This window comes from Pseudomonas fluorescens group sp. (assembly GCF_020093335.1).
In the GTDB taxonomy this organism is placed as follows: domain Bacteria; phylum Pseudomonadota; class Gammaproteobacteria; order Pseudomonadales; family Pseudomonadaceae; genus Aquipseudomonas; species Aquipseudomonas petroselini.
Genome location: NZ_JAIOKW010000002.1, coordinates 56587 through 171929, shown reverse-complemented (window position 1 = coordinate 171929; position 115343 = coordinate 56587). Strand labels below are relative to the sequence as shown.

Genomic DNA, 115343 nt, shown 5'->3' with positions numbered 1-115343 from the left:
TTACGGTCGACTACGCGCGCATCAAGATCAAGTACAAGGGCGATGCCTCTGATTATGCGGGCAACCCCATTTCCAATACGCCATTGGATGCTAATGGTTTTCCTGATGTGGCGGCGACCACGGTCAATAACAACGATGGTGGACAAGGCGGGTTTACGGCCTGGTTGCCTACCGGTTTCATGGTCATGCCCCTGGGAGATCGCTTCGCGTTCGGCTTGAGCCAAGTTGTGCCCCAGGGCATGCGCTCCACTTGGAATCAGGACTCGAAACTGCGCGACTTTGCAGTGGACACCAAAATCGAGACCGTGGGGTTGACCGGGTCACTGTCTTTCAAAGTGAATGATCAATTCTCCATCGGTGGTGGCGTGATCGTGCAGCACAGCAAGGGATTCGTCAGCCAGAACATCGACTTGTTGTCTGCCGCCGCAGTGTCCGATTCGGTGCTGGGCGGCATCAATTTTCCATCGGATGTCGGCAGTGCGCTGATGCGTGTCAAAGTTGACAATGTTTCGGCTGGCTGGTTTACCGGCGTCGTCTGGAAGCCCACAGAACGAGATACGCTTGGCTTGAATTACCACGCCAAGATCAAGAACAAGATGACCGGCAAATACAATATCTACGCCGATCAGTTTTCCTACAACCTGATGACCCAACCGAGCCCGTTTGGCGGTAGCGGTACATTGGTGAATACCGCTTACCCAGGGTTGGAGCTGGCGCCGGACGGCGCTCATGCCAAAGTCCAGTTGGACATTCCTGCCACGGCGGGTCTGGACTGGGTACACCAGTTCAACGATCGTTTCACCCTGGGAGCCAGCGTAACCTGGACTGAGTGGTCCTCGTTCAAGGACCTGACGCTTGAGTCCGGCGGCACCACAATTGTGTCCATTCCCTACAACTACAAGAACACCTGGATGTACTCCCTCGGGGGTGACTATCGTGTTACCGATGAGCTGACCCTGCGTGCAGGTGTCGCCCTTGATCAGACACCTACACGCAATTCGACTCGCGACCCGCGAATCCCGGATGGCGACCGTACATTCCTGTCGTTGGGGGCCGGCTACGACGTGAAAGCAATCAAGGGGCTGAGTGTTGACTTGGCCTATTCCCACCAGTTCGTGCAAGAGGTCAAGCTCAAGACCCAAAACGTTGATCGCCTGGGGGGGGCAAGCCTGAATGGCAAGGCCGAATCTTCAGGTGATGTTGTCTCTGTATCGGCTACCTACGCGTTCTAAGTCAGTGCCCCTACATTGAGGATAAAAGCGCCAAGCACATTGTGGCGCTTTTGTCCTCAATGCTTCGTTTTAACGGGATGCTTACGTAGCCCGTTCATATCTCCTACTTGGCCCGTCTGCGAAATTAATTGCTGTTGGGCAACTCTCCTGCGTATTTAAGAACATATCAGCTGCGCACTTAGTTACGCGGTTTGGTACTACTCATCGCTCAGATTATTCCTATTTCAGCTTATGTTCAGTTGCAACAAAGTTTCTCTACCCGAACAGCATTAGTTTTCAGGGAAGAGCGCTATGGGTCGAACACTGATTTGATGATTTGGCTGTATCAAGAGGGCTGTTGTTTGCGCAGAGCTTTTTGAATATGGCCATTACCCCTGGCGAATAACTCGCCTTTCTATGTAAGGAATAGCAATGATGAACTTGAAATCTCTTGTGTCGTTGTCTGCCCTGGTTGTTTGCATGGGTGCCGCTTCCATGGCCAATGCTTACAGCATCACGCCCATCAACACCAACTTCACCGCGCCAGGCACGATCTCGGTGAAATCGCCGTCCTCCTACCAGGCCCCCGTCAACTGTGGGGCTACCTTCACCGGTAACGTCGACGCCTCCGGTGTCGCGAAAATCACCGGCGTTGCCATCACCGGCGGTGGTCTTTGCGACCTGCCCAAGATCACTGGCCTGCCTTGGACATTGACGGCTAATGGTGCCGCAGTCGGCTCAGTGTCGAATGTCGGGTACACCATCGCCGGTTCGATTCTCTACCCCGTCTCCAATTGTGGCGCTTCCACCATCACCGCCAACTACAGCGGTGGCGTGTTGACGGCTTCCAATCAGTCCCTGGCAGGCAACTGCACGGTGGTGAGCCTGAGCGTCAAGCCTACTCCGGCATTCACCGTTGTTCCCTGATTGTTCCCTGATTGTTCCTGGATAGCGACTGAAACCAAGGGCTGATCGCCCGCTGAAAGACGGGCGCCTCAACGAGGCGCTCGTCGACGATAGGGCTCGGGCGGTTGAGTGAGAGAGCAGTAAGGAGTGGGGTATGAATGATAAGAAACGACAGCTACAGGTTTTCCTGGGACTGGCGTTGATGGGCGGGCTGACGACCGCAGTGCCTGTGCAGGCTGGCGGTTTTTCCACGCCGACGTATGGGGCTCCCGGTTGGGGGCGAGCGTTCGCTGGCGGCTCGCTGTTCAAGAACGATCCAAGTTCGGCGTTCAACAACCCCGCGGCCATGGCCTTTGTGGACCGCAGCATTGCGCAATTCACGGTCGACTACGCACGCGTCAAGATCCAGTACAAAGGCGCCGCCTTTGATTATGCAGGCAATCCGATTTCCAGCACGCCGTTGGGCGGCGACGGCTTTCCCGACGGCTCGGCGACCACAGCCAACAACAATGAGGGTGGACAAGGTGGATTCACGGCCTGGTTGCCCACGGGGTTTATGGTAATGCCGCTGGGGGATCGATTCGCCTTCGGTTTGAGCCAGGTCGTCCCCCAAGGCATGCGTTCCACCTGGGATGAAGACTCCAAACTGCGCGGCTTTGCCGTGGATACCAAAATTGAAACCGTGGGGTTGACGGGGTCCTTGTCGTTCAAGCTCAACGATCAGTTCGCCCTCGGTGGCGGCGTGATCATTCAGCACAGTAAAGGTTTTGTCAGCCAGAACGTCGACCTGTTGTCAGCGGCAGCGGTGTCCGATTCCGAACTGGGTGGTACACCGTTCCCGTCGGACGTCGGTGGCGCCCTGATGCGCATCAAGGTCGACAATATCTCAGCCGGCTGGTTTACCGGCGTTGTCTGGAAACCCACGGAAAAAGACACGCTGGGCCTGAATTACCACGCCAGGATCAAGAACAAGATGACCGGCAAGTACTCCATCCGTGCTGACCAGTTTTCCTACAACCTCCTGACACAACCCAGCCCGTTTGGCGGTAGCGGCACGCTGGTGGGTACGGCGTATCCGGGGCTTGAGCTGTTTCCGGACGGTGCCCACGCCAGTACTCAATTGGATATTCCTGCCTCGGCGGGCGTTGACTGGGCGCACCGGTTCAATGATCGATTCACCCTGGGCGCGAGTGTGGTCTGGACGCAGTGGTCGTCGTTCGAAGACCTGACGCTCAAATCCGGCGACATGACGATTGTCTCGATTCCCTACCATTACAAAAACACCTGGATGTACTCCGTCGGTGGAGACTGGCGTGCGACCGATGAGCTGACCTTGCGTGCCGGTGTGGCGATTGACCAGACACCGACCCGCAACTCGACCCGTGACCCTCGGATCCCCGATGGTGATCGCACATTCTTGTCGCTCGGAGCGGGGTATGAGGTCAAAGCCATCAACGGGTTGACGCTGGATGCTGCCTATTCCCACCAGTTCGTCCAAGAGGTCAAGTTGAAGACCAAGAACGTCGATCGGCTGGGGGCTGCGAGCCTGGATGGCAAGGCTGCCTCGTCCGGCGATGTCGTCAGCCTTTCGGCCACCTACGCGTTCTGAGGTTTCAGGGGGGACTTCTTTTCGGCGTGATTGACCTAGCGACCGGTCCGGTCGTTTTTTTTGGCTGCGCATTAAATAATAATTTCAAAACAAAATTTGAATATAGTTTTCGAATTTTGTAGTGTGGCGTTACGCCGCAGTTCATCCGACCTGTTGCACGTAGGCCATACCCTGAATCGAATAGAGGTATCCCCATGGTTATCTGGTTATTGGTGGGCGTCGCAATCGCGATTGCCCTGGCGTATCGACAAGCTGTCGCCACCCTCTGGTTGGGCGCTGGCCTTCTCTGGCTGGCGGCGGGTTACCTGTTCAACGTGGTGGCGGGTGTCGGCACCGCCGTTGCGGCGATCCTGGTGGTGTTGCCCGCGTTGCTGATGACAATCAAACCCCTGCGCCGCAGCGTGCTGACCAGCAGGGCCCTGGGCCTGTTTCGTACTATCATGCCGGCCATGTCTGACACCGAGCGCGCGGCCATTGAGTCCGGCACCGTGTGGTGGGACGCCGAGCTGTTCAGTGGCAAGCCCAATTGGCAGCGCCTGCTGCAGGCGGCTCCCGCCAGCCTGAGCGCGGAGGAGCAAGCCTTCCTCGACAACGAAGTGGAAACCCTGTGCGACATCGCCAACGACTGGGAAACCACCCAGGTCTGGCAGGACATGTCTCCCGAAGGCTGGCAGTACACCAAGGATGCCGGGTTCCTCGGCATGATCATTCCCAAGCAGTACGGCGGCAAAGGTTTCTCTCACTATGCGCACTCGCAAGTGATCATGAAGCTGTCGACGCGCTGCTCGGCGGCAGCGATTTCGGTGATGGTGCCCAATTCCCTGGGGCCGGCTGAATTGCTCTTGCATTACGGCACCGATGCCCAGCGCAATTACTACTTGCCGCGCCTGGCGCGGGGTGAGGACATCCCGTGCTTTGCGCTGACCAGCCCGTATGCCGGCTCGGATGCCGGCGCGATCCCCGACCTGGGTATCGTCTGCAAAGGCCTGCATGAAGGCCAGGAAGTGCTGGGTTTCCGTGTGACCTGGGACAAGCGCTACATCACCCTGGGCCCGATTGCCACGGTGCTCGGCCTGGCGTTCCGCGCCGAAGACCCGGACGGTTTGCTCGGCCAGCCCGGCTCGCTGGGGATCACCTGTGCGTTGATCCCGACGTCCCACCCTGGCGTCAACAGCGGCCGTCGGCATTGGCCGTTGAATGCGGTGTTCCAGAACGGTCCTACCACCGGCAAGGATGTCTTCATTCCGCTGGAGTGGGTGATCGGCGGCCGTGAGCAAATCGGCAACGGCTGGCGCATGTTGATGGAATGCCTGGCGGCCGGCCGGGCGATTTCCCTGCCATCCTCCAACGTCGGCCTGGGCAAGGTCGCGGTGCGTGGTACGACGGCCTATGCGGCGATGCGCAAACAGTTCGGCTTGCCCATCGGTAAGTTCGAAGGCGTGCAGGCGCCCCTGGCGCGCATGGCCGGGCACCTGTATGCGTGTGATGCGGTACGCAAAGTCTCGGTGGCGTCCCTGGATGCCGGTGAGAAACCCTCGGTGATCTCGGCCATCGCCAAGTACCACGTCACCGAGCGCGCGCGGATGATCGTCAATGACGGCATGGACATCGTCGCCGGCAAGGGCATCTGCATGGGCCCGAACAACTTCCTCGCGCGCGCTTACCAGCAAAGCCCCATCGCCATCACGGTGGAAGGCGCGAACATCATGACGCGCTGCCTGATCATCTTTGGCCAGGGGCTGATCCGCTGCCATCCCTATGTGTTCAGTGAGATGGAAGCGGCGCGTAACCCGGACCGGCGCAAGGCCCTGGAAGACTTCGACCGGGCCATGTTCGGCCATGTGAGTTTCGTGCTGGCTAACACCGTGCGCGCGGCGGTGCATGCGCTGACCGGCGGGCGGCTGCTTTCCGCGCCGGCCAAGACTGACCCGGCACTGGCGTCCTACTACCGCCAAGTCAATCGTCTGTCGGTCGTGCTCGCGCTGATTTCGGACATTTCCATGGGCGTGCTCGGTGGTGCCCTCAAGCGTAAGGAAAGTATCACCGGGCGCCTGGGGGATATTCTGTCGCAGCTGTACATCGTGTCCTGCGTGCTCAAGCGCTTTGAGGATGACGACCGGCCTCAGGCGGATCTGCCGCTGGTGCACTGGTCGGCCCAGGACGCGTTGTTGCGCGCCCATGAAGCGCTGGCCGAAGTGCTCGATAACTACCCCTCGAAAGCCGCCGCCGTGGTCATCAGAGCGTTGACGTTCCCGTTCGGCATACCGCTGCGCAAACCCTCGGACCGCCTGCTGGCCCAAGTGGCCGACGTGGTGCAGACACCGGGCGACACCCGCGACCGTTTGCTGGCCAATTCCTACGTCCCACGCCCGGAAATCGACAAGCTGGCCTACGGCGAACTGGGTTTCCGCTTGTTGCCGCAAGTCGAATTGATCGAGGCCCGTCTCAAGTCCGCCGTCAAACAAGGCCTGATCGAGCCGATGCCGATTTCCGCCACGGCCTTCACGGTCTGGCGCGTCAAGGCGCGGGCGCTGGACCTGATCAGCGACGAAGAAGACACCCTGCTGGGGCGCTATGTGGAATACGCCGATCACGGTATCCAGGTGGACGACTTCCCGCAGGACTTCGGGTTGCTGGAGGCCTTGCAGCAACGCAAGCACGCGTTGGAACCGGCCCCCAAACGCCGCAACAGCCAAAGCGAAAACGCCTCGGTCAACTAGGAAAAACCCAATCGATGTGGGAGGGGGCTGAACCACCGCTATCGGGGGCAAGCCCCTCCCACACAGACCGGGTTTACACGGCCAGCATGTGTTGTGAGTGGATCTATCTATGAGTGACAGTTACCTTTCTTTCGTCAATTCCCCCTGGGGCCGTCGCCTGGCCCAGGCCATCGGCTTGCCGCAACCGTTGCCGCTGCAACGCCATCGCAGCGGCCAGCACGGCCTGGCCAACCCGGTGATCGTCGCCGGGGCAGGGCGCCTGGTCGCCGAAGTGCAGCGGGTGTTCGCGGCCACCGACACGGTCACCGCCACCCCGGCCACGCTCAAGGCGCCGTCCACGGTCAAGGTGCAGGGCGCGGTGTTTGACGCCAGCGCCGTGGCGGATCTGCAGCAGCTGGACGCGTTGTACGGGTTCTTCCACGCCAACGCCAAGCGCATTGGCCAGCATGGCCGCGTGGTGGTGCTCGGCACCGCGCCGGAACAGTGCCAGGACCTGCCCCAGGCTATCGCCCAGCGCGCCCTTGAAGGCTTGGTGCGTTCGCTGGCCAAGGAGCTGCGTCGGGCGATCACCGTACAGTTGATCTACGTCGCACCCGGCGCGGAAGACGCGCTGGACAGCAGCCTGCGGTTCTTCCTGTCGCGTCGCTCGGCGTATATCTCAGGGCAGGTGATACGCCTGGAACAACCGGTGGACGGCCACGTCAGCGTCAATTGGGACAAACCCTTCGCCGGCCGTCGCGCGCTGGTCACCGGCGCCTCCCGTGGCATCGGCCTGGCGATTGCCCAGGTGTTGGCGCGGGACGGCGCCCATGTGGTGTGCGTGGACGTGCCCCAGGCCCAGGCGTCGCTGCAACAGGCGGCGGACAGTGTCGGCGGTTCGGCACTGCCGCTGGACATTACCGCCACCGACGCGGCCTCGCTGTTGCAGGCCCACGTCAGCCAATACGGCGCCTTCGATGTGGTGGTGCACAACGCCGGGATCACCCGTGACAAAACCATCGCGAAGATGACCGAGGATGCCTGGCGCAGTGTGTTGGCCGTGAACTTAGAGGCGCCGTTGCAGCTCAGTCATGCGTTGCTGGACAGCCAGGGCTTGAACCCCGGCGGGCGCATCGTGTGTGTCTCGTCGATTTCCGGCATCGCCGGTAACCTTGGGCAAAGTAATTACGCCACCTCCAAAGCCGGTGTGATCGGCCTGGTGCAGGGCCTGGCACCGCAAGCGGCGACGCAGCACGTCACGGTGAATGCGGTGGCGCCCGGGTTTATCGAGACCCAGATGACCGCGAAAATCCCGCTGATGATCCGCGAAGCGGGGCGGCGCATGAACTCGATGTCCCAGGGCGGGCAGCCCGTCGACGTCGCCGAGACCATCGCCTGGCTGGCGCACCCCGCGTCGGGCGGGGTCAACGGCCAGGTCGTACGCGTGTGCGGCCAAAGCTTGCTGGGAGCCTGAGCCATGGACTACATAACGCAGATCATCGACCCGCCGCCATCCCGCACGCGCTTGCTGCTGGATGGCGTGCGTGCCCTGCGCAAACCCACGCTCGACGGTGCGCCGGTGCTACCCAAGGAACGTCTCGTGCGCTCGGCAGCGCAGTTGTCCGCCGCTGGCATTGAGGCGTATGGCCGCGCCTGTGGTTTTCGTCGCGAGCAGGGCGTGCCGCTGTCCTACCCGCACGTGCTGGCGTTCCCGTTGCACCTGATGTTGCTGACGCGACCGAGCTTCCCGTACCCGGCCAGCGGCATGGTGCACCTGGCCAATCGCATTCGTCAGCATCAGCGCCTGCATGCAGGCCAGGCCTTGCGCCTTGAGGTGTACTGCGAGCGCTGGGTCGCCCATCCCAAAGGCCAGGCGCTGAGCATCGCCACCCGTGCCTACGGCGCCGACACACTGGTATGGGAAAGCGACAGCCTGTACCTGCGCCGGGACGTCAAGGACCCGGTTGGCGAGCCGTGGGGGGACGGGCTGCCGTTGCAGGAAGAGGGGCTGTTGCGCACCCAGCGCTGGGTGCTACCCGCCGACCTGGGCCGGCGTTTTGCCAAGGTGTCGGGGGATTTCAACCCGATTCACACGTCGGTGATCGGCGCAAAAATATTCGGCTTTCGCCGCGCCATCGCCCATGGCATGTGGACCCTGGGGCGTGCGCTCGCCGCGCAACAACCGCCCGGTGGGTTGGACCAGGCCGAGGCCCATTGTGATTTCAAGCTGCCGATCTTCCTGCCGGGCCAGGTTGCGCTGTGGAGTCATCCTGTGACCGGCCCGCGCCGCGAATTCGAAGTGCGCAATTTCGCCGGCGACAAACCCCATATGCGTGGACTGTTCATCTGGAAAGAGAGCGTGGAATGACTGACTACAGCTTCAACCCGGCCCCCGTTCGCCGCGTGGCGATCATCGGCGGTAACCGTATCCCGTTCGCCCGTTCCAACACGGTGTACGCCCACGACAGCAACCAGGACCTGCTGGTCGCCGCCCTGCAGGGCCTGGTCGACCGCTACAACCTGCACGGCCAACGCCTGGGTGAGTTTGCCGCCGGGGCGGTGATCAAGCACTCGCGGGATTTCAACCTGGCGCGTGAGTCGCTGCTCTCCACCACGTTGTCCCCGGACACGCCGGCCTACGACGTGCAACAAGCCTGTGGCACCGGCCTGGAGGCGGCCTTGTTGGTGGCGAACAAGATCGCCCTCGGCCAGATCGAGGTCGGCATCGCCGGCGGTGCCGACACCACCTCCGACGCGCCCATCGGTATCAACGAATCCCTGCGCCACACCTTGCTCGCGGCCAACCGCGCCAAGGGCATGGGCGACAAGCTGAAGGCGCTGTTCAAGGTCCGACCGTCGATGCTGTTCAAGCCGTTGCTGCCGCGCAATGGCGAGCCACGTACCGGCTTGTCCATGGGCGAACACTGCGAAGAAATGGCCAAGCGCTGGCAGATCAAGCGCCTGGCCCAGGATGAATTGACCCTCACCAGCCACCAGCGCCTGGATGCAGCCTATAAACGCGGTTTCTTCGATGACCTGATCAGCCCCCATCGCGGCCTGGCGAAGGACAACAACCTGCGCGCCGACGCCAGCCTGGAGAAGCTCGCCGGCTTGTCCCCGGCCTACGACCGGCAAAACGGCACGCTCACCGCGGGCAATTCCACGCCGCTGACCGATGGCGCCTCGGTGGTGTTGCTGGCCAGCGAGGAATGGGCGGCCGAGCACGGTTGGCCGGTGTTGGCCTACCTGCGTACCGGCGAAACCGCCGCGGTGAATTTCGTCGACGGCACCGAAGGCCTGCTGATGGCCCCGGCGTACGCGGTGCCGCGCATGCTCAAGCGCGAAGGCCTGAGCTTCAACGACTTTGATTTCTTCGAGATCCACGAAGCCTTCGCCGCCCAAGTGCTGTGCACGCTCAAGGCCTGGGAAGACGCCGACTATTGCCGCGAGCGTCTAGGCTTGGACGCGCCGCTGGGTGCCATTGACCGCGCCAAAATGAACGTCAACGGCGGCTCCCTCGGCTGTGGTCACCCGTTCGCCGCCACCGGTGGCCGGCAATTGGCGGCGCTGGCCAAGCTCATCCATGAGAACGGCGGCGGGCGCGGCCTGATTTCCATCTGCGCGGCGGGCGGGCTGGGCATTACCGCCATCGTCGAAAAGTAGCTCTATCAAAAACAACAACAAGGAGACTGCCATGAACGCTGTAAGCCTGGAACACACCGAACGGATCTGGTTGAACGCTTACCTGCCCGGCGTCCCGGCGGATATCGAGGCCGGTATCGAAGACTACCCGTCGCTGCGCGAGGTGTTCCTGGAACACCTGGAGAAGTTTCGCGAGCGAGTGGCCTACGTCAGCATCGGCACCGAAATGACCTACGCCGACTGGCAGGTGCAAGGCATTGCCTTTGCCGCCTGGCTACAAGGGCAGGGCGTCAAGAAAGGCGACCGCGTCGCGCTGATGATGCCCAATTGCTTGCAGTACCCGATCTGCCTGCTGGGCACGATCCTGGCCGGCGCGGTGGTGGTCAACGTCAACCCGCTGTACACCGGCCATGAGCTCAAGCATTTGCTCAAGGACAGCGGCGCCGAAACCGTGGTGATCTTCGAAAACTTCGCGCATACCCTGGAAAAAGTCATTACCGGCAGCAGCGTGAAACGCGTGGTGATCGCCGCCATCGGTGATTTGCTCGGCACCTTCAAGGGCGCGGCGATGAACTTCATCCTGCGCAGCGTGCAAAAGCAGGTGCCGGCGTTCAACCTGCGTGGCTCGGTGCGCTTCAACCAGGTGTTGAAACAGGGGCGGGCGCTCAACCACTTCCCGGTGGAGATGCACCTCGACGACCTGGCCTTCCTGCAATACACCGGCGGCACCACCGGCGATGCCAAGGGCGTGATGCTCAGCCACCGCAATATCATCGCCAACCTGTTGCAAGCCAAGGCCTGGGTGGGGGATCAACTGGACCAGGACAAACAGGAAACCAACGTCACCTTGCTGCCGCTGTACCACATCTTTTCCCTGACGGTGAATTGCCTGATGTTCATGTGCCTGGGCGGGCGCAATATCCTCATCGCCAACCCGAGGGACGTGAAGCGGGTGCAGATGATCCTGCGCAAGGAGCGCTTCAACGGCATTGCCGGGGTCAACACCTTGTTCAACGGTTTGCTGGAGAACAAGGCGTTTTGCGCGCGGGACTTTTCCGACCTGCGCATGGTGATTGCGGGCGGCATGGCCACCCACACGGCGGTGGCCAAACGCTGGAAGGAAGTCACCGGACTGCCGATCATCGAGGGCTACGGCCTGACCGAGTGTTCGCCGGTGGTGAGCATCAGCCCGATCAACATTGCACGCATGCGCGAGATGGAGTTCACCGGCAGCATCGGTGTGCCATTACCCTCGACCTGGGTACGCTTTCTGCGCGAAGACGGCGCGCTGGCTGAGATCGGCGAGCCGGGCGAACTGCAAGTGCGCGGGCCGCAGGTGATGCAGGGCTACTGGAAACGCCCGGAGGCCACCGCCGAAGTGCTGGATGCCGAGGGGTGGCTGTCGACCGGTGATATCGGCGTGATGGACGCGCGCGGTTACATTCGCCTGGTAGACCGTAAGAAGGACATGATCCTGGTCTCCGGCTTCAACGTGTACCCCAATGAAATCGAAGATGTAGTCGCGTTGCACCCTGGGGTGGGAGAAGTGGCGGCGATTGGGGTGGAAGATGGCGTGACCGGGGAGAAGGTCAAGATCATCGTGGTGCGCAAGGACCCGAACCTGACCCAGGAGCAGCTCCTGGCGCATTGCCGGGAGTACCTGACGGGTTACAAGATGCCGAAGTATGTGGAGTTCCGCACCACCGAGTTGCCCAAGACCACCGTGGGCAAAGTGCTGCGTCGGGCCTTGCGCTAGCGCGAACATGTCGATGATCTAAATGTGGGAGGGGGCTTGCCCCCGATGGCTGTGCATCAGCTAGAAATACACAGGCTGACACTCCGCCATCGGGAGCAAGCCCCCTCCCACAGTGATCTTTACTGTGTTCTAGACCGCGTTCACGGTGACCCAGCGCTCTTCACGGGCCGCCACGCGAATCGCCGTCGCCAGCCGCTCCACCTCCAGGGTCTTCAGTTCGTTGTACCCCAACTGATACCCGGCCGCCGGGCTGAATGCCGCGACCTTGAATTGTCGATGATCCAAATGTGGGAGGGGGCTTGCCCCCGATGGCTGTGCATCAGCTAGAAATACACTGGCTGACACTCCGCCATCGGGAGCAAGCCCCCTCCCACAGGGGATCTTTACTGTGTTTCAGACCGCGTTCACGGTGACCCAGCGCTCTTCACGGGCCGCCACGCGAATCGCCGTCGCCAGCCGTTCCACCTCCCACGCCGCTTCAAAGTCCGTACCCTCCGCACCCTGACCGGCCACGGCCATGATCAGCTCCTGCACCTCCAGCGTCTTCAGTTCGTTGTACCCCAACTGATGCCCGGCCGCCGGGCTGAAGGCCGCATAACCCGCAAGGGCAGGGCCGGCGAGTAATCGCTGGAAGCCGTCCTGACCCTCGCGACACACCCGCAACTCGTTCAAACGCTCTTGATCGAACGCCAGAGTGCCTTTGGTCCCGCTGATTTCAAAGCTCAGGTGATTCTTGTAGCCCTGCTTGAGCCAGCTACTGCTCACGGTGCCACGTGCACCGTTGGCGAAACGCAGCAGGGCGTGCACCTGATCATCCACTGCAATCGACTTCAGCTCGGCGCTGCCTTTGACGGCCGGGCGCCGGGCGTGAACGGTCTGCGTATCGGCACACACACTCACCACATCACCGACCAGATAACGCGCCATAGACAACAAATGACTGCCCAGGTCCGCCAAGGCGCCACCGGCATGTTCCACTTCGCAACGCCACGACCATGGCGAGGCCGGGTCGGCCATGAAGTCCTCGCTGAATTCACCCTGGAAGCTGATGATGTCGCCAAGGTCTCCATCGACAATCATCTGCCGTGCCAGCGAGATCATCGGGTTGTGCTGGTAGTTGTAGCCCACCCGCGTCACCACCCCGGCCGCACTGGCGGCACGGCGCATGGCGTCGGCTTGTTCCAGGCTCACGGCCAGGGGTTTTTCGCAGTACACCGCCTTGCCCGCGGCAATCGCCGCCATCGCCATGGGGTAGTGCAGGTGGTTGGGGGTGGTGATGGCCACCACGTCGACGCTGGGATCATTGATCAATGCTTGCCAATCGCCATGAGCCTGGGCGAATCCCCAGGCCGTGGCGCAGCGCTGCGCGCGTTCGGTGTCGGCATCGGCCAGTGCGGCCAGCTTGAGGTGTACCGGCAACTCGAACACTGCGCGGGCGTTATTGAAGGCCAGCGCATGGGCGCGGCCCATGAAGCCTGTGCCGATCAAGCCGATTCCGAGTTCACGCATCGTCGTGGTCCTTTGCATTATTGTTTTCAGAAGGCGTATTAATGGAATAAAAATTCCCAAATTTCAATAGATAGAATAAAAATTCATTGATACGTCGACGATCACCTCGGCGAATAGAGCTACATTCACCATGCGGCCAAATGCCTTCAGTTAACAAAAGATAACGTAGCGCCGATTGTCAGACGATTCGAAAGCCCGATAGGATGGCCCCTGCTTCCTCCAGGCGCTCTAGATTGCAGGTTTCAAGGCCCCGGAAGGCAGGCGATAACAATAATAATGGGAGAAAGGTCTATGAGTGAGCCTGTCATGGGTTGGGTTGTTTGCCGCCCACGTGCCGCACGCAGGGTTGCGTTGCTGGCCACAGCGCTCTCGTTGCTGGTCGGTGGCGTGTCAGTCACGCCGGCACTGGCAGCCAGCGATACCGTCGCAACGCCTGCGTTTGCGATTGAATCCCCCAAGGCCGCCAAAGGCCTGATGATCGACGTCGTCCACGCGGGCAAGCGGCTGGTGGCGGTCGGTGACCGCGGGCACATCCTCTATTCCGATGACCAGGGCAGCACCTGGACCCAAGCCAAAGTCCCCACCCGGCAACTGCTCACGGCGGTGTTTTTTATCGATGACAAACAGGGCTGGGCGGTCGGCCACGATGCGCAAATCCTTGCCAGCTCCGACGGCGGCGCCACCTGGACCCAGCAATACCAGGACCTCAAGCGCGAAGCCCCTTTACTCGATGTATGGTTCAACGACGCCAACCACGGCCTGGCCGTGGGCGCCTACGGTGCGCTGATCGAAACCACCGACGGCGGCAAGACCTGGCAAGACGTCAGCGACCGCCTCGACAACGAAGACCAGTTCCACCTCAACGCCATCGCCCACATCAAGGACGCCGGCCTGTTCATCGTCGGCGAGCAAGGGAGCATGTTCCGCTCCAGCGACGACGGCCAGACCTGGGAAAAACTCGAAGGCCCCTACGAGGGCTCGCTGTTTGGTGTGATCAGCACGGCGCAGCCGCAAACCCTGCTGGCTTATGGCTTGCGCGGCAACCTGTACCGCTCCACAGATTTCGGCAGCACCTGGGAGCCCGTCGAATTGAACGCGGCGCGGGGAGCGCTCGAGTTTGGTTTGTCGGGCGCGACCTTGCTGGAGGATGGCTCCCTTGTCGTCGTTGGTAACGGCGGCAGCGTGGTGGTCAGTCATGACGATGGGGTGACCTTCAGCGTGTTCAACCGCCCGGACCGTATCTCGCTGTCGTCCGTGACGGCGGCGGGCAACGGTAACTTGATTCTGGCCGGGCAGGGCGGTGTGCGTGTTGCCACGCCGACCGGCGCTGAACCGACAAAACAATAAGAAGGGCGGGGATAGAATGAGCAGTCATCACAACGATAAAGCGACCTTTCTTGAGCGCCTGATTTTCAACAACCGCCCGGCAGTGATCGTCATCTGCCTGCTGGTGAGTATCTTCCTGTTCTGGCAGGCGACGTTGATTCGCCCGTCCACCAGCTTCGAAAAAATGATCCCCCTCAAGCACCCCTTCATCGAAAAGATGATGGAGCACCGCAACGACCTGGCGAACCTGGGCAACACCGTGCGGATCTCGGTGGAAGCCAAGGACGGTGACATTTTCACGAAGGAGTACATGGAGACCCTGCGCCAGATCAACGATGAGGTGTTCTACATCTCCGGCGTCGACCGCTCGGGCCTCAAGTCGCTGTGGAGCCCCAGCGTGCGCTGGACCGAAGTCACCGAAGAGGGCTTTGCCGGCGGTGAAGTGATCCCGCAGAGCTACAACGGCTCGCCACAAAGCCTCGACCAGCTGCGCAACAACGTGCTCAAGTCCGGCCAGGTCGGGCGCCTGGTGGCCAACGACTTCAAGTCGAGCATCGTCGACATCCCGCTGCTGGAGTCCTACCCGGACCCGCAGGACCAGGGCAAGCTGCTGGCCTTGGACTACCGCAAGTTTTCCCATGAACTGGAAGACAAGATCCGCGACAAGTTCGAAGCCCAGAACCCCAACGTCAAGATCCACATTGTCGGTTTCGCCAAGAAAGTCGGTGATTTGATTGATGGGCTGGTGATGGTGGTGCTGTTCTTCGGCGTTGCATTCGTCATTACCTTGATCCTGTTGCTTTGGTTCACCAACTGCCTGCGCAGCACGGTCGCGGTGTTGAGCACCACGCTGGTGGCGGTGGTCTGGCAACTCGGCTTGATGCACTTTTTCGGTTTCGGCCTGGATCCGTATTCGATGCTGGTGCCGTTCCTGATCTTCGCCATCGGTATTTCCCACGGTGTGCAAAAGATCAACGGTATCGCCCTGCAATCCAGCGACGCGGACAACGCGCTGACGGCTGCGCGGCGCACCTTCCGGCAACTGTTCCTGCCGGGGATGATTGCGATCCTGGCCGACGCGGTGGGCTTCATCACACTGCTGATCATCGACATCGGCGTGATCCGTGAACTGGCCATCGGCGCGTCCATCGGTGTCGCGGTGATCGTGTTTACCAACCTGATCCTGCTGCCGGTAGCGATTTCCTATGCCGGCATCAGCCAGCGCGCCATCGCCCGGAGCAAGAAGGACGCACACCGCGACCATCCGTTCTGGCGCCTGCTGTCGAAATTCGCCAGTGCCAAAGTGGCGCCGGTCTCGATTCTGCTCGCGCTGGTCGCCTTCGGCGGCGGCCTCTGGTACAGCCAGAACCTGAAGATCGGCGACCTCGACCAGGGCGCGCCGGAACTGCGTCCGGACTCGCGCTACAACAAAGACAACAACTTCATCATCAGCAACTATTCCACCAGTTCCGACGTGCTGGTGGTGATGGTCAAGACCAAGGCCGAAGGCTGCTCGCGCTATGAAGCCATGGCGCCCATCGATCAGTTGATGTGGAAGATGCAGAACACCGAAGGCGTGCAATCGGCGATCTCGCTGGTGACCGTGTCCAAGCAGATGATCAAGGGCATGAACGAGGGCAACCTGAAATGGGAAACCCTGTCGCGCAACCCGGATGTGCTGAACAACTCCATCGCCCGTGCCGATGGCTTGTACAACAACAATTGCTCGCTGGCGCCGGTGCTGGTGTTCCTCAACGACCACAAGGCCGAAACCCTCGACCGCGCCGTGCATGCGGTGCAGGACTTCGCCAAGGAAAACAACAAGGACGGCCTGGAATTCATCCTCGCCGCCGGTAACGCCGGGATCGAAGCCGCCACCAACGAGGTGATCAAGGAGTCGGAGCTGACTATCCTGATCCTGGTGTACCTGTGCGTGGCGACCATGTGCATGATCACCTTCCGCTCCTGGGCGGCGACCCTGTGCATCGTGTTGCCGCTGGTGCTGACCTCGGTGCTGGGTAACGCGCTGATGGCGTTCATGGGCATCGGTGTCAAGGTCGCGACCTTGCCGGTGGTGGCCCTGGGCGTGGGGATTGGCGTCGACTACGGCATCTACATCTACAGCCGCCTGGAAAGCTTCCTGCGCGCTGGCTTGCCGCTGCAAGAGGCGTATTACCAGACGCTCAAATCCACCGGTAAAGCCGTGCTGTTTACCGGCCTGTGCCTGGCAATCGGCGTGTGCACCTGGATCTTCTCGGCCATCAAGTTCCAGGCCGACATGGGCCTGATGCTGACGTTCATGCTGCTGTGGAACATGTTCGGCGCGCTGTGGCTGCTGCCGGCGCTGGCGCGGTTCCTGATCAAGCCCGAGAAGCTGGCGGGGCAGAAGGGCAACTCGTTGTTTGCCCACTGAGCCCTGTGGTGAGGGTGTTCACGCCCTCACCACAGAGAGGCCGTATCACTGGCTTGCGCGCTGTCCTGGCGCGATCGCCAGGAAAATGCTGTCGACGGGTGGGGTGATCAAGACGTAGATGATACGGCTGAGCGGCACGCCGCCGGGTTCTTGCTGGTGGCGCAAGGCGTCTTGGACGTGTTGTTTAAGCAGGTCCTTTTGCGTGTATTTGCGCTGCTCCGGCAGTTTCAGGTGCGCACGGGTGTAGCGATTGGGGGCTGCGTCGGCGGTTGCGTAATGGAAGTGGGCGTACCACAACACCTGCGCGGGTTTTTTGGCTGTGTCGTACACGGCGTATTCGGTGAAGAAGTCGCCACTGAGGGTCGGACGTTCCGGGTCCGCCCGGCTCGTCAGGTTGATATCGATCTGTTGATGTTCCCACAAGTAATTGAGGCTCTCCTGCGTCGGCCATTGCCGCTTGTAGGCCTCACTGCACACGCGCTCCGCCAGCCGAGTGATGTCCCGGGCTTGCGCCAGGTATTCATCGATCAGGCGCTGGACCGCGGGTTTGCCGGCAAGGTGATCCCGTTTCAGTTCATCGGCCAGGGCCGTGAATTTATTCGCGTGCCGGGTCAACAGTTCATCCCAGTCTGCTGGGTTGACCTGTTGTCGGGTGAGCTGGGCGTCGAGTTTCAGCTGGTCTGTGCTGATCACCTGCTCAATGCCTTTGCGCTGCGCTGTCAGGTCCTGCGCCAGACCTTTGAGCGTGGCCAGCGTGCGGGCCTGCGGTTGGGGTTTCGTTGGAGAAGAGGGGGCATCGGTCTTCGCTGCCCAGCCGTCTGCATGTGGGCTGAATGAAGCAATGGTTTCGCCGGTCAGCGTATCGGTGAGGGTGAACTGCTCCTCGGCACCCGGTGTATCGGCCGGCTTGAAGTCACCGATGAGGTACGCCTTTTTCCTGGTTTTGAACACTCGCTTGGCCGGACTTTTGGGCCGTAGGGTTTTTGACAACGGCAGCTCGACGTCCAGCGCTTCCTGCTTGCGCACCACTGACTCCAGCTCGCGTTGCGCCAGCGCCTGGGCGTATTCAAGCCCCTCCAGCAGGCGGTCGGCCTCCGGGCGCAGACGCCGTGGGTTGAGGGCCTTGAGGGCACGAATGGCATCCTCATAGCGGCGGTACTGCTCGAGGACGGTCTCATACACATTACGCTGCTCGGCCAGCGTGAATTCGACGCCGCTGCGTACTTCGACGTGAGACTGCAGGGCTTGGATCAGGTCGGTCTGCTCAAGGCGATTGAGGTAAAAGTCTTCTTGGGGTGGCAGCAGCCGATCGGCGGTCGCCACACTGGCGGCGGCGAGATAGTTCAGCGCATTGAGTTTCAGGTTGTCGGAGAAAAAATTCTGCGGGTACTGGATCTGCGCCAGGCATTCCTGGCGCAGTGCGCGGCCTGCCGACGAGTCTTGCTCCAGTTGTTCAAGGGTGGTTTCCATCGCCGCGGACACCTCGGCCATGTGTTGGCGGATGTTCGCCGACTCCACGGTGTTGCTGATGTATTCGTCGTAGATCGTGGAGTCGCCCAGCAAATGGTCGATAAACATTCTGCCCCCCATCTCTGCCATCGGTTCACCGGCGATGGAAAAACGCATGGAGTTCAACCGGCCCAAGAGCAGGGTACTGATGAGCAATTGCTGGTCCCAGATGGTTTTGAGGATTTTCGCCCGGTCATGCACATGCACGCTGGCGCCGCCGACTCTTTCCAGTTCCTGGCCAAGCTTGACCATTTCCAGGCGTGGGGTCAGCGATTGGGCAAATTGCACTTCCAGGTTGTGCAGCAGAACCTGAAACTCGGTACGCAGTTCCCGGTGCTTAAGTGCCTCCTTCATGTGGCGCGCTTCAAGGGCCGGCTGTTGTGCTTCAGTGGCTTTTTGCAGCAGATTCCACACCAGTTGCGCGGTTTTACGTTGCTTTTTCAGGGCCTCAAGCGCCGGTGATATTCGGCTGATTGACGACTGGAACGGCGCCATCACTTCCGTCATTTCGGCGTTGAGTGCGTACATGTGTGCGACCAGTTGGTCCTTTCTACGCAGGTTTTCCTCGCGCAACGCCGCCATTCGCTTCGGGCCGCCGCCTATCAGCTTGATCCCACGGTCCAGGGACCAGTGGCCTTTGCCATCGGATTTAAGCTTGATGCCCGGATGGTCTATTTTCTCTGGATGAATGATGAAGACTTCGTTGAAGCCCGGAACAATACTGACCCTGAATAACAGGGCCGCGACCGAGGCATGCCATCGGCCGTTGATAGTGTACAAACCCTGATGTGGGCCGATTTGGATCGGCTCCGGCGCCGGCACAGGCCAGGGGACGTTGACCGCCCGCAGCTTTTTCAGCAGTTTTGCCGAAGCGCCGTCGCCGGCCAGGGAGTGGTCAAAGTCCAGCAGCGTGCGGCCGCCGCCCGGCGGTTCGGCGGGCAGGCCGACGGCGCCCCGTTCAACCACCGGCGCCCGGCTCGCTCCCTGGCCGGGCACGGGCTGGCGAATGAGGGGCTGCTCATCGAGCGCGGCGCTTTCGTGGGGCGTGCCGGGGAACCCATGATGCAGCATCAGCATGCCGATGTTGAGCAGCAGATCGACCCACGCCAGCTCCCGAGCGGTGGGGTCGTCACTCTCGAGTGCCGGCAGGTCGTGCTGCAGGCCTTGCGCCAGTTGCATCAGCCAACCGACGGCCGCGAGCGGTCCGCGCACGGCGATCAACAGCGTGTTGAACCCTAACTGCATACCTTCGAGAATCAATGCCCAGCGGCTTTCGTTGTTGGACGTTGACTCACGTGCGGCCTGGTCCAACAGCTGCCGGGTTTCACTGCCAAACAGGTACTCCATGAGTGTGCCATTGCCGAGGGCCTGACGGATTTCGTCGCCCGTCTCGTCATCCGCCTGGGCCAGCTGTGCGGGCGCCGGCACCCTGGGCAGGCTGTCGAAATCCGAACCGATGCCGACACGTACGTAGTGGGGCTGGGTAAAGCCGCCGTTGCTGTAGATCGCCCTGGCGAGGTCCGGCAGCCACGTCAGGATACTGTCCTGCAGTGGGCCAGGTTGCACGATGGCGGCGAGCAGTTGCTCGCGGCTGGCAAACTCCTGCAGCGAATCGCGATAGGCTGGGCGATAAAGCAGGTGCGGCCCCTGCCGGGTATCAAGCGGCTCGATGATGAACATGTTTTGCACCACGTCCGCCGTAGCGCCGGGTTTGCGCACAAACGCCAGCGGGCGGATGACGATGTCGTCGCCGTCGACCTGGCGCTCAGCGGGGTCCAGGTTGACCACGGCATTCACACAACGAACCCCGCGCAGCGTCAGGCCCGCTTCGGCCTTGATCTTGTGTTCCAGTGCCTGGGTTTTCAGGTGCACAGGCCGCTGCTGCTGAAACAACTGCCGGCGTTTTTGCGCCGCCTCGGTGTCGCTCATCAATGCTTGGCGCAGGTATTCAGGGTAGTTTTTGCCGATGTCGACACGCTGTATCAACCTCAGGATATAGTCGGCGGTCAACCACGCTTCCAGCGCTCTGCCGGTGCGATGGCTGAGTGTCAGGCGGCCTTTGGGTTTCCCTGAGAGGTTTTTCAGCGCCAGCTCTACCAGGCTCATGGAAACCGGCTCGACATAACCGCCTTCAAGGCTGCCCACTGCAACGTGAAAGGTCAGCACCAGGTCGTCGGCACGGTACCCGCTGGCCAGTGCGCCGGCATCGCAGGTGCGCTGGCCGCGCAGGGCGCCGGCGCGGTCCAGGCACAGTTGGTGGTCCAAATGCTGGGCTGCATAGCTGCGCAGTGTATCCAGGCCATCGAAGTCTGAGTCGCCGAGTGTCAGGCGCCGGATACCGGCTTGTTCAAGCACGCATTGGCGGTAGGCAATGCGGTCACCGGCGCTGGCGTTTTTCAGCCAGTCGGGAAGAGCTGCCTGGAGGCGCGGCAGGCCGGACAAGGGCAGGGCGGATGCGTGGGTGAATAGCCGTGCCGGATCAGTGACTCGCGCAAACAACTGCTCCAGCGCCTCTACGCTGGAGCGCGCCGGAAGCTGGATGGCCGCGAGATCTTCCAACTGCTGGTTCAATATCAGCCCGGCTTGGACTTCGAAAATATCGCCATCGGGTTCGTACTGCTGCCAGGTGATTTTGTCGGCGCTGAAGCGCTGTTGCAGGGCGTCGCCCCATGCTTTGCCGAAGGCATCCAGGTCGGGGAATGGCGTGACGTCTCCTGACAGGCGACACAGCAAGACGTGCTCGCGGCAGACCAGCAAAAGGTCGCAGGCTTGCCGGGCGAGTTGAGTGCCCGCCTGAGTCACCTGCGTTTCCAGGGTATAGGCGTGGACCGCGTTATCGGGCCAGGGTTGGCGGGCGCGTGTGCTGCGGTCAGGGTAGCGGTTCAATGCGCTGATGACGTTCAGGTACTTGGCGTTGGCGCCCACCTGGCGAATGGCTGAGTCGAGCAGCGCGCCTTGCAGCACCACGGCCAGCCACTTCCAGCGGCTGCCACCGGCGTCGCTGTCCTGGCTCCAATAGTTGGCCAAGGCGTCTTGGAAGCTGACGAACAGAATCAGTGGCAGCTCTCTGATGACCGCTTCGATGACCTCCAGATCATAGTCGCGAGGTCCATTGGCGTCGTAGCGGAGCCGAGTGCCGGTGGCGTCGCTCAAGTAGCTGTCCAGGCCACCGCGTGGCGACACGTCGGGAAAGCTGCCGTCCGCCATATGGGTGAGCGCCACGTCCAGCAGCGGGAGCAGCGCCCGGCCGCCACCCTCCCGGGGCACAGCCAGCCGCAGGTCATCAAGGGGAGCCGTCAGGGGAGGGTATTTTTCCGCCAGGTGGAGGGCCAGCAACTGCGTGGTGACGGAGCGCACTGTCGGTCGCGTGAGAAATTGAGCCTCAACCACTTGTCGGGTTGGGTGTGCAGGCGGGAACGAGTTCGGGTCTGTCATGGGTATTCCTTTACAGGGGATAAAGACGCGCCAGCCCAAAGTAAAGGGTTGCGTTGCCGCGAGGCGGTAGCCCGTTATGGTCTTAGGCCTTGGCGGCAAACTGGCCTATGATTAGCCCTTTGAACCTGATGAAAGACTGTGATGACTGAGAATTTGCCTGCCGTCCTGGAAACGTCCGACATGCTTGAAATCGACGGGCTGCACGCCTTCGACTTCGAACTCGATAACGAAAAACTGCTGATCACCGCCATGGACGGCCGTGCGGAGAAACGTTGGCGCTTCAGCCTGGAGCAGGTACAGGCCGCCACCTTCGATGACACCTTGCAAAGCTGGACCCTTACCGGTGAGTCGGGCGAGCACCGCCTGATCTGCATGAGCGCGTTCACCGGCAACAATAACGACGAGGATCAAGCGGATGATGATGCGTAAATTCTGGCCCCTGCTGATGGCCGGCAGTGTCGGTGCCATGTCGGTGCAGGCCGCGCCGGTCGACACTTATGAACTCTTGGTGGGCAGCTACACCGCCGGCAGCAGCGAAGGGATCTACCGCCTGCAATTCGACAGCCGTACGGGTAAGTTCAACGGTCAGCCGGTGCTGGCCGCGAAGGCCGCCAACCCATCGTGGCTGACGGTCTCCAAGGACCAGAAGCATCTGTTCGTGGTCAACGAGAATGGCCCAGGCCAAAAAGACGCGGTAGGGCGCGTCAGCAGCTACCGCATCGACCCGAATAGTCACCAACTGACCCTGATCAATCAGGTGCAAAGCCTGGGCAATGAGCCGACCCATTCCAGCGTTGCTGCTGATGGGCGCTACCTGTTTGTCGCCAACTATTCGGTACTGGAAGATCCGGGCGGCAGCCTGGCGATCCTGCCGGTGGATGCCGAGGGCAAGCTGTCGGCGCCCGTCCAGTTGAGCGGGCACCCGGCCAGCCGGGTGAATCCTGAACGCCAGGCGTCCAACCATGTGCACTCGGTGGTGTCGTCGCCGGACGGCAAATACGTGTTTGTCCAGGACCTGGGGGCGGATAAAGTGTTTGCCTATCGCTACGACCCCAAGGCCAACCACGAGCTGCCACTGACCCCGGCCAACCCGGCCTCGGTGCAACTGCCACCGGGCAGCGGCCCGCGTCACCTGTTGTTCAGCGGCGATGGCAAACACGCCTGGCTGACCACCGAGATGAGCGCCCAGGTCGCGGTGTTTGACTACAAAGATGGCCAGCTGACCCAGACGCAATTGGTGGATTTCGCCGCCGGGCAACCGGTGTCCGACAAGGCCGGCGCCGCGCTACATGCGTCCAGTGATGGCAAATTCCTCTACGTGAGCAACCGTGGCACGGCCAATCAGTTGCTGGTGTTCAGCATCGACCCGGCTACCGCGCACCTCAAGGAACTGCAACGCCGTTCCGTGGAAGGCGACCACCCGCGCGAGTTCAGCCTGGACCCGAGCGGCAAGTTTTTGCTGATCGCCAACCAGAAAAGTAACGAAATCGTGGTGGTTGAACGCGACCCCAACACCGGTCTGCTGGGTAAAACCGTGCAGAAATTGCCGATCGAGGCCCCCAGCGACCTCAAGTTCCTGGTGCGTCAATAAGCCACAGGCCCCGCACTGCGGGGCCTGATCCTGTGTATTAATTCTATTAATAGCGGCTACTGTTTCAAAGCATTTCTAAGGCTCGGCCCTCGGGCGTAAGTTGGGTTCCAAGGCCTTCCCCGGCCACTCAACCAAACGAATACAAGGGCTACCGACATGAACTTGAACCTCTTCTCCATCATCGCTGCTTCCGCTGTTTCCGCCACTGTGGCATTGCCTGCCGCCGCCAGTGTGGAAGTCACCGGCAAAAAATCCAGCACCAGCGCCTACACCCAGAAATACCTGCAACAAAGCGCCAACTTCTACGCCGCACTGGATCACAAGACTCAGCAATAACCTGCACAAAAGCAGACGCCAAACCACTGGAACTGAGCCTGGCTCGTTCAAGTGGTTTGGCGTTTGTGCATCTGCTGAATAAAATGATTGATATCAGATTGCCATGTGTTTAAATTTGGCGCTCAAATATTGACGCGTTTATTCCTGGAATCGACAGCATGGCACTTCGACTCGCCGCACTCATCCTGGTCCTCTATTCCGCCCCGATCCTGTCCTCCGTGCAGTTGGTGGACGGCGAGCCTGAGATCGCCCGCGAGCGGCTGCTTAACCTGGTTGAAGGCTAAGCAGAGGGAGGCAATCAGGTTTTTGCCATCACGCCAACAAACAACGGCGATTGCAGAAACCGCTCCAACCACTGCTGCAACCGGGGATACGGCGCAGCCGCGAACCAGTCCCGATCCACATGCGCAAATTGGCGCACAAACGGCGCCAGGGCCATGTCTGCCAGACTCGGGTGATCGGCCAGCAAATAGGCGCGGCCTGTCAGTAACCCCTCCAGCTTCTGCAAGAACACTTCACCCTCGGCCCGATAATGTTCCATTGGCTGTTCCGGGTAGCGCTCGGCGTACTTGTATCGATCCAAGTGATACTTGAAGCCTTGGTCGTTTTCGGCCACCAGCGCCAGTACCGCCGGGTCGCCCCCCAGCAGCCAATTATCCGGGTCGTGCTGCGCCAGCGCCCATTGCATGATCGCCAGGCTTTCATCGATCACCTCGCCGTCCACACTCAACACTGGCACGGTGCCCTTGGGTGAGAGGGCCAGCATCTCGGCCGGCTTGGCTTTGAGGCTCACCTCGACGATCCGTACAGGCACGCCGGAGTAGCGCAAGGCCAAGCGCGCACGCATCGCATACGGGCAGCGCCGGAACGAATACAGCAGCACTTCGCTCACTTGACCTCCAGGGTGCTCAGCCCATTGCCCTGGCGCTTGACCTGAATCTGCACCGGGATGCGTTCGTGCATTTCCTGCACGTGGGAAATCACTGCGACTTTGCGGCCTTGGGCCTGCAAGCCGTCCAGCGCGTCCATGGCCAATTGCAGCGATTCCGGATCCAGGCTGCCGAAGCCTTCATCGATAAACAGCGACTCGATCTTCAAGGTACTCGAAGCCATTGAGGCCAGGCCCAAGGCGAGTGCCAGCGACACCAGGAACGTCTCGCCACCGGACAGCGAATGCACCGAGCGCAGTTCGTCGCCCATCTCGGTGTCCATGACCAACAGGCCCAACATGCTGCCACCGCGCTTGAGGCGGTAGCGACGTACCAGTTGGCGCAATTGCACGTTGGCGTGATGCACCAGCAGGTCGAGGTTGTAGGCCTGGGCGATCTTGCGGAAGGTGTCGCCGGTGGCCGAGCCGATCAGTGCATTCAGGCGTGCCCAGCGTTGCCACTCGTCATAGGCCTTGGCGATCTGCTCGGCGAAGGCCTGGTTGGCATCCTGGCGACGCTGGTCTTCGGATTGGCGCGCGCGCAGCTCCGCGCACTGCTTCTCACCCTCGGCCAATTGCTGGTTGAGGGAGGCCAGGGCGCTGTCGAGTGCTTCGGTATCGAGGTTGCCGTTGTGCAGGGCTTGGTGCTCGGCGAGGCGTTGTTCGCGCTCCTGCAGCAAAACCTTGGCTTGTTCGACGGCTTTTTCGCTGTGCTGCAGCTGTTGGCGCAGTTGGCTGACCTGGGCGTCGTCGTAGGCCAACAAACGGTTGAGACCTTCGTCGTCGAGTTCCGGGTGCAGGGCGCGCCATTCGCTGATGCGCGTATCCAGGCTGTGTTGCTCGGCCTGCAATGCCTGCTGGCGTTCGTGCAGGGCCTTGAGGTCGGCAGTCAGTTGGAGCCGTGCGTTGTGGATCGCTTGCAGTTGTTGGTTGGCGTCGGTTTCGTTCTGGCGTGACAGGGTCACCGCCTGATCCACGTGCTGTTGCCACTGTTCGGCGCTGCTGTGTTCGCCGAGCAACGCGCTGAGCGTTTGCTGAGCCGCCTGTTGTTGGGTGGCCAGCTCGGTGACCTGTTGGACCAGCGCTTCAAGTTGCTGCTGGCGATGCTGCTGATGGGTCTGTTCTTTCTCAATCGCCTGTTGACGCTCTTGTTGCTCGGCCAACTCATCGCGTTGATGGCCCAGCTGTTCAAGACGCTGGCTGACCTGTTGGTCCAACTGCATGAAGGTGGCGGCGGGCTCGGCGCGTAAACCTTCCAGGGTGTCGGCGGGCAACAGGCTGGTAAAGGCATTCAGTTCCTGCTCAAGACGTTCACGGTCGCTGGCCAATTCGCGTTGCTGGTCCACCAGCAACTGACGGGCCTGCTGGCTCGCTTCCTGGGCGGCTTGCACTTGCTGCTGCAAACGCCCGGCGTTTTGTTGCAGGTTGAGCAGGGCAGCCTGGCGTTGTTCGTCCTGGGTGATGCTCTGGGTCAGTTGGCTCAGCTGTTGGTCTAGCCAGGCACTGCGCTTGGCGGCGTCCTGGTTGAACAATGTGGCGGCCAGCGGGTGCGCCTCCAGGCTGGGCTTGAGTGCTTGCTGGTGCGTCGCCAGTTGCTCCTGCTGTTGCAGGTATTCCTTCTGCTGGGCGATCAAACCGCCCACTTCGCCACGTAGCTCGGTGAGTTTTTCCTTGAGGGTATCGACAGCTTTCTGCGCCGTGGCTTCTTCGTTTTCGTCATGGCGACCGAGGCTTTGCAGCAGTGCCTCGGGCTGGTGATACGGGTGCTCATGACTGCCGCACACCGGGCAGGGTTGGTCGTCCTGCAACTGCGCGCGCAACTCCTCGACGCTGGCGCTACGGGCCAGCCGCTGGCGTTCCAGCAGCTGCTTGGTCACGGTCAGCGTCTGTTCGGCAATCGCCAGTTCAGCCTTGGTGTGCAGGCCGGTCTGGTTCAGTTGCTCGCGCTGCTGTTGGGCATCGGTGAGCTTTTGCGTCAATGCGCTGGCTTGCTGATCCAGCTGTTGCTGGCTGTCCCACAGGCGCGTCAGGTCTTCGAAGGCACGTTGTTGCTTGCGATTGTCCTGCAGCAGGCTGGCGAGCAACTGGATCTGCTCGGCCACGGCGTGCGGCTCGGCACCGGCTTCCTGGTACAGCAGGTCCAGGGCCTCGCGTTGCTGAGTGAACTGTTCGACGGCGGCGGTGGCGCGCTGTTCCAATTGCGGCAGTTCTGCCTGGCCTTTGTTCAAGCGATTGCCGATCAACATCAGCTGTTGCAGGCGATCGCGGTAGGCGGACCAGGCATCGCTCAGCGGGGCGAGGGCAGCGCTGCGATCAAGCTCGGTCGCCAGGCGTTGCAGGCGTTCGGCGACTTGGCGTTGTTTTTCCAGCAAGCCGTTGAGCTGGGACTGGCCTTCGGCGCAGGCCGTTTCGTGCTGTTGTTTGTCCTCGGTGCGCTTGGCCAGCGCTTTGGTCAAGTGGGCGAGGGTGCTCTGTTCTTCGAACGCCTGACGCAGCAGTGGCGCCGCGTCGCCTTGATGTTTCAAGGCCGCAGCCAATGCGGTTTGCGCGCTGGCCTGTTGCTGCTGTGCCTGTTCCTGGCGGGTATGCAGTTCGGCCTGTTGTTGGCTATGCGATTGAATCTGCTCGGCCAACGGGGCCAGCACGGTATTGAGTTCCGCCTGGCGCGCGAACTGATGACGTTGCGGTGCCAACTGCTCCAGGCGGCTGAGGTCCTGGCGTTGCGGGGCCTGGGTGTCCCACTCCGCCTGCGCGCGCTGCAGCTGTTCGGTCGCGGCGAGTTGGCGTTCCTGCCATTCGCGCAGCTCCTTGAGCCACGTGTGCTGCAGCTCCAACTGCTTGAGCTGGGCCTGCTGGGCCTTGAGCTGTTGTTGCGCCGCGTCGAATTGCTGATCCAGTTCGGCGCGGGCTTCGGCGGCCAAGGGCACCACGCCGGTGGCCTGGTCCTGCAACTGCTTGTGCGCGTCCCTGGCGTCTTTGGCCTTGTCAAAGGCGCGCCGCCCGAGCTGGGTGTAAAGCGCGGTATCGGTGAGCTTTTCCAGCAGCTCGCTGCGCTCGTTGTCATTGGCCTTGAGGAACGCGCTGAACTCGCTTTGCGCCAGCAACACGGCGCGGGTGAATTGTTCGAAGTTCAGGCCCAGGGACAGTTCCAGCTGGGTCTTGTATTCGGTTTTCTGGCTGGCCAGCAGTTGATCGCTGTCCAGGTCGATCAGGCTCTGGCGGCTGTTCTGCAACTTGCCGCTGGCCTTGTCGCGGGCGCGGTTGGCTTCCCAGCGTGCCCGGTAGCGACGGCCGCTGACGCCGACAAAATCCACTTCAGCATAACCGCCGCCCGTGCCGCGTCGCAGCAGGGTGCGCGGGTCGCCGATGGAAATATCGCTGTCGGCATCCGGCATCTTCGCCTGGCCGGTATCGCCCAGGCGGGGCACCGCGCCAAACAGCGCCAGGCACAAGGCATCGAGCAAGGTGCTTTTACCGGCGCCGGTCGGCCCGGTGATGGCAAACAAACCGGCACTGGCCAGGGGCTCGGCGGTGAAGTCGATCTCGAACGGTCCGGCCAGGGAGGCGAGGTTTTTCAGGCGGATGGCGAGGATCTTCATGGCTGTTCGCCCTCCTGTTGCACTTCCTGGAGCAGCACGGCGAAGTCCTTCAAGGTTTGTTCATCCACTTCACTGCCGTAGCTGTCCTGCCAGGCGCGGCTGAACAATTCCTGGGGCGTGAGCTGGTCGAGTTCGATCAGGCGCTCCTCACAGGTGTCGTCGCTGCCGCGCTTGCCGGCGTATTCGGCGGCGATGCGCACCAGGCGCACGGCCTTGCCTTGCAGCGCAGTTTCAATCTGCTGGCGCAGGTCGGGCTGCGGCTCGTCGAGACGCACACGGACTTCGAGCCAGGGGTGGCGCTGGGTCTCGGCGAGCAGGTCGACGTCCGGCAACTCGGCCAACGCCTTGAGGATGTCGGCCAGGGGCGCGGCTTCCAGGCGTTGCAGGTCGACCGAGCGGGGGATCAGCAGCGGTTCGACACTCACCAGGCATTGGCCCTGGAACGTCACGTCAAGGATCTGATGCTTGTAGCCGATTTCGGAAAACGACAGCGGAATCGGCGAACCGCTGTAGCGAATGCGTTCTTCGCCATTGACCTTTTGCGGCTTGTGCAAGTGGCCGAGGGCGACGTACGCGACGCTTCTATCGAACAGACTGGCCGGCAGCGCCTCGGCATTGCCGATGATCAGGCTGCGTTCGGAGTCTTCCGACACCGAACCACCGGCCATGTGCGCATGGCTGATGGCAATCAGCGCCTGGCCTTTTTTGCGTTTGGCGTTGGCGGCGGCGATCAGCCATTCATGGACCTGGCCGATACCGCGCAGGTAATCGTCACCCAGGTGCGCGCCGGTGACTTCCGCCGGCCGCAGGAACGGCAGCGCCAGGCACCACGCGGCGACCTTGCCTTTGGCATCCGGCAGCGGGATAAGCAGGCGCTCGGCGTCGAGTTCGCCATCATCCAGCCACAACACCCGGCCGAGGGCGTGGGTGCGCAGACGGCGCATCAGCGGCGCGGGCAGTTCGATACGCGAGCCGGAGTCGTGGTTGCCGGCGATCATCACGATGGTCAGCTTCGGGTTTTGTTCATGGGCGCTGATGATGAAGTCATACAGCCGCTCCTGCGCCTTGAGCGGTGGGTTGACCGTGTCGAAAATATCGCCGGCGATGAGCAGTACATCCGGGCTATGGGCGTTGAGTTGGCCCAGCAGCCACTCGAGGAAACAGGCGTGTTCGAAGTCGCGTTCCTGGCCATGGAGGTTTTGGCCCAGGTGCCAGTCGGAGGTGTGAAACAGACGCAAGGCGAACTCCGTAGAAAAGATGAAAAGGAGGGGAGTTTACCTGTAATGCGACCATGCTGCCCCCAGGCGACACAGATTCAATGTGGGAGGGGGCCTTTTAACCATCCAAGACGCAACGTAGAGATTGATTGCGCAGCGCTGTTGTGGGGAGCGGGCTTACTGTGGTGAGAGGGCTTGTTGTGGTGAGCGGGCTTACTGTGGTGAGCGGGCTTGCCCCGCGCTGGGGTGCGCAGCAGCCCCAAAACCTGCCAATGAGGTCTGGCTGAATGATTGAGTCGTCTGGATGGGGGCCGCTTCGCAGCCCAGCGCGGGGCAAGCCCGCTCACCACAGTAAGCCAGCTCACCCCAACAAGCCCGCTCACCACAACAGGCCGGCTCACCACACAAGACGTTTTAGAGTGGACTATTTGGGATACAGCGGCGGCAAACTGGTGGTATCGGTCGCCGGGTCCAGTTCACGCTCAGCCACCGGAATGGCCTTGACCGCGCGCCACAGGTCTTCGCCCAGCCAGAAATGCCCGCTCTCGCTGTACAGCGCGCCATTCAACCCATCAAGCGCATCCGACAGCGGCACGAACCGCGCCGCCATGTCCGCCAGGGTTTCCGGCTGTTGCCGCGCCCAGGCATCGAGGGCCTGGCGGGTGGCCTGGGGGTCGTTGGCTTGGGTGGCGCGCTTGAGGTCGTCGAGCAAGGTGCGCGGGCTCGGGCCGGTTTGCGCGGCGCGTTGCACGGCCGGTTGCCGACGTGCGCGCCACCACAGGCCAAAACCCAGCAGGGTCGTGCAGGCGAGGATCAATGTGCTCAGTTGCCACAGCCACAGGCGTTCATCGTCCGGGGCGGTGATCACGGTCGGCGTGGCGGGGGTATCCACGGCCAGGCTCGGGTTGATGGCGACCTGCAACGTGCGGGCCGGCAAGCTGGTGCGCTCAAGGTGGTCTTCATGGGTGTTCCACCACACCAGGTCCACGGCAGGCAATTCCAGTGCGCCGGCGCGGGTCGGCACCAGCGCTTCGCGGTCTTCGCGGCTGCCGATCAGGCCGCGGTCACTGGTCTGGTTGCCGAGCACCGGTTGGTCCGGGTAGCGGCGCAGGCCGTTGATGTCGGTGCTGGGCAGGGCGGGCAATTGCGCGCTGGACAGGCCTTCGGCCTTGACCGTGAGGCTACGGGTCAGGGAGTCGCCGACCTGCACATGCTCAGGCTCCGGGTTCCAGTTTTCGCTCAGGGTCAGGCTGCGTGCCGGCAACCAAGGCGTATCGGCGGGATACAGCGCGGGCTTGGGCTTGACCGTCAGCGGCGACGGCGCAGAGCTGACATGGATGAGCTTGCCGGGCTTGGTGCCTTGCAGGGTGTTTTCCTGCGGCGGGCGCGATTCCACCAGGGTTGCGCTGAACGTCTGCGCGGGGACCTCCAGGGTGCCGCTGTGCTGCGGGTAGATCGCGTAGCGGGTTTCGATCACGCCATGGCGGATGCTGTTGATGACCTTCTCGTAGGTGCGCGACTCGCCCAACTGCTCCACGCGTGCATCGGCAATCTGCAAGGGCGTGAGGCTGCTGTCGTCATACAGCGACACCGAGTGGTACACGCGCACGGTCAGCAGCGCCTGGGCCTGGACGTAGACGCTGGACTGGTCGAGGTTGGCCTCGACGAACACCGGCGCCAGTTCGGCGGCGGTGTTCTGGCTGGCGGTTTCCACCACTTGCAGGCTGATCGGCTGGGTCTTGTACTCGCCCACTTGCAGGGGCGGGATGACCACCGTGCCGTTTTCCTTGGGCAGCAGGGTGATGATCCAGCGCGTGGTGGCGTGGTTATCGCCGTCCAACGTGGTGAGTTGGTTGATCTGGCGGGTGCCGCTGACTTCGAACTGCGCATCCAGCGGCGACAGGTCGGGCTTGCCGAACTGCGTGACATCGCTGGACTCCACCGTCAATTCCACTGTTTCTCCGGAATTGACGCGGCTGCGGTCGACGCTGGCCACCAGGTTCGCCGCCTGGGCATGGCCTGTCGACAGGGCGAGCAGGAACAGTAGGGTGGTGCGGCGGCTCATCGCGTCTTGTCCTGATGTTGTTGCTGTTCGTACCAGAATTTGCGGCGCAGCAGTTCGCCGGGGTTATCCGGGATCTGCTGCAGCCATTGCTCCAGGGCCTGGCGATGTTCACCGTCGAGGCTGGCGTCAGTGGGGCGCAACGGCGGGGTGGTGGTGTGTTCGTCGCCCAGTTCGCTGCCCGGTACTTCATTGCCTGCGGTTTGCGGCGTATTGCCGGTTTGGGTGTCACCGGTGCCGGCTTCACCCTGGCCTTGGGACGACTGCTCGCCGCCCGTGGTGCTTTGCCCGCTGGCGCCCGGCTGCGCAGTTTGGCCGGGTTGGGTGGTTTCGTCATCCTCGTTTTCGGCAGGTTTGCTTGGCTCCGGCTGTGCCTGTTCCTGCATCAGGGTTTCCACCAGCGCTTTGTTTTTCAACGCGGGTTGAAGGTCGGGCTGGGCTTCCAGGGCCTGCTCGTAGGCGTCGATCGCCGCTTCCAGTTCACCGGACTTGGCCAGGGCATTACCCCGATTGTAGTGGGAGTAGGCGTCATTGCCCTCGGCGAAACGCTTGATGGCTTCGGCATAGTTGCCGGCTTCGTACAGCGCTACGCCTTGCCACTGCGGGTCTTCGAAATGCTCGGCGGCTTCGGCGGGGCGTTTTTTCTTCAGCAGGTACTGGCCTTGCTGGTCGGGACGCAGCCACAAATCCTGCAGGCCGAAGGCATAGCTGGGTTGCGGTGCGCTCAACAGCAGCAGCGGCAGGCAGAACAACCAGCCACGCCGCCCGGCGCAGGCGGCGAGCAGCAATAATGGCAGAAGCAGCCAGTAACCCTGGTCAGCCCAGGTGTCCAGGTGCAGCAGTTGACCGTCGTTGCGCAAGGCTTGCGGCGGGTCCAGCACGCCGAGTTGGCGCAGGTCCTTGTCGTCCAGGCGCGCAGCACGGTAGCGGCCGCTCATTTCACTGGCGAAGGCCTTCAAGGTGGGGCTGTCGAGGCGTGGCACCAGGATTGCGCCTTGCTCGTCCTTGAGAAACTCACCGTTTTCCTGGGTCACCGGCGTGCCTTCACGGCTGCCGATGCCGAGGATCGACAGGGCCGGCGCCTGGCCGCTTTGCAGCAGCAGGCGGATGCCCTGGCGTTCCTGTTTGGACAGCGAGGAACCAATCAGCAGCAGGCGACCCTGGCCGAGGCCACCTTGCTTGAGCAGGCCCAGGGCTTTCTCGACAGCCAGGTCGGCACGGTGGCCGGGCTCGGGCATGATCGACGGGCGCAAGGCTTCCAGCAAGTTGCGGCTGGTGCCGAGGTCATCCGATAACGGCACCAGGGTGTGGGCGCTGCCGGCGTACACGACGATGGCGGTTTGCGCATCGGTGCGCGCCTGCAACAGGTCGTACAGCTTGCGCCGCGCCTGCTCCAAGCGGTTCGGCGGGCTGTCGGTGGCGAGCATTTCCGGGGTCAGTTCCAGCAGCACCACCAACGGGTCGGACGGCTTCTGGCTGGACTGCTCGACTCTTTGCCAGCTGGGGCCGAGCAACGCCAGCACCGCCAATAGCCAGGCAATGCCGAGCACCACCCAGGGCGATTTGCTCTCACGGCCGTTGCCACCACTGAGTAACACAGCGTGGAAGGCCGGGGGCAGGATCACCTGCCAGCGCCCGGCGCGCTTTTGCCGGTGCCACAGTTGCCACAGCAACCAGCCGAGCAACGGCAGGAGCAACAGCCACCAGGGGCGGAACCAGTGCGGCCAGAGGTCGATCATCGACGCCTCCGCAAGCGCAGGCGTTTAAGGCGTTGGCGCCATTCCGGGTGTTGTTGCAGGAAAATCCCCTTGCTCGACCATTTGTTGAACAACCGTTGCAAGGCGTTGTTCGGCCAGCGTTCTTGAATCACCAGCAGCATGCTCAGTACCAACGCCAGGGCCAGCGGCGCGCTGTACAGCGCCAGCGCCGGGCGTGCCTGGGTGGGCTGTTGCTCGACGGGTTCGAGGGTGTCGAGGGTTGCCTTGATGGCCTGCAATTCTTCGCCATCACGGGCACGGAAATACTGGCCACCGGTGGCCTCGGCGATGGCTTTGAGCGCCGGTTCGTCGAGGTCCAGGCTCGGGTTGACGCCGAGGATACCCAGGGAACCGGTTTGTTCCGGGTCGGCGCCGATGCCGATCGGGTAGATTTTTACGCCTTCTTCGGCGGCCAGGCGCGCGGCGGTCAGCGGGTCGATCTGCCCGGCATTGTTGGCGCCGTCGGTGACCAGGATCAGCACGCGGCTCTGCGCCGGACGCTGGCGCAGGCGTTTCAGGGCCAGGCCAATGGCATCGCCGATCGCGGTGTTTTTACCGGCAATGCCGATCCGCGCTTCATCCAGCCAGGTACGCACGGTGCGGCGGTCGAAGGTCAGCGGCGCTTGCAGGTAGGCCTGGCTGCCGAACAGAATCAGGCCGACGCGATCCCCTTCGCGACCTTCAAGGAAATCGCCGAGCAGGTGTTTGACCAGGCTCAAGCGACTTACGTCTTCGCCCTGCCAATTCATGTCGGGGAAATCCATGGAGCCGGACACGTCCACCGCCACCAGCAGGTCGCGGCCACTGGCGGCGATCGGCAACGGCTCGCCCAGCCATTCCGGGCGCGCGGCGGCGGTCAGCAGCAGCAACCACAACACCACGAACGGCGCTTGCTGGCGCCAGCCGGGCAGGTTGACACGGGCGCGGCGACGGGCCAGGCCTTCGAGGTCGCTGAGGTAGCTGACTTTCAAGGCGGGCTCGCCGCTGTCGGCTGTCGGCAGCACCAGGCGCATCAACCAGGGCAATGGCAACAGGACGAAGACCCACGGCCAGGCGAACTCAAACATGTTTGCGGATCCAGGTGTCGACCGCTTGGGTCAGGCCGGCGATGGCCTTGTCGTCGAGTTTGCATTCGGGTTTGTAGGCGCCTTCTACCAGCACCATCCAGCGCGTCAGGCCCGCGGCCGGGCAGCGGTTATCCAGGAACGCCAGCCATTTGCGACCATTTAACGTATGGCTTTGGCTGTAGGGGTAGTCATTGCGGCACAGGCGCTTGAGCAGCCCGTTGAGTTGCTGCAGCCAGGCCCCGGCGGGGGCGCCATCGTAGGGTTTGGGCATCAGCGCCAGTTCCGCCAGGGCGGCGATGCGCAGCGGGTCCAGCGGTTGTTCGGCGCGGGCGATGGGGCGCCGTGCGGGCAGGAAGCGGCGCAGTGACCACAGCCCCCAGCCGAGCAATGGAATCACCAGCAGCAACAGCCACCAACCCGGCGCAGGCGGCCAGAAACCGATGGCCGGCGGCGCGATCAGCGGTTGCAGCTGGTCGAGGCTGCTCATTGCTTTTTAACCGGGCGTTGCGGGTTGAGGTATTCGCGCAGTTGCTCGACCATTTCGCTTTGGGTACTTAACGGCATCAGCAGGATTCGCAGTTTCTGTGCAAGCAGTTCCCAGCGGGCGATGCGCCCTTCGGCCTGGGCTTTGTAGGCCTGCCGCAAATCGTAGTTCAGTGTGTCCAGTTCCAGCTGGGCGCCGCGTTCGGCAAAGCGCAGCAGCCCGGCAGCGGGCAGGGCGTGGTCCAGCGGATCGGAGATCGGCAACAGCAGCAGGTCGCAATGCCGTGACAACAGGCTCAATTGCTGCTCGGCACCTTCGGTGAGTGCGCGTTCATCGCAGATCACGATCACCAGGCTGCCGGGGCGCAACACTTCGCGGCCACGGCGCAGGGCCATGCCCAAGGCGTCGGCTTCGGGGCGGCTTTCGGTGTTCAGGCTCTGGTTCACTCGCACCAGGCGATTGAGCAATTGCAGCAGGCTCTGCTTGCTGCGCCGGGGCTTGATTTCGTAGTGCTCGCTGTCGCCAAACACCAGGCCACCGACCCGGTCGTTGTGCTCCAGCGCCGCCCAACCAATCAGGCTGGCCGCTTGGGCCGCCAGCACCGACTTGAACATCTGCCCCGAGCCGAAAAACAGCCGGCAGCTTTGCTCGACCATGATAAAAATCGGCCGCTCGCGCTCTTCATGGAACAGCTTGGTGTGCGGCTCCTGGGTCCGCGCCGTCACGCGCCAGTCGATGGTGCGCACATCGTCGCCGGCCTGGTACACGCGCACCTGGTCGAAGTCCACCCCGCGTCCGCGCAGCTTGGAGTGGTGCAGGCCGATCAGCGGGCTGCGTTGGCTCGGCGTGGAAAACAGCTGTACTTCGCGCACGCGGTGGCGCATCTCGATCAATTCGCTGAGCGTGACGCGGATCCCGTCGCTGGCATTCATGGGGTTCAAGCGACGGCAACGACGTCGAGAATACGTTGCACCACACGGTCCTGGTCAATGCCCGCGGCTTCGGCTTCGAACGACAGAATGATGCGATGGCGCAGCACGTCGAACAGCACCGCCTGGATATCTTCCGGGCTGACGAAGTCGCGACCGGCCAGCCAGGCATGGGCGCGGGCACAGCGGTCGAGGGCGATGGAGCCGCGTGGGCTGGCGCCGTAGGCGATCCACTCGGCCATTTCCGGGTCGAACTTGGCCGGGGTACGGGTGGCCATGACCAGTTGCACCAGGTACTCCTCCACCGCATCAGCCATGTACAGGCCGAGGATTTCCTTGCGCGCGGCGAAGATCGCTTGCTGGCTGACGCGGCGCTCAGGCTTGGTTTCGCCGTTGAGCGCTTCGCCACGGGCCTGTTGCAGGATGCGCCGCTCGACGGCGGCGTCCGGGAAACCGATTTTTACGTGCATCAGGAAGCGGTCGAGCTGGGCTTCGGGCAGCGGGTAGGTGCCTTCCTGCTCGATGGGGTTTTGCGTGGCCATCACCAGGAACAGCGGCGACAAGTCGTAGGTGCTGCGCCCGACGCTGACCTGGCGCTCGGCCATGGCTTCCAGCAGTGCCGACTGCACCTTGGCCGGCGCGCGGTTGATTTCGTCCGCCAGCACAAGGTTGTGGAAGATCGGCCCCTGTTGGAACACGAAGCTGCCGGTTTCCGGGCGATAGATCTCGGTGCCGGTGATGTCGGCTGGCAACAGGTCGGGGGTGAACTGGATACGATGGAACTGCGCTTCGATGCCTTCAGCCAACTCTTTGATGGCCTTGGTCTTGGCCAGGCCCGGTGCGCCTTCCACCAGCATATGGCCGTCGGCGAGCAGCGCGATCAGCAGGCGATCGATGAGTTTTTCCTGGCCGAGAATCTGCGTAGAAAGAAAGGTTCGCAGCGCAAGCAGCGCTTCACGATGTTCCATCGATGACGGTTCCTGGAAAGATGAGCCCGGTGATCGAGAGCAAACGCCGGGCTAGGGAGGCTTACTTTAATGCATGGAGGGGTGTGGCGACTAACGGCGTGACGGGTATTTTTGGCAAAACTTGTAGGAAATTTGTGTGTCCGCTAGGAATGAGGGCTGGACTGGGTGTGTAGTGAGCGGGCTTGCCCCGCGCTGGGTGGCGAAGCCACCCCAGTGGGACCGCCACGGTGTGTCAGGTGAATGTGAAGCGCCTGGATTTGGGGCGGCTTCGCCACCCAGCGCGGGGCAAGCCCGCTCACTACAAAGTGATTTAAATCCGGGTTAGGGTGCCGGTGCCGTTGAGGATGTTTTGCAGGGTTTGCTCCACCTCGGTCAGGTCGGAGGCGGCCGTGGCGTGGGTGATCTGCAATTGGTCCTTGCCACCCAGGGCATCGGCATCCCCGGCAGCCAATTCGATCAGCAGGGTGGTATCACTCAGCGTGACCTTCAGCCCATCCAGGGTCGACGGCTCGTAATCCCAGGTCAGCTCCACTTCGTCTTCATCCGGGTAGCGGGTCAGCATGAACATCTCGCCGCCTTTACCGTGACAGCAGAGCATGGCCATGTTGTCTTCTTCTTCGTCGCACGGTGTAACCATAAGGGCGTCGGTTTTCAGCTGCAGCATGGGGAATCCTGTCTGGGGTAGGGCGTGATGCGGGCAATTGTGCCATTGCAGCGAATTTTGTGCTGCATCCTGTGTCAGACCTCGTGCATGACCTGACAGTCAATACCAGTCATTTTCGGTACTCGGGGCCAGGAAAATAGCTGGTTTTAGTGCCCTGAAATCCGGGTTGCCCAAGTCGCAACCCCAACCCTGCTTACCGATGACCGAATATGTCGCAGCACCGCAAGCAGCGGGCTTCCTACACTCGTTAAGCTGCGCAACGGATGTGCCCTGTGCCGGGAGTCTGACCTGCCCGTCGTACCGTCGCCTGGCAAGGTGTACCTCCAGTGGAAGTTGTATGTGACCTGACTGTCTTGTCCAGCTTCACCCACCTGTCACCCTGATTCGTTTATGGTGTTTATCATCGTTACCAGCGAACAGAGCTGACGGTCTCCCCGCAAGGGGATAACACGCGACGCTTCCATCAATAACAAGCCCAAGCGGAGTACCACAGATGGCGTTCTTCACCGCAGCCAGCAAGGCCGACTTCCAGCATCAACTGCAAGCGGCACTGGCGCAGCACATCAGTGAACAGGCACTGCCACAAGTGGCGCTGTTCGCTGAGCAATTCTTCGGCATTATTTCCCTGGACGAACTGACCCAGCGTCGCCTTTCCGACCTGGCCGGTTGCACCCTGTCTGCCTGGCGCCTGCTTGAGCGCTTTGACCACACCCAACCGCAAGTGCGGGTCTACAACCCCGATTACGAACGTCATGGCTGGCAGTCGACCCACACCGCGGTCGAAGTGCTGCACCATGACCTGCCATTCCTGGTGGACTCGGTACGTACCGAGCTGAACCGCCGTGGCTACAGCATCCACACCCTGCAGACCACCGTGCTCAGCGTACGCCGTGGCGCCAAGGGCGAGTTGCTGGAAATCCTGCCCAAAGGCACCCAGGGCGACGGTGTCCAGCAAGAATCGCTGATGTACCTGGAAATCGACCGTTGCGCCAATGCCGCCGAACTGAACGTGCTGAGCAAAGAGCTTGAGCAGGTACTGGGCGAAGTGCGCGTGGCCGTGGCCGACTTCGAACCGATGAAAGCCAAGGTCCAGGACCTGCTGGCCGGTATTGACGCCAGCCCGTTCAGCATCGACGGCGAAGAAAAAGCCGAGATCAAGAACTTCCTGGAATGGCTGGTGGGCAACCACTTCACCTTCCTCGGCTATGAAGAATTCGTGGTACGTGACGAGGCGGATGGCGGTCATATCGAATATGACGCCGATTCCTTCCTCGGTCTGACCAAGCTGCTGCGCGCCGGTCTCACCGCCGACGACCTGCGCATCGAAGACTACGCCGTGGCCTACCTGCGTGAGCCGACCGTGCTGTCGTTCGCCAAGGCCGCGCACCCAAGCCGTGTACACCGTCCGGCGTATCCGGACTACGTGTCGATCCGTGAGATCAGCGCCGACGGCAAGGTCATCAAGGAACACCGTTTCATGGGCCTGTACACCTCGTCGGTGTATGGCGAAAGCGTGCGGGTCATTCCGTATATCCGTCGCAAGGTCGCGGAAATCGAACGCCGTTCCGGCTTCCAACCCAAGGCTCACCTGGGTAAGGAACTGGCTCAGGTCGTGGAAGTGCTGCCGCGTGACGACCTGTTCCAGACCCCGGTCGACGAGCTGTTCAGCACCGTGATGTCGATCGTGCAGATCCAGGAGCGCAACAAGATCCGCGTGTTCCTGCGCAAAGACCCGTACGGTCGTTTCTGCTACTGCCTGGCCTACGTGCCGCGCGACATCTATTCCACCGAAGTGCGCCAGAAGATCCAGCAAGTGCTGATGGATCGCCTGAAGGCCTCGGACTGCGAATTCTGGACCTTCTTCTCCGAATCCGTGCTGGCCCGTGTGCAGCTGATTCTGCGGGTAGACCCGAAGAACCGCCTGGACATCGACCCGCTGCAACTGGAAAAAGAAGTGGTGCAGGCCTGCCGCAGCTGGCAGGACGACTACTCCAACCTGGTCGTGGAAAGCTTTGGCGAAGCGCACGGCACCAACGTGCTGGCCGACTTCCCGAAAGGCTTCCCGGCGGGCTACCGCGAGCGTTTTGCCGCGCATTCGGCTGTGGTCGACATGCAGCATTTGCTCAGCCTGACCGAAGCCAACCCGCTGGTCATGAGCTTCTACCAGCCGCTGGGCCAGGTTTCCGGCCAGCGCGAGCTGCATTGCAAGCTCTACCATGCGGACACCCCGCTGGCGCTGTCCGACGTGTTGCCGATCCTGGAAAACCTCGGCCTGCGCGTGCTGGGCGAATTCCCGTACCGCCTGCGTCACGCCAATGGTCGTGAGTTCTGGATCCATGATTTTGCGTTCATTGCCGCCGAAGGCGTGAACCTGGATATCCAGCAGCTTAACGACACCCTGCAAGACGCGTTCGTGCACATCGTGCATGGCGACGCCGAGAACGATGCGTTCAACCGCCTGGTACTCACCGCCGGCCTGCCATGGCGCGACGTCGCGCTGCTGCGTGCCTACGCCCGTTACCTGAAGCAGATCCGCCTGGGCTTCGACCTGGGTTACATCGCCAGCACCCTGAACAACCACACCGACATCGCCCGCGAGTTGACCCGGTTGTTCAAGACCCGCTTCTATCTGGCGCGCAAGCTCACCGCCGAAGACCTGGAAGACAAGCAGCAACGCCTGGAGCAAGCGATCCTCACCGCCCTGGACGATGTTCAGGTGCTCAACGAAGACCGCATCCTGCGTCGCTACCTGGACCTGATCAAGGCCACCCTGCGCACCAACTTCTACCAAACCGACGCCAACGGCCAGAACAAGTCGTACTTCAGCTTCAAGTTCAACCCGCACGCGATTCCTGAGCTGCCTAAGCCAGTGCCGAAGTTTGAAATCTTCGTGTACTCGCCACGCGTCGAAGGCGTGCACCTGCGCTTTGGCAACGTCGCGCGCGGCGGCCTGCGTTGGTCCGACCGTGAAGAAGACTTCCGCACCGAAGTGCTTGGCCTGGTAAAAGCCCAGCAAGTGAAGAACTCGGTGATCGTGCCTGTGGGCGCGAAGGGCGGCTTCCTGCCGCGTCGCCTGCCATTGGGCGGCAGCCGGGACGAGATCGCGGCCGAGGGCATCGCCTGCTACCGCATCTTCATTTCCGGGCTGTTGGACATCACCGACAACCTGAAGGACGGCGCCCTGGTGCCGCCGGCCAACGTCGTGCGTCATGACGGCGATGACCCGTACCTGGTCGTGGCAGCGGACAAAGGCACGGCAACCTTTTCCGACATCGCCAACGGTATCGCCATCGACTACGGCTTCTGGCTGGGTGATGCGTTCGCTTCCGGTGGTTCCGCCGGTTACGACCACAAGAAAATGGGCATCACCGCCAAAGGCGCGTGGGTCGGTGTGCAGCGTCACTTCCGTGAGCGCGGCATCAATGTGCAGGAAGACAGCATCACGGTCGTGGGCGTCGGCGACATGGCCGGCGACGTGTTCGGTAACGGCCTGTTGATGTCCGACAAGCTGCAACTGGTCGCGGCCTTCAACCACTTGCATATATTCATCGATCCAAACCCGAACCCGGCGACCAGCTTCGTCGAGCGTCAGCGCATGTTCGAGCTGCCGCGTTCGGCCTGGACCGACTACGACACCAGCATCATGTCCGAAGGCGGCGGTATCTTCTCGCGCAGCGCGAAGAGCATTGCCATCTCGCCACAGATGAAAGAACGCTTCGACATCTCGGCCGACAAGCTGACCCCGACCGAACTGCTGAACGCCTTGCTCAAGGCGCCGGTGGACCTGTTGTGGAACGGCGGTATCGGTACCTACGTCAAGGCCAGCACCGAAAGCCACGCCGATGTCGGCGACAAGGCCAACGATGCGCTGCGCGTGAACGGTAACGAGCTGCGCTGCAAGGTGGTGGGCGAGGGCGGTAACCTGGGCATGACCCAGCTGGGTCGTGTGGAGTTCGGCCTCAATGGCGGCGGTTCCAACACCGACTTCATCGACAACGCCGGTGGCGTGGACTGCTCCGACCACGAAGTGAACATCAAGATCCTGCTCAACGAAGTGGTGCAGGCCGGTGACATGACCGACAAGCAGCGCAACCAGTTGCTGGCGAGCATGACCGACGAAGTCGGCCACCTGGTGTTGGGCAACAACTACAAGCAGACCCAGGCCCTGTCCCTGGCAGCGCGCCGTGCCTACGAGCGTGCCGCCGAGTACAAGCGCCTGATGAGCGACCTGGAAGGCCGTGGCAAGCTGGACCGCGCCATCGAGTACCTGCCGACCGAGGAGCAGCTTGTGGAGCGCGCCGCGAACGGCAAGGGCCTGACCCGTCCGGAGCTGTCGGTGCTGATCTCGTACAGCAAGATCGACCTCAAGGAAGCGCTGCTCAAGTCGCTGGTGCCGGATGACGAGTACCTGACCCGTGACATGGAGACCGCGTTCCCACCGAGCCTGGTGGCCAAGTTCTCCGAGGCCATGCGTCGTCACCGCCTCAAGCGCGAGATCGTCAGCACCCAGATCGCCAACGACCTGGTCAACCACATGGGCATCACCTTCGTTCAACGACTCAAAGAGTCGACCGGCATGAGCCCGGCGAACGTGGCGGGCGCTTATGTGATCGTGCGTGACATCTTCCATCTCCCGCACTGGTTCCGTCAGATCGAAGCGCTGGACCACCAGGTCTCCGCTGACGTGCAATTGCAGTTGATGGACGAACTGATGCGCCTGGGCCGCCGCGCTACGCGCTGGTTCCTGCGCAGCCGTCGCAACGAGCAGGACGCTGGCCGTGACACCGCGCACTTCGGTCCGCACCTGGCCGCGTTGGGCCTCAAGCTCGACGAACTGCTGGAAGGCCCGACCCGCGAAGGTTGGCAGAACCGCTACCAGGCCTACACCGAAGCGGGCGTGCCTGAGCTGTTGGCGCGCATGGTTGCAGGCACTACCCACCTGTACACCTTGCTGCCGATCATCGAAGCCGCCGACGTCACCGGGCACGACGCCGCCGAAGTGGCCAAGGCCTACTTCGCCGTCGGCAGCGCCCTGGACCTGCCGTGGTACCTGCAGCAGATCAGCGATCTGCCGGTGGCCAACAACTGGCAGGCCCAGGCCCGCGAAGCGTTCCGCGATGATGTGGACTGGCAGCAACGCGCGATTACCATCTCCGTCCTGCAAATGGCCGACGCGCCAGAAGACATGGAAGCCCGCGTGGCCCTGTGGCTTGAGCAGCACAAGGACATGGCCGATCGTTGGGTCGCGATGATGGTGGAGATCCGTGCTGCGGTCGGCACGGACTACGCCATGTATGCGGTGGCCAACCGTGAGCTGCTGGACCTGGCGTTGAGCGGTCAGTCGGTGCTGTAACAATGTGACTGAACGTTAGCGCTTGAAAACATCCCCGAATCGAAAGGTTCGGGGATTTTTATTGGGCGCAAGATCAATCGGTCAATACGCCAGGGGATCGCTATTTCGCGGTGCCCGGAATGATCAACTCCTCCAGGCGAACGAACAGCTGTGGCGTGTTGCTTTCAACGGCGGCCAACGCCAGTTTTGCCTGTTCGTGATCTTCCAGGTTCATGCGCATTTCGATCTTATGGATGTCCGCTGGAAGCCTTGGTGGGATAGGGGCCGGCATGCTTTTTTGGACGTGCTTCAACAGGGCGTAGGCGAGGGGGAGGTTTTTTTCCAACCCGTATGGGTTTGTAAAAGGCGGTTCGCTACCGTCCTCGTCCGGTGCGGGACGCTCGCGCAATGGCATGTTAGCGAGTGCATGCCCATATTCCATCATCGCCTCCACGTGGCCCAAGTCGGCCAGCCGGGCAAGGCGAGTGCGCTTTTCCGCCATGCTGGCGGTGGAGTCCCCAAAGAAGACCCGTGCGTACAGCGCCAATGGCAGGCCTGCGTCGGCAGATTCTTGATACAGCTCTTCGATTCGCGCCAGGCGCAGTGCGTCGTTAGCAATCAATTTCGGGTGGCGTTGATACTGTTCGGCGAGTTTGAACTGGGCCAGGCTAAAGCCGGCGGCGGCGGATTTTTCCAGCCAGCTGACGTCATCGGTGATGAGGTACTGGTAGTACATACCTTCTGGCTCTTTATACGCCGGGAACGTGCTCACCAGTGTCTTGGCTGTTTCCAGCGACTCGGTATCCCCCAACTGTATAAGTGCCGGAATGTAGTTCTGCGCTGCGGCGAGTTTCAGCCATTTCTTGGTTTCTTCACTGGCGTAAGAAGACAGTTTTCCGTGCTCGCTGTGCCAGATGCCGTCTCGGTAAACGTTACACGTGGCCATGCTGAACTGACACTCAGGAAACTGGGCGGCCGAGGCTATGGTCAGAAAATGCTCGGCCTCTTCGGTGTTATTGAGCCAGAACATTTTCATTCCGGCCCGCGCCGCACTTTGGTTCAGCTCATCCAGGGCTGTTGTCATCGGGAGTGACAAGGTCTCTTTTTGAGCATTCAGTTGGGACAGCACATTGAACAGTGCGGACCTGACAGTTGATTCGGCGGACATGATCTATACCTGTAATAAGCACTGAAATTGTGCGAATTCAGGTTATGGAAACGCAGTTCCTCACTGTCGCTACATATCTATCATCCGTCATGGCCGACCGGATCAATGCCGCAAGTGATGTGCCAAGTGATGCTCCAGGTGCTTCAAATGCCGGGCCATCAGCGCCTGCGCGTGAGCAATGTCATTGCACGCCAGAGCGTCGACAATGGCCAGGTGTTCTTGCCATGCACACCCGTTGCGCGACTGCGTCTCACAGTGCGCAATCATCAATGAGGTTAACGGCACCAGGCTGTTGAGGAACTGCTCCAAGGGCTTGTTGCCTGCGATGACCGCCAACCGCAGATGAAACTCGCCGGACAGGCGAATAGCTGCCGCGTGTTGGTCGCGTGCAAGGCTTTCCTGTTCCCGCAGGATGAGTTCGCGCAACTGGCGCAGGTGTTCCGGGGTGGCGTTGGCGCAGGCCAGTTGCACCACGGTCATTTCTGTCAACCGCCGGGCTTCCAGGATCTGCTGCGCTTGTTGTCTGTCCGGTACCGCGACCTCGGCCCGTTGGTTGGGACGCAGGATGATCACGCGCTGCAGGGAGAGCTTGGCCAACACGCGGCGAATCACGCTGCGGCTCACACCGAAGGTCTCGCCCAGGCCTTCTTCGGTAAAGCGGCTGGACGGGACGATGCGTTGCTCGAGGATGGCGTCGAACAGCCGTGGGTAGATGTCGTCCACCGACGGTTTTTTACCGGCGACCAGGCGCAGGGCAGGGAGGATAGGGTCGTATTGCAGGGCGTGGGCGGTCATGGCCTGTCTCCAAAAAATCAACTGCCCAGATGGTCATCCGGGATGTTCAGGCGAATACCCATGCGCAGGCCTTCCTGGAGGATATGCCGACGCATCTCGGCACTGGCCAAGGCGCTGTTCTTATTGCGGATGGCACGCACCACCGCTTCATTCTCCTGCAGGCGCTCAGCCAGGTGCTCGGGGGAGTTGCGCAGCACCTGGGCGCTTTGCTTGAGGGCATTGCTGGTTTGTTGCACCACGTTCTGGAAAATCGGATTGGAGGTGAGGGCGAACAGCTCTTCGTGGAAGCCGATGTAGGCGTTCATCCCGGCTTCGGCATCGCCGGCGTCGAGGGCTTCGCGCATGTCCATCAGGGTCAGGCGCAGTTGGCCGACCTCCTTGCTGCTGATGGACTGGGCCACCAGGCCGACAATGAACGGTTCGAGGGTGTAGCGCAGTTGCAGGATGTCTTCCAGGCTGGCGTCGGCCACCGCATCGCTGGATTGCGGTTCGCTGACACTGGTTTCCAACACCACCACGCCTTTGCCCGGCATGGAGCGCACCAGGCCGAGGGTCTCCAGCACGATCACCGCTTCGCGCAGGCTGGGGCGGCTGATACCCATTTGTTCGGCCAGTTCACGCTGGCCGGGCAGCATTTCCCCACGGCGCCACTGGCCACGCGCCAAGGCGGCACGGAGTTTTTCTACCACTGAATTGACGACGGTTGAGGTGCTGATCACGTCGATGGCTCCTTGATGTTGCACATACGGTGGTGAATCCAACGAAGATCTACTGTGGGAGCTGGCTTGCCAGCGATGGCGGTGTGTCAGTCGCCGGGTGTGCAGGCTGATCCACCGCTATCGGGAGCAAGCCCCCTCCCACCTTTAGCCGGCGGTGCTCATTAGAATTCCTGATGCGCCGGCAACACCGGCTTCTTGGCCTGGAAGGCATAACCTTGCTGGCCGTCCAGCACCTTGTTGGCACGCTGGATATCGATGTCTTTCTCCCAGCGCGCAATGGCCACGGTCGCCACGCAGTTGCCGATCAGGTTGGTCAATGCGCGACCGATGCCCATGAACCAATCCACCGCCAGTACCAGCACCAGGCCCACCACCGGAATTGCCGGGATGGCGGTGAGGGTCGCTGCCAGAATCACCAGCGCTGAACCGGGGATTCCGTGGGCGCCCTTGGACGTGATCAGCGACACCAGCAGGATCGTCATCAGATCGGTCATCGACAGCGGCGTGCCGGTAGCGTTGGCGATGAAGACGATGGCCAGGGTCAGGTAGATCGAGAAACCGTCGAGGTTGAACGAATAGCCCGTCGGAATCACCAGGCCCACGGTGGAGCTGCCGATACCCAGGTGCTCAAGCTTGCGCATGATCTGTGGCAGCACGGCGTCGGAGGAGGCGGTGCCCATCACGATCAGCAGTTCTTCACGCAGGTATTTGAGCAGCGGCAACATGCGCAGGCCGGACAGGCGCATCACCAGGCCAAGGATCAGCCCGACGAAGGCAAAGCACGTCAGGTAGAACAGGCCCACCAGGCTGCCCAGGTGTTGCAGGGAGTCCAGCCCGTAGGTGCTGGTGGTGAAGGCGATCGCACCAAACACACCGATGGGCGCCAGGCGCACGATCATGCCCATGATGCGGAAGATCACATGGCTCAGCTCATTGATCAGCCGCGAGATGCCTGAGGCCGCTTCGCCCACAAGGTTCAACGCACTGCCGAACAGCACTGAAAACAGCAGCACTTGCAGCACGTTGTTGTCGGCAAAGGCGCCGATCACTGAGTTGGGGATCAGGTCCATCAGGAATTGGCTGGTGCCGCGGATATGCTGGCCCTTGTCGGCCAGTTCATTGAGGCCAGCGGACGACAGCTGCTCCAAATGGATATTGGCGCCGGTGCCGATACCGGTGCTGAAGGCCATGACCAGGCCGATCACCAGCGCGACGGTGGTCAATACTTCAAAGTAGATCACCGACTTGAGGCCGATTCGGCCGACTTTCTTCAAGTCGCCGGCACCGGAAATGCCGCTGACCACCACGCAGAATACGATCAGGCCGATGAGCATTTTGATCAGCTTGATAAAGCCGTCACCCAAGGGTTTGAGTTGCGAGGAAAATTCGGGAAGGGCCAAGCCGCAGACTACGCCTAGCATCAGGCCAATCACGACTTGCAGGAAAATCGAACGCGAGCACCATCTGAGCATGGGAGGGATCTCTATTCGGTGCCCTGGTGGTTCCAGGGCTTAATTGTTGTGGTCATACCGGTAAGTCCAGTGCGTCGCCAGTCTAGGCCAGGTATTTTTGAAATAACAAGTCATTATTCATCGGTTGACGGTTCGCGGTCTGACCAGTTGGTCGCCGAAGGCGATGCTTGAGCGGTTGGCGACGTGGAATTTTTTTCGCTTATCATCCGTCGCTCGGCACAGGAGGTGATGGATGGACACACTAGGACTGACCCTTGATGAAACCGGGCAGGCCCACTGCACCTGGCGCACGGCCGCGCCGGAATACCCGCGTTATCACGACGCGGAGTGGGGCGTGCCGGTGGCGGATGATATCCAGTTGTACGAGAAGATCTGCCTGGAAGGCTTCCAGGCCGGCATGGCCTGGATCACCATTTTGCGCAAGCGCGAGCAGTTCCGCGTGGCGTTCGAAGGGTTTGATTTTCGCCGGGTGGCGCAGTATGGCGACGCGGATATCGAGCGGCTGATGCAGGACCCAGGCATCGTGCGCAATCGGGCCAAGATCCTCTCCACGATCAACAATGCGCGCCGGGCGTGTGAGTTGGTGGATGAAACCGGTTCGCTGGCGCGCTGGTTGTGGGCGTTCGAGCCTGGTGAGGAAGAGCGTCCGGCGGTGGTGGACATGGCGTATTGGACGGGGAATCCCACGTCGCCGGCTTCGGTGCGTTTGTCCAAAGCGTTGAAGAAACGGGGTTGGACGTTTGTGGGGCCGACCACGATGTATGCGTTGATGCAGGCGATGGGGATGGTCAATGATCATCTGGAAGGGTGCGCTTGTCGGTCACGGATCGAAGACCTGCGCCGCCAGTTTGAACGGCCCTGATTCACTGGCCCTATGCGATGAAACCTGGGGCTGGCCTGCCGGCGATAGCGGCGGGTCAGCCGACCTGGGTGTGGGATCAGACCGAGTACATATCCGTAATTTAGGTAACGGCTGCTATGGGTTCCGCTTTTACAGCGGCTCACTTTGGAAAAGCTCCAAAGTAAGCAAAGGGCTCTTGCCCCACCACTCGGCACCTCGCCCAGGCTCGGTGTGCCCGTAATCCGACATTGATTTGGGGGGGCCGCCGCCACGCGCCATCCATGGCGCGGGGCGGCTAAACCGGCATCCCTGCCGGTTTACCCCCCAAATCAATATCGAATTCCGGCCAGCGTGGTTGACGGGGCGCCTGAGATCAAAAGCACGATCAAGATCAAGATCAAGAGCGGCTCGCTTCGCATCGTGGTTAGCGTGGTTGCTGCAGCGTTGTGTAGATACATTATTTTGGTAGGGGGGTAAGCACTTCCGCCTTGTCATCCAGCACCATCACCACCAGCAACTTGGCCGGTTGGGTCTGGCTGGCATTGCTCGATTCGAAGTGCCGCGAACCTGCCGGTTCGTAGAACGATTCACCGACCTTGTAGGTTTTCGCCTTCTCGTCATTCACCCGCGAGGTGATCGCGCCTTCGAGTACGTAGGCCACGGCGGTGCCGGTGTGGCTGTGGGGCACGGTGGCCTGGCCGGGGGCGTAATCGACGGTGAGCATGATGGTTTTCTTGCCGGGCACATGGGGCAAGGCGTGCTCTTGGAGCACGTTGATCGACTCTTGGTTGTACACCGGTTCGTGGGCAAAGGCGCTGAGCGAGGCGAGCATCAGCGAGGTAGCGAGCAGTCGTTTCATGGCGAAGTTTCCGAATCGTTCGAGACCGCTTCACCCTACGCCGCGATGCCTGGGTGACCAATGACCAATCCCGGCGAAGACCAGGAGACCAATGCCTCAATGGTCGAAATCCAGGCGCCACGCCAGGTGCTCGCCGGTCAGTTCGATAAACCCTTGCAGGGCCGGCAATCGGAAGTGTGCAACCAACTGGTCGGCACAGGTCCAACGGCCGCTGACGGTCCATAGGTCGAGGTCCTGCGGGTCGCGCTGAACGGCGTAGTCCAGGCAGCCGGGAGCGGTGCGCACGGCGTTGGCTATCTGCTGCAGGCGCTCGCCCAATTCCCTTGAGCGCCCGGCCGCCGCGCGGACATGGACAGTGTTGCAGGCACAGGCTGGCATGGCGATGGTCTCCGAGGTCAGGTATCAGTGCACAGGCTAGGGCCTCGTTGCGACAGGACCAAGGACCAATCCGGCGGAAAATCCGCTAGCCAATCTGCTGGAGAATATCGCGGACTTTGTCCAGCGCCGGGTCGATATCGAGGGTCTCGATGGCGCCGAAGCCAATGATCAGGCCGGGACGTACGGGCGCATCGTGGAAGAATACTTCCAGCGGGTACACACCCACTTCCACCCGGCGCGCCAGTTCCATCAGCAGCGGGATATTCACCGGCACCTTGCACAACGCGGCCATGTGGAACCCGGCCACGGTAGGCACCGCTTCGAACCACGGCGACAAATCCCCCGCGAGGCGCTGCAGGATGCGTTCACGGCGCCCGGCGTAGACCGTATGGCAGCGGCGGATATGTTTGAGCAGGTAGCCCTCGCTGATGAATTTGGCCAGGGCCCATTGCGGCAGCGTCGAGCTGTGCTGGTCGGTGAGTTGCTTGGCCTTGAGCACCGCGCCGTAAATCGCCGGTGGCAGCACCGCGTAGCCCAGGCGCAATTCGGGCAGCAGGGTTTTCGAGAAGGTGCCGACATAGGTCACCACACCGTGGGTGTCCATGCTTTGCAGGGAGTCGGTGGGCCGGCCTTCGTAGCGGAATTCGCTGTCGTAGTCGTCCTCGATGATGATCGCGCCCAACTCGAAGGCCCTTGCCAGCAGGGCTTCGCGGCGTGGCATGCTCATCGGCATGCCGAGGGGGAACTGGTGGGAGGGCGTCACGTAGATCAGTCGTGTGCCATCGGGTATCCGGTCGACCTGGATGCCCTCGGCATCCACCGGCACACTGGCGACATTCGCCCCCATCGCCACGAACAACTGGCGCGCAGGGCTGTAGCCGGGGTCTTCCATGGCGACCATGCTGCCCGGCTCCAGCACCACGCGGGCGATCAGGTCCAGCGCCTGCTGTGCGCCGTTGGTGACGATGATGTCGCTGTCGCGGCAGTTGACCCCGCGTGAGAACGCGATATGCCCGGCGATTGCGCTGCGCAGTGCGGGCAGGCCTTCGGGTTGGCTGTAGAACCCGCTGTTTTGTGCAATACGCCGCAGTGCGTCCTGGGTACAGCGCCGCCATTCATCCTGGGGGAACTGGTTGCGGCTGGTGGCCCCGCCGATAAATTCATAGCGCAGCGTGCTGTCGCGGGTGGGATGGCGCATGGGCGAGGGCAGCGATTGCCACTTCGCCAGGCGGGCGGTGCAGGCCAGGTCGGTGGAGGTGTGCAGGCGTTCGGACAGGGGGGCGCGGGCGTTGACGAAGGTGCCACGGCCGGTCTTGCCGACCAGCAGGCCTTCGTAGGTGAGGGTGGCGTAGGTGTCTGACACGGTCTTGCGCGACACGCCCAGTTGCTCGGCGAGCAAGCGGCTGGGCGGCAGTTGCGCACCGGCGGCCAGGCGCCCGGAACCGATGGCTTCGCGCAGCTGTTGGTAGAGCTGTTCGGCCAGATCCTTGCGGCCATTGATCACAACGTGCAGTTCCATGGGGTATCCCGGGGCATTCAATCTGCGCCCAGATTACGCGCCTGCGTAACAGGCTCAAAATGGTCTCAGCATAAACCGGCTGATTGGCTATAGGGCTTGTGCCGCATGGCCCCTAGGCTGGACTGTGATTGCATTCGCCGCCAGAGAACCGCCCCATGGAACCCCGCCTGGATTACTACACCGCCTCGCCGCAAGCGCTCAAGGGCATGTTGATGCTGGAGGCGACGACGTTTGGTCTGTCCATCGATGCCCCCTTGCTGGAGCTGATCAAGATTCGCGTCTCGCAGCTCAACCACTGTGGTTTCTGCACGGACATGCACTCGATGGCGGCACGTCAGCGCGGCGAAACCGAGCGGCGCTTGTTCGCGTTGTGCGTGTGGCGTGATTCGCCGTTTTTCACGGCGCGGGAAAAGGCCGCATTGGCCTGGAGCGAGTCGGTGGCGACGCTGCCGACCTCAACGGTGTCGGATGAACTGTTCGCCGCCGTGCGGCTGGAGTTCAGCGAGCAGGAACTGGTCGACCTGACCATGGCGGTGTCCAGCATCAGTGGCTGGAACCGCCTGGCGGTGAGCTTCCGGCAGCAACCGCCGAATGCTTGATCAGGACAGGAAACCGCCGTCCACATTCAGCGACACACCCGTGGTGTAGCTGGACGCGTCACTGGCCAGGAACAGCACCGCGCCGGCCATCTCGCTCGGGTCTGCCACGCGCTTGAGAGGGATCTGCGCCAGGGCCATTTTCAGGATCGCGTCGTTCTTCACCAGCGCCGAGGCGAACTTGGTGTCGGTCAGGCCAGGCAGCAGGGCGTTGCAACGAATGCCGAACGCCGCGCATTCCTTGGCGAACACCTTGGTCATGTTGATAACGGCGGCCTTGGTCACCGAGTAAATGCCTTGGAACACACCCGGCGAAATCCCGTTGATCGAGGCGACGTTGATGATGCTGCCGCCACCGTTTTCACGCATCAGCTTGCCGGCTTCCACCGACATGAAGAAGTAGCCACGGATGTTCACGTCAACGGTCTTCTGGAACGCACCGAGATCAGTGTCCAGCACATTGCAGAACTGCGGGTTGGTCGCGGCGTTGTTGACCAGGATATCCAGGCGGCCGAACTGCTCACGGATACCGGCGAATACTTGGGTAATTTGCTCCATTTCGCCGATATGACAGGCCACGGCCGTGGCCTTGCCGCCGTCGGCGATGATCGCATCGGCCACATGTTGGCAGCCTTCCAGTTTGCGGCTGGAAACGATCACATGGGCGCCTTGCTGGGCCAGCAACTTGGCGATGGCTTCGCCGATGCCGCGGCTGGCGCCGGAGACAAAAGCAATCTTGCCGTCGAGGTCGAACAGGTGGGTCTTGGACATGGGGGTTCCTTGTGGTCGGCGATCAGAGCGTGGATTTGCTGATGACGTTCAGGCTCATTTGCTCCAGCAGTTTGTTCATCTGAATGAACTGCGCAAAGCGTTTGTCCTGGGTCTGGCCATGGAAGAAGCGGTAGTAGATCTGCTGCACGATGCCGGCCAGGCGGAACAGGCCGTAGGTGTAGTAGAAGTCGAAATTGTCGATCTGGATGCCGGAGCGCTCGGCGTAATAGTCGACGAACTCACGGCGAGTGAGCATGCCGGGCGCGTTGCTCGGCTGGCGGCGCATCAACTGCACCGGCGCGGGGTCCGCCGCTTCGATCCAATAGGCGAGGGTGTTGCCCAGGTCCATCAGCGGGTCGCCGAGGGTGGTCAGCTCCCAGTCCAGCACGCCAATGATCTGCATTGGGTTGTGCGGGTCGAGGATCACGTTATCGAAGCGGTAGTCGTTGTGCACAATGCTCGACGTCGGGTGATCGGCTGGCATCTTGTCGTTGAGCCAGGCGCGCACGGCTTCCCAGTGTGGCGCGTCGGGGGTCAGGGCTTTTTCGTAGCGATCGCTCCAGCCACGGATCTGGCGTGCCACATAGCCCTCGGGTTTACCCAGGTCGGCCAGGCCGCAGGCGCTGTAGTCCACCTGGTGCAGTTCGACGAACTTATCGATGAAGCTTTTGCACAGCGCCTCGGTCTTGACGGCGTCCAGGCCCAGCTCGGCTGGCAGGTCGGAGCGCAGGATGATGCCGTTGACCCGCTCCATCACATAGAACTCGGCACCGATCACCGACTCGTCGGTGCAATGCACGTAGGCCTTGGGGCAATAGGGGAAGCCGTCTTTGAGCTGGTTGAGAATGCGGTATTCGCGGCCCATGTCGTGGGCCGACTTGGCCTTGTGGCCAAAGGGCGGGCGGCGCAGCACGAATTCCTGGCTCGGGTATTCCAGCAGGTAGGTCAGGTTGGACGCGCCGCCGGGGAACTGGCTGATCGTGGGCGTGCCGCTCAGGCCCGGGATATGGGCCTTGAGATAGGGATCGATCAGGCTGGCATCAAGTTCTTCACCTGGGCGAATCTGGGTCGATTGGTCGTTCAGCGCCATGCTTATCCCTTCTGCTTATTCTAAAGGCCTCGGACTATTTCCTAATCTAATGCGCACCACCGCCCAGCGACAAGGTCGGGGCGGCTTAATAGGTTAGCGTGTTGGATGATGATCAGCGTGCCTGATCGGTCATTTAGTGGCCGGGGGCAGGGCGACCGGGGTGAGTACCGGGCGACCGGCGAAGTGCTCTACCAGGTTATCGGCCACCCGTTGCACGGTGTCATGGGCGGCTTCCGGCGACAGGCCGGCGACGTGGGAGGTGAGCACGGTATTGCCGAGTTTCTTGAGCGCGTCGGGGACCTTGGGCTCATCGTCGAACACATCCAGCGCGGCGCCACCGATGCGGCGCTGTTCCAGGGCGGCGACCAGGTCGGCGGTGACCACCACGCTGCCACGGCCGATGTTCACCAGGTAGCCATTCGGGCCCAGGGCATCCAGGGCGTGCCGATCGATCAGGTGGCGGGTGCTGGCGCCGCCGGGCGTGGCCAGGATCAGGAAGTCCGAGGTGCGCGCCAGCTCCACCGCCGTCGCGCAGTAGGTGTAGTCCACATCATCGCGTGGCTGGCGGTTGTGGTAACTCACCTCCATGCCGAAGCCCAGGGACGCACGCTTGGCGATCTCCAGCCCCACAGCGCCCAGCCCGAGGATGCCCAGTTGCTTGCCGCCCAGTGACGGGCGCATCACTTTCGGCCATTCATGGCGGCGCACGGCGGCGTCCGTCTGCGGGATGCCGCGCACCAGCGACAGCAGCAGCGCCATGGCGTGATCGGCCACCGACGGCGCATTCACGCCGGCGCCATTGGTGACCACGATCCCGCGATTGCTGGCGGCCTGCAGGTCCACGTGTTCGTAGCCGGCGCCAATCACGCAAATGATTTCCAGCAGGGGCAGCGCGGCGATTTCCTCGGCGTACAAGCCCAGTGGGCCGCGGGTGAGCACCGCCTTGATCTGGCTGCCGTGGGCCTTGATGGCGGCGGTGCGCTCGGCGGGTGTGGGCGCCAGGATCACGTGAAAGTCATTGCTCTCGATGATGGGCAGGTATTCGTTGATGGTTTCAACCAGGACCAGAACAGTAGCGGTCATCGGAAGGCTCTTCCTGAAGGGTTTGAGGGAAGGAGTATGCCGTATTTGAGCGTTTAGAAGCTGATCTCGACGGCGCTTGTGAGCTTCACAAACGCCCCGGCCAGGGTCGCATTGTGATGCTCGATAATCACCTCGGCCTTCAGCGTCGGCGTGTCCATGCAGGTATGGCCGTCTTCGGGCAGTACCACTGAAAACCCCAGTTCCACCGCGACCTTGCACGTGGTGTCGATACAGAACTGAGTTTTCATGCCGACGATCACCAGTTCCTTGACGTGCGCCGCTCTCAATTGCGCTTCCAGGTCTGTGCCCAGGAAGCAACTGGGACGGGTCTTGTTGAACAGGTGATCACGCGACTCGTCTACCTCCAGCGCATGCCATAGCTGCCAGGGCGGGCTGCCGGCTTCAATTGGGGAGCCGGCCGGGCCAGTGTGGCGGGCGACGAAGATGGGTGTATCGGAGTTGCGGGCACGCTGAATCAGCTGGTTGATGGTGGCGAGTACACGTTCGCGCTCGAAGGGCTTTTCCGGACCGTCGTATAAGCCAGTTTGCATATCGATGATCAGCAGGGCGTCAGTCATGGTGTTGCTCCTTGCAATGGCCAGATGGCGGAGCAATAAAAAGGCCCCGTCCATTGCTGGCGGGGCCTTGGGTTGAATCTGTGAGGTGTTTAGCGTGAACACCCACAGCAACCGCACGACCCGCCTGAGGCGGTCGTGGTGGTGGTGCGGGTGAGGTTCAGCTGAATACGGTTCATGGCTGGATCATGCTGAGAGCGGCGCCAAGTTGTCAACGAATGTGTTTGAATTGTTCGCGGCGCGTCGATGTACCACGCCACCGTTCCTCAGCTAAGTCTTTGCTTCTTCACAAGAATCCCGGACAATCCGGCCCCTTCTATGGTCGGGGCGCTGCCTGTCAGGTTTTTCTGACTCGTCCCGGCCGTGTAAATGCGGAGATCCGACTGGATGAATGATCAGGCCAATAGCGTCGACGAACGCTATGAGACGACACCTGCAACCCTCACGACCTGGAGCCGCCAGGACACCACCTGGATGCTTGGCCTGTTCGGCACCGCCATTGGCGCCGGCACGCTGTTCTTGCCGATCAACGCGGGCCTGGGAGGCTTCTGGCCACTGGTGATCCTCGCGCTGCTGGCGTTCCCAATGACGTTCTTCGCCCACCGTGGCCTGACCCGTTTCGTGCTGTCCGGCCGAGAAGGCTCCGACATCACCGACGTGGTGGAAGAACACTTCGGCATCAAGGCCGGTGCGCTGATCACCTTGCTGTACTTCTTTGCGATCTTCCCGATCCTGCTGATTTATAGCGTGGCGTTGACCAACACCGTCGGCAGCTTTATGGAGCATCAACTGCACATCATGCCACCACCACGGGCGATCCTGTCGTTGGTGCTGATCCTCGGCCTGCTGGCCGTGGTGCGTTGCGGCGAGCAAGTGATCGTCAAGGCCATGAGCCTGATGGTTTATCCGTTCATCGTCGCCTTGCTGTTCCTGGCGGTGTACCTGGTTCCGCATTGGAATGGCGGCATCCTCAGCACCGCCAGCGTAGTCCCGGCACCGTCGGCACTGCTCAATACGCTGTGGCTGGCGATTCCGGTGATGGTGTTCTCGTTCAACCATTCGCCGATCATCTCGGCCTTTGCGGTTGATCAGAAGCGCCAGTACGGCGTCCATGCCGATGAACGCAGCTCGCAGATCCTGTCTCGTGCGCATCTTTTGATGGTGGGGATGGTGCTGTTCTTCGTGTTCAGCTGCGTGCTGACCCTGTCGCCGGCGCAGTTAGCCGAAGCGAAGGCGCAGAACCTGTCGATCCTGTCCTACCTGGCCAACCACTTCGATAACCCGACCATCGCGTTTGCCGCTCCGTTGATCGCGTTTGTGGCGATTGCCAAGTCGTTCCTGGGGCACTACATCGGCGCGAGTGAAGGCCTCAAGGGGCTGGTGCTGAAGACCGGCCGTCGTCCGAGCGCCAAGCGCCTGGATCGCATGACTGCCGGGTTTATGCTGGTGGTGTGCTGGATCGTGGCGACGTTGAACCCGAGCATTCTCGGCATGATTGAGGCGCTGGGCGGTCCGATCATTGCCTCGATACTGTTCCTGATGCCGATGTATGCCATCCGCAAGGTGCCGGCCATGGCCAAGTACCGTGGGCAGGCGTCCAATGTGTTTGTCACAGCGGTTGGCCTGGTGGCGATCACGGCAGTGGTCTATTCGTTTTTTGCTTGAGCTCGCCTAGGCTCGGTGTGCCCTCACTCCGGAGTGTTTGATGGGGCGCCTCAGATCAAAATCAAAAGCAGATCAACAGCAGTCTGATATCTACCTGATGTATGGAGATCAAACTGTGGGAGGGGGCTTGCTCCCGATGGCGGTGTGTCAGTTGATGCATCTGTGACTGTTCCACTGCTATCGGGGGCAAGCCCCCTCCCACATTTGGACCGCGATCGACAGATGCAACATCGGTCGGCTCTAAGGCCTCCGCGCTTTTGCTTTTGATCTTAGCCGCCCCCCCAATCAATGTCGGATTACGGGCACACCGAGCATGAGCAAGGTGCCGAGTGTTGGGGCGATGCGTTTTAGCGCTCTTCTTTTCCAAGGTGACCCGCCGTAAGGGCGAAGGCCCTATCAGCCGTTACCCCAATAACGGATATGTACCCGGTCTGACCCAACATCCAGCCCGGCCGCCAGAGGGAACCACCGTCTACACGTGCCGTAATCCAGGCATAAAAAAACGCCGCGTACCTTGCGATACGCGGCGTTTTTACATCGCTAAACCCTTAGGCTTGAATCACCGGGATGTTAGCGCTCGCTGCAATCTTACGGAACTCAGCAATCTGGTCGAAGTTCAGGTAGCGGTAGACGTCACTGGCCATGGTGTCCAGTTTCGCTGCGTAGCCCATGTACTCTTCGACGGTCGGCAGGCGACCGAGGGTAGACGCCACGGCCGCCAGCTCGGCCGAAGCCAGGTAGACGTTAGCGCCGTCACCCAGACGGTTCGGGAAGTTACGGGTCGAAGTCGACACCACGGTCGAATTCGGCTCTACACGTGCCTGGTTACCCATGCACAGCGAGCAGCCCGGCATTTCCATGCGCGCGCCAGCCTTGCCGTAGATACCGTAATAGCCTTCTTCGGTCAGTTGGTGAGCGTCCATCTTGGTCGGCGGCGACAGCCACAGACGCGTTGGCAGCTGGCCCTTGACCTGCTCCAGCAACTTACCGGCAGCGCGGAAGTGACCGATGTTGGTCATGCACGAACCGATGAACACTTCGTCGATCTTCTCACCGGCAACACTGGACAGCAGACGGGCGTCGTCCGGGTCGTTCGGTGCGCAGAGGATCGGCTCGTTGATGTCGGCCAGGTCGATCTCGATGATTTCGGCGTATTCCGCGTCGGCATCGGCTTCCATCAGCTCAGGGTTCTTGACCCAGGCTTCCATCGCTTGGGCGCGACGTTCCAGGGTGCGCGGGTCACCGTAGCCTTCACCGATCATCCAGCGCAGCAGGGTGATGTTGGAGTTCAGGTACTCGGTGATCGAGTCTTTCGACAGCTTGATGGTGCAACCGGCAGCCGAACGTTCAGCCGAGGCGTCGGACAGCTCGAAAGCTTGCTCCAGCGTCAGGTCGTTGAGGCCTTCGATTTCCAGGATGCGGCCGGAGAAGGCGTTCTTCTTGCCTTTTTTCTCTACGGTCAGCAGACCCGATTGGATCGCGTAGTACGGAATGGCATGAACCAGGTCACGCAGGGTGATGCCAGGTTTCATTTTGCCTTTGAAGCGCACCAGGATCGATTCCGGCATGTCCAGTGGCATTACGCCAGTGGCTGCGGCGAACGCGACCAGGCCAGAGCCGGCCGGGAACGAGATGCCCATCGGGAAACGGGTGTGGGAGTCACCACCGGTGCCGACGGTGTCCGGCAGCAGCATGCGGTTCAGCCAGCTGTGGATGATGCCGTCGCCTGGACGCAGCGATACACCGCCACGGGTCATGATGAAGTCAGGCAGGGTGTGGTGGGTGGTCACGTCGATCGGCTTTGGATAGGCCGCGGTATGGCAGAACGACTGCATTACCAGGTCGGTCGAGAAGCCCAGGCACGCCAGGTCTTTCAGTTCATCACGGGTCATAGGACCGGTGGTGTCCTGGGAGCCCACGGTGGTCATCTTCGGTTCGCAGTAGGTGCCAGGACGAACGCCTTTGCCTTCTGGCAGACCGCACGCCTTGCCGACCATTTTCTGTGCCAGGGTGAAGCCTTTGCCGGTGTCGACAGGCGCTTCAGGCAGCTTGAACAGGTCGGTAGGGCCCAGGCCCAGCTCAGCGCGGGCCTTGTCGGTCAGGCCGCGACCGATGATCAGCGGGATACGGCCGCCGGCACGAACTTCGTCCAACAGCACCGGGGTCTTCATTTCGAAGGTGGTGATGACTTCGTCGGTACCGTGCTTGCAGACTTTGCCGGCATGCGGGTAGAGGTCGATCACGTCGCCCATGTTGATGTTGGAGACGTCGAACTCGATGGGCAGTGCGCCCGCGTCTTCCATGGTGTTGTAGAAGATCGGAGCGATTTTGCTGCCGAAGCAGAAACCGCCGGCGCGCTTGTTCGGCACGTAGGGAACGTCGTCGCCGAAGAACCACAGCACGGAGTTGGTCGCGGATTTACGCGAGGAACCGGTACCGACCACGTCGCCGACGTAGGCGATCGGGAAGCCTTGGCCGCGCATCTCTTCGATCTGCTTCATCGGGCCGGTCTTGCCTTGCTCGTCCGGCACGATGCCTTCACGGGCCATTTTCAGCATGGCCAGGGCGTGCAGCGGGATGTCAGGACGGGACCAGGCATCCGGCGCAGGGGACAGGTCGTCGGTGTTGGTTTCGCCGGTGACCTTGAACACGCGCAGGCTGATTTTGTCGGCCAGGGTAGGGCGGTTGCGGAACCACTCGCCGTCAGCCCAGGACTGAAGCACGCCTTTGGCGTGTTCGTTGCCGTTCTTGGCTTTTTCGGCGACGTCGTGGAACGCGTCGAACATCAGCAGGGTGTGCTTGAGTTGGGCGGCGGCGACCGGTGCCAGTGTGGCGTCGTCCAGCAGCTCTACCAGGGTCACGATGTTGTAGCCGCCTTGCATGGTGCCAAGCAGTTCAACAGCGCGTTTCTTGTCGATCAGGGGGGAAGTGGCTTCGCCCTTGGCCAGGGCAGACAGGAAACCGGCCTTGACGTAAGCGGCTTCGTCAACGCCTGGTGGAATGCGGTTGGTGATCAGGTCAACGAGGAATTCTTCTTCGCCAGCCGGAGGATTTTTCAGCAGCTCGACCAGGCCTGCGGTTTGTTCGGCGTTAAGCGGCTGGGGAACGATACCCAGGGCTGCACGCTCTTCGATATGTTTGCGGTAGGCTTCAAGCACAGTTATTACCCTCATCAGTGGTCCCACGGGACGCTCATCCAGAAATGAACGGCACGCATGCGCTCGGGGGCTTTTTGGGCCGCAAAGCCAGCGCTGCCGGCATTCCTCACAGAAGCTGCTTTCAAAGTTTTACGCCTGCAGAACGGAGCTGATGAGGGTTGGCGAGGGCTCTGACCTACCAAGTCATTAACCATCGCCAACACCGTTCTGAAGGAACGACTGTGCTCGTGACGCTTTGAAAACAGCTTCCAGCGGATTATTGGCGCCTTACAAGGCCGGATGATTCTACGGCAAAAAAATTCTAAAGGTAAGTTGCCTCGCCAAGTTTGCAGGGTGATGAAGGTTAGACAAAGGGCTAACATGGCGCATTGTTTCGCTGATCTGCGTGTTGTTGCCCATGTCCAACCAAACCATCAAGACCCCCTGCGTCGGCCTGTGCTCCACGGTCTACGGTGATCTCGTGTGCCGTGGCTGCAAGCGCTTCCACCACGAAGTGATCCTGTGGAATGGCTATAACGAAGAAGAAAAACGCGCGGTCTGGCTGCGGTTGGAGCAATTGTTGGTGCAGGTTATGGCCGGAAAGCTCGAAGTTTTCGACCCCAAGACCCTGCGCGGCCAGCTGGAACAGCGCAAGATCCGCTTCGTGCCGCACCAGTCCGAGTACTGCTGGGCCTATCAATTGATCGCGCGGGGGGCGCGGGTGATCAATAACCTGGAGGCCTACGGCATGGTGCTGTTGCCCGAATTTCGTGACTGGGCCTTGCCGGAATTACGCGATGCCATTGATCGGGAGTTCTTTATCCTGTCCGAGGCGCATTACCAGCGCTATATCGCACCGGGTTTCCTGCGCGATGCGTTTTCCAACTGACAACGGATAACCCCTGTGGGAGGGGGCTTGCCCCCGATGGCGGCGTGTCAGCCCAGGATTGATCAACTGACACGCCCTCATCGGGAGCAAGCCCCCTCCCACATTTTGATCTCCATCGTTCATAAGGTTGGATCAGGGCTTGCTGGCGAGTTCTTGCAGGTGATCCATCAACGCCTGCGGCTTGAGCACCAGCACATCACTCTCCACCGCATCCAGTATCACCTCTGCCGTATTGCCGATCAGTGCCCCGGAGATTCCGGTGCGCGCCACGGTGCCGATGATCGTCACCGCCGCTTGCAGGGTGTGAACTAGATGGGGGATCAACACATCCGCCGGGCCTTCCTTGATATGCAGGTGCGATTCGTCCACATCGAACTCGGCCTGAAACGCCTTGCATTGCTCGCGATAGCGCGCCTCGATGGTTTCCTTGAGCTGGAACGTCGGGTCCGCCGCCGACAACATCGGCGACGGATGGGCGCTGATCACGTGCAACTGCGCCTTGGCCAGGCTGGCGATATCAAAGCCATGGTCGATGATCGAAGTGTGCAACGAGCGGTGCTCGCCATCGGTATTGCCCACATCGATCGCCGCGAGGATCACGCCGCCAGCCCACGGCGTGGCTGTCTTGACCAGCAACACCGCCGTTGGGCAATAACGCAGCAGCTTCCAGTCCGCAGGCGTCAGCAGGGCTTTTTTCAACGGGCTGTCCGGGAAGTGCTGCTTGATCACCAGCCCACAGCCCTCGGCTTGCTGCACGTCGATAATGGTGTCATGCAGGCTGTCATTCCACGCCTGCTCGGTGGTGACGCTGTAGCCGTCCTCCTGCAAGCCCGACTTAAGCAGGGCCAGCAGCGCCGAGTGCTCATGCTTCTTGTCGCAGACCAGTAAATGCAGGTGTGCGCCGGTGACCCCGGCGATCAGCTTGGCACGCTTGAGGGCCAGGCTTTCCGAATGCTCGGGCTCGATGACCACCAGGATGCTGCGGATGGCTTGCATGATCGGGATCTCCAAAAAGGGTGGGGGCTGCAACAACTATAGTTGCTGGCTGGCGCACGTCATGTTGATGCACATCAAGGCCGGTGGCTGGTGGTCTGCGGCGGGGTCGGTATAATCGCCGGCCTTTTGTGATCCTTTTGCCCGTGAGCCCGATGAACCTGCCAGAAATCCACGAATTCCTCGGTTGCCGCACCCCTGATGCCTGGGTCCAGGCCGCGCTGGCCGATCAGGACACCCTGCTGATCGACCACAAGAATTGCGAATTCAAAGCCGCCAGCACCGCCCTGAGCCTGATCGCCAAGTACCACGGCCATGTCGACCTGATCAACATGATGTCGCGCCTGGCCCGCGAAGAGCTGGTGCACCACGAACAAGTCATGCGTTTGATCAAAAAGCGCAAGGTCGAGCTGCGCCAGCTGCACGCCGGGCGCTATGCCTCCGGTTTGCGCAAAGTGGTGCGCAGCCACGAACCGGTCAAACTGGTGGATACCCTGGTGGTCGGCGCCTTTATCGAAGCGCGCAGTTGCGAGCGTTTCGAAGCGCTGGTGCCGCATTTGGACGAAGAACTCGGCAAGTTCTACTTCGGCCTGCTGAAAAGCGAGGCGCGGCACTTCCAGGGTTACCTGAAGTTGGCGTACCAGTACGGTGACGCCAAGGACATCGCCCTGGTGATCGAGCGGGTGAGGGCGACCGAGCAGGAACTGATCGAGTCACCCGACATCGAGTTCCGCTTTCACAGTGGCGTGCCAGCCTGAGGCCACGGCTACGCCGATCAAGGCGGTGATCGCGGCCAGCAGCAGGATCACCGTCTGCGTGCCCAAGGGCGCCGCCAGCAGCGCCACCGCCAGCCCTGCCAGGGGCTGCGGCAGGTTATTGAGCAGCGTGATCACGCCCACGGTCTTGCCAAAGTCCTGCACGGGGATGACCCGCTGACGGGTGCTGCGCAGGTAGACGTTGAACATCTTGTCGAAGCCGGTGACCAGCAGGAAGCCCACTACGTATAGCCACACGTCGGGGCTGATCGCCATGATCACTGCGCCCACGCCGATCATCGAATAGGACAGTCCGCCGAGCACCTTCAGGGGCAGGCCGGCCCGTGCCAGATAAAACAGAATGCCGATGGTCACCAGCGCGCCCGCCGCCTGGAGCAGGGCATAGGCGTCCTTGCCCGCCGCAAACTGGCCGGTCACCATGGCCGCAGAGGTGGCCAGCGTGACGCCAATGATCAGGTTCACACCCACCGCCAACGTGATGACCCGCTTCAACTCCGGCAGGCGGCGGATATGTCCGAAGGCAATCTTCAGCGGTCGCAGCCAGATATCTCGATGTTGCTCGAAGGTTGCCAGGCTGGCCGTGCTGGAGCGTTGCCACACCCGCATCGCCAGGTCTGCGAGCAGGAACAGCCCGGCCACGCCCAGCACCACCCAGTGCCACGCCCATACCTCAAGCATCAGTGCGGCCACCAATGGCCCCAGCACCAGCCCGCTCTGGTCGGCGATCTGCGAATAGGAGAGGGTCTTGGCATAGCTGTACTGCGCGAAGATATGCGGCATCAGCACTTCTCGCGCCATGATGCCTTGGGTGGTCAGTACCCCGCACACTGCTGATAGCAGCACGATCCAGTAAATACCGTCGAACACCCCGTACAGGGCAACCGCCAGCACACAGGCCAGCGCCCGGTAAACCTGGCTGATATGCAGGATGCGCACCGGCGCGAACGTGTCGCACACTGCGCCGCACACCGGGAACGCCAGGTAGCGCGGCAGCGACTCGACAAAGAACGCCAGCCCGGCCCAGGCCACACTTCGAGTGGTCTGAAACACGATCAATGGCACGATAAACAGCAGGATCTGGTCCGCCAGCCGTGACAGGAACAGCGAAACAAAGAACGCCAGGTAATCCTTGCGCATACAACTCCCTGTACATGGCGTTAAAGATTGCAGCTTATTTGTTAAAAACTCTTAAAAGCATGAAGCTTCGTCGGCCGGTGCTGACCAACGGCTTTAGTTGCCCAGCTTGCCACCTATAATGCCCGCTCTTCAATCCGCGTCTGCACATTGGGAACTTATGGAAAACCTGGGGCTGGGCAAGGTCTTGCTCGTTGAGGATGACGAGAAACTGGCGGGGCTGATCGCGCACTTTCTGTCGCAGCATGGTTTTGAGGTGCGCGTGGAGCACCGGGGTGACAAAGCCCTGGCGGCGTTCCTGGAGTTCAAGCCAAAGATCGTCGTACTCGACCTGATGCTGCCCGGCCAGAGCGGCCTGCACGTGTGCCGCGGGATTCGCACGGTGTCCGACACGCCCATCGTGATCCTCACCGCCAAGGAAGACGACCTGGACCATATCCTCGGCCTCGAGTCCGGTGCCGACGATTATGTGATCAAGCCGATCAAGCCCCCCGTGCTGCTGGCACGCCTGCGCGCCCTGCAACGGCGCCAAGCCCCGGAGCCGACGGTGCGCGGGGCCCTGGCCTTCGGGCGGCTGGCCATCGATCGCAGTTGCCGCGTGGTCAGCCTGGGGGACGAACAGATCGACCTCACCACTATGGAATTCGAGCTGCTGTGGCTGCTGGCCAGTAACTCGGGCACGATCCTGTCCCGCGATGACATCCTCAACCGCATGCGCGGCATCGCCTTCGACGGCCTTAACCGCAGCGTCGATGTGTACATCAGCAAGCTGCGCGGCAAACTCAACGATAATCCCCGCGAACCGGTGTGCATCAAGACGATCTGGGGCAAGGGCTACCTGTTCAACCCCTTCGCGTGGGAGGTCTAGATGCTGCGGCTCTACATCCGCCTGTACATCATCCTGGCGCTGGGCCTGGCGGGGGCGATCTGGCTGGTCAACTACACCTTCGATGAGTTGCTGCCCGAGGCCAATGAAACCTATAACCGCGAAGCCCTGCGCGGCCCGGCTTATGGCTTGGTGGAACAATTGCGACCCTTGCCGGGCGATGCCCGCGCGGCGCGCCTGAGCGAGCTGCAACCCCACTACGGCCTGCACCTGAAACTGGTCCAGCGCGATGACTTGGCGCTCGACCCGCGTGAACGACAGTTGCTTGCCGCCGGAAAGCTGGTGGTACGCGGCGACTTCATGGAGTTCATCGCCAATATCGATGGCGGCCCGCAGCTGCTTAATATCAAACTGCCCGAAGAACCGAAATGGCTGTACCTGTGGGCCTATTGCCTGCTGGGATTGAGCCTGGCGATCGTGCTGTATTTCTGGGTGCGCCCGCACTGGCGTGACCTGGAACATATTCGCCTGGCGGCACAACGTTTCGGTGACAACGACCTCGGTTCGCGCATTCTGCTGCCACGCCGTTCCACGGTGCGTGAGCTGGCCGGGCACTTCAACCAGATGGCCGAGCGCATCGAAAGCCTGATCGCCAACCAGCGCGAACTGACCAACGCCGTGTCCCACGAACTGCGCACGCCGATTGCACGCCTGTCGTTCGAGCTCGACCAGTTGAAACAACAGACCGACCCGCGCCAGCGCAGCGAATTGATCGCCGACATGTATGCCGACCTGGGCGAGCTGGAAGAAATGGTCTCCGAACTGCTCACCTACGCCAGCCTGGAGCGTGGCGCCACCCAGGTCACCCGTGAGCGCATCGAGGCCCACAGCTGGCTCGACAGTGTGATCGGCAGCGTGGCCCTGGAGGCCGAGGCGGCCGGCATCCAGCTGTCGTTGCGCACCTGCGAGGTGGACGTTATCCAGATCGAGCCGCGCTTTATGGCGCGAGCGGTGATCAACCTGCTGCGCAACGCCGTGCGCTACGCCGAGCGCCGCGTGGAAGTGTCGCTGGTCAAGTTCGGCAGCGGCTATGAAGTGCGCGTGTGTGACGATGGCCCCGGCGTGCCGGAGGAAGGCCGGGCGAAGATCTTCCAGCCGTTCACGCGCCTGGACGCCAGCCGCGACCGCCGCACCGGCGGTTTCGGCCTGGGCCTGGCGCTGGTGCAGCGGGTGTCGCAATGGCACGGCGGCCAAGTGCAAGTGCTGGATTCGGAATGGGGCGGGGCGTCGTTCCGGATGACCTGGGCGTATGCCGAATAACGAGCTTGAAAGCAAGACAGATCAACTGTGGAAGGGAGCAAGCCCCCTCCCACATTTTTAATTCGGTTCTCAGGTCAGAAGCTGTGTGCGAGCAAACACACTGAGGTAAGGGACAGGCACAGGTTTTTGCAACGCATCAGGGGTTTCATGGGGTCAGAAACTCAGGGGGGGATGGGTACGTTTGAAGGCGTCGCCCGAGGCGCTCATGCCATTGGGCGATGGACTCTTCGGGGTACTCATCGAACTGCAGATCGCCTTGGCGCAACGTCACTTCCACCCACGGCGCCTTCGAGCCCAGCATCAGGTGCGTATGTTCCGGCGGCACCGGCAATGGCGTGTCGATGGCCGAGGCAAACGGGTGGATCAACGCCGGCCACTCGGGGCTGAACAGCCACAAGGCGCTGCCGCATTGCGAACAGAAGTGCCGTTCAGCGCTGCTCGCATGGGCCCGGCTGGCACCCTCGGGCTTGAGCCTGGCGTGGTAGATCGAAATCAGTTTGCGCCCGCGCACCTTCAAACTCTGGGCATCGCCAGCCAGGTTGATCGCATAACCGCCACCGCCCTGGGTCTTGCGACAGATCGAGCAGTAGCAACGCTGGTAAGGGTAGGGGTGGGCACTGGTGAGGCTGAACGTCACGGCGCCGCAATGGCAGGATCCTTCAAGCTGCATGGGTTGACTCCTGATATGAGTATGTAACAACGCTTTGCTAATACCTTAGCCTCAGGCAAGATTCCCCGCTTTGGTTTCAGGGAAGACACCCATGATTGCTCAGTTGCAGAGCGCTGCCGCGCAAATCCGCCACGCCGTGCGTGCCGCTACCGAAGGCTTGGTCGGGCGCGAGCAACTGGCCGAATTGATTGTGCTGGCAGCCGTGGCCCAGGAGCACATCCTGGTGATCGGGCCGCCCGGCACTGCAAAAAGCGCGGTGGTGCGGCGTGTCGCGCAGTCCATGGGTGGGCGTTACTTCGAATACCTGCTCGGACGTTTCACCGAGCCGTCCGAACTGTTCGGCGCGGTAGACCTGAAAAAGCTGCGCGAAGGCACGGTGGAAACTGACGTCAGCGGCATGCTGCCGGAAGCCGATATCGTGTTTCTCGACGAAGTCTTCCTGGGCTCTACCGCGATCCTCAACACCTTGCTGGGCGTACTCAACGAACGCCGATTCCGTCGTGGCCATACCCAGGTGCAATGCCCGCTGCGCGTGTGCGTCGGCGCCGCCAACGGCCTGCCGGATGATGAGGCGTTGGCGGCCTTCGGTGACCGTTTCCTGTTGCATCTGTTTGTCGAGTCGGTGCCGGACAATCAATTGGAAGCCATGCTGGCCGGCGGCTGGCAGTCGGAGCAGCGCCCGGTGCAACAGTTGCTCGGCCTTGCGCAACTGGACACGCTCGGCCAGGCCCTGAAACACGTCGACCTGACCGCTGTGCGCCCAGCCCTGGCCCAAGCCATTCGCCGCCTGCGCGAAGCCGGGATCCAGTTGTCTGACCGGCGCATCGTCAAGTCCCAGCGCTTGATCGCGGCCGCTGCATTGCTCAGTGGTCGCCTGGAAGCCAGCGACGCCGACTTGTGGCCGCTGCTGTACGTGTTGCCGACCCAGGCTACCCAGCAACACGGCCGCGAAGTATTGCGCGACCTGTTTGCTGCCTCCAGCAACAGCCATTTGTTCAGCGCGGTGGAAGAGGCGACGTTGCAGCCGATGTCACGTGTGAATCGGCTGCTGGAAACCGCCGAAGACTACCTCTCCCGTGCCGAGCCGCCGGCCAGTAGCGTGCTCGAAGGCCTGTTGCGCGAGATCGATGCCAATTTCAATAGCCAGACCCTGCCCGAACCTCTGCAGCAGGCGCGGGGACAACTCACTCGATTGCTGACCCCCAGCGAATGAGTGCGCTGACCCAGCCTTGGGCCTGGCGTTCACGGCCAGTGCCCGCCGAGGCTCAGGCCGCCGTGGCCTGGGGCGATGCTGCCCGGCGCCTGCACGCACGCCTGGCGCTGCTCGCGGCCGACCATGCGGCGCGGCTGCAAGCCACTGCCAATGGTGATGTACTGGTGGTGACGGGCGTAATGGCTGACCTGCCTTGGGTCGACGGTGTTGCTTACGCTGCGCCCAGCACCAGCGCGCCGCACCTCTGGCTGCCGACCAGTTGGGAACCGCAGGTGCCACAGGACCTGTTGGGGCAGGCTTTGTCCGCTCGCTTCAAACGCGCGCCCTTGTTGGTGTGGCACGACCCGCGGGCGGTGATCCCGCTGGACCGCCTGCTGGCCGTGTCGCCCGCGCATCTGCAACGTATCGCCGCCTATTGGGGAGTCGCCCATGCAACTGCCTGAGGCGCTGCAACCCTGGCGGCAGTGGCTGGAGTGGTTTGCCCCGCAACACCTGCCCCTGTTCGCCGACCTGCTCGGTCGACTCAACCCTCTGCTCGGACCGCTGCGCGGCCTGCACCAGGGCGGAGTGCCGGAGCCCGATGGCCTGGGCGACCTGCATCGGCGCGGCCCCTATGAGCGACTGCTGTCCAGTGAATGGCTGCTGGCCGATGAAGTGCCTGACGAGTTCCTGCGCCGGGCGGTCGGCGGTGAGCATATGTTCCTCGCCCCGCACTACCGTGCCCGTGAAGCGAACCGCCTGATTGTGGTGCTGTTTGATGCGGGCCCCTTGCAACTGGGGGCTGCGCGCCTGGTGCACCTGGCGCTGTTGATGCTGCTGGCGCGGCGTGCCGAAGAGGCGGGGGCGCAATTGCGCTGGGGCATTCTGCAAGCCACGCCCGAGTTGCATGAGCTGGACTCATCGGCGCAGCTCAAGCGCCTGCTCGACGCCCGCACCTACGAGGTCGTGAGCGACGACCATTGGCTGGCCTGGCGTGACGCGCTGGCCGACCACGCCGTTGGAGAATGCTGGGTGGTCGGCCAGCGCTTGCCGCCCACGGATCCCAAGGTCTGCACCCACCGCGTGCAGATTACGCGCAACCTGGATGGGCGCAGCCTGACGTTCGCCTTGCAGTCGCGGCGCGTGTCGCTGCCGCTGCCGGAGGAGCAGCAGGCCGTGCGCTTGCTCAAGGGCCAGTTCGATAACGCCGTGCACACGCCGGCACCGACCGCTGCCGGCCGGGTGGCGCGGGTTGCATTGACCCTGCCGCCGGTCATCTCCGGTTCCGGCAACTATGTCGCCCTGCGCTTGCTCGATGAGCACGGCATGGTGGTGATCAAGTTGCCGCACAAGAACCAGAAAAAAAACCTCGAAGTGCGACGTCGCCTATGGGGCAAACATCAGCACGTGCTCGCGGCCACCTTTAACTACCGCAGCCTCGGTGCGGTGCTCGGTGATGGCAATATCCTGACCTTCTGGAACATCCCCAATCTCGTTTCGGTGAACAAGCCCACACGCGAAGAAATGCACCTGCCGCCGGGCACTGCGACCTTTCTGCCCGCAGTGTGGCTGCGCGGCGAACAGGCGGAGCGCCTGTATTTACTCGATACAAACGGTCACCTTGCTCACTGGCAGCGGCCTGGCCACGCGCCGAGGGCAGAATGTTTCTCGGTGACGGACAATGTCATGGGGCTGGCGCAGTTGGATGCCTTATCGTTGGTCTACGCCCGCATCGAGGGTGGGCAACTGGTGGCTTACCCCGCGACGTCCTCCGGTGCCCGCAGTCACGGTTATGCAGTCGGTGCGGCTGCCGGTGTGAGCCAGATACTGTTCGCCAGCACCCCGCATTGGAAGTACGCCTTTGGTGGCTGCGCATTACTCACTCACCAAGGTGGCCGCCAGAGTTGGCGCCTGGTGACCCACGAGAGTTTTCCCGCGAAAAAGGTACAGATCGACTTGACGCCCGGCTGGAGCGCCATCGGTCTGCATCACCACGTGGCGGCGCAGGAACGCTATTCGCTGGTACTGCTGGGGCCGAACCAGCACACCGTTGGCCTGTACACCGAGGGCCAACAACAGACGCTGTTCACCACGACGGCACCGATTGCCCGTGCGAGTTTCTGCCCCATGAGCGGCCTGGTGGCGGTGCTGACCACTGCTCGGGAATTACTGGTGTTCAACGTTGCCGAGCGCGCCATGCGTTTGCAAGTGATGTGTGACCTGAAACATGAGCCTGCCCATGCTTGAGCAAGAATCCCCGTTGATCCGCCGGCCGTTGTTGACCGGGCATCAATCCATCGACGGCATGTGGTTGCCCGCCGAGCGCTTTGCGCTGCAGGAACGGGCTCGCTTGATGCTGGAACACTGGCGCACGGGCGCGATGGCCTACCGTTTTGCCGACGGCGATTTAGTGCAATTCAGCTCGCCGGTCGCGCTGGATTGCCAAGCCCTTGCCGGCTGGCCGCTGGTGCGTCAGGGCCGTGGCCTGTGTTCGGCCCAGCTGAGCGCCGAGGAGCTGCGCGCTTTACCGGCCGCCGACCTGTGGCTGGTGCGCGGCAGCCAGGTGCACGCTTTGCAGTTGCGCGATGCCCAGGCCCTGGAACCTGGGCAGTGGCTTGATATCAGCGCCTACACCTTGCTCGATACCTTCGATTGTCATGCGCCCGTCGTGCCGGCCCTGCCTGAGCCGGTGATCACCGATGTACGCGAGATCCTGGGCGGATTGGCGCCGGTCAGCCCCGAGCAGGAGGGCGTGATCCGGGCCTTGCTGGAGCGGCAATCACCCGCACCGAAAGCCCCGCCCCCCAAGGCTGCACGCCAATGGGGCAGCGAGGAGTCCGCACCCTATCCGGCGTTGAAACTGGGCGTCACCCTGGCCCTGGTTGCAGGGTTGATCTGGATGGCCACCCAGGGCCAATCCGTGCCGTTGACACCGGTGTCTGCCACGACCACCGAAGACATCAGCGGCGTGATCCTGGGCATGTTGCTGAGCGCCATTGTCTTCACCGCGTTGCTGGTAGCGCTGAACACATTCCTGCGCCGCGGTGCGCGGCCTACCGGCGCAGTGCCGCAAGCCCCGGACACCCCAAGCATTCCCCAGCGCGCCAAACCGGCTCGTCATAAGCCGGCGGCCTGGCGCCGCTGGCTGACCCGCCTGACCGAGCATTCAAAGCTGTCCAGGCTGTACGGCAAGCGCCAGGCGGCTTACATGCAGCGCATGCTGGAGATGTTCGAGGACGGCGATTTCGCCGAAGCGTTGCGCCATGCCATTCCCTTGGGTGACCAGCACTCGAATGCTGAACAGCACTTCGGTACGCCGCAGCGGCGCCAGGACCTGACCCTTAGCCAACAGCACGGGCCCAGCCGTACCTACCGCTTCGAGGAAGGGCTGACCGAGCACCTGCGTCAGATCTACCGGCGCTCCTATGAGCGCCTGGCCCGCGAAAACCGTATCGAAGAAGCGGTATTCGTACTCGCTGAACTGCTCAAGGAACGCCAGGAAGCCCTCGATTACCTGGAAAAGCACGCGCGCTACCAACAGGCCGCCGACCTCGCTCTGGCCTGGGACATGCCGTCTGCGGTCATCGTGCGCCTGCTGTGCCTGGCCGAGAACTGGCAGCGCGCCTTGCTGGTGGCGCGTCGTGATGATGCATTTGCCGATGCGGTGGTGTTGCTTCAGGCCAAGCAGCCGCAGATCGCCGACCGTTTACGCCTGGAGTGGGCCGAGTCGCTGATCGCCAAGGGCCTGTGGTTGCAAGCCGTCGAGGTGGTGTGGAGCTTGCCGCAAGAGCGCCCGCGCGCCGCTCAATGGCTGCTCGATGCCGAAGCGGCCGGTGGGCGCCTGGCGATTGGCGCCTTGGTAAAGCGCGCCATATTGCTGCCCCAAACCCTGGAAGCTTACGGACCCTGGATCGAACAGCTGCGTGACGATCCCGGCCGTTGCGCCGAGCGGGATGCCCTGGCGCACACGTTGTTGGCGCACAAGTCCGACACCGTGGCCCTGGCCTGGCTCGCCGGTGCCACCGTGCACGCGGTGCTCGCCGACCAGCTCAGTGGGCGCGGGGGGCTCAACTTCAACCAACTGCAGTCGCTGGTCAAAATGAGCCGGGACAAATGTTTGCAGGCGGACTTGCCTGGCCAGTCACTCAAACGTCCCGCCGTGCGCTCGCTGGAGCGCGCGGGCGAGGCATTGCAGTGGTCAGCCCCGGTCCAGGGCAGCCGCTCCGTATACGATGCGGTGTCGCTGGATGACGAGCGTTATCTGGTGGCACTGGGCGAGGCCGGTGCGGTGGTGACGGATGCCAGCGGCACGCCGCTGTTCCATTTCGCCGTGCCGGCCCAGCGGATTGTCTTGGCGCACAGCCGGCAAATGGCGCTGGTGCTGACCCGGCGCGACACGGTGTGGCGCATCAGCAAGTTGGACTTGGTCAACCGTGCCGCGACCGACTTGGGCGTGCAGGTGCTCGATGTATTCGCCGATCAGTTTGATGGCAGCACCTGGACCCTCGGCCAAGGCCGGCAACTGCGTGTGGTGGACGTGGATCGCGGCTTTGAAACCCTGTGGCACGTCAGCGACTTGCCAGGCTCGGTTCGCGCCCTCAAAAGTGATGAACGCAATGAGTTCCTGTGGCTCCATAACCCGCTGGAAGGCTTTGAGCGCTGGCATTATCGCCTGCCTGAGCGGCGGTTGGCGGGGCGTGAGCCGGCGTCGCCGCAGTCAGAGGAAAGCCACGCGCTGTTCTGTGCACTCGATCAAACCGTTGAGTACCTGATCCGGTACAGCGACGACGAAGAGCCCGTGCTGATCCTGGATGTCGACGGCAACCGCAAGGGGTATCGCCTGACGGGCTGTGATGAAGGGTGCTTCGATAGCGACCCGGTGCGCATCGTCGTCGACGCGGATTGGTTGGTATTCGGCTATATCGCCAGTGACCGCGACACCCGCTGGCACTTTATCCATCGTGGCAGTGACACCGTGTGTGCTGTGCTGCATTGGCCGCGCTACGAGGTGAATATCCGTCGCACCGGCGATGGCTGGTTGTTATTCGATGACCAGGGACGTTTGAGCCACATCACGGTGGAAGACGCCCGCCAGCGCAACCTCAGCCTGCATTGACCGAGTCCGGCATCAACGTGGCGATCAACGCACGAATGGTGCCGGGCAACGCCTCCAGCTCCCGCACCAGGATGCTGCGTTCGCGAATCGCCCACGGCTCATCGAGCTTCACCGCCACCACGTGCATGGTGCGACTGTGGCGCACGGCGGCGGACTCCGGAATGATGCCGATGCCCACACCGGCTTCGACCATCCGGCAGATCGCCTCGAAACTCGACACCTGGATACGCAGCGACAAGTGCTTGCCCAGCCGCTCCACGTGTTCGCGCAAAAAACTCAATAAGGTGCTGCCTTCATGCAGGCCGATATGCTGGTAGGCGAGGGTCTGTTCCAGGGTGACTGACGGTTGCGCTGCCAGCGGGTGGCCGACCGGCACCATCAATACCAAGGTGTCTGTGCTGAAATGCAGCACCTGCAAACCCGCCGCTTCCACGGGGCCGGCGATAATGCCCATGTCGCTGGTGCCATCGAGCACGCCGCGCAAGATGTCGCGGGACAGGCGCTCCTGCAGGTCGACGGTGACGCCAGGCCTTTGTGACAGGAACCCCGCCAGCACTTCCGGCAAGAATTCGGTGACCGCCGTGGTGTTGGCGAAGATGCGGATATGCCCGGCCGAATCCACGCCGTATTGGGTGAATTCGCTTTTGAGGTAGTCCACCTGGCGCATGATCAGCCGCGCATGGTGCAGCAAGCGTTCACCGGCCGGGGTGATCTCCACGCCACGGCTGTCACGGTACAGCAGGCGGGTGTCGAGCTGGCCTTCGAGGGCCTTGATCCGTGCACTGGCGGCGGCCGGCGAAAGAAACGCACGCTTGGCGCCCTGGGTCAGGCTGGGGGATTCGGCGATGTGGATAAACAGGCGCAGGTCGGCCAGGTCGAAGTGCATGCAAGACTCCCACAGGGGTATGCGGTATTTTCAGTGAATTGGCGTTCAGCATAGCCGAACGCTGGTTTATTGAAATGCAAATTCTCAGAACGGGCGGGCGCTTGCATGATCCGGGGCAGACACTCACTGCCTGAGGAACTGCACCCGATGAGCGCCACTGACTGGATCGGCCGAAGCGAAACCGCTCACGACCACCTGAGCCATAACCTGCTCAAACGTATCGCCGCTACGTTCGGCGAGGCAGTGCCCGAGGACGGCGCGGACCTACCGCCGTTGTGGCAGTGGTGCTTCTTCCAGGACCCGCTGCCGGAAACCGCCCTGGGCAGCGACGGCCACCCGGCGCGTGGCGGGTTCCTGCCGCCGGCCGACAACCGCAACCGCATGTGGGCCGGTGGGCGTATCGAGTTTCTGCACGCGCTGCGTGCCGGGGCGGCGGCGACCCGCGTGTCGACCATTACTCAGGTCGAAGAAAAGAACGGCCGCACCGGTTCGCTGTTGTTTGTCACCGTGCGCCACGACTATGCCCAGGACGGGCGCCTGGCGATCCGCGAAGAACAGGACATCGTCTACCGCGAACCCACGCCGCCCAAGGCCGGCAGCGCAGAGGCGCTGGAGCACGGTGAATGGCACGAAGCGATCGATCCCACGCCGACCCTGCTGTTTCGCTACAGCGCCGTGACCTTCAACGGTCACCGCATTCACTACGACTACCCCTATGTCACCGGCACCGAAGGCTACTCAGGCCTGGTGGTGCATGGGCCGTTGATCGCCACCCTGAGCCTGCGCGCGTTCTGCCGTGCCCACCCCGAAGCCACCTTGCGCCGTTTTGCCTATCGCGGCGTGCGCCCGTTGATTGCGCCGCAGCCGTTTGAAGTGGCGGGCCGCGTGACTGAAACCGGCGTGGCGCAGCTGTGGGCCGGTAACGCTGACGGCCTGGCGCAGCAAGCCCAGGTGCATTTCGAATAATCCAAGTCGAATAATCCAAGAACAACAGGCGGAGAGCCGTTAATGAACCCGAATGACAATGAAGAACTCAATGCCATCCGCGAAGGCGTGCGCGCCTTGTGCGCCGAATTCGATGCCGCCTACTGGCGCAAGATTGACGAGCAAAAGGGCTTCCCCGAAGCCTTCGTCAAAGCGCTGACCGACGCCGGCTGGCTGTCGGCGATGATCCCCGAAGCGTACGGCGGTTCCGGCCTGGGCCTGGCCGAGGCTTCGGTGATCCTCGAAGAAGTGAACCGCTGCGGCGGTAACTCGGGCACCGTACACGGCCAGATGTACAACATGTTCACTTTGCTGCGCCACGGCAGCGAAGCGCAGAAACGCTTCTACCTGCCCAAGCTCGCCAGCGGCGAATTGCGCCTGCAGTCCATGGGCGTGACCGAGCCCACCACCGGCACCGACACCACCAAGATCAAGACCAGCGCGATCAAGCGCGGCGACAAGTACGTGATCAACGGCCAGAAGGTGTGGATCTCGCGCATCCAGCATTCCGACCTGATGATCCTGCTGGCGCGCACCACGCCGCTGGCTGAAGTGAAGAAAAAGTCCGAGGGCATGTCGATCTTCCTGGTGGACCTGCGCGAGGCCATCGGTCATGGCCTCACCGTGCAGCCCATCGCCAACATGGTCAACCACGAAACCAATGAGCTGTTCTTCGACAACCTCGAGCTGCCGCTGGACAGCCTGATCGGCGAAGAGGGCAAGGGTTTCAAATACATCCTCGATGGCCTCAACGCCGAACGCACGCTGATCGCCGCCGAATGCATCGGCGACGGCCGCTGGTTTATCGAAAAGGCCAGCGCCTATGCCCGCGACCGCGTGGTGTTTGGCCGGCCTATCGGACAGAACCAGGGCGTGCAGTTCCCGATCGCCGAAGCGCATATCGAGATCGAAGCGGCGGACCTGATGCGCTGGCGTGCCTGCGAGGAATACGACAGCGGCAAAAATGCCGGGGCCAGTGCCAACATGGCCAAGTACCTGGCGGCCAAGGCGTCCTGGGAGGCAGCCAATGCGTGCCTGCAGACCCACGGCGGCTTCGGGTTTGCCTGCGAATACGACGTGGAGCGCAAGTTCCGCGAGACGCGCCTGTACCAGGTGGCACCGATCTCCACCAACCTGATCCTGTCCTACGTGGCCGAGCACTTGCTCGAACTGCCACGCAGTTTCTGAGGGCCTGACCGTGAGCCATACCCAAGCCCTGTGTCGGTTCCTTGCCGAGCTGAATCACACGCACCTGCCGGAAGACGTGCTGGCGCGTACCGAAGACCTGTATCTGGACTGGCTGGCTTCGGCGCTGGCGAGCCAGGGCGCGCACCCAATCCCGTTATTCGAGCGTTATGCGCAGAAAATGGGGCCAAGCAGCGGCCCGGCGCAGGTGATCGTCAACGGCGCCAGCACCAGCGCGTATTTCGCCGCGCTGGTCAACGGCGCTTCCTCCCACCTGGTGGAGCAGGATGACCTGCACAACAGTTCCGTTTTGCACCCGGCGACCGTGGTGTTTCCCGCCGCGTTGGCGGCCGCCCAGGACCTGGGCAAATCCGGCCGCGACTTGCTGCTGGCCTCGGTGGCCGGTTATGAAGCCGGTATCCGTATCGGCGAATTCATGGGCCGTTCCCACTACCGCATCTTTCACACCACGGCCACGGTCGGCACCCTGGCGGCGGCCGTTGCGGTGGGCAAGCTGCTGGATTTCAACCAAGAACAATTCATCAACCTGCTCGGCAGCGCCGGCACGCAGGCTGCCGGGCTGTGGGAGTTCCTGCGCGATGCCGCCGACTCTAAGCAATTGCACACGGCCAAGGCGGCGGCGGACGGTTTGCTCGCCGCGTACCTGACGGCGGAAGGGCTGACCGGTGCGCGCAATATCCTTGAAGGCGACCAGGGCTTGGCGGCGGGGATGTCCAGCGATGCCGAGCCGAGCAAGTTGTCCGCCGACCTGGGCAGTCGCTGGGCGCTGCTGGAAACCTCGTTCAAGTTCCACGCCTCGTGCCGCCATACGCATCCGGCGGCCGATGCGCTGCTGGACCTGATGCAGCGCGAACGCCTCACCGCCGCCGATATCGCCCATGTGGAGACGCGGGTGCATCAAGGCGCCATCGATGTGCTGGGGCGCGTGACCGTGCCGACCAGCGTGCACCAGGCCAAGTTCTCCATGGGCACCGTGCTGGGCTTGATCGCCGTGCATGGCAAGGCCGGGCTCACGGAGTTCCACGAACGGGCGCTGACCGATCCGGCCGTCTCCAGCTTCCGCGACAAGGTCAGTATGACCCTCGACGCCGAAGTCGACAGCGCTTACCCCCAGCGCTGGCTCGGCCGCGTCACCGTCACCACCCTTGACGGCCGCACGCTGCACGGCGCCATCGACGAGCCCAAGGGCGACCCGGGCAACACCCTCAGCCGTCGAGAGCTGGCGGATAAATTCCAGCGCCTCGCCCAATTCAGCGGCGCCCGCACGCCGCTTGAGGCCCATGCCCTGATTGAAAAGGTCTGGGACTTACGCAACACCGCATCCATGGCCCATTGGCTCTGAGGAACCGTCATGACTCACCAACGACCGCTGGACGGCATCACCGTTGTCAGCCTTGAACACGCGATTGCCGCGCCTTTTTGTACCCGCCAGTTGGCCGACCTGGGCGCCCGTGTCATCAAGATCGAACGCCCCGGCAGCGGCGACTTTGCGCGTGGCTATGACGAGCGCGTGCGCGGCCTGGCCTCGCATTTCGTGTGGACCAATCGCTCCAAGGAAAGCCTGACCCTGGACCTCAAGCAAGGCGAGGCGGGCGCTATCCTTGACACCCTGTTGGCCGATGCCGATGTGCTGGTGCAGAACCTGGCGCCCGGTGCGGCGGCGCGCATGGGCTTGTCGTTCGAGGCACTGCAGGCGCGTTTTCCACGCCTGATTGTTTGCGACATTTCCGGCTACGGCGAAGGCGGGCCCTACGAGAAAAAGAAGGCCTACGACCTGCTGATCCAGAGTGAGGGCGGTTTTCTCTCGGTGACCGGCGGCCCCGGCGAAGACCAGATGGCCAAGGCCGGTTGTTCCATCGCCGACATCTCGGCGGGCATGTACGCCTACAGCGGCATCCTCTCGGCACTGCTGCTGCGCGGCAAGACGGGGAAGGGCAGCCGCATCGACGTGAGCATGCTGGAGAGTCTGGTGGAGTGGATGGGCTACCCGATGTACTACGCGTTCGACGGCGCATCCCAGCCGCCGCGTGCCGGGGCCGCGCATTCGACGATCTATCCCTATGGGCCGTTTCCCACCGGCGACGGCGGCACGGTGATGCTCGGGTTGCAGAACGAGCGCGAATGGGCGGCGTTCTGCGACAAGGTGCTGCTCACGCCGACACTGGCGACGGACGAGCGTTTCGCCGCCAACTTCAAGCGCTCGGCCAACCGTGAAGCGCTGCGCCAGATCATCGTTGACAGTTTTGCCCAGCTCGATGCCGAAGCGGTGATCCAGCGCCTGGAAACCGCGCAAATCGCCAGCGCCCGCGTCAACGATATGCAAGGCGTGTGGGACCACCCGCAGCTCAAGGCGCGTGACAGCTGGCGCGAGGTCGACAGCCCGGCCGGCCCGTTGCCGTCGCTGCTGCCTCCGGCGCGCAATGCCGCGTTCACCCCGCGCATGGACGCGGTTCCAGGGTTGGGGCAGCACAGCCAGGGCATCCTGGATCAGCTGGGTTACTCGGCAGAGGCCATCGACGGTCTGCGTGCGCGCGGTGTTATTTAACACGTTATCAATAATAAGGAACTCAACAGATGCCAAGGCCCTTGGTTCGTTCGGCGTTGTTTGTGCCCGGTAGCCGACCGGAGCGATTTTCCAAAGCCTTGGCCAGTGGTGCCGATGCGGTGATCGTGGATTTTGAAGACGCGGTGGAAGAACCGCTCAAGCGCCAGGCGCGGGATAACCTCGGGGGGTTCCTGCAGGCGCATCCCGAGGCTCAGGTGTGGGTACGCATCAACGCGCCGGAGCACGCCGAGCATTTCGAGGATGTGGCGTTCTGCAAAGCCCATCCGAACGTGGCGGGGGTGTTGCTGCCGAAGGTCGAAAGTGCGGCCCAGGTTGCTGTGGTAGCGGCTACCGGCAAAGTCATCTGGCCGATTATCGAAAGCGCACGGGGTTTGCTGGCCGTGGCCGAGATCGCCCAGGCGCCGCAGGTGGAGCGCCTGTCGTTCGGTGGGCTGGACCTGGCACTGGACCTGAACCTGAGCAGTAATTCCCCGGCCGCGCAGTTCGCCCTGGACCAGGCGCGGCTGGCGCTGATTGTGCATTCCCGCGCCGCCGGCCTGGTAGCGCCCCTGGACGGCGTGCACCCGGCCATCGATGACCCCGAGGGCCTGCGCCGTTCGATCCGGCATGCCTATGAAATGGGGTTTGCCGGGGCGTTGTGTATCCATCCCAAGCAGGTGCCGGTGATCCATGAAGCGCTGGCGCCGAGCGCCGAGGACCTGGCCTGGGCCCAGCGCGTGGTAGACGCCGGCGCGCATGGGGCAGGGGCCTACCAGATCGACGGGCAGATGGTGGATGCCCCGGTGTTGCTGCGGGCACAACGGTTATTAGCTGCCGAGTAAACCTGTGGCGAGCGAGCTTGCTCGCGTTGGCGTGCGCAGCGCTTCGGTTTTTCCTGGGGCCGCTTCGCAGCCCAACGGGAGCAAGCTCACTCGCCACAAGGGATCGAACCGGTTTTTGGCGTTCGGCTTGGCCGAACGCAGGTATCTAGAATTCGAAATTCACTACACGCCTGACATCAGGCACCTTGCCTGACAACACAACAATAAGAAGGTGATTTTCCATGCTCAAGCTCTCCCGGGCGCTGCTGTGCGCCGCCACCTTGTTTGCCGCGGGCCTGGCCCAGGCGGCGGACCCGATTGTCATCAAGTTCGCCCACGTGGTCGCCGAAAACACCCCCAAAGGCCAGGGCGCGTTGTTGTTCAAAAAGCTTGCCGAAGAACGCTTGCCGGGCAGGGTCAAGGTCGAGGTGTACCCGAACTCGTCGCTGTTCGGCGATGGCAAGGAAATGGAAGCGCTGCTGCTGGGCGACGTGCAGATGCTGGCCCCGTCCCTGGCCAAGTTCGAGCAATACACCAAGCAAGTGCAGATCTACGACCTGCCGTTCCTGTTCAACGACCTTGCCGCTGTCGACCGTTTCCAGGCCGCCCAGGGCAAGGAACTGCTGACGTCCATGCAGGACAAGAACATCCTCGGCCTGGCCTATTGGCACAACGGCCTCAAGCAGCTTTCTGCCAACAAAGCACTGCATGAACCCAAGGATGCCCGTGGCCTGAAGTTCCGCGTGCAGGCCTCGAGCGTCTTGGAAGAACAGTTCAAGGCGATCCGCGCCAACCCACGCAAGATGAGTTTTGCCGAGGTGTACCAAGGTCTGCAGACCGGCACCGTCAACGGCACCGAAAACACCTGGTCGAACTATGAAAGCCAGAAGGTCAACGAGGTGCAGAAGTATTTCACCGAGTCCAACCATGGCCTGATTGACTACATGGTGATCACCAACGCCAAGTTCTGGACCGGCCTGCCGCCGGATATCCGTAGCACCCTGCAGCAGATCATGGTCGAGGTCACGGTCGAGGTGAACAAACAGGCTGAGGCGCTGAACCAGTCGGCCAAGCAGAAAATCATCGACGCCAAGACCAGCGAAATCATCGAACTGACCCCCGAGCAACGCCAGCTCTGGCGCGAAGCCATGCGCCCGGTGTGGCAGAAGTTCGAGGGTGAGATCGGGGCTGATCTGATCAAGGCCGCGGACGCCTCCAATCGGTAACCCCCCAATGTGGGAGGGGGCTTGCCCCCGATTGCGGTGTGTCAGCTTGCCCATCTGTCTCTGACCCACCGCTATCGGGGGCAAGCCCCCTCCCACATATCGATATCTCATTTGCTTTCGCGAGGTTTTGCCATGCAAACGCTAAGGCGCGTCTGGGAGCACCTGGAGGAAGGCTTTATCGCTTTCCTGCTGGCCGCCATGACCCTGGTGACATTCGTCTACGTCATGCTCAACAACATCTACACGCTGTTTTTTGCCCTGTCCGACAAATGGGCCTGGAGCAGCCAGTTCTTCGGCGCGCTGGGTGACCACACCATGACCTGGGCCCAGGACATGACCTGGAGCGTAGCGCTGACCAAGGCCATGTTCGGCTGGCTGATTTTCTTTGGCATTTCCTACGGCGTACGCACCGCCGGCCACCTCGGCGTGGATGCACTGGTCAAGCTGACCAAACGCCCGGTGCAGCGCCTGTTGGGCATGCTCGCCTGCCTGTGCTGCCTGGCCTACGCCGGGTTGTTCATGGTCGCCAGCTACAAGTGGGTGAGTGCGGTCATGGGCGCGCATATCGGCGCCGAAGACCTCGATCAGTACGGCATCGATGTCGGTGACATCGTGGTGATCGTGCCCATTGGTTTCGCCATGGTGTTCATCCGCTACCTGGAAATTTTCTACCGCATCTTTACCCACCGCCAGGTCGGGTTGGGGCTGGCCGACGAGGCCGGTGAGGCCAGCAAATTGGCCGGCAGCCATGAGGAGCGTCACTGATGGCCGTGCTCTGTTTATTCCTGCTGTTATTCGTATTCATGTTCCTGGGTGTGCCCATCGCGATTTCCCTGGGCTTGTCCGGTGCGGTGTCGATCCTGATGTTCAGCCAGGACTCGGTCAGTTCCCTGGCGATCAAGCTGTTCGAAACCTCCGATGCCTATACCTTCCTGGCGATTCCGTTCTTCCTGTTGTCGGGTGCGTTCATGACCACCGGCGGCGTGGCGCAGCGCTTGATCGACTTTGCCAACGCCTGCGTCGGCCATATCCGTGGCGGCCTGGCGATTGCGGCGGTGCTGGCGTGCATGCTGTTTGCGGCGCTGTCGGGTTCGTCACCGGCGACGGTGGCGGCGGTGGGTTCGATTGCCGTGGCGGGGATGGTGCGTTCCGGTTACCCGAAGGAGTTCGGTGCGGGGATTATCTGTAATGCGGGGACCTTGGGCATCCTGATCCCGCCGTCGATCGTGATGGTGGTGTATTCGGCGGCGACTGAAACCTCGGTGGGCAAGCTGTTTATGGCGGGCGTCATTCCGGGGCTGCTGCTGGGCCTGATGCTGATGATCGCGATCTACATCGTCGCGCGCATCAAGAAGCTGCCGGCGCAGCCGCGAGCGACCTTCCGCGAGTGGCTGACCTGCGCACGGCGTGCTTTCTGGGGCCTGTTGCTGCTGGTGATCATCCTCGGCGGCATCTACAGCGGCATGTTCACCCCGACCGAAGCGGCGGCGGTGGCGGCGGTTTATTCAGCGTTCGTCGCGCTGTTCGTCTACAAGGACATGAAGCTGCGCGACTGCCCCAAGGTGCTGCTGGAATCCGGGCGCCTGGCGATCATGCTGATGTTCATCATCGCCAACGCCATGCTGTTTGCCCATGTGCTGACCACCGAGCAGATCCCGCAGGAAATCACCGCTTGGGTGCTCTCCGAAGGCCTGACGCCGATTGGCTTTTTGATCATGGTCAATGTGGTGTTGTTGATCGCCGGCAGCTTCATGGAGCCTTCGGCCATCGTGCTGATCCTGGCGCCGATCTTCTTCCCGATTGCCATGAAGCTGGGCATTGACCCGATTCACCTGGGTATCGTGATGGTGGTGAATATGGAGATCGGCCTGGTGCACCCGCCGGTGGGGTTGAACCTGTTTGTGACGTCGGCGGTGACGGGGCTGACGCTGGGGCAGACGATCCGTGCGGCGTTGCCGTGGCTGATGATCCTGTTGGTGTTCCTGATCATGGTCACCTACTTGCCGTTTATCTCGTTGGCGTTGCCGCACTGGTTGGGTATGTAAATCCCGCCAATACCGCAATACCTTGTGGGAGCCGGGCTTGCCCGCGATGGCGGTGTGTCAGTTGCCAACTGTGCTGGCTGGCACACCCTCATTGCGGGCAAGCCCGCTCCCACGGGGGGTATGTGCAGTCTTTTTAATGGTCCAGTGCACTCAAGATCGCATGGGCCACCTTCACGCGCTCGGCATTCGGGTAATTCTTGTTGGCCAATATCACCACGCCGATGTCCCTGCTCGGCACATACGCCACGTAGGCACCAAAACCACCGGTTGAGCCGGTTTTGTTGTACAGCACGTTCGCCGGTTGCGCCTGAGCCGGGTTCAGCCACTTCACGTTGTGCGGCTCCATCGCCATCGGTGTGGAGTTGCCATCCATCAGCGCTTGCAGGGTGATCGGGTAGGGGTAGGACTCCCAGCCCAGGCCTTGGGTCATACCGTTGACCGTGTAGTAACCGGTGTGCGTGGTGGCGATGGCCTGTTGCAGCGGTTTCTCCAGGGTTTGCGGGCGCATGTTCACCATGACGTAATGCGCCAGGTCCTGGGTGCTGGTCTTGATGCCATAGGCTTCGCCGTCCAACGCGCCGGGGCCGACGCGTACAGGTTTGTCCTGCTTGTCGTAGCCCTGGGCGTAGGCGTCGGCTTTATCAGCAGGCACGCTGACATAGGTGTTCTTCAGGCCCAACTTGGGCAGCAGGGTTTTCTCCATCGCCGTGTTGAACGGCTGGCCCAGGCTTTGGGCGCTCAGGTAGCCGAACAGGCCAATGCTCGGGTTGGAGTAGAGACGCTGCGCACCGGGCGCGTAGGCGGGTTTCCAGTGCTGGAAATAGCCGATCATGGCGTCGGCGTTGTCGGCGGCGTCCGGAAACTGCAGCGGCAGGCCGCCGGGGGTGTAGGTGGCGAGTTGCAGCAGGCTGATGCGGTCGAAGGCACTGCCCTTGAGGGCTGCAAGGTGCTGGCTGGCCTTGTCCGAGAGCTGGAGCTTGCCGCTGGCCTCGGCATAGCCGCCTAGGGTGGCGGTGAAGGTTTTGCTCACCGAGCCGATCTCGAACAGTGTGTCTTGAGTCACGGGCTGCTGTTTGTCTTTATTGGCGACGCCGTAGTTAAAGTATTGCACCTTGCCTTTGTTGACGACGGCCACCGACAGGCCGGCAATGCCTTGTTGCTGCATCAGGGGCCCAACATGACTGTCCACGACCTTGCGCAAATCGGTCGCCGCCATGCTGGTGCCGGAGACGAAAAATAAGGCCGAAAACAGGAAATTTCGTACGCTGAAGTTCATGATTACTCGCTTCCATGTAAATGATGCGCTGACGATCAGAGCCTGCGCAGGCGTCGCAAATCTAGTGAGGTTCCGTCCCTTCGACAAACGATGATATCTTGCATCTGCCATTAGAAAATCTAGGGTAAAGCATGCTGCGTTCCCATTTGCCCCTCAATGCCCTGCGCGCATTCGAGGCGTCCGCCCGTCACTTGAGCTTTACCCGTGCGGCCATTGAATTGTGCGTCACCCAGGCGGCGGTCAGCCATCAGGTAAAAAGCCTGGAGGCGCAACTTAATGTCACATTATTCAAGCGCCTGCCACGGGGCCTGATGCTGACACGCGAAGGTGAAACCCTGCTGCCGGTGGTGCGTGAATCCTTTGACCGCATCGCCCACACGCTGGGCCAGTTTGAAGGCGGGCACTACCGCGAGGTCCTCACCGTGGGGGCCGTCGGCACGTTTGCGGTAGGGTGGTTGCTGCCACGCCTGGCGGATTTTCAACGCGGCTATCCGTTTATCGACCTGCGCCTTTCCACCCACAACAACCGCGTCGATGTGGCCGCCGAGGGCCTGGATTACGCCATCCGTTTTGGCGCCGGTGCCTGGCATGGCACGGATGCCTGCGAACTGTTGGCTGCACCATTGACGGTGCTCTGCGTACCGCAACTGGCCGAGCAACTGCACGCACCCGCTGACCTGCTCAAACACACGTTGCTGCGCTCCTACCGCACCGATGAGTGGAGCCTGTGGTTCCAGGCGGCCGGGTTGCCCGCCGACACCCTGGCCCCGCGCAGCATCGTGTTCGACTCGTCATTGGCAATGATGGAGGCAGCCTTGCAAGGCATGGGGGTGGCGTTGGCACCGGCAATGATGTTTGCGCGGCAACTGGAGAGCGATGTCATCCGCCAGCCGTTCGACGTCGACATCACCACCGGCAGCTATTGGCTGACGCGCTTGCAGTCGCGGACGGAGACCTCGGCGATGCTGGCGTTCAAGGGCTGGTTGCGGGACATGGCGCAGCCGGGCTGAACGCTTTTTTTGAAACATAATGAAACATTTTCCGAGGGCCAGCGCTCTACCGCAACACCTGCACTGAGTGATTCCATGAAAATACCGCGCCCCTCCGCCCGCATGCCTCGCCTGATCCAATTGCGAAACCTGAAGATGGCGCGCTCCGCCCACGCTTACGTACGCGGCAGCACGGTGCAGTTTTATGAGTGGCTGCACAGCCAGACTGGCCGCCGCTTGCCCCACGGCCCGGCCATCTGGATCTGCGGCGACTGCCACGCCGGTAACCTGGGGCCTACCGGGGACACCAACGGCCGCATCGATATGCATATCCGCGACCTTGACCAGACGGTGATCGGTAATCCGACCCACGATCTGGTGCGCCTGGCCTTGTCCCTGGCGACCGCTGCACGCGGCTCGGACCTGCCCGGCGTTACCACCGCACGTATGCTCGAAGAAATGATGCTGGGCTACGAACAGGCGTTCAAAGACAAACCCGACCAGGTCCCGCCGCGTCCGTCCCAGGTCAAGGCAGGCATGCGCAGCGCGGTGGCGCGCACTTGGAAAAACCTCGCGCGTGAGCGCATCGAAAGCGCCCGGCCGACCATCCCCTTGGGCAAGCATTTCTGGTCGTTATCACGGGCCGAGAAAACCGCATTGCAAACCCTGTGTGCCTCGGATGAAATCCATCAATTGGTCACCTCGCTCAAGGGGCGGCCCAAGGATGCCAGGGTCGAACTACTGGACTCGGCCTATTGGGTCAAGGGCTGCAGTTCGCTCGGCTTGCTGCGGTATGCCGCCTTGCTCGGCGTGGGCGACGACGATGATCAAGAGTATTGCCTGATTGATATCAAGGAAGCCGTCGGGGCTGCTGCACCCCGTGCGGCGCGGGCGAAGATGCCGAGGGATAACGGTCGTCGCGTGGTGGAGGGTGCACGCCAGCTGTCACCGGGCCTGGGTGAGCGGATGGTGGCCACGCGTTTTCTGGATCACGGGTTTTTTATCCGTGAACTGCTGCCCCAGGACATGAAGCTGGAGCTGGACGAACTGAGCGAGATCGATGCCATGCACGCCGCCGGCTACCTCGCGCGGGTGGTCGGTATCGCCCATGCGCGGCAGATGGATCGCGACACGCGCAAGGACTGGATGGCGGTGTTGCAGGAGAACCGCTCCAAGCAGTTGGACGCGCCGTCCTGGCTCTGGACCAGTGTGGTGCAACTGGTGGTTAGCCATGAGCAGGGTTACCTCAACCATTGCCGCCGGTATGCCTTGGAACACTGACCTCGATAACGCAGTGGATCTAATGGGGGAGCAGGCAAGCCAGCTCCCACAGTTAAGGGGCGTCTAGGCCAAATATTTATGGAACCAGTCGAGCGTTCTTTTCCACGCCAGATTTGCCGCCGCCTCGTCATAACGCGGCGTTGAGTCATTATGGAAACCGTGGTTGGCACCCTTGTAGATATATGCCTCATAGGGGGTGCCTGCCGCCTTCAACGCCTGCTCGTACGCCGGCCAGCCTTCATTGATCCGCGTGTCCAACTCACCGTAGTGCAGCATGATCGGCGCCTTGATCCGTGGCACATCCTTGGCCTCCGGCTGGCGTCCATAAAACGACACCGCCGCACCCAGTTCGGGGTAGGCCACCGCTGCGGCATTGGTCACGCCGCCGCCATAGCAGAAGCCGGTGATCCCGACCTTGCCGGTGCTGCTGTCGTGGTGCATCAGCCATTCAATGGCGGCGAAGAAGTCGTTCATGAGCTTGGTCGGGTCGACTTTCTGTTGCAGTTCCACGCCTTTTTCATCGTTGCCGGGGTAGCCGCCGACCGAGGTCAGGCCGTCGGGCGCCAGGGCGATAAAACCGGCCTTGGCCAAGCGTCGGGCGACGTCTTCGATATAGGGGTTGAGGCCCCGGTTTTCGTGGACCACCACCACCGCCGGCAGCTTGCCCGCCGCTTTGGCCGGGCGCACCAGGTAGCCGCGTACGTTGCCGTTGCCTTTGGGTGAGGGGTAGGTGATGTAGTCGGCGACGATGTCCGGGTCGGTGAATTTCACCTGTTCGGCCAGGGCGTAGTTGGGGCTCAGGGCCGCGAGCAAGGCCGAGGCGGTGAGGCCGCCAAAGGTGAACAGCGCGGCGCGGTCGAGAAATTCGCGGCGGTTGATCTTGCCGTGGGCATAGCCGTCGTAGAGTTCCAGCAGTTCGGGCGCAAAGTCTTTCGCGGTGAGACGAGTCATCGGTGCAATCCTCGATTAGCGGTGGCAGTCAATGTAGACCAGGATCAGCCCTCACGGCCATGGGCGGCGGCGGCCAGTTGGCCGGTGTCGACGCGTACGAAGATCGAATCGCCCACTGCGGTCAGCACGTTATCGGCGTACACCTCGCAGATCACGCGGGTTTTGCGGCCCACATCGCCTTCAGCCCGCGCGCGCAGGGTGAGGGTGACGCCCAGGGGCGTCGGCTTGATGAATGTGATGCCCAGCTTGCCGGTGACGCAGTCGATGCGCGGCCGGCTGCCGGGTTCGCGTTGCTCGGCGCGGTAATGGTAGGCCATGGCGGTCCAGTTGGAATGGCAGTCCACCAGCATGGCAATCAATCCGCCGTAGACCAGGTCGGGCCAGCCGCTGTATTTTGCCTCGGGCAGGTGCTCGGCCACGAGGTGGGTGCCATCCGCGTCCCAGCGGCTCTTGATGTGCAGGCCGTGGGGGTTGCTGCCGCCGCAGCCGTAGCAGATGCCTTCCGGCGCGGTGGTGTCCTGGAGTGAAGGGGCGTGCATGCAGAATCCTTGTTGTGCTTGGGCGACTACTCTGTTTAGCAGGACAGACGCTTGATTGGAATAAATCCCTGGTATGACCTACCAGCTCAGTACCTGTGTCGTTACTTCCAGCGGAGCGTTGCATGAAACGTCGAATGTCCCCGGTCGCTTTACTGGCTTTGATCCTTGCCTATGGCGCCAGCGCCCAGGCGGTGGAGTACAAGGACGTCAACCGCACCGCCAGCCAGATCAGTTTCACTTATAAACAATTGGGGCAGCGGGTGTATGGCACCTTCAGCGAGTTCGAGGGCAGCTTGACCTTCGACACGCAAAAACCTGAAGCCGGGCATGCGTTGCTCAAGATCCAACTCGCGAGCATCGACGCCGGCAGCCCCGACGCGAACGATGAACTGCAACGTGCGTCCTGGTTCGACACCGCGACGTATCCGGTGGGCGTGTACGAGTCCACCGGTGTCACGGTCCTGGGGGACAACCGCTACACCATCAGCGGCAACCTGACCCTCAAGGGCATCACGCACCCGGTGACGGTCGACGTGGTGCTCAAGGAGCAGGGCGGTATCGGCGTGTTCGACGGTGAGTTCATCCTCAAGCGCGGCGACTTCAAGATTGGCGAGGGCGAATGGGCGGGCAATCGCGTGGTGTCCAATGACATCAACATCAAGTTCAAGATGGTCGCGCCGCAGCGTTAACGCGCGAACCGCTTTGCACCCGCCACGCAGCCGATCACCGCGACCGTCACCAGTACCATGCCCAGGCTGACCGGCTCATGCAGCAGGCCCGCCGCCAGCGCCAAGCCGAAAAACGGTTGCAGCAATTGCAACTGGCCCACGGCGGCGATGCCACCCTGGGCCAGGCCGCGGTACCAGAACACAAAGCCGAGCAACATGCTGAACAACGCCACGTAGCCCAGGCTCAGCCAGGCGGGCAGGCTGATGCCGCTGAAACTCGGCGGCGCCAGTACCAGGCTCAAGGGCACCACCACCGGCATCGACACCACCAATGCCCAGCAGATCACCTGCCAGCCGCCCAGGCTGCGCGACAGCTTGGCGCCTTCGGCGTAACCCAGGCCGCAGACCAGCACCGCCAGCAGCATCAGCAGATCGCCGGCCGGTGCGGCGCTCAGCCCCTGGGCGACGGCATACCCCATCACCAGCCCACTGCCCAGGATCGAAAACACCCAGAACACCGGGCGCGGGCGCTCGCCACCGCGCAGCACGGCAAATACAGCGGTCGCCAGGGGCAGCAGGCCGATAAACACGATGGAGTGGGCGGACGTCACGTATTGCAGCGCGAGCGCCGTGAGCAAGGGAAAGCCGATCACTACCCCCAGAGAGACGATCGCCAGGGGCAGCCACTGATGACGTGCGGGGCGTTTTTCCTTGAACAGCCCCAGCAGGAACAGCCCCAGGGCGGCGGCGATGGCCGCGCGGAGCATGGTCAGGAACACCGGGTCAAACTCCATCACGGCCAGGCGTGTGGCGGGCAGGGAACCGCTGAAAATCACCACGCCGATAAAGCCGTTGATCCAGCCTTGCGTGCGGCTGTCCAGGGTGTTGAAGGGGGATGTACGTTCCATGAAGGGTGCCCTGAAGAAAGGAGAGGTTGCGATCAGGCCATCCTAGGGGGCAGCATTAAGACAATCAAAAAATTGTCATGGATACAGTGTCTATGCCTCGCGCCCGCTACAAGTCCCTGGTCGACCGCTTCGCCGCAGATATTCGCAGCGGGATAATGCCGCCCGGCACACGCCTGCCGACGCACCGGCAACTGGCCGCCGATCATGGCCTGGCCCTGGTCACCGCCAGCCGGGTGTACGCCGAGCTGGAAGCCATGGGCCTGGTCAGTGGGGAAACCGGGCGTGGCACGTTCGTGCGCGAGATCGCGTTGCCGCCGGGGCAGGGCAGTGGGCAGATGACGGTGGCGGCGGGGATGCTGGATCTCAACTTCAACTACCCGTCGCTGCCCGGCCAGGCGGACCTGCTGCGCACGGCGTTACGCCAATTGGCATTATCCGGCGACCTCGAAGCGTTGTTGCGTTACCAGCCTCACGCCGGTCGCCTGCACGAGCGTGCTGCGTTTGCGCGGCATGTGCTCAGCAGGGGGCTCAGCGTGGAGGCCGACCAAGTGCTGCTGGTCAGCGGCGCCCAGCACGGCTTGGCGGTGACGATGATGGCGTTGCTCAAGCCCGGGGATGTGATCGCGGTGGATGCGTTGACCTATTCAGGGTTCAAAGTGTTGGCCGAGACCCTGCACTTGGACGTTGTCGCGATCCCGGTCACGGCGGCCGGCCCGGACTTGGACGCGCTGCAGACCCTGTGTCGCAAGCGCCCGGTGCGTGCCGTGTACAGCATGCCGACGCTGCACAATCCGCTGGGCTGGGTGCTGAGCCTGGACCAGCGCCAGGCGCTGGTGGCGATCGCCCGGCAGCACAACCTGATGATCATCGAGGACGCGGCCTATGCGTTTCTGGTCGAGGACGCGCCGCCGCCCCTGGCCACCCTGGCGCCGGAGCGCACGGTGTATGTGGGCGGGCTTTCGAAAAGCGTCGCGACCGGCCTGCGGGTGGGGTTTGTGGTGGCGCCGCTTGAATGGGTCAAGGGCCTGGAACGCAGCATCATGGCCACCACCTGGAACGTGCCCGGCGTGATGAGTGCTATTGCGGTGGCCTGGATCGAGGACGGCACAGTGGCGCAGTTGGAAGCGCAAAAGCGCCGTGATGCCCAGGCGCGCCAGGCCCTGGCAGCCCAGGTGTTGAAGGGCCTGGCGTACACCCGTCATCCCTGTTCGTATTTCTTGTGGCTGCCCTTGGCGGAAGAGGCCCGCGCCGATCAGGTCGCCATGGCCTTGCAGCGCGAGGGCATTTCCGTGTCAACCGCTGAGCCGTTTTCCGTCTCGGCCCATGTGCCCCACGCACTACGGCTGGCCTTGGGGTCGGTGGACATGGCGGCGTTGCGCGAAGCGTTGCTGACGGTGCGCAAGGTCGTGCAGTGGTGAGCCAGGCGGCTCACCGCTAGCCCTCAGAATTTAAACGCCTGGCGACCGATCAGCAGCCAGTGGCCTTTCTGCTTTTGCCAGATCTGGAAGTTCTCGATTTCGGTGGGCACTTCTTTGCCGCTGTTCACTGCCAGGGCGGAGAAGTGGTTGCGGACCAAGGCGGTATCGCCACTCAAGGTGATGGTCTGTTTCTGCATTTCGAGGGTCTTGAAGCCGCTGCGACCGGTCTCGATATCGGCGATGAATTCCTGCTTGTTCTGGATCTTGCCGCTGGAGTGGCCGTAGGTAAGGTTCTCGGCGGTCAGGCTCTGGAGCTGCTTGAGGTCTTTATGCAGCATCGCTTGGGTCAGGTGGTCGACCGCTTGGGCGACGTCTTTATCGGCGGCGGGGGCTGCGGCCACGTAGCCGCTGAACAGGCACAGAAAACCGATCAGCACTTTGACTTTTTGCATGGGTGTTTCCTTATTGTTGTTGGGGGTGGGACAACACGTTACCGCTTATGTCGTCGTACAACATTGCAATACTCTTGTGCCGTTTGGAAAGTAAAATTTCGGATATTTACACGGTGCTGAGGGTTTGCTCGGGCTCGAGATTTCATTGTTCTTGTACGATGTCTCATCACTGGTTAAAAATGGCGTCCCGTCTAACAATAAAATAACGGAGACACACCATGGATTCTTCCTCTTCGCCTGCCCGGACCGACCACAGTCGCCGCGTTTTCCTGCAACGTTCCCTGGCGGTTTCCGCCTCCGTGGCAGTGCTGGGCAACTTGCCGCGCCTGGCAGATGCCGCTGAGCCATTGAGCCAGCGATACCCAGACCCCTTGGTGAAAGTGCTTGATGACAGTTTCCTGGAATTACGCCTGTTCAATGCCAGTGTCGAGCGACTGGCGACCGGCTTGCGTTGGGCCGAGGGGCCGGTGTGGATCGGCGATGGCCGCTACCTGCTGCTCAGCGATATCCCCAACAACCGCATCGTGCGCTGGGACGAGGTGACCGATAGCCTGTCGGTGTACCGCGAAAACGCCAATTTCTCCAACGGCATGTGCCGTGATCGCCAAGGCCGGCTGCTGGTGTGCGAAGGCTCGACCACCAGCCAGGAGGGCCGGCGCATCACCCGCACCGAGCACAACGGCAGCCTCACCGTGCTGGCGGACAGCTTTGACGGCAAGCCCTTCAATTCGCCCAACGACATCGTGTGCAAACGGGATGGCTCGGTGTGGTTCACGGACCCGCCGTTCCAGACCGGCAACAACTACGAAGGGCACAAGATCACGCCCACCCAGCCCCATGGCGTCTACCGCATCGACGGTGACAGCGGCAAGGTCACGCGGGTGATCGACGACCTCAACGGCCCCAACGGCCTGTGCTTTTCCCCGGATGAGAAACTGCTCTACGTGGTCGAAGGCCGGGCCAAGCCCAACCGGTTGATCTGGGCCATCGACGTGAATGACGACGGCACACTTGGCGCCCGTCGCAAGCACATCGAAGGCCTGGAGTACGCGGCCTTGGACGGCATCAAGTGCGACGAGAGCGGCAACCTCTGGTGTGGCTGGGGCGGCAACGGCGACCCCAAGGCCGACTTGGAAAAACTCGATGGCGTGCGCGTGTTCAATCCGCAGGGCAAGGCTATCGGGCATATCTCGCTGCCGGAACGCTGCCCCAACCTGTGTTTTGGCGGCCGTGAGGGTAACCGCCTGTTCATGGCCGGCAGCCATTCGATCTATGCAGTGTTCGTCAACACGCGTGGCGCCGATTTCGGCGGCTGACCGCAAAAAAAACCAGGGTGAGCGTCGGTCGAGCGGCGCCCATCTTGGCATTTTGGCGCTATGCTGCGGGCTCCTGAGGCGTCAGAGCGTCAAGCAAATGGACTTCAATTGGCACAGCGACCCCATCACCCGCAACACGCCCGTTACCCCTCACTACAAAAACACGCAGAACGTACGCCGCTTCATGCTTGAGCACTGTGGTCCGGCATTCACGTTCGACCGGCCCTTCATGGCCTGGATTCGCAACGCTGAGCCCAAGACCCTCGGTGACGTGGTGGACGAGTGGCGGCGCCGACACGAGGATTCACGCCCATGACCCGCGACGAAAAATACCAGGCCGCGCAACAACGCCTTGGCTACCTGATGGACGAATTCAAGGTCGGTGGCAACTACACGCCCCTGGTCCGGGACGGCAACCACCTGTACATCAGCGGCCAGATCCCGCGGGTCGGCGATACCATCGTGCTGCCGGGCAAGGTCGGTGAAAACCTGACCCTGGCCCAGGCACAAATCGCCGCCGGCATCAGTGCGTTGCGCTGCCTGGGGTTGCTCAAGCAGGCGCTGGGTTCGCTGGACGCGATCAAGGCGATCCCGCGCATCACCGTGTACGTGCGCAGTGCCGAGGACTTTGATCAGCAAAGTGAGGTGGCCAACGGTGCGTCGGACCTGCTGCACGAGATCCTCCGTGAAGCCGGGGTGCATACGCGCACCTCGGTGGGGGTGATGCAGTTGCCGAAGTCGGCGGCGGTGGAGATCGATATGATCGCGGTGGCGCACGGCTGAGCGACCCATGATTACCCAAGGAATGGCAGTACTGATCAATTACGCCACGTATCTGGCGCCGGGCCTGCTGTTGTTCGGCCTGTGGTTTGCACTCACGCCCAGGTCGCTGACGGCCCTGCGTATCCTGATTCTGCTGGCGGCGTTCGTGCTGATGCGCGATGTAATGACCCCGCTGGGCCTATGGTCGCTGGGCAGCGAAGTGCAGTTGGCGTTCACTGCCAATGCGTTTGTGTTGGCGGCGTTGGGCGGCTTGTCGTTGCTACTGATTGCCGTGCTGATGCGAGTGGCGCCAGACCTGTCGGCGCTGATCTGCTGGTCAAGGGGGCATCGAATCGGCGGCCTTGCGGTCGGCCTTGCCGTCGGATGCTTGATCGGTGTGCCGCTGCGCTTCTACCAGGCAATTGAAGCGTCAGCGATCCCGGGCTACTGGGCATGGCTGCCGGGTATGGTGGTGTTGGCCTATGGTGCCAATGCGTTGGAAGAGGTGCTGTTTCGCGGGTATTTGCAGGGGTATCTGGAACAGCAGGTGGCGCCATTGCGCGCGGCACTGATCAGCGGTGTGGCCTTTGCGGCTTGCCATACATTCCTGGCACTGAGCGTTACTCAGCTGGGCTGGCCGGTGTTGTTGTTTACCCTGATCGAAGGGTTGGCTTGCGCGCTGGTGCGCCTGCGTTACGGTGTGCTGGCGGCGACGCTGGCCCATGGCACGGCGATCCTGCTGATCGCCGTGCCCTTCATCACTTGATGTGAAATACCGACGCAAATGTGTGGGGCTTGCTGTGGTGGGGAGAGGTGCGACGATTTGACTTGTCCCCCGTCAGTATCACCGTAAGCCCAATGGGGCTGCTGCGCAGCCCAGCGCGGGGCAAGCCCGCTCACCACAGTAAGCGCGCTCACCACAGCAAGCTTGCTTCCACGGTAAGCCCTCTTGCATAGGGTTGACCGTGTTTAGCCAGCTGCTAACGGCGGCGTACGCGGCGGAATCTGGCGTTTGCTGCCGGTAGCTTCATACGCCGAGGCAAACCGCAGCAACGCCGAATCGTCATAGGCCCGCCCGGCAAACGTCAGCCCCACCGGCATGCCGATATCGGCCATCACGCCCATCGGTACGGTGACGGTCGGTACGCCCAGGTGGCGGATGGCGAGGTTGCCGTTGGCCACCCAGATGCCGTTGCTCCAGGCGATATCGGCGGAGGCTTCGTTCACATCGGCATCCGCCGGGCCTACGTCGGCGACGGTGGGGAACAGCACCGCGTCGAGGCCGAGCGTGTCCATCCAGTCTTCCAGGTCGATCCGCCGGGTTTGCTCCAGGCCACGCAGGCCGTCGGGCAAGGTGCTGATCTCGTTCCACGGGGTGATGCCGCGTTCGGCCATGCGCACGTATTCGTCCATGCCGGCGGCCAGGTCGTCCTCACGGTTGGGCAGGGTGCCCGGGTCGTGGGGGAAGATCTTCGGCCCGTCCACATCCGCCAGGCGGTTGAGCGCGGGGTCGTTGTTGGCACGCAGGAAATCATCGAAGGCCCAGGCGGACAGTTCCCACAGTTCATCGTGGAGAAATTCCTTGGACACCAGCCCACGGTTAAACACGGTAGGCGCGCCAGGGCGGTCGCCTTCGCAGTTGGACACCAGCGGGAAGTCCACCTCGATGACTTCGGCACCGGCGGCTTCCAGCGCCTGGCGTGCGTCTTGCCACAGGTCGATCACGCTGGCGCGGGTGTTGATCTTCTGCCCGGTAGGGCCGCCGATCCCAGGTTTTTCGCTGGTGCCGGCGTCCGGGTCGGCATTGATGTACATGCGCGGCACGCCAAAGCGCTTGCCGGCGAGGGATTCAGCGGGCACCGCCAGTTCAGCGTAGGACGCAGGGCGCACCGAAGCCACACTCGGAATCGGCACCCACGGCTGCAGGCGCCAGAGGTCGCCACGGGTGTCCGGGTCTTCGGCCACCACCACATCGAGGATTTCCAGCAGGTCGGCCATGGTGCGGGCATAGGGCACCACCACGTCCATGGTCGGTGTGAGCGGCCAGTTGCCGCGCACCGAAATCACGCCACGGGAGGGCGTGTAGGCGCACAGGCCATTGTTGGAGGCCGGGCCGCGTCCGCTCGACCAGGTTTCTTCTGCCAGGCCAAAGGCTGCAAAGCTCGCCGCCGTCGCGGTGCCGGCGCCGTTGGATGAGCCGGAGGCAAACGGTGCGGTCAGGTAGTCGGCGTTATACGGGCTTTCCGCCCGGCCATACACGCCACGCTGCATCCCGCCATTGGCCATCGGCGGCATATTGGTCTTGCCCAGGCAGATGGCGCCACCGGCGCGCAGGCGTTCGATGGTGAACGCATCACGCTGGGCGACCAGGGTGGCAAACGCCGGGCTACCGGATGCCGCGGTCAGGCCCTTGACCAGGTAGCTGTCTTTGGCCGTGTAAGGAATGCCATCCAATGGCCCCCAGGTTTCGCCTTTGGCCCGGCGGGCATCGGACGCCTCGGCTTCTTTCAGCGCATCGGGGTTGCGCACCACCACGGCGTTCAAGGCGGTGGCGGTCTGCGGACCGTCATAGGCATCGATCCGTGCGAGGTAGGCCTGGACCAGTTCAACCGCCGTGGTCTGGCCGGATTCAAGCGCGGCGCGCAATTGGGCAATGGAGACTTCGGTAACGTGCATCACTTTTTTTTCGCCGCCTTCAAGTGGGGGTATGGCGGCAGTCTACGTACAGATATTTCACAAAACCAGCGCCGCATACTCTGCATACGCGCGGCGCATCACTTGCCAAGTGGCCTCGTCAGCGGGAATCAGGTGTTCGATCCGCAGGGAGGTGAGGGTGATGTCCTGGGGCATGCCGAAGGTAGTGAACGTGGACAGAAAGCTCAGTTCACCTTGGGCTGAGCGGACGCGCGTCAGTACCAGCGGTGGCATCTGCGCGGGCAGTTCGGTGTGGGTCGGTGTCGGCAATGTCGTCAGCAACGTGGCCAATTCAGGATTGCCCAGCGCCTCACGGGTGGCACGCTGCCAGGCCAGGGTGCGTATCTCCTCGGCATTGACCAGGTGATCGCCCAGACCGCCCGATTGCAGCAGCGTGGTCAGCAGGTTCAAGCCCAAGGCTGCATCGGGCGGTATGCCCAGCAGTCCAAACAGCACGCCGGTACTGGCATTCGCCGACAGCACTTGCCACTGGCTGTCCAACAGGATAGCCGGGGCGGGATTGTTGGCGTGCAGCACATGGTTGACCGCTTCGCGGATCGCGGCCATGGCGGGCGAGGCGAGCGGGGTGGCGCTGTAGCGCGGCGCATAGCCGGCGGCGAGGAACACACCGTTGCACTGCTCCAGCGGGGTCTCCAGTGCCGTGAGCAGATTATGCAAGGTGCCAGGGCTCGGCTTGGCCCGCCCGGTCTCGATGCAACTGAGGTGGCGCTGGGAAACGCCGGTGATCAAGGCCAGGTCGAGCTGGCTCAGCTTGGCGCGCCTGCGCAGTTGGCGCAGCTGCTCGCCGGCGGTAGAAGGGGTGTCCATGGCGGGATCATGACCTCCGAGGTCATTGCGAGGGGCCGAACCTTATCACTAACGTGGGCCTTCATCACTCCAAGGAAGCGACCATGAGAAGACCCTATATCGCCCTGGCGGGCCTGCTGGGATTTTCGCTGTACACCCTGGCGACGATGCTCACGGCTGAGCAGTCGCTGCTGGCCTTTGGACGCGAACTGATGTCGCGGCCGGACACCGCGCAAGTGGTGATCGACCTGTACCTGATGGCGGTGCTGGCGTGCGTGTGGATGTACCGGGATGCGCGGCGGCGCGGGCGGTCGCTGGCGTCGGTGGTGCCGTATTTTTTGCTGACGGCGGTGTTTGTGTCGGTAGGGCCGTTGCTTTATCTGGTGGTGAACGGCGGCCGCGATGAGTGAGCGTTTGCAGGTCTATGCGCTGTGCGTGCTGGTGCTGTGCCTGAAGATGTTTGCAATTTCCTGTTATCAGGGTTTTTTCCGGATACGGGCGCGGGCGTTTATCAATCGGGAGGATGCGGCGTTCTTCAGCTGTGCTGCGCATGCAGGGGAATTGCCGCAGGTGGTGAGGGCGAGTAAGGCGTGGGCGAATGATCTGGAGAATATTCCGTTGTTCTTTGTGCTTGGCGGGTTGTGTGTGGTGCTGGGGACTCCCACGGGGGCGACTGTGGCGCTGTTTGGTGGTTTTACCTTGGCGCGCATGGCGCACACGCTGATGTATCTGGGTGGATGGCAACCCTGGCGCACCCTGGCGTATGCGGTTGGGATGGCGTGTCTGTTCGGGCTGGGTGGGTTGGTGATTTGTGGGTTGCTGTGAGCGTTTTACCACGGGTCAATGTGGGCGCTGGCTTGCGTGCGATGGGTATAGGCATCTATACACGTCTGGGTGTGGCGCTGTGGCGAGGGCGCTGGCCTGGCAGACCAGCGCCATCTAACGGTTAGGCTGCGATCTCAATGTGGGAGGGGGCTTGCTCCCGATAGCGGTGTGTCAGTCGATTCATCAGGTGACTGATTCAGCGCCATCGGGGCCTCGGTATCTACACCACTCTGGGTACGGCGCTGGACCTGTGGCGAGGGAGCTTGCTCCCGCCGGCTGCCTGACAGCTGACTACAATCTAACTGTCACCCCGCGATTCAAATGTGGGAGGGGGCTTGCCCCCGATAGCGGTGTGTCAGTCAATTCATCAGGTGACTGATTCAGCACCATCGGGGCATAGGTATCTACACCACTCTAGGTCCGGCGCTGGACCTGTGGCGAGGGAGCTTGCTCCCGCCGGCGGCCTGGCAGACGACCAGGATGTTGGATCAGACCGGGTACATATCCGTTATTTAGGTAACGGCCGCTATGGGTTCCGCCCTTACGGCGGCTCACTTTTGAAGAGCGCAAAAGTAAGCAAAACGCTCTTGCCCCAACACTCGGCACCTCGCTCACGCTCGGTGTGCCCGTAATCCGACAGGAATTTGGGGGGCCGCCGCCACGCGCCATCCATGGCGCGGGGCGGCTAAACCGGCATCCCTGCCGGTTTACCCCCCAAATCCCTGTCGAATTCCGGCCAGCGTGTTTGACGGGGCGCCTGAGATCAAGATCAAGATCAAGATCAAGAGCGGCTCGCTTCGCATCGTGGTTGGTGTTGGTTGATACAACGTTGTGTCGATGTCTGTGTTGGCATGGCTGCAACGGTCGTCATCTCATTTGCATTCGCCGCCACGGTCGATTTTGGAAAAAGCAGTTAGCCGTACGGGCCGGTGCCGGTCCGGTCGACCAGGCGGATGCTGTCACGGCCAGCCCGCTTGGATTCATACAGCGTGGTATCGCCTTGTTCAATCAGCGCCGTCAGGCTCGGCGGTGGTTGATCAAACAGGTTGGCGCCGATGCTCAGGGTGACCGGCGCTGGCGTGGCGAAGGTCTGCGCGGCCAGTTGGTGAAACTGGTCGCGCAGGCTGCTGCCCAGCGTGACAATTTGCTCGGTGGAGGCTGGGTTCAACAGGATCACGAACTCATCGCCGCCGAGGCGTGCGGCCAGCGCACCTCGGGGCACCACGCCGCGGATCATTTCACTCAACGCGATCAGCAAGCGGTCGCCGGCGATATGGCCGTGGAGGTCGTTGACCGATTTGAAGTTGTCGATATCGATCAGCAGCAACGCACCCGGTTGCGCCGGCGACACCTGGGCCAGCAGGCGTGGGGCGCGCAGGTCGAGGGCGCGGCGGTTGTACAGGGCGGTGAGGGGGTCGCGGGCAGCGAGGCGGGCGATCTGTTGTTCGCGTCGGTAGCGTTCGGAGCCGGTCATCGACAGGGCAATCAGCATGATTGCCATGGCGCCTTCCACGAGGGAGACCTGGATGATTTCGCCCTTGAACGCGGCAAGGTCGATCAAGGTGCCGGGGATCAGTACCGACAGGGCCTTGGCCACATAGAAGGTGCCATGGATCAGCAGCACATAACGCAATTGCACCGCGCCGATGCTCAACGATTTGCCATGGGGGCGCAGCAAAAAGCTGGCGCGCAAGGTCGGCAGCGCCACCAGCAGCGACTGCACCCCCAGCATGGCTTTGGACCACGGCAGGTCGGCCGGCAGCATCAGCATGCCGAACCAGACCGCCAGCATCAGCAGCCACAGGCGTGACAGGCGCACCTGGGTGAACCGCGCCACGCCGAGCAAAAACAGAAAGTGCGCGCTCACCAGTAGGCCGTTGGCGAACCAGATGCCGATCATCACAAAGCCATTGATGCGCAGCAGCGCAAGCGTGGACCCGATGCTGATGGTCGCGAAACCGGCGCTCCAGTACAGCAGCGAAGGTTCACGCACACTGCGCCATTCAACGGCCAGGTACAGGGCGGCAGCGGCTGCCAGGGCAACGGTGAGTGCCAAAATCGTAGGAGGGTCGAGCGTCATGTGCTGCCGGGTCTGCCAGGGTTGCGTTGAAAACCACGATTGTAAGCCTTCGCGAGCGGTTTTCGGAGCCTTACTGGCGAACGGCTATCAGCCCGCGGAGGTCGGTGCACGTAGGTCAGTGCACGCAGGTCAGTACAGAGGCACCGTTGCGCGGAACACCGTACCAGACGCCAGGCTCGACTCGACTTCAATCAATCCTTGGTGGGACGCCACAATTTCAGAAGCGATGAACAAGCCCAACCCGAGGCCTTCCGTGGGGCCGTGTTCAATCACCGCGCGTTGGGAAAAGCGCCCCATGGGGTTGAAGATAAATGGCAAAACGTCCACCGGGATGGGGTTGCCGCGATTGTGCACCGCGAACACCAACGTCTCTGCCGACGCCGACAATTGCACCTTGATCGGTGAACGCGCATCACCGTGTTGCACTGCATTGCTGATGATGTTGGAAAACACTTGCTCCATGCGCGGGCCATCGAAGGCGCCAGTGGCCTGGGTTGTCGCTTCGAACAGGATGTGTGAGTCGGGGTGAAACGCGCGGATTTCGTCGACGATCCGTTCACAGATCGGTGCCAGGTCGACGGCCGTGCGTTTGACCGGAATGCCGGGGCCCATCTGGCAGCGCGTCAAATCCAGCAGGTCGCCAACGATCTGGCTGGCGCGTTGGACACTGGTGTAAATCTGCGTGGCCACGCGGGTATTGCGCTCGCCCAAGGCCGGCGAACGCCTGAGCATGTCGGCGCCCAGCAGAATCGCGCCCAGCGGCGTGCGCAGGTCGTGACCGAGAATGCCCAGGAAGACATTGCGCGACGCTTCTACCGCGCGCGAGTAGCTGGCGATGGATTCCGCCAGCGCCTGGTCGATGGCCTCATGAAAGCGGTTCATGTCGTCGACTTGCAGCGCCGTGCCGTGTTTGATCTGGTCAAGCCACTGGCTGAGTACGCTGGTGCGCAACGCACGGTATTCAGACACCATCTGGTCGATGGAGAACCCCGCCATCAAGCGGGTTACCGCATGCGTTTCAGCGGGGCTCTCGGTGTCATTCTGCGGTGCCAGCCCCTGAGCCTTTTCGGTTTGTTCCTGCACCGTCTGGCTGGTGCGCAGGTCGAGTACGATGGCGTGCAGCATCTGTTCGGCGTGATCACGCAGGCCTGCACGGTCGAGGTCGGCGCCTGGGGTCTGGATGGTGCGTGCAAAGTCTTCCCAGGCCTGAAGAATCGGTTCGAGGTTTGCAAGAATGAAGTCTGGCAGGCGCATGCGGGGGTTCCTTGGAGGGGCGGCGAGCAGAAATGCGCGGGAAGCTGCCAAACAAGGATTTAAGCACGGATTGGCTTGCGGCATGCTGCGCAGGCGTCCCTGCCTGCGTCAGTCATGCGGATAAGTGCGGTCAAATGCCTTTGGTAGACGGCAGCAAGACGGTCAGGATGCCCACCAGTGGCAGGAACGAGCACAGTTTGTAGACGTACTCGATACCGTGTGTGTCAGCGAGCAAACCGAGCAGCGCCGCGCCAATCCCGCTGAAACCGAACATCAGGCCGAAAAAGATCCCGGCGATCATGCCCACATTGCCCGGCACCAGTTCCTGGGCAAAGACCACGATGGCCGAGAAGGCCGAGGCGATGATAAACCCGATCACGACGCTCAATACCGCCGTCCAGAACAGGTCGACGTAGGGCAGCGCCAGGGTGAACGGCGCTGCACCAAGGATGGAGAACCAGATGACTTTCTTACGGCCGATCTTGTCGCCGATGGGGCCGCCCGCGAAGGTGCCGACCGCCACTGCGCCCAGGAACAGGAACAGGTACATCTGGGAGCTGGAGACCGACAGCTGGAATTTTTCGATCAGGTAGAACGTGAAGTAGCTGGTCAGGCTGGTCATGTACCAGTACTTGGAAAACACCAGCACGGCCAGTACGACCAGGGCGAAGGTCACGCGGCCTTTGGACAAACCATGGGTGGCTTTGCCGCCTTGCTTGAGCTTGAACAGGTTGAGGTGGTTGCGGTACCAGCGGCTCAAGCCGTACAGCACCAGGATCGCGAACACGGCAAACAGCCCGAACCAGGCGATATGGCCTTGGCCGTAGGGAATGATGATCGCCGCCGCCAGCAACGGGCCCAGCGCGCTGCCGGTGTTGCCGCCGACCTGGAAGGTCGATTGGGCCAGGCCGTAGCGACCGCCGGAGGCCAGGCGCGCGACACGCGAAGTTTCCGGGTGGAAGGTCGACGAGCCGACGCCGACCAGGCCGGCCGCCAGCAGGATCGCCGGGAAGTTGCCGACAAACGCCAGCATCAGGATGCCGATCAAGGTGCACACCATGCCCGCCGGCAGCAGCCACGGTTTGGGGTGGCGGTCGGTGTGGTAGCCGATCCAGGGTTGCAGCAGCGAGGCGGTGAGCTGGAAGGTCAGGGTGATCAGGCCCACTTGGGTGAACGACAGGCCGTAGTTGGCCTTGAGCATCGGGTAGATCGACGGCAGCACGGCCTGGATCAGGTCATTGATCAAATGCGCCAAGGCGCAGGCGCCGAGGATACGCATGACCAAGGGGCTGGCTTGGGGTGCAGTGGTTGCAGCGGCGGGTGACGCGGTGAGGGTCGACATGCAGGCATTCCATACAAGGCAGCTAATCAGAGGCGGCGACTTCTTAAGGTCGCCATCCATTACAAAATGATTCGGCGTTTATGCTAGATTCGTCATGAATGCCTGTCTCGCGTAATTCGGGCGGCAACCATCGCAAAAAGGGCGAAATGATCAAACCACTGAATGAATTTCTCCAGGAAATCAACGAAGGCGCCTGGGCGGTCATCAGTTCCGCCACGGATTACCCGGAAAATTGGGTGATCCCCGACCACAGCCACGAAAAACATCAACTGCTCTACGCCATCGAAGGGGTGATGGTGGTGTACTCGGCGCTGAACCAGTGGACGGTACCGCCCAATCGCGGGATCTGGATGCCCAGCGGGCAGGTGCATTCGTTGCGCTGTGTCGGCACCCTGAAAATGCGCAGCGTGTTTGTGCGCCCGGACCGGTTCCCGAACATGCCCGGCGAGCCGAAGACGGTCAGCATCTCGCCGCTGCTGAGCGAGCTGATCAAGGCGTCGGTGAGTTTGAAACCGCCGTACGCCGAGGACTCGCGGGAGGCGCGGATCATGCACCTGATCCTCGACGAACTCGCCATCCTGCCGGCGCTGCCGCTGGCGTTGCCCCAGCCCGCCGACCCGCGTATCAAGCAGATCTGCCTTGCATTACAGGACGATCCGGGCGACGCCTCCACCGTGGCGGATTGGAGCGCGCGCCTGAACCTGGACCAGACCACCATCCAGCGCCTGTTCCGCAAGGCAACCGGCATGACCTTCGGCCAGTGGCGTCAGCAGGCGCGGCTGCTGCTGGCGCTGGAGCGCATTGCGGTGGGCGAGAAGGTGATCGATATCGCCCTGGAACTGGGCTATGAAAGCCCGAGCGCGTTTACCAGCATGTTCAAGAAACAGTTTGGCAAGACGCCGAGCCAGTTTTTCCGGTAATCACTGCACGGTGCCGGCGTGCACGTCGAGCAAGCTGTTGAGTGCCTCGATATCCAGTGGCCGACTGAGGAAATAGCCTTGGCCCTCTTCACAGGCCACGGCCTTGAGCAGCGCCAGATGCTCGGCGGTTTCAATGCCTTCGGCCGTGACTGTCAGTGCCAGGGTGCGGCCCAGCCCGACAATCGCCTGGATAATTGCCTTGTCATCGTCACTTTCCTCCAGTCGGGTGAGGAAGCTGCGGTCTATTTTCAAACCATCGAACGGGAAGTCGCGCAGATAGCTCAGGGACGAGTAGCCGGTGCCGAAGTCATCCATGGCAATGCGTACGCCCAATTGCTTGAGCGTGCGCATCACCTCAAGCGCCCCGGTGGCATCTTCAAGCATGACGCTTTCGGTGATTTCCAGTTCTACGCGCGCGGGATCAATGCCTGAGCTCTTCAACGCTTGCTGCGTACGCTCCACCAGGTTGCCACGCTTGAACTCCGTGGGTGACAGGTTGACGGACACAAAAAGAGGCTCCGGCCACTGCGCGGCACACACGCAAGCGGTCTCCAGTACCCAATCGCTCAGCGCCAGGATCAACCCGGACTCTTCGGCAATCGGAATAAAGGTGTCTGGTGCGATCAGGCCGCGTACCGGGTGCTGCCAGCGCACCAGCGCTTCGGCACCGACCATTTGCCCGTCGGCGATGCGATAGCGGGGTTGGAAGTGCAGGCGCAGTTCGGCATGTTTGATCGCATACCGAAGGTCGCTTTCCAGGCGCCGACGTTCGATGATCCGCGCATTCATGTCGCCGGAATAGAACCGCCAGGTATTGCGCCCGGCGGCCTTCGCCTCGTACAGCGCAATGTCGGCGTAGCGCAGCAGTTCCGCGGCTTCGCGGGCATCGTTGGGCGCGATGGCAATCCCGATACTGGCGCTGATGAACACCTCTTGCTCGTCAATTCTGATCGTGCGTTCGATGGATTCGATCAACCGCTTACACAGGGTTTCGACTTCGTCCTGAGTGCCTGCATCGGTCAGGATCAGCACAAATTCATCGCCGCCGACACGGGCGACCAGATCACCATGGCGCACGCAGTCCGCCAGGCGCGCAGACACTTCGTTGAGCACCCGGTCACCGGCCGCGTGCCCCAGCAGGTCATTGACCGGCTTGAACCGATCCAGGTCCAGGCTGAGCATCACCAGGGGCTGTTCCGTGGAGGGCAGGGCTTTGAGTTTGCCGTCGAGGAACGCTTGCAGGCGGGTGCGGTTGGGCAGCCCGGTCAGGGCGTCATGCTGGGACAAGAACTCGATGCGCCGACGGGCTTCGACTTCTTCCGTCACGTCGGTGGCTGTCCCGCGAAACCCGCCGCACGGCATCTCTCGCGCCGACAGCCGAGTGGTGCGTTCCTGTCCTGCTGCATCGACGTAGCGACACTGCACGCTGATATCCGGGCGCCGTCCGGGTGCGCTGAGCCACTGGGAAAGCAGGCCCGACTCGGTCTCCAGCAAGTCGTTCATCGTCGCCCCGATCCACGCATAGCGGGTCAACCCGGTGACGCCTTCGAAGCGTTCCGACAGGTAAGTGAAGCGCCAACCGGCGTCGATTTCCCACACCCAGTCGGAGCTGGCCTCCACCACATCGCGAAAGCGTGCTTCGCTGGTGGCCAGGGCATTCTGGCTGTTCTGCAGCGACGAATGGCTCGCATCCAGGGCGAGCGCGGCGGCGGTGGTGCGGCGCGAAATGGCCCAGGTCATCAGGCACACCAGCAACGCGGCCAGGCCCAGCAGCGGCAGGCCGACCCCCATAAGCCGCAAACCGGGCCGGGCCGGCTCCCAGTGCAGGCTGCCGGCGGTACCGTTGTCGCCGAGGGGAAAGAGCAACATTTTGCCGATTTCATCGGGGCTGGCAATGTGCAGTTTGTTCACGCCGAACTCATCGCCGATCACGGCCAGTTTGGCGCTGTTGAGGATGTCGATGAAGATCAGCACCGAGGCCGGCCGGCCATCGGCCCGCACCGTGGGGTCGGTGCCGGGAGTGATGGCGGCGGCCGCCACCAGCGCGGGGCTGCCGTGCACGTTGATAAAGGCGGTGACCGGTGTCTCGCTGTCGGCACCCGCACGGGCCTGGTCGAGAATCCCGGCAATGGGCTGGCCCAGCCATTGCGTAAGGTCGATATCCAGCAGCTTGCCGTCGACGACCGCGTACACCGTGCGATTGGCGTCGTTGACCACAAACAAGCCTTGAAAACCGAAATCATCAAACAACGTGGCGCCGAGATTGCCCCGCATGTAAGCCCAGTCATTGTCGACTTTAACGTGCAAGTGCTTGTAGGCATCGCTCCAGAAGGCGTAGTCCTTGACGGTCACCCGTAAGGTTTTCTCCAGCGATTGCACGGCTTTACGGGTATAGAAGGCGCTTTCAACCTGCTCGGAACGGTCCAGTTCGTGGGCGAGGTAAACCAGCGAGTAGGCCGCGGCAGCAAATACCACGGCCAACAAGCCCATGAACCGGAACAGCGAGGTGCGCGCCAGTGAAAGGCTGGTGCGGTCGGAAAGCGAGCGGACGATAGGAGCGAGAGAGTTCGGCATTGTTTCCCGCAGAGCGTCGCTGCAAGTCAGGGGTATGACGTGTTATCGGCGGCCGGGGCAAAACGTTGAGAGCGTTGCAGCGGATCAGGGCTCACGCTGGGGCGCAGTGCGTCCCCTGGCTTTGGGCTTCACCGGCAGGCTATGCACCTACAACATCGCCAAGGAGGCCATACGCGCACTCACACGCTCGGCGGCGCGAGAATGGGGAGTGGACAACATCACGGTCAACAACCTGTTGCCGGTGGCCGACACCTGGGGCGATGCGTATGACGCCCCGGCGCCGACCAATGTGCTGGGGCGTTACGGCTCGCCTGAAGATGACATTGCGCCGGTGGTGCTGTTCCTGGCCAGCCAGGACGCGCAATTCATTGCCGGCTACAGCCTCACACCGGATGGCGGGCAAATCATCGACAGTGCGCGGTAACCGCTGGCGCGAGCCGCGAGCCACGCCAACACGGCTGCGGCACCCAGCACCGCCGCACTCAACTGGAAGGTAGCCTGGTAACCGCTCCAGTCAAACACGAGGCCGCCAACGATAGCGCCCGATGCTATCGCCAGCTGGATGATCGCGACCATCAAGCCACCCCCTGCCTCGGCATCGTCGGGCAGGGTTGTCGACAGCCAGGTCCACCAGCCCACCGGCGCAGCGGTGGCGACCAGGCCCCAGAGCCCCAGCAAGAAAGTGGTCATCACCATGGAGCTGCCGACCTTGACCAACGCCAGCGCAATCCCCGCCATCACCAACGGGATGATGACCAACGTCAGGAACACGCTCTTTTTCAGCAAACGCTCGATCAGGAGCGTCCCCACCAGTCCGGCTAGGCCCAGCACCAACAATATGAGCGACAACCGGGAAACACTGACCTGGGTGACAGCCTCCAGAAACGGTCGCAGGTAAGTGAACAGCATGAACTGGCCCATGAAAAACACGCTGACCGCCAGCATGCCCAAGGCCACCGGCTTGCGCTTCATCAAGCCCAACAGGCGGCCGTTTTTTGCCGCCCCCTGCGCTTTGATCGACGGCAGACTGAGCATCAGCCAGGCCGCCGCCAGCACTGCAACGGGGACGACGCAAAAGAACGCCCCGCGCCAGCCGATCAAGCCGCCGACGAAGCTGCCCAACGGTGCCGCGATCACCGTTGCCAGTGCGTTGCCGCCATTGACGATAGCCAATGCCCGCGGCACCTGGGCTGCGGGCACCAGGCGCATGGCGGTGGCGGCCGACAGTGACCAGAAGCCGCCGATGGCCACGCCGATCAACGCGCGGCCCAGCATGAACACGGAGTAATTGGGTGCGAATGCCACCACCGTGCCAGAAATGATCATCAGCAGGGTCAAGGACAGCAGCAAGCGCTTGCGTTCAACCCGCGCCGCCACGGCCGCAATCACCAGGCTGGTGAGCAGGGCAAACAGCCCTGATACCGAAATGCCCTGTCCGGCCTGGCCCTCGGTGATATGCAGGTCGGTCGCCAGCGGCGTCAACAGGCTCACGGGCAGGAACTCGGAGGCCACCAGGGCAAATGCCGCCAGTGACATTGCGAGTACGGCGCCCCAGTTTTTTGGCTCGGCGGTCGTCACTTCAGGTACTTCCTGAAAAAGCCGGCGAGCGTGTCGAACGGGATCAGGTCGACCCGGTCGTACAAGTCCACATGCCCGGCGTCGGGGATGATCACCAGTTCCTTGGGCTCGGCAGCACGCTGGTAGGCGTCCTCGCTGAATTCGCGGGAGTGCGCATTGGCGCCGGCAATCAGCAAGAGCGGACGCGGAGAAAGGGTCTCGATGTCATTGAACGGGTAGAAGTTCATGAACTTCACGTTGCTGCTCAGCGTCGGCCGGGTGGTGGTGTGTGGCGAGGCGCCGGTGGGGGTGAACTCACCGCGCGATGTGCGATAGAAATCGTAGAACTCATCGCCAACCGCATCGCCGGTCAGGGCGTTCGGTGTGCCGCCGGTGTAGACGGTGTCGCCCCCCTGGAATTCCACATAGCGCTGGTTGGCCGCTTGCAGCAGTACCTGTCGGCGTTGCGCCAAGGTCACGCCATGTTTGAGGCCATTGCGAGTCGCGGCGCCCATGTCGTACATGCTCACCGTGGCGATCGCCTTGAGGCGTGGGTCGATCTTCGCGGCAGCGATGGCGAAGCTGCCACTGCCGCAGATACCGACCACGCCAATGCGCTCGCGGTCGACGATTGGCTGGGTGCCAAGGTAATCCACGGCGGCGCTGAAGGCTTCGCTGTAGAGCTCGGGCAACACCGCATTGCGTGGTGTGCCGGCACTTTCTCCCCAGAATGGGAGATCCAGGGACAACGTTACAAAACCCCGTTCTGCCATTTTGGTCGCATAGAGGTTCGCGCTCTGTTCTTTGACGGCACCCATCGGGTGGCCAACGATAATCGCAGCATTTCTGGAGGTGGGGGCAAGGTCCTTGGGCACAAACAGGTTGCCCGCGACCGCCATGCCGTATTGATTGTTGAAGGTGACCTTTTCGACACTGACCTTGTCGCTTGTGTAGAAGTTGTTGGCACCGTTGGACATATCGGCTCCCAGTGAAGTGGTACAGGTCACCAGCAAACCCAGGGTGAGCAGGAGGTTTTTCATCGGATGATCCTTGAGGGGGTGGGTGCGCACATTTTCCCGGGGGCGGTCAAGGTTCTGTAGTGCGTTTGACTGGATTACTTGCCTGATCCTCTGAGTTCTGCGGTTTGCCGGGACGCCACGGACCGCTCGGGGTAAAGTCCGATGACGAGAGAAAAAGAGCCTGTTATGACTATCAATGAAACGCCCCTGGACGCGCTGATCCAGGCTATTGGATCGCGGGTGCAGGCTCCGGGCGACTACCCCATGCCGATTCCTGGTCTTGGCTTCTACCGGCGTGAACAGCCCGCAAGCCCCGTGGTGTGCATGGTCGAGCCGTGCATCGTGCTGGTTGCCCAAGGTGCAAAACAGCTGTGGGCGGGGGGTGAGGGTTATCCATACGATACTTCGCGCTTCCTGGTGACCTCACTGGACATTCCCGCCAATTCCGAAGTGCTGGTGGCCAGCCCCGAAAGACCTTGCCTTGGGCTCACCTTCAAGTTGGATTTGCGCATATTGGCCGAGCTGATCGCTCAGAGTGAGCTGCCGCCGGCGCGGGAGCGGTCGGTGCTGAAGGGGGTGGGCATCGGTACGGTGACCCAGGGCATGCTGGCGTCTTTTGCGCGTCTGGTGGCGCTGCTGGATGAACCCGAAGCAATTGCGGTGCTGGCACCGTTGATCCAGCGCGAGATTCACTATCGTCTACTGAAAAGCGACCAGGCGAGCCGATTGCGTCAGATCTGTTCCGTCGACGGGCAGGGCTATCGGATTGCCAAAGCGATTGATTGGCTGAAGCTCAATTACGACGTGGCATTGCGCGTCGATGAGTTGGCGGCGCGCGTGCAAATGAGTGCGGCAACCTTTCATCATCACTTTCGCCAACTGACGGCGATGAGCCCGTTGCAGTATCAGAAGTGGCTGCGCCTGAATGAGGCGCGGCGCTTGATGTTGAACGAGCACCAGGACGTGTCCAGTGCCGCGTTCAAAGTGGGCTATGAAAGCCCGTCACAGTTCAGCCGCGAGTACAGCCGCTTGTTCGGCATGCCGCCTAAGCGCGATGTGGCGGCACTGCGTGCCAAAGCGACTGTCAGTGATCAGCCGCCGTCAGGTTAGCGTAGAAAATACAACCGATCAGCCGCGCGAACAGGCTGAGGGTTTCCGGCAGGTTGGGGTCTTCAAACAGCATCGCCCTGGAATCCAGCGCGCACAGCGCACCGAACAGGCGGCCGTCAGGCAGGAAGATCGGCGCACCGGCGTAGCTTTCGATGGCGAATTGCTTGACCACCGGGCGAGTGGCAAAGCGGCCGTTCTGGCTGATCTGCGGGATGAACAGCGTCTGAGGGTTGATAAAGAACTCACTGCACAGCGTGGTTTCGAGGTCGAGCACGTCGTCGACCTGGATGCCCATTTCGGCGGTGTCGTGCACGGAGCAGACCACCCATTCCTGGTCAGTGAATTTGGCGAGGCCGGCAAAGCGCATGCCGGTCAGGCGGGTGACCAGTTGCAGGATGCTGGTGCTGGCTTCTATTTCGGCGATGGCAGCGCGCTCATCGGCGCTGAGCAGGGACTGTGCTGAGGTGACGCTAGGAATCATAGGTGAACACTCCAATTGCGTGGTGGTCCTGGCCCACCACGCACGTTGAGGGCTTAGTTAATCCGTGGATGCTGCTGCACAAGGTTGTTGCGCTTGGCTTCCAATTCGGCGATCTCGGCATCGATGTCTTCGATCTTCTGCTCGATATTGTCGTGATGTTCCTGCAGCAGCTCCTTGGCTTCTTCCATGTCCGAAGCGGCCGGCGCTGCGCCGCGCAACGGTTTGTTGGCGGTTTCCTTCATGGTCAGGCCAGTGACCAGTCCAACGACCGCAAACACCATCAGGTAGTAGGCGGGCATGTACAGGTCGTTGGTGCTTTCCACCAGCCAGGCCACGGCAGTCGGGGTTACGCCTGCGATCAACACCGACACGTTGAACGCACTGGCCAATGCACTGTAGCGCAGGTGCGTGGGGAACATCGCCGGGAGTGTCGAGGCCATCACCCCGATAAAGAAGTTGAGGATCACCGCCAGGATCAGCAAACCGGCGAAGATCAGCCCGATCTTGCCGCTGGTGATCAGCATAAATGCAGGGATCGACAGGAACAGCAGGCCGATGCTGCCGGCGATGATGAACGGCTTGCGACCGATCTTATCGCTGACAAAACCGATGAACGGCTGCACGAACAGCATCCCGACCATGATCGCGATGATGATCAGCACGCCGCTGTTTTCTTTGTAATGCAGGTTATGCGACAGGTAGCTCGGCATGTAGGTGAGCAGCATGTAGTACGTCACGTTGGTGGCCGCGACGATGCCGATGCAGGTCAGCAGGCTGCGCCAGTGCTGGGTCGCGACTTCCTTGAACGACACTTTGGGACCGTGTGTCAGGCCTTCGCGGTCGCCCTGCTCGAGTTTGTCCATGTGCTGTTGGAACGCCGGGGTTTCTTCCAGCGCGTGACGCAGGTACAGGCCGATGATGCCCAGGGGCAGGGCGAGGAAGAACGGCAGGCGCCAGCCCCACGCTTCGAACTCGGCTTCACCCAACACGGTGGAAATCAGTACAACCACACCGGCGCCGAGCACGAAACCGGCGATGGATCCGAAGTCCAGCCAGCTGCCCAGGAAACCGCGCTTGCGGTCCGGGGCGTATTCGGCGACGAAGATCGACGCGCCGGTGTATTCACCGCCGACCGAGAAGCCCTGGGCCATTTTGCACAGCAATAGCAGGATCGGCGCCCAGATGCCGATGGAGGCATAGCCGGGAATCAAGCCGATGGCAAAGGTGCTCAGGGACATGATCACAATGGTGGCGGCGAGTACTTTTTGCCGCCCGTATTTATCGCCCAGTGCGCCGAAGAACAGACCGCCCAGCGGGCGAATCAGGAAGGGCACCGAAAAGGTACCCAATGCAGCGATCATTTGTACGCTGGGCGAGGCGTCCGGGAAGAACACCTTGCCGAGCACATAGGCGACAAACCCGTAGACGCCGAAGTCGAACCATTCCATGGCGTTACCCAAGGCGGCAGCGGTGATTGCCTTGCGCACCTTGGCGTCGTCAACGATGGTGATGTCTTTCAAACCGATGGGTTTGACGCTTTTCTTACGTAATTTCATGCGGGGGCACTCTAAAGCAGAACAGGGGAGGTGCCATCGCAGCGATGGCACCGCTCTGTCAGTTCAGATACAAGCGGACATGAAATAATTCACCCGTATTTGCGTTTTTTTGCAGATGCATTGAACTTTGTGAATTTTACAGAGAGTTATCCGAATGCTCGCCAGCCCCGCGCGTCTCACCTACCGTCAGCCACTCCCTAGCGACCTGCAGCCATTGTTCGCGATCTTCGGCGACCCTCGGACCCACCTGTTCAACCCCGCCGGCCCCCTGACGTGCCTGGCCGATGCGCAACGCCTGCTCGACGGCTGGCTCGAGCAGTGGGCCAGCCAGGGCTATGGCTGGTGGGCAATTGCGCGCCACGCAGCGCCCGAGCACATCATCGGCTTTGGCGGTATCGCGCCTCTCAATTACCTGACGCAAAGGCGCATCAACCTGGGTTACCGCTTTGCCGAGCAAGCCTGGGGCCAGGGCTATGCCACCGAAGTGGGGCGCGATGCCCTGAAGTTGGCATTTGAAACCCTGGCGTTACCCGAGGTATTTGGCCTGGTCCGGCCCGACCATGCGGCGTCGATCCGCGTGCTGGAGAAGCTTGGCATGCAGCCTTTCGGCCTGCTCGATGATGTACCCGGCAAGCCGCCCAGCCGGGTATTCAGGATTTGTCATCCTACAACTGCTCAAAGCTGACACTTTTCACAGCCGCGCAAGACCTCATATAACCCTAATCTTTCAGATTGACAGGGGATAGGGACCTCGATATAAAAGCCAAAGTTGTACGACGACATATGACGTTACATATGTCCTACCTAACAAAAATAAAAAGTGATGCCATGAACTTGATCGAGCCCATCCATGCTCATCGCATTGGCCAAGCAGTAGGTAACTACCGCTGGACCATCTGCGCGATGCTGTTTTTTGCGACCACCGTTAACTACCTCGACCGCCAGGTGCTCAGCTTGCTGGCGCCGCAACTGTCGACGCAATTTGGCTGGAGCAACACCGATTACGCCAACATTGCCGCGGTGTTCCAGTTTGTCTACGCGATCTCCATGCTGTTCGCCGGGCGTTTTGTCGACAAGATCGGCACCAAGGCGGCCTACGTGGTGGCGATCGGCATCTGGTCCACAGGCGCCATCATGCATGCGTTCTCGGTACCGATGGGCGAGGGCATCGCGGCGATCAGCGGTGCAATCGGCCTGGCGGTGATTCCGGTGTCGATTGCCGGCTTTATGCTGTCCCGCGCCGTGCTGGCGATTGGCGAAGCGGGCAACTTCCCGATTGCGATCAAGGCCACCGCTGAATATTTCCCCAAGAAAGAACGCTCCCTGGCCACGGGTATCTTCAACTCCGGTGCCAACGTCGGGGCGATCCTGGCGCCGATCTGCGTGCCGTTGATTGCCGGGTTATGGGGCTGGGAAGCGGCCTTCATCGTGATCGGCGGCCTGGGCTTTGTATGGGTGGCGGTGTGGGTCGCGCTGTACAAGAAACCGGATGAGCAAAAACGCCTGTCGGCCGCCGAGCTGGCGTATATCCGCAGCGACCAGACCGTGCAGCCGTTCACCCCGGCAGCTGCGGGCGATGCAACGAAAAAAGTCTCGTGGTTCAAGCTGCTCACCTACCGCCAGACCTGGGCCTTCGCCTTCGGCAAGTTCATGACCGACGGCGTGTGGTGGTTCTTCCTGTTCTGGCTGCCCACCTACTTGTCGGCGCAATACGGCATGAAAGGTCCCGACATCGTGCTGCCCCTGGCGGTGCTGTACAGCATGACCATGGTCGGTAGCATCGGCGGCGGCTGGTTCCCGAGCTACTTTATGGCCCGTGGCGATGCGCCGTATGACGGCCGCATGAAAGCCATGCTGGTGATCGCCCTGTTTCCGTTGGTGGTGCTGTTGGCGCAACCCCTGGGCTACATCAGCTTCTGGGTGCCGGTATTGTTGATCGGCGTGGGCGCGTCGGCGCACCAGGCGTGGTCGTGCAACATCTTTACCACCGTCTCCGATATGTTCCCGCAGAAGACCGTGGCCTCGGTGGTCGGCATCGGCGGCATGGCCGGCGGTTTGGGCGGGGTGGTGATGACCAAGATTGGTGGCTGGGTGTTCGACTACTACAAGTCAGTCAACGATATCCACACCGGCTACATGATTATGTTCGCGATCTGTGCGCTGGCCTACCTGGTGGCCTGGAGCGTGATGAAGACGCTGGTGCCGCGCCACAAGGAAATCACCGACCTGTAAGGCTTGACGTCCCGCGCGGCAATCGCGCGGGACCGTTTCACAGCGCGCGGGCCCAGGTCTGGCTGACCAGGGATTTACCGAAGCTGACCATCGGTTCCTCCTCCACCAACTCAAACCCGGCTTTCTGATAGAGCTTGCGCGCATCGGTCAGGATGTCCACTGTCCACAGCAGCATGCGGGTGTAGCCCACCTGGCGGGCAAAACGCACGCACTCGTCCACCAAACGCTGGCCGATGCCCATGCCCCGCGCGCTGGCATCCACGTAGAGCATGCGCAACTTGGCTGTGGTGTCGTCATGGCGGATCACAAACACCGACCCCACCACGTCACCGTCCTTTTCCGCGATCCAGCAACGCTCGGAGGTCGGATCAAATTCGCGCAGGTACTTGGCGACAATCTCCGCCACCAGCGCTTCGAATTCCCAATTCCAACCATATTCACGCGCGTATATCGCGGTTTGTTGTTGCACCACCAACCCCATGTCGCCGGGTTGTGGATCGCGTAGCAGATAGCTGGGCGCCGTGCCTTGCAGCAGGGCCTGGATGCGTTTCATGGCTTCGGTGAGCTGATGCTGTTGCTGCTCCGGCAGGCTGTCGAGCAGGGCGATGACTTCGTTCTGGGTGCGTTGCTCCAGGGGCGCCAACACGGCGCGACCGAGATCGCTGAGGTGCAATTGCACCGCGCGAGCATCGGTAACGGAGCGGACTTTCTGGATCAGGCCGCGCTTTTCCAGGCCGCCTACCAGCCGGCTCAGATAACCCGCGTCCAGGCTGAGCATGTGGCACAGGTCAGCGCTGGTGAGATCGCCTCGGGAAGACAACTCGTACATCACGCGGATTTCGGTGAGCGAGTAGTCGCTTTGCAGCAGGTGTTCCTGCAGCACGCCGATCTGCTGCGTATAGAAGCGGTTGAAGCCGCGCACGACACCGGCGCGCTCGATCAGCAGAGGGGTAGACATGCGCGAATACTCGAATGATTGCCTGGGGCAATTATATTGTTGCTTCAGGCAAGCATGTCAATCCATTTGATCAGGTGCGCACAACCATTGCCCGTGCTGGCCTGTTGCGGTCATTGCCGTATTTCCTTCAAGGCGTGACGCGTGGTGGCGGGCTGCCTGGCCGTCAGAATAATGCGAACAGCCAGGACCACACCAATCAATACCGCGGCTATCCCGGCCGTTTCCATGAGCGTGGGCCAGCGCGTGCTGAACCACAGGCCGAGCAGGCTGGCGAACAGGGATTCAAGGGCTATCAACTGGCTGCTCAGCACCATCGGCAGACGCTGGGTCGCAGCGTTCCAGGCCCAGGCGCCGATCAGGGTCGACATCAACGCGATAAACAAACACCAGGCATACAATGGCCCCGCCTGGGCAAAGCCGAAACCGAGGGTTGGCAGCTTGAACAAGCCCAACATCTGCGCCAGCGGTACCAGGCAGAGCGTGGCAATACCACTGCCCGTCAGCATGAGCGCGGTCCAGACGCCGGTTGCGGAGGGCGCGAGGGCCTGCAAGTGCTTCTGGTTGATCACGCTGAAGCCCACCCACACCACCACGGCACCCACTGAAAAGCACAGACCGGCCAGCCAGTCGCCACTGTTCGCAGGGGCGTGTTGGAGGCTGCTGAGATTCGACAGCAGCAATCCTGCCGTCAAGAACCCCAGCGGGATGGCCAGCCGGCACCAGCGCACGGTCTTGTTCCTGGCGTTACCGAGCAGGGCCAGTAACACGGGGACCAGGCTGACAAACGTCGGGGTCAACACCGGGCCGCCGAAGACGACGCCAGCGGTAATGCAGGCGCCGTAGCCCAGGCAGCCCGTTACACCGAGTCCGGCAGCGATCCACAACCGGCGCGGGCCAAGACAGCGCAATTGGGCGCGGTACAGGATCAACCCCGCGCAGCCGAGTACGCCGGCAATCAGGTACCGCACCGCCATGAAGTCAAAGAGGCTGTATTCACCGGTGACGTATGGCGCGATGAAATTCAGCGCCCAGCCCAGGGTCGCGATAACGGCAAGGCTTACGCCGAGGAAAGCGGAGGTCTGCATGGAGAGTGTCCCTGAAGTCATGCATTCATGGTGCCCAGCCACG

94 protein-coding genes and 1 pseudogene (1 of these 95 running past the window's edge) are annotated in these 115343 nt (G+C 62.0%); 49 read left to right on the top strand and 46 right to left on the bottom strand.

Features of this window, described 5'->3' with window-relative positions; translation table 11 throughout:
- From K7431_RS03670 to K7431_RS03635, 8 genes are all read left to right on the top strand, one after another.
- Nucleotides 1-1232, top strand: partial view of an outer membrane protein transport protein gene (locus K7431_RS03670; protein ID WP_012724680.1) — the 3' portion only. Its footprint begins 223 nt before the window's first position; the window shows 1232 of its 1455 coding nt (coding positions 224-1455); the start codon falls outside the window, past its left edge; it ends in the stop codon at nt 1230-1232.
- Nucleotides 1233-1643: 411 nt separating this feature from the next.
- The gene (gene praB, locus K7431_RS03665) at nt 1644-2138 is read left to right on the top strand and encodes an alkane oxidation protein activator PraB (RefSeq protein WP_012724679.1); all 495 of its coding nucleotides are present in this window, start codon (nt 1644-1646) and stop codon (nt 2136-2138) included.
- A 133-nt stretch (nt 2139-2271) separates the two neighbouring features.
- Complete coding sequence (locus K7431_RS03660; protein ID WP_012724678.1) at nt 2272-3726, top strand: outer membrane protein transport protein; 1455 nt, start codon at nt 2272-2274, stop codon at nt 3724-3726.
- A 194-nt stretch (nt 3727-3920) separates the two neighbouring features.
- Nucleotides 3921-6446 carry an acyl-CoA dehydrogenase gene (locus K7431_RS03655; protein ID WP_012724677.1) on the top strand — a complete coding sequence of 842 codons (2526 nt, stop codon included), beginning with the start codon at nt 3921-3923 and terminating at the stop codon, nt 6444-6446.
- A 109-nt stretch (nt 6447-6555) separates the two neighbouring features.
- On the top strand, nt 6556-7899 hold the full coding sequence (locus K7431_RS03650) for a 3-oxoacyl-ACP reductase (RefSeq protein ID WP_043205458.1): 1344 nt from the start codon (nt 6556-6558) through the stop codon (nt 7897-7899).
- Nucleotides 7900-7902: 3 nt separating this feature from the next.
- On the top strand, nt 7903-8793 hold the full coding sequence (locus K7431_RS03645; RefSeq protein ID WP_012724675.1) for a MaoC/PaaZ C-terminal domain-containing protein: 891 nt from the start codon (nt 7903-7905) through the stop codon (nt 8791-8793).
- On the top strand, nt 8790-10088 hold the full coding sequence (locus K7431_RS03640; protein WP_012724674.1) for an acetyl-CoA C-acetyltransferase: 1299 nt from the start codon (nt 8790-8792) through the stop codon (nt 10086-10088). Before K7431_RS03645 ends, K7431_RS03640 begins: the two co-directional genes overlap by 4 nt.
- Nucleotides 10089-10119: 31 nt before the next feature.
- Nucleotides 10120-11823, top strand: coding sequence for an AMP-binding protein (locus K7431_RS03635; RefSeq protein WP_012724673.1), 1704 nt, complete (start codon nt 10120-10122; stop codon nt 11821-11823).
- Nucleotides 11824-11952: 129 nt separating this feature from the next.
- Here K7431_RS03635 and K7431_RS03630 read toward each other — a convergent pair.
- Both K7431_RS03630 and K7431_RS03625 read right to left on the bottom strand, forming a co-directional pair.
- Nucleotides 11953-12084 (bottom strand): annotated as a pseudogene (locus tag K7431_RS03630) (gfo/Idh/MocA family oxidoreductase); the annotation flags it as partial.
- 132 nt (nt 12085-12216) lie between these two features.
- A complete protein-coding gene (locus K7431_RS03625; protein ID WP_043205457.1) occupies nt 12217-13332 on the bottom strand; it encodes a Gfo/Idh/MocA family protein in 1116 nt (371 codons plus the stop codon).
- Between the two features lie 306 nt (nt 13333-13638).
- On the opposite strand from K7431_RS03625, the gene K7431_RS03620 reads away from it, so the two are divergent.
- Nucleotides 13639-14679 (top strand): WD40/YVTN/BNR-like repeat-containing protein, encoded by a 1041-nt coding sequence (locus K7431_RS03620; protein WP_080567199.1) that lies wholly within the window; start codon nt 13639-13641, stop codon nt 14677-14679.
- Nucleotides 14680-14695: 16 nt separating this feature from the next.
- Nucleotides 14696-17071, top strand: coding sequence for an efflux RND transporter permease subunit (locus tag K7431_RS03615; protein ID WP_012724670.1), 2376 nt, complete (start codon nt 14696-14698; stop codon nt 17069-17071).
- Between the two features lie 45 nt (nt 17072-17116).
- Here K7431_RS03615 and K7431_RS03610 read toward each other — a convergent pair whose 3' ends face one another.
- Nucleotides 17117-22015 (bottom strand): dermonecrotic toxin domain-containing protein, encoded by a 4899-nt coding sequence (locus K7431_RS03610; protein WP_012724669.1) that lies wholly within the window; start codon nt 22013-22015, stop codon nt 17117-17119.
- Between the two features lie 141 nt (nt 22016-22156).
- On the opposite strand from K7431_RS03610, the gene K7431_RS03605 reads away from it, so the two are divergent.
- The 4 genes from K7431_RS03605 to K7431_RS30870 all read left to right on the top strand — a co-directional run bounded on the left by K7431_RS03605 (nt 22157) and on the right by K7431_RS30870 (nt 24226).
- Nucleotides 22157-22444 carry a DUF5629 family protein gene (locus K7431_RS03605; protein ID WP_043205453.1) on the top strand — a complete coding sequence of 96 codons (288 nt, stop codon included), beginning with the start codon at nt 22157-22159 and terminating at the stop codon, nt 22442-22444.
- Complete coding sequence (locus K7431_RS03600) at nt 22431-23606, top strand: lactonase family protein (protein ID WP_012724667.1); 1176 nt, start codon at nt 22431-22433, stop codon at nt 23604-23606. Before K7431_RS03605 ends, K7431_RS03600 begins: the two co-directional genes overlap by 14 nt.
- 156 nt (nt 23607-23762) lie before the next feature.
- Nucleotides 23763-23942 (top strand): hypothetical protein, encoded by a 180-nt coding sequence (locus tag K7431_RS03595; protein ID WP_010210027.1) that lies wholly within the window; start codon nt 23763-23765, stop codon nt 23940-23942.
- A gap of 158 nt (nt 23943-24100) precedes the next feature.
- Nucleotides 24101-24226 carry a hypothetical protein gene (locus K7431_RS30870; protein ID WP_012724666.1) on the top strand — a complete coding sequence of 42 codons (126 nt, stop codon included), beginning with the start codon at nt 24101-24103 and terminating at the stop codon, nt 24224-24226.
- A gap of 14 nt (nt 24227-24240) precedes the next feature.
- Here the strand turns inward: K7431_RS30870 and K7431_RS03590 are convergent, their stop codons facing one another.
- The 10 genes from K7431_RS03590 to K7431_RS03545 all read right to left on the bottom strand — a co-directional run bounded on the left by K7431_RS03590 (nt 24241) and on the right by K7431_RS03545 (nt 37617).
- Nucleotides 24241-24834, bottom strand: a complete 594-nt coding sequence (locus tag K7431_RS03590) for a glutathione S-transferase (RefSeq protein ID WP_012724665.1) — start codon at nt 24832-24834, stop codon at nt 24241-24243.
- Entirely contained in the window at nt 24831-28469 is a 3639-nt protein-coding gene (locus K7431_RS03585) for an AAA family ATPase (RefSeq protein ID WP_012724664.1), read from the bottom strand. Before K7431_RS03585 ends, K7431_RS03590 begins: the two co-directional genes overlap by 4 nt.
- The gene (locus tag K7431_RS03580) at nt 28466-29707 is read right to left on the bottom strand and encodes an exonuclease SbcCD subunit D C-terminal domain-containing protein (RefSeq protein ID WP_012724663.1); all 1242 of its coding nucleotides are present in this window, start codon (nt 29705-29707) and stop codon (nt 28466-28468) included. The genes K7431_RS03585 and K7431_RS03580 overlap by 4 nt, the downstream gene beginning before the upstream one ends.
- 403 nt (nt 29708-30110) lie before the next feature.
- Nucleotides 30111-31751 (bottom strand): BatD family protein, encoded by a 1641-nt coding sequence (locus K7431_RS03575; RefSeq protein WP_012724662.1) that lies wholly within the window; start codon nt 31749-31751, stop codon nt 30111-30113.
- The gene (locus K7431_RS03570; RefSeq protein ID WP_012724661.1) at nt 31748-33487 is read right to left on the bottom strand and encodes a tetratricopeptide repeat protein; all 1740 of its coding nucleotides are present in this window, start codon (nt 33485-33487) and stop codon (nt 31748-31750) included. The genes K7431_RS03575 and K7431_RS03570 overlap by 4 nt, the downstream gene beginning before the upstream one ends.
- Entirely contained in the window at nt 33484-34572 is a 1089-nt protein-coding gene (locus tag K7431_RS03565) for a vWA domain-containing protein (protein WP_012724660.1), read from the bottom strand. Before K7431_RS03565 ends, K7431_RS03570 begins: the two co-directional genes overlap by 4 nt.
- Complete coding sequence (locus tag K7431_RS03560; RefSeq protein WP_012724659.1) at nt 34565-35059, bottom strand: DUF4381 domain-containing protein; 495 nt, start codon at nt 35057-35059, stop codon at nt 34565-34567. The genes K7431_RS03565 and K7431_RS03560 overlap by 8 nt, the downstream gene beginning before the upstream one ends.
- A complete protein-coding gene (locus K7431_RS03555; protein ID WP_043205451.1) occupies nt 35056-35988 on the bottom strand; it encodes a DUF58 domain-containing protein in 933 nt (310 codons plus the stop codon). The genes K7431_RS03560 and K7431_RS03555 overlap by 4 nt, the downstream gene beginning before the upstream one ends.
- 5 nt (nt 35989-35993) lie before the next feature.
- A complete protein-coding gene (locus tag K7431_RS03550; RefSeq protein WP_003174327.1) occupies nt 35994-36953 on the bottom strand; it encodes an AAA family ATPase in 960 nt (319 codons plus the stop codon).
- Between the two features lie 310 nt (nt 36954-37263).
- On the bottom strand, nt 37264-37617 hold the full coding sequence (locus K7431_RS03545) for a hypothetical protein (RefSeq protein WP_012724657.1): 354 nt from the start codon (nt 37615-37617) through the stop codon (nt 37264-37266).
- Nucleotides 37618-38110: 493 nt separating this feature from the next.
- On the opposite strand from K7431_RS03545, the gene K7431_RS03540 reads away from it, so the two are divergent.
- On the top strand, nt 38111-42970 hold the full coding sequence (locus tag K7431_RS03540) for an NAD-glutamate dehydrogenase (protein WP_012724656.1): 4860 nt from the start codon (nt 38111-38113) through the stop codon (nt 42968-42970).
- A 100-nt stretch (nt 42971-43070) separates the two neighbouring features.
- On the opposite strand, the gene K7431_RS03535 is transcribed toward K7431_RS03540, so the two are convergent.
- The 4 genes from K7431_RS03535 to K7431_RS03520 all read right to left on the bottom strand — a co-directional run bounded on the left by K7431_RS03535 (nt 43071) and on the right by K7431_RS03520 (nt 47118).
- The gene (locus tag K7431_RS03535) at nt 43071-44117 is read right to left on the bottom strand and encodes a hypothetical protein (protein WP_012724655.1); all 1047 of its coding nucleotides are present in this window, start codon (nt 44115-44117) and stop codon (nt 43071-43073) included.
- Nucleotides 44118-44219: 102 nt separating this feature from the next.
- Nucleotides 44220-44912 carry a GntR family transcriptional regulator gene (locus K7431_RS03530; protein ID WP_012724654.1) on the bottom strand — a complete coding sequence of 231 codons (693 nt, stop codon included), beginning with the start codon at nt 44910-44912 and terminating at the stop codon, nt 44220-44222.
- 17 nt (nt 44913-44929) lie between these two features.
- The gene (locus K7431_RS03525; protein ID WP_012724653.1) at nt 44930-45631 is read right to left on the bottom strand and encodes a FadR/GntR family transcriptional regulator; all 702 of its coding nucleotides are present in this window, start codon (nt 45629-45631) and stop codon (nt 44930-44932) included.
- A 161-nt stretch (nt 45632-45792) separates the two neighbouring features.
- Entirely contained in the window at nt 45793-47118 is a 1326-nt protein-coding gene (locus K7431_RS03520; RefSeq protein WP_173390405.1) for a C4-dicarboxylate transporter DctA, read from the bottom strand.
- A gap of 217 nt (nt 47119-47335) precedes the next feature.
- On the opposite strand from K7431_RS03520, the gene K7431_RS03515 reads away from it, so the two are divergent.
- Nucleotides 47336-47965 carry a DNA-3-methyladenine glycosylase I gene (locus tag K7431_RS03515; protein WP_012724651.1) on the top strand — a complete coding sequence of 210 codons (630 nt, stop codon included), beginning with the start codon at nt 47336-47338 and terminating at the stop codon, nt 47963-47965.
- Between the two features lie 436 nt (nt 47966-48401).
- On the opposite strand, the gene K7431_RS03510 is transcribed toward K7431_RS03515, so the two are convergent.
- From K7431_RS03510 to pdxR, 3 genes are all read right to left on the bottom strand, one after another.
- Nucleotides 48402-48803: a cupin domain-containing protein gene (locus K7431_RS03510; RefSeq protein WP_012724650.1), complete on the bottom strand. Its 402-nt coding sequence runs from the start codon at nt 48801-48803 to the stop codon at nt 48402-48404.
- Between the two features lie 96 nt (nt 48804-48899).
- The gene (locus K7431_RS03505; protein WP_012724649.1) at nt 48900-49181 is read right to left on the bottom strand and encodes a putative quinol monooxygenase; all 282 of its coding nucleotides are present in this window, start codon (nt 49179-49181) and stop codon (nt 48900-48902) included.
- An 85-nt stretch (nt 49182-49266) separates the two neighbouring features.
- Nucleotides 49267-50700: a MocR-like pyridoxine biosynthesis transcription factor PdxR gene (pdxR, locus tag K7431_RS03500; protein ID WP_012724648.1), complete on the bottom strand. Its 1434-nt coding sequence runs from the start codon at nt 50698-50700 to the stop codon at nt 49267-49269.
- 155 nt (nt 50701-50855) lie between these two features.
- Here pdxR and K7431_RS03495 point away from each other — a divergent pair, with 155 nt between their 5' ends.
- On the top strand, nt 50856-51299 hold the full coding sequence (locus tag K7431_RS03495; RefSeq protein WP_012724647.1) for a carboxymuconolactone decarboxylase family protein: 444 nt from the start codon (nt 50856-50858) through the stop codon (nt 51297-51299).
- Here K7431_RS03495 and K7431_RS03490 read toward each other — a convergent pair whose 3' ends face one another.
- From K7431_RS03490 to K7431_RS03475, 4 genes are all read right to left on the bottom strand, one after another.
- The gene (locus K7431_RS03490; RefSeq protein WP_010210056.1) at nt 51300-52067 is read right to left on the bottom strand and encodes an SDR family oxidoreductase; all 768 of its coding nucleotides are present in this window, start codon (nt 52065-52067) and stop codon (nt 51300-51302) included.
- Between the two features lie 22 nt (nt 52068-52089).
- Nucleotides 52090-53157, bottom strand: a complete 1068-nt coding sequence (locus K7431_RS03485) for a phosphotransferase family protein (protein ID WP_012724646.1) — start codon at nt 53155-53157, stop codon at nt 52090-52092.
- Nucleotides 53158-53286: 129 nt separating this feature from the next.
- Nucleotides 53287-54240 (bottom strand): 2-hydroxyacid dehydrogenase, encoded by a 954-nt coding sequence (locus K7431_RS03480; protein WP_012724645.1) that lies wholly within the window; start codon nt 54238-54240, stop codon nt 53287-53289.
- 53 nt (nt 54241-54293) lie between these two features.
- Complete coding sequence (locus tag K7431_RS03475; RefSeq protein WP_012724644.1) at nt 54294-54818, bottom strand: cysteine hydrolase family protein; 525 nt, start codon at nt 54816-54818, stop codon at nt 54294-54296.
- A 384-nt stretch (nt 54819-55202) separates the two neighbouring features.
- On the opposite strand from K7431_RS03475, the gene K7431_RS03470 reads away from it, so the two are divergent.
- The gene (locus K7431_RS03470; protein ID WP_012724643.1) at nt 55203-56480 is read left to right on the top strand and encodes a serine/threonine transporter; all 1278 of its coding nucleotides are present in this window, start codon (nt 55203-55205) and stop codon (nt 56478-56480) included.
- Nucleotides 56481-57028: 548 nt separating this feature from the next.
- Here the strand turns inward: K7431_RS03470 and acnB are convergent.
- Nucleotides 57029-59638, bottom strand: a complete 2610-nt coding sequence (gene acnB / locus K7431_RS03465; protein ID WP_012724642.1) for a bifunctional aconitate hydratase 2/2-methylisocitrate dehydratase — start codon at nt 59636-59638, stop codon at nt 57029-57031.
- A gap of 397 nt (nt 59639-60035) precedes the next feature.
- Here acnB and K7431_RS03460 point away from each other — a divergent pair, with 397 nt between their 5' ends.
- A complete protein-coding gene (locus tag K7431_RS03460) occupies nt 60036-60506 on the top strand; it encodes a DUF1289 domain-containing protein (RefSeq protein WP_043205447.1) in 471 nt (156 codons plus the stop codon).
- Nucleotides 60507-60638: 132 nt separating this feature from the next.
- Here K7431_RS03460 and K7431_RS03455 read toward each other — a convergent pair whose 3' ends face one another.
- Nucleotides 60639-61502, bottom strand: coding sequence for a universal stress protein (locus K7431_RS03455; protein ID WP_012724640.1), 864 nt, complete (start codon nt 61500-61502; stop codon nt 60639-60641).
- A gap of 152 nt (nt 61503-61654) precedes the next feature.
- Here K7431_RS03455 and K7431_RS03450 point away from each other — a divergent pair, with 152 nt between their 5' ends.
- Complete coding sequence (locus K7431_RS03450) at nt 61655-62257, top strand: tRNA-(ms[2]io[6]A)-hydroxylase (RefSeq protein WP_012724639.1); 603 nt, start codon at nt 61655-61657, stop codon at nt 62255-62257.
- Here K7431_RS03450 and K7431_RS03445 read toward each other — a convergent pair.
- A complete protein-coding gene (locus K7431_RS03445) occupies nt 62213-63412 on the bottom strand; it encodes an MFS transporter (protein ID WP_012724638.1) in 1200 nt (399 codons plus the stop codon). The genes K7431_RS03450 and K7431_RS03445 overlap by 45 nt on opposite strands.
- Before the next feature lie 157 nt (nt 63413-63569).
- Between K7431_RS03445 and K7431_RS03440 the strand changes: the two genes are divergently transcribed.
- Entirely contained in the window at nt 63570-64277 is a 708-nt protein-coding gene (locus tag K7431_RS03440; protein WP_012724637.1) for a winged helix-turn-helix domain-containing protein, read from the top strand.
- Complete coding sequence (locus K7431_RS03435; RefSeq protein WP_012724636.1) at nt 64278-65555, top strand: ATP-binding protein; 1278 nt, start codon at nt 64278-64280, stop codon at nt 65553-65555.
- Nucleotides 65556-65700: 145 nt separating this feature from the next.
- Here the strand turns inward: K7431_RS03435 and K7431_RS03430 are convergent, their stop codons facing one another.
- Entirely contained in the window at nt 65701-66225 is a 525-nt protein-coding gene (locus K7431_RS03430; RefSeq protein WP_012724635.1) for a GFA family protein, read from the bottom strand.
- Between the two features lie 91 nt (nt 66226-66316).
- Between K7431_RS03430 and K7431_RS03425 the strand changes: the two genes are divergently transcribed.
- Genes K7431_RS03425 through K7431_RS03410 form a run of 4 tightly spaced genes read left to right on the top strand, consistent with a single transcriptional unit; the run spans nt 66317 to nt 72533 of the window.
- Complete coding sequence (locus K7431_RS03425) at nt 66317-67438, top strand: AAA family ATPase (protein ID WP_012724634.1); 1122 nt, start codon at nt 66317-66319, stop codon at nt 67436-67438.
- Nucleotides 67435-67881 (top strand): bpX5 domain-containing protein, encoded by a 447-nt coding sequence (locus K7431_RS03420; protein WP_012724633.1) that lies wholly within the window; start codon nt 67435-67437, stop codon nt 67879-67881. Before K7431_RS03425 ends, K7431_RS03420 begins: the two co-directional genes overlap by 4 nt.
- Nucleotides 67868-69664: a hypothetical protein gene (locus K7431_RS03415; protein ID WP_012724632.1), complete on the top strand. Its 1797-nt coding sequence runs from the start codon at nt 67868-67870 to the stop codon at nt 69662-69664. Before K7431_RS03420 ends, K7431_RS03415 begins: the two co-directional genes overlap by 14 nt.
- Complete coding sequence (locus K7431_RS03410; protein ID WP_043205446.1) at nt 69657-72533, top strand: bpX6 domain-containing protein; 2877 nt, start codon at nt 69657-69659, stop codon at nt 72531-72533. Before K7431_RS03415 ends, K7431_RS03410 begins: the two co-directional genes overlap by 8 nt.
- On the opposite strand, the gene K7431_RS03405 is transcribed toward K7431_RS03410, so the two are convergent.
- Nucleotides 72520-73419 carry a LysR family transcriptional regulator gene (locus K7431_RS03405; protein WP_012724630.1) on the bottom strand — a complete coding sequence of 300 codons (900 nt, stop codon included), beginning with the start codon at nt 73417-73419 and terminating at the stop codon, nt 72520-72522. The two genes, K7431_RS03410 and K7431_RS03405, sit on opposite strands and share 14 nt — an antisense overlap.
- A gap of 147 nt (nt 73420-73566) precedes the next feature.
- On the opposite strand from K7431_RS03405, the gene K7431_RS03400 reads away from it, so the two are divergent.
- The 8 genes from K7431_RS03400 (at nt 73567) to dctM (ending at nt 82246) form a co-directional block, all read left to right on the top strand.
- Complete coding sequence (locus tag K7431_RS03400) at nt 73567-74385, top strand: FAS1-like dehydratase domain-containing protein (RefSeq protein ID WP_012724629.1); 819 nt, start codon at nt 73567-73569, stop codon at nt 74383-74385.
- Between the two features lie 42 nt (nt 74386-74427).
- Nucleotides 74428-75591 carry an acyl-CoA dehydrogenase family protein gene (locus K7431_RS03395; RefSeq protein WP_012724628.1) on the top strand — a complete coding sequence of 388 codons (1164 nt, stop codon included), beginning with the start codon at nt 74428-74430 and terminating at the stop codon, nt 75589-75591.
- 10 nt (nt 75592-75601) lie between these two features.
- Nucleotides 75602-76951: an MmgE/PrpD family protein gene (locus K7431_RS03390; protein WP_012724627.1), complete on the top strand. Its 1350-nt coding sequence runs from the start codon at nt 75602-75604 to the stop codon at nt 76949-76951.
- 9 nt (nt 76952-76960) lie between these two features.
- Nucleotides 76961-78154: a CaiB/BaiF CoA transferase family protein gene (locus tag K7431_RS03385; RefSeq protein ID WP_012724626.1), complete on the top strand. Its 1194-nt coding sequence runs from the start codon at nt 76961-76963 to the stop codon at nt 78152-78154.
- Nucleotides 78155-78183: 29 nt separating this feature from the next.
- Nucleotides 78184-78996: an HpcH/HpaI aldolase/citrate lyase family protein gene (locus K7431_RS03380; RefSeq protein ID WP_012724625.1), complete on the top strand. Its 813-nt coding sequence runs from the start codon at nt 78184-78186 to the stop codon at nt 78994-78996.
- Nucleotides 78997-79217: 221 nt separating this feature from the next.
- Nucleotides 79218-80201: a TRAP transporter substrate-binding protein gene (locus tag K7431_RS03375; RefSeq protein ID WP_012724624.1), complete on the top strand. Its 984-nt coding sequence runs from the start codon at nt 79218-79220 to the stop codon at nt 80199-80201.
- Between the two features lie 132 nt (nt 80202-80333).
- Entirely contained in the window at nt 80334-80966 is a 633-nt protein-coding gene (locus tag K7431_RS03370) for a TRAP transporter small permease (RefSeq protein WP_012724623.1), read from the top strand.
- Nucleotides 80966-82246 (top strand): C4-dicarboxylate TRAP transporter large permease protein DctM, encoded by a 1281-nt coding sequence (gene dctM, locus K7431_RS03365; protein ID WP_012724622.1) that lies wholly within the window; start codon nt 80966-80968, stop codon nt 82244-82246. Before K7431_RS03370 ends, dctM begins: the two co-directional genes overlap by 1 nt.
- A gap of 133 nt (nt 82247-82379) precedes the next feature.
- On the opposite strand, the gene ampC is transcribed toward dctM, so the two are convergent.
- A complete protein-coding gene (ampC, locus tag K7431_RS03360) occupies nt 82380-83522 on the bottom strand; it encodes a class C beta-lactamase (RefSeq protein ID WP_012724621.1) in 1143 nt (380 codons plus the stop codon).
- 131 nt (nt 83523-83653) lie between these two features.
- Between ampC and K7431_RS03355 the strand changes: the two genes are divergently transcribed.
- Both K7431_RS03355 and K7431_RS03350 read left to right on the top strand, forming a co-directional pair.
- On the top strand, nt 83654-84532 hold the full coding sequence (locus K7431_RS03355; RefSeq protein ID WP_012724620.1) for a LysR family transcriptional regulator: 879 nt from the start codon (nt 83654-83656) through the stop codon (nt 84530-84532).
- Between the two features lie 75 nt (nt 84533-84607).
- Nucleotides 84608-85792, top strand: coding sequence for a DUF2252 domain-containing protein (locus tag K7431_RS03350; RefSeq protein ID WP_043205445.1), 1185 nt, complete (start codon nt 84608-84610; stop codon nt 85790-85792).
- Nucleotides 85793-85855: 63 nt separating this feature from the next.
- On the opposite strand, the gene yghX is transcribed toward K7431_RS03350, so the two are convergent.
- Together yghX and K7431_RS03340 are read right to left on the bottom strand one after the other, a co-directional pair.
- Nucleotides 85856-86743 (bottom strand): YghX family hydrolase, encoded by an 888-nt coding sequence (gene yghX, locus K7431_RS03345; protein ID WP_012724618.1) that lies wholly within the window; start codon nt 86741-86743, stop codon nt 85856-85858.
- A gap of 44 nt (nt 86744-86787) precedes the next feature.
- Nucleotides 86788-87282 carry a PaaI family thioesterase gene (locus K7431_RS03340; protein ID WP_012724617.1) on the bottom strand — a complete coding sequence of 165 codons (495 nt, stop codon included), beginning with the start codon at nt 87280-87282 and terminating at the stop codon, nt 86788-86790.
- Nucleotides 87283-87404: 122 nt separating this feature from the next.
- Between K7431_RS03340 and K7431_RS03335 the strand changes: the two genes are divergently transcribed.
- Nucleotides 87405-87971, top strand: a complete 567-nt coding sequence (locus K7431_RS03335; protein WP_012724616.1) for a YceI family protein — start codon at nt 87405-87407, stop codon at nt 87969-87971.
- Here the strand turns inward: K7431_RS03335 and K7431_RS03330 are convergent.
- Complete coding sequence (locus K7431_RS03330) at nt 87968-88858, bottom strand: DMT family transporter (protein ID WP_012724615.1); 891 nt, start codon at nt 88856-88858, stop codon at nt 87968-87970. The two genes, K7431_RS03335 and K7431_RS03330, sit on opposite strands and share 4 nt — an antisense overlap.
- 92 nt (nt 88859-88950) lie before the next feature.
- Here K7431_RS03330 and K7431_RS03325 point away from each other — a divergent pair, with 92 nt between their 5' ends.
- Entirely contained in the window at nt 88951-90276 is a 1326-nt protein-coding gene (locus K7431_RS03325; protein ID WP_012724614.1) for an aminotransferase-like domain-containing protein, read from the top strand.
- A 23-nt stretch (nt 90277-90299) separates the two neighbouring features.
- Here K7431_RS03325 and K7431_RS03320 read toward each other — a convergent pair whose 3' ends face one another.
- The gene (locus K7431_RS03320; protein ID WP_012724613.1) at nt 90300-90728 is read right to left on the bottom strand and encodes a nuclear transport factor 2 family protein; all 429 of its coding nucleotides are present in this window, start codon (nt 90726-90728) and stop codon (nt 90300-90302) included.
- Nucleotides 90729-90946: 218 nt separating this feature from the next.
- Between K7431_RS03320 and K7431_RS03315 the strand changes: the two genes are divergently transcribed.
- The 4 genes from K7431_RS03315 (at nt 90947) to K7431_RS03300 (ending at nt 93572) form a co-directional block, all read left to right on the top strand.
- Nucleotides 90947-92044: an SMP-30/gluconolactonase/LRE family protein gene (locus K7431_RS03315; RefSeq protein ID WP_012724612.1), complete on the top strand. Its 1098-nt coding sequence runs from the start codon at nt 90947-90949 to the stop codon at nt 92042-92044.
- 97 nt (nt 92045-92141) lie between these two features.
- Complete coding sequence (locus K7431_RS03310) at nt 92142-92360, top strand: DUF6434 domain-containing protein (protein WP_012724611.1); 219 nt, start codon at nt 92142-92144, stop codon at nt 92358-92360.
- The gene (locus K7431_RS03305; RefSeq protein ID WP_012724610.1) at nt 92357-92827 is read left to right on the top strand and encodes a RidA family protein; all 471 of its coding nucleotides are present in this window, start codon (nt 92357-92359) and stop codon (nt 92825-92827) included. Before K7431_RS03310 ends, K7431_RS03305 begins: the two co-directional genes overlap by 4 nt.
- A 7-nt stretch (nt 92828-92834) precedes the next feature.
- Nucleotides 92835-93572, top strand: coding sequence for a CPBP family intramembrane glutamic endopeptidase (locus K7431_RS03300; RefSeq protein ID WP_012724609.1), 738 nt, complete (start codon nt 92835-92837; stop codon nt 93570-93572).
- Between the two features lie 203 nt (nt 93573-93775).
- Here the strand turns inward: K7431_RS03300 and K7431_RS03295 are convergent, their stop codons facing one another.
- Both K7431_RS03295 and K7431_RS03290 read right to left on the bottom strand, forming a co-directional pair.
- Complete coding sequence (locus K7431_RS03295; protein ID WP_012724608.1) at nt 93776-95485, bottom strand: amidase; 1710 nt, start codon at nt 95483-95485, stop codon at nt 93776-93778.
- A 54-nt stretch (nt 95486-95539) separates the two neighbouring features.
- On the bottom strand, nt 95540-96328 hold the full coding sequence (locus tag K7431_RS03290; protein ID WP_012724607.1) for a helix-turn-helix domain-containing protein: 789 nt from the start codon (nt 96326-96328) through the stop codon (nt 95540-95542).
- 83 nt (nt 96329-96411) lie between these two features.
- Here K7431_RS03290 and K7431_RS03285 point away from each other — a divergent pair, with 83 nt between their 5' ends.
- Nucleotides 96412-96717 (top strand): DUF2834 domain-containing protein, encoded by a 306-nt coding sequence (locus tag K7431_RS03285; RefSeq protein WP_043205442.1) that lies wholly within the window; start codon nt 96412-96414, stop codon nt 96715-96717.
- Entirely contained in the window at nt 96710-97132 is a 423-nt protein-coding gene (locus K7431_RS03280; RefSeq protein WP_012724605.1) for an MAPEG family protein, read from the top strand. Before K7431_RS03285 ends, K7431_RS03280 begins: the two co-directional genes overlap by 8 nt.
- A gap of 913 nt (nt 97133-98045) precedes the next feature.
- On the opposite strand, the gene K7431_RS03275 is transcribed toward K7431_RS03280, so the two are convergent.
- From K7431_RS03275 to K7431_RS03265, 3 genes are all read right to left on the bottom strand, one after another.
- Nucleotides 98046-99212: a GGDEF domain-containing protein gene (locus K7431_RS03275; RefSeq protein ID WP_012724604.1), complete on the bottom strand. Its 1167-nt coding sequence runs from the start codon at nt 99210-99212 to the stop codon at nt 98046-98048.
- Between the two features lie 129 nt (nt 99213-99341).
- On the bottom strand, nt 99342-100466 hold the full coding sequence (locus tag K7431_RS03270) for a sensor histidine kinase (protein ID WP_012724603.1): 1125 nt from the start codon (nt 100464-100466) through the stop codon (nt 99342-99344).
- A 130-nt stretch (nt 100467-100596) separates the two neighbouring features.
- Nucleotides 100597-101808 carry an MFS transporter gene (locus K7431_RS03265; RefSeq protein WP_012724602.1) on the bottom strand — a complete coding sequence of 404 codons (1212 nt, stop codon included), beginning with the start codon at nt 101806-101808 and terminating at the stop codon, nt 100597-100599.
- Between the two features lie 98 nt (nt 101809-101906).
- On the opposite strand from K7431_RS03265, the gene K7431_RS03260 reads away from it, so the two are divergent.
- Complete coding sequence (locus tag K7431_RS03260; protein ID WP_043205440.1) at nt 101907-102728, top strand: AraC family transcriptional regulator; 822 nt, start codon at nt 101907-101909, stop codon at nt 102726-102728.
- Here K7431_RS03260 and K7431_RS03255 read toward each other — a convergent pair whose 3' ends face one another.
- Nucleotides 102729-105302, bottom strand: a complete 2574-nt coding sequence (locus K7431_RS03255; protein ID WP_012724600.1) for a bifunctional diguanylate cyclase/phosphodiesterase — start codon at nt 105300-105302, stop codon at nt 102729-102731.
- A 34-nt stretch (nt 105303-105336) separates the two neighbouring features.
- On the opposite strand from K7431_RS03255, the gene K7431_RS03250 reads away from it, so the two are divergent.
- The gene (locus tag K7431_RS03250) at nt 105337-105726 is read left to right on the top strand and encodes an SDR family oxidoreductase (RefSeq protein ID WP_012724599.1); all 390 of its coding nucleotides are present in this window, start codon (nt 105337-105339) and stop codon (nt 105724-105726) included.
- Here the strand turns inward: K7431_RS03250 and K7431_RS03245 are convergent.
- Both K7431_RS03245 and K7431_RS03240 read right to left on the bottom strand, forming a co-directional pair.
- On the bottom strand, nt 105678-106838 hold the full coding sequence (locus K7431_RS03245; RefSeq protein ID WP_046036206.1) for an MFS transporter: 1161 nt from the start codon (nt 106836-106838) through the stop codon (nt 105678-105680). The genes K7431_RS03250 and K7431_RS03245 overlap by 49 nt on opposite strands.
- 38 nt (nt 106839-106876) lie before the next feature.
- Nucleotides 106877-107899 carry an alpha/beta hydrolase gene (locus K7431_RS03240; protein WP_012724597.1) on the bottom strand — a complete coding sequence of 341 codons (1023 nt, stop codon included), beginning with the start codon at nt 107897-107899 and terminating at the stop codon, nt 106877-106879.
- Between the two features lie 165 nt (nt 107900-108064).
- Here K7431_RS03240 and K7431_RS03235 point away from each other — a divergent pair, with 165 nt between their 5' ends.
- Nucleotides 108065-108988, top strand: coding sequence for an AraC family transcriptional regulator (locus K7431_RS03235; RefSeq protein WP_043205439.1), 924 nt, complete (start codon nt 108065-108067; stop codon nt 108986-108988).
- Here the strand turns inward: K7431_RS03235 and K7431_RS03230 are convergent.
- Entirely contained in the window at nt 108963-109469 is a 507-nt protein-coding gene (locus tag K7431_RS03230; protein ID WP_012724595.1) for a GAF domain-containing protein, read from the bottom strand. The genes K7431_RS03235 and K7431_RS03230 overlap by 26 nt on opposite strands.
- 53 nt (nt 109470-109522) lie before the next feature.
- Nucleotides 109523-111025: a glycine betaine/L-proline transporter ProP gene (proP, locus tag K7431_RS03225; protein WP_012724594.1), complete on the bottom strand. Its 1503-nt coding sequence runs from the start codon at nt 111023-111025 to the stop codon at nt 109523-109525.
- 154 nt (nt 111026-111179) lie between these two features.
- Here proP and K7431_RS03220 point away from each other — a divergent pair, with 154 nt between their 5' ends.
- Together K7431_RS03220 and K7431_RS03215 are read left to right on the top strand one after the other, a co-directional pair.
- The gene (locus K7431_RS03220) at nt 111180-111710 is read left to right on the top strand and encodes a GNAT family N-acetyltransferase (RefSeq protein WP_012724593.1); all 531 of its coding nucleotides are present in this window, start codon (nt 111180-111182) and stop codon (nt 111708-111710) included.
- 143 nt (nt 111711-111853) lie between these two features.
- Nucleotides 111854-113257: an MFS transporter gene (locus K7431_RS03215; protein WP_012724592.1), complete on the top strand. Its 1404-nt coding sequence runs from the start codon at nt 111854-111856 to the stop codon at nt 113255-113257.
- 37 nt (nt 113258-113294) lie between these two features.
- Here K7431_RS03215 and K7431_RS03210 read toward each other — a convergent pair whose 3' ends face one another.
- Both K7431_RS03210 and K7431_RS03205 read right to left on the bottom strand, forming a co-directional pair.
- Nucleotides 113295-114215: a bifunctional helix-turn-helix transcriptional regulator/GNAT family N-acetyltransferase gene (locus tag K7431_RS03210; RefSeq protein ID WP_012724591.1), complete on the bottom strand. Its 921-nt coding sequence runs from the start codon at nt 114213-114215 to the stop codon at nt 113295-113297.
- 110 nt (nt 114216-114325) lie between these two features.
- On the bottom strand, nt 114326-115300 hold the full coding sequence (locus K7431_RS03205) for a DMT family transporter (protein ID WP_012724590.1): 975 nt from the start codon (nt 115298-115300) through the stop codon (nt 114326-114328).
- Nucleotides 115301-115343 lie beyond the last annotated feature (43 nt).

Excerpts from the sequence above, each read along its gene's own strand:
- praB (WP_012724679.1), top strand. The coding sequence starts at position 1,644 with ATGATGAACTTGAAATCTCTTGTGTCGTTGTCTGCCCTGGTTGTTTGC.
- K7431_RS03660 (WP_012724678.1), top strand. The coding sequence starts at position 2,272 with ATGAATGATAAGAAACGACAGCTACAGGTTTTCCTGGGACTGGCGTTG.
- K7431_RS03655 (WP_012724677.1), top strand. The coding sequence starts at position 3,921 with ATGGTTATCTGGTTATTGGTGGGCGTCGCAATCGCGATTGCCCTGGCG.
- K7431_RS03650 (WP_043205458.1), top strand. The coding sequence starts at position 6,556 with ATGAGTGACAGTTACCTTTCTTTCGTCAATTCCCCCTGGGGCCGTCGC.
- K7431_RS03645 (WP_012724675.1), top strand. The coding sequence starts at position 7,903 with ATGGACTACATAACGCAGATCATCGACCCGCCGCCATCCCGCACGCGC.
- K7431_RS03640 (WP_012724674.1), top strand. The coding sequence starts at position 8,790 with ATGACTGACTACAGCTTCAACCCGGCCCCCGTTCGCCGCGTGGCGATC.
- K7431_RS03635 (WP_012724673.1), top strand. The coding sequence starts at position 10,120 with ATGAACGCTGTAAGCCTGGAACACACCGAACGGATCTGGTTGAACGCT.
- K7431_RS03625 (WP_043205457.1), bottom strand. The coding sequence starts at position 13,332 with ATGCGTGAACTCGGAATCGGCTTGATCGGCACAGGCTTCATGGGCCGC.
- K7431_RS03620 (WP_080567199.1), top strand. The coding sequence starts at position 13,639 with ATGGGTTGGGTTGTTTGCCGCCCACGTGCCGCACGCAGGGTTGCGTTG.
- K7431_RS03615 (WP_012724670.1), top strand. The coding sequence starts at position 14,696 with ATGAGCAGTCATCACAACGATAAAGCGACCTTTCTTGAGCGCCTGATT.
- K7431_RS03610 (WP_012724669.1), bottom strand. The coding sequence starts at position 22,015 with ATGACAGACCCGAACTCGTTCCCGCCTGCACACCCAACCCGACAAGTG.
- K7431_RS03605 (WP_043205453.1), top strand. The coding sequence starts at position 22,157 with ATGACTGAGAATTTGCCTGCCGTCCTGGAAACGTCCGACATGCTTGAA.
- K7431_RS03600 (WP_012724667.1), top strand. The coding sequence starts at position 22,431 with ATGATGATGCGTAAATTCTGGCCCCTGCTGATGGCCGGCAGTGTCGGT.
- K7431_RS03595 (WP_010210027.1), top strand. The coding sequence starts at position 23,763 with ATGAACTTGAACCTCTTCTCCATCATCGCTGCTTCCGCTGTTTCCGCC.
- K7431_RS30870 (WP_012724666.1), top strand. The coding sequence starts at position 24,101 with ATGGCACTTCGACTCGCCGCACTCATCCTGGTCCTCTATTCCGCCCCG.
- K7431_RS03585 (WP_012724664.1), bottom strand. The coding sequence starts at position 28,469 with ATGAAGATCCTCGCCATCCGCCTGAAAAACCTCGCCTCCCTGGCCGGA.
- K7431_RS03575 (WP_012724662.1), bottom strand. The coding sequence starts at position 31,751 with ATGAGCCGCCGCACCACCCTACTGTTCCTGCTCGCCCTGTCGACAGGC.
- K7431_RS03570 (WP_012724661.1), bottom strand. The coding sequence starts at position 33,487 with ATGATCGACCTCTGGCCGCACTGGTTCCGCCCCTGGTGGCTGTTGCTC.
- K7431_RS03565 (WP_012724660.1), bottom strand. The coding sequence starts at position 34,572 with ATGTTTGAGTTCGCCTGGCCGTGGGTCTTCGTCCTGTTGCCATTGCCC.
- K7431_RS03560 (WP_012724659.1), bottom strand. The coding sequence starts at position 35,059 with ATGAGCAGCCTCGACCAGCTGCAACCGCTGATCGCGCCGCCGGCCATC.
- K7431_RS03555 (WP_043205451.1), bottom strand. The coding sequence starts at position 35,988 with ATGAATGCCAGCGACGGGATCCGCGTCACGCTCAGCGAATTGATCGAG.
- K7431_RS03550 (WP_003174327.1), bottom strand. The coding sequence starts at position 36,953 with ATGGAACATCGTGAAGCGCTGCTTGCGCTGCGAACCTTTCTTTCTACG.
- K7431_RS03545 (WP_012724657.1), bottom strand. The coding sequence starts at position 37,617 with ATGCTGCAGCTGAAAACCGACGCCCTTATGGTTACACCGTGCGACGAA.
- K7431_RS03540 (WP_012724656.1), top strand. The coding sequence starts at position 38,111 with ATGGCGTTCTTCACCGCAGCCAGCAAGGCCGACTTCCAGCATCAACTG.
- K7431_RS03535 (WP_012724655.1), bottom strand. The coding sequence starts at position 44,117 with ATGTCCGCCGAATCAACTGTCAGGTCCGCACTGTTCAATGTGCTGTCC.
- K7431_RS03530 (WP_012724654.1), bottom strand. The coding sequence starts at position 44,912 with ATGACCGCCCACGCCCTGCAATACGACCCTATCCTCCCTGCCCTGCGC.
- K7431_RS03515 (WP_012724651.1), top strand. The coding sequence starts at position 47,336 with ATGGACACACTAGGACTGACCCTTGATGAAACCGGGCAGGCCCACTGC.
- K7431_RS03510 (WP_012724650.1), bottom strand. The coding sequence starts at position 48,803 with ATGAAACGACTGCTCGCTACCTCGCTGATGCTCGCCTCGCTCAGCGCC.
- K7431_RS03505 (WP_012724649.1), bottom strand. The coding sequence starts at position 49,181 with ATGCCAGCCTGTGCCTGCAACACTGTCCATGTCCGCGCGGCGGCCGGG.
- pdxR (WP_012724648.1), bottom strand. The coding sequence starts at position 50,700 with ATGGAACTGCACGTTGTGATCAATGGCCGCAAGGATCTGGCCGAACAG.
- K7431_RS03495 (WP_012724647.1), top strand. The coding sequence starts at position 50,856 with ATGGAACCCCGCCTGGATTACTACACCGCCTCGCCGCAAGCGCTCAAG.
- K7431_RS03490 (WP_010210056.1), bottom strand. The coding sequence starts at position 52,067 with ATGTCCAAGACCCACCTGTTCGACCTCGACGGCAAGATTGCTTTTGTC.
- K7431_RS03485 (WP_012724646.1), bottom strand. The coding sequence starts at position 53,157 with ATGGCGCTGAACGACCAATCGACCCAGATTCGCCCAGGTGAAGAACTT.
- K7431_RS03480 (WP_012724645.1), bottom strand. The coding sequence starts at position 54,240 with ATGACCGCTACTGTTCTGGTCCTGGTTGAAACCATCAACGAATACCTG.
- K7431_RS03475 (WP_012724644.1), bottom strand. The coding sequence starts at position 54,818 with ATGACTGACGCCCTGCTGATCATCGATATGCAAACTGGCTTATACGAC.
- K7431_RS03470 (WP_012724643.1), top strand. The coding sequence starts at position 55,203 with ATGAATGATCAGGCCAATAGCGTCGACGAACGCTATGAGACGACACCT.
- K7431_RS03460 (WP_043205447.1), top strand. The coding sequence starts at position 60,036 with ATGTCCAACCAAACCATCAAGACCCCCTGCGTCGGCCTGTGCTCCACG.
- K7431_RS03455 (WP_012724640.1), bottom strand. The coding sequence starts at position 61,502 with ATGCAAGCCATCCGCAGCATCCTGGTGGTCATCGAGCCCGAGCATTCG.
- K7431_RS03450 (WP_012724639.1), top strand. The coding sequence starts at position 61,655 with ATGAACCTGCCAGAAATCCACGAATTCCTCGGTTGCCGCACCCCTGAT.
- K7431_RS03445 (WP_012724638.1), bottom strand. The coding sequence starts at position 63,412 with ATGCGCAAGGATTACCTGGCGTTCTTTGTTTCGCTGTTCCTGTCACGG.
- K7431_RS03440 (WP_012724637.1), top strand. The coding sequence starts at position 63,570 with ATGGAAAACCTGGGGCTGGGCAAGGTCTTGCTCGTTGAGGATGACGAG.
- K7431_RS03435 (WP_012724636.1), top strand. The coding sequence starts at position 64,278 with ATGCTGCGGCTCTACATCCGCCTGTACATCATCCTGGCGCTGGGCCTG.
- K7431_RS03430 (WP_012724635.1), bottom strand. The coding sequence starts at position 66,225 with ATGCAGCTTGAAGGATCCTGCCATTGCGGCGCCGTGACGTTCAGCCTC.
- K7431_RS03425 (WP_012724634.1), top strand. The coding sequence starts at position 66,317 with ATGATTGCTCAGTTGCAGAGCGCTGCCGCGCAAATCCGCCACGCCGTG.
- K7431_RS03420 (WP_012724633.1), top strand. The coding sequence starts at position 67,435 with ATGAGTGCGCTGACCCAGCCTTGGGCCTGGCGTTCACGGCCAGTGCCC.
- K7431_RS03415 (WP_012724632.1), top strand. The coding sequence starts at position 67,868 with ATGCAACTGCCTGAGGCGCTGCAACCCTGGCGGCAGTGGCTGGAGTGG.
- K7431_RS03410 (WP_043205446.1), top strand. The coding sequence starts at position 69,657 with ATGCTTGAGCAAGAATCCCCGTTGATCCGCCGGCCGTTGTTGACCGGG.
- K7431_RS03405 (WP_012724630.1), bottom strand. The coding sequence starts at position 73,419 with ATGCACTTCGACCTGGCCGACCTGCGCCTGTTTATCCACATCGCCGAA.
- K7431_RS03400 (WP_012724629.1), top strand. The coding sequence starts at position 73,567 with ATGAGCGCCACTGACTGGATCGGCCGAAGCGAAACCGCTCACGACCAC.
- K7431_RS03395 (WP_012724628.1), top strand. The coding sequence starts at position 74,428 with ATGAACCCGAATGACAATGAAGAACTCAATGCCATCCGCGAAGGCGTG.
- K7431_RS03385 (WP_012724626.1), top strand. The coding sequence starts at position 76,961 with ATGACTCACCAACGACCGCTGGACGGCATCACCGTTGTCAGCCTTGAA.
- K7431_RS03380 (WP_012724625.1), top strand. The coding sequence starts at position 78,184 with ATGCCAAGGCCCTTGGTTCGTTCGGCGTTGTTTGTGCCCGGTAGCCGA.
- K7431_RS03375 (WP_012724624.1), top strand. The coding sequence starts at position 79,218 with ATGCTCAAGCTCTCCCGGGCGCTGCTGTGCGCCGCCACCTTGTTTGCC.
- K7431_RS03370 (WP_012724623.1), top strand. The coding sequence starts at position 80,334 with ATGCAAACGCTAAGGCGCGTCTGGGAGCACCTGGAGGAAGGCTTTATC.
- dctM (WP_012724622.1), top strand. The coding sequence starts at position 80,966 with ATGGCCGTGCTCTGTTTATTCCTGCTGTTATTCGTATTCATGTTCCTG.
- ampC (WP_012724621.1), bottom strand. The coding sequence starts at position 83,522 with ATGAACTTCAGCGTACGAAATTTCCTGTTTTCGGCCTTATTTTTCGTC.
- K7431_RS03355 (WP_012724620.1), top strand. The coding sequence starts at position 83,654 with ATGCTGCGTTCCCATTTGCCCCTCAATGCCCTGCGCGCATTCGAGGCG.
- K7431_RS03350 (WP_043205445.1), top strand. The coding sequence starts at position 84,608 with ATGAAAATACCGCGCCCCTCCGCCCGCATGCCTCGCCTGATCCAATTG.
- yghX (WP_012724618.1), bottom strand. The coding sequence starts at position 86,743 with ATGACTCGTCTCACCGCGAAAGACTTTGCGCCCGAACTGCTGGAACTC.
- K7431_RS03340 (WP_012724617.1), bottom strand. The coding sequence starts at position 87,282 with ATGCACGCCCCTTCACTCCAGGACACCACCGCGCCGGAAGGCATCTGC.
- K7431_RS03335 (WP_012724616.1), top strand. The coding sequence starts at position 87,405 with ATGAAACGTCGAATGTCCCCGGTCGCTTTACTGGCTTTGATCCTTGCC.
- K7431_RS03330 (WP_012724615.1), bottom strand. The coding sequence starts at position 88,858 with ATGGAACGTACATCCCCCTTCAACACCCTGGACAGCCGCACGCAAGGC.
- K7431_RS03325 (WP_012724614.1), top strand. The coding sequence starts at position 88,951 with ATGCCTCGCGCCCGCTACAAGTCCCTGGTCGACCGCTTCGCCGCAGAT.
- K7431_RS03320 (WP_012724613.1), bottom strand. The coding sequence starts at position 90,728 with ATGCAAAAAGTCAAAGTGCTGATCGGTTTTCTGTGCCTGTTCAGCGGC.
- K7431_RS03315 (WP_012724612.1), top strand. The coding sequence starts at position 90,947 with ATGGATTCTTCCTCTTCGCCTGCCCGGACCGACCACAGTCGCCGCGTT.
- K7431_RS03310 (WP_012724611.1), top strand. The coding sequence starts at position 92,142 with ATGGACTTCAATTGGCACAGCGACCCCATCACCCGCAACACGCCCGTT.
- K7431_RS03305 (WP_012724610.1), top strand. The coding sequence starts at position 92,357 with ATGACCCGCGACGAAAAATACCAGGCCGCGCAACAACGCCTTGGCTAC.
- K7431_RS03300 (WP_012724609.1), top strand. The coding sequence starts at position 92,835 with ATGATTACCCAAGGAATGGCAGTACTGATCAATTACGCCACGTATCTG.
- K7431_RS03290 (WP_012724607.1), bottom strand. The coding sequence starts at position 96,328 with ATGGACACCCCTTCTACCGCCGGCGAGCAGCTGCGCCAACTGCGCAGG.
- K7431_RS03285 (WP_043205442.1), top strand. The coding sequence starts at position 96,412 with ATGAGAAGACCCTATATCGCCCTGGCGGGCCTGCTGGGATTTTCGCTG.
- K7431_RS03280 (WP_012724605.1), top strand. The coding sequence starts at position 96,710 with ATGAGTGAGCGTTTGCAGGTCTATGCGCTGTGCGTGCTGGTGCTGTGC.
- K7431_RS03275 (WP_012724604.1), bottom strand. The coding sequence starts at position 99,212 with ATGACGCTCGACCCTCCTACGATTTTGGCACTCACCGTTGCCCTGGCA.
- K7431_RS03270 (WP_012724603.1), bottom strand. The coding sequence starts at position 100,466 with ATGCGCCTGCCAGACTTCATTCTTGCAAACCTCGAACCGATTCTTCAG.
- K7431_RS03265 (WP_012724602.1), bottom strand. The coding sequence starts at position 101,808 with ATGTCGACCCTCACCGCGTCACCCGCCGCTGCAACCACTGCACCCCAA.
- K7431_RS03260 (WP_043205440.1), top strand. The coding sequence starts at position 101,907 with ATGCCTGTCTCGCGTAATTCGGGCGGCAACCATCGCAAAAAGGGCGAA.
- K7431_RS03255 (WP_012724600.1), bottom strand. The coding sequence starts at position 105,302 with ATGCCGAACTCTCTCGCTCCTATCGTCCGCTCGCTTTCCGACCGCACC.
- K7431_RS03250 (WP_012724599.1), top strand. The coding sequence starts at position 105,337 with ATGACGTGTTATCGGCGGCCGGGGCAAAACGTTGAGAGCGTTGCAGCG.
- K7431_RS03245 (WP_046036206.1), bottom strand. The coding sequence starts at position 106,838 with ATGTCACTGGCGGCATTTGCCCTGGTGGCCTCCGAGTTCCTGCCCGTG.
- K7431_RS03240 (WP_012724597.1), bottom strand. The coding sequence starts at position 107,899 with ATGAAAAACCTCCTGCTCACCCTGGGTTTGCTGGTGACCTGTACCACT.
- K7431_RS03235 (WP_043205439.1), top strand. The coding sequence starts at position 108,065 with ATGACTATCAATGAAACGCCCCTGGACGCGCTGATCCAGGCTATTGGA.
- K7431_RS03230 (WP_012724595.1), bottom strand. The coding sequence starts at position 109,469 with ATGATTCCTAGCGTCACCTCAGCACAGTCCCTGCTCAGCGCCGATGAG.
- proP (WP_012724594.1), bottom strand. The coding sequence starts at position 111,025 with ATGAAATTACGTAAGAAAAGCGTCAAACCCATCGGTTTGAAAGACATC.
- K7431_RS03220 (WP_012724593.1), top strand. The coding sequence starts at position 111,180 with ATGCTCGCCAGCCCCGCGCGTCTCACCTACCGTCAGCCACTCCCTAGC.
- K7431_RS03215 (WP_012724592.1), top strand. The coding sequence starts at position 111,854 with ATGAACTTGATCGAGCCCATCCATGCTCATCGCATTGGCCAAGCAGTA.
- K7431_RS03210 (WP_012724591.1), bottom strand. The coding sequence starts at position 114,215 with ATGTCTACCCCTCTGCTGATCGAGCGCGCCGGTGTCGTGCGCGGCTTC.
- K7431_RS03205 (WP_012724590.1), bottom strand. The coding sequence starts at position 115,300 with ATGCAGACCTCCGCTTTCCTCGGCGTAAGCCTTGCCGTTATCGCGACC.